This is a genomic window from Collimonas sp. OK307, from assembly GCF_900113705.1.
GTDB lineage: Bacteria > Pseudomonadota > Gammaproteobacteria > Burkholderiales > Burkholderiaceae_D > Collimonas.
Genome location: NZ_FOQI01000020.1, coordinates 1 through 85,843, shown reverse-complemented (window position 1 = coordinate 85,843; position 85,843 = coordinate 1). Strand labels below are relative to the sequence as shown.

The window sequence follows — 85,843 nt, the reverse complement described above, 5'->3', positions numbered from 1 at the left end:
AAACGCAGACCTTCTTCCATCGCGATCGGGTTGATCAACATCACTGTGATCGACACGTTATCGCCTGGCATTACCATTTCTTTGTCTTTCGGCAACTCGATCGAACCAGTCACGTCCGTGGTACGGAAGTAGAACTGTGGACGATAGTTGTTGAAGAAAGGTGTATGACGGCCGCCTTCGTCTTTCGACAGAACATAGATCTCGCCAGTGAAATGCTTGTGTGGCTTGATCGAGTTCGGCTTAGCCAATACCTGGCCCCGCTCTACGTCTTCACGCTTGGTGCCGCGCAACAACACACCTACGTTGTCGCCTGCTTGACCTTGGTCCAGCAGCTTGCGGAACATTTCAACGCCAGTACATGTTGTATCTTGTGTGTCACGGATACCGATGATTTGCAGCGCTTCGCCAACCTTGACGATACCGCGCTCGATACGACCAGTCACAACAGTGCCGCGGCCGGAGATCGAGAATACGTCTTCCACTGGCAGCAGGAAGGCGCCGTCAACAGCACGTTCCGGTGTCGGGATGTAAGTATCCAGTGCTTCAGCCAGTGCCATGATGGCTTGCTCGCCCAATGGGCCAGTGTCGCCTTCCAGAGCCAGCTTCGCCGAACCCTTGATGATTGGCAGGTCGTCGCCTGGGAAATCATACTTGGTCAACAGCTCGCGCACTTCCATTTCAACCAGCTCGAGCAACTCTTCGTCGTCGACCATGTCGGCTTTGTTCAGGAACACGATGATGTATGGCACGCCAACTTGACGCGACAACAGGATGTGTTCACGAGTCTGTGGCATCGGGCCGTCAGCTGCGGAGCAAACCAGGATCGCACCGTCCATCTGTGCCGCGCCGGTGATCATGTTTTTAACATAGTCAGCATGGCCTGGGCAGTCAACGTGGGCGTAGTGGCGAGCTGCAGTTTCGTATTCAACGTGTGCAGTGTTGATCGTGATGCCGCGCGCTTTTTCTTCTGGCGCTGCGTCAATTTGATCGTACGCTTTGGCTTCGCCGCCAAACTTCTTCGACAATACTGTCGCGATCGCTGCTGTCAGCGTGGTCTTGCCGTGGTCAACGTGACCGATTGTACCTACGTTGACGTGCGGCTTGGTCCGTTCAAACTTGCCTTTTGCCATCTTAGACTCCTAAAGATTTTATGAGAATGTTCAGGCACGCGCCCGACCGTCTTACAGTTTGAAAACCCGAATCAGAAGCTCACGCATTAAATTCGAATCTGTTGTGATACTTGAATTGATACCTGGGTTGATACTTGATCTTTGAAGCTTCAGCTTCTACAGCGCCCAATGCGAGCACCGAAAACAACTAAATCTGGTGCCCTTGACGTGGATCGAACACGTGGCCTCTCCCTTACCAAGGGAGTGCTCTACCACTGAGCTACAAGGGCTATGCTGTATGCGCGCTTCATACTACCAACACGCCCAACTTTATATTCTTACTAGTGCCTGCAAAATCTACTGGAGCGGGTGAAGGGAATCGAACCCTCGTCATAAGCTTGGAAGGCTTCAGCTCTACCATTGAGCTACACCCGCGAGATCACTTCAATTCAGCTCACTTCACTTTTACCGTCGCAGCAATTTTTACCGCATTACTTACGCTACTACTTACTTCTACTTCTTCCCAAAATGGTGGAGAGGGCTGGATTCGAACCAGCGTACTCGTAAGAGGGCAGATTTACAGTCTGCTGCCATTAACCACTCGGCCACCTCTCCGCAGGGAACCCCAGATTATAGTAAAGCACCCTTTAAGTGTCAACTACGGAAATTGATTTCTTCTAAAAATTTCTTAGTTTCTTTCAATTTCACCGTCGGATCGTCACCGGGCCTGGCCGGAATCGTAAAAATCGGGGAAATATGCTTCACCGGCCAAGGCGCAAGATAATATCAGAAACGCGTCTCGCGTGCAGCTCTTAGAAAACCATCGAGTATCGGTGTGCAATCCAGCAACTGCGGGCCGCCGGCGCGATGGAATTCGGGATGCCATTGCAAACCCATGACAAATGCTGCCTTGCGGTAACGTATTGCCTCAACGATATTGTCGCTGCCTGAGATCGCCTCTACCGTCAGGTCGCGCCCCAGGTCGCGCACGGCCTGATGATGAATGGAATTGACCACCCATTCGTTTTGGTCGCTGCCATGGCTATTGAACAAGGTTGCCAGGGAGGAACCAGGCGGGAACTGGATCGCATGATGTAGCCGGTCGTATTCATCGTTCACGTGTTTGATCGAGGTAGGGACATCGGTCGCGATATCTTGGTACAACGTGCCGCCGAAGGCAACATTGATCAGCTGGCAACCACGGCAAATCCCGAGTACCGGCTTGCCTGCTTCGATGAATTCATGCAGCAGCTCCAACTCGTACATGTCGCGCACCCGGTCGCCACCCCATTCAGGGCGGGTGGCAGCTTGCGCATAACTCTGCGGCGAGACATCGGCGCCGCCTTGCAGCACCAGGCCGTCCAGGTGCTTGGCGTAGTCGCGCAGCCGGATCGAGCTGGGATGGACCAGACCGTTGGTGTTAACGGTAGGAATCATGAATACCAGTACATTGCGCGACATGACCCATTGCGCAATGGATTCCTCCAGATACTGCAGCGTCCGGCCACGCAAGCCTTTGGCGCCCTCTTCCGGATGGAAAATCCGCGCCGAGATGCCGATCTTCAAGGTCCTTTGCATCATGCGCCGGCCAGCCTTGTCCGATAGCGCGCGGAAACGCGCCGCGATCAGCTTCCAGGTCTGCGGCCACGGCGGACTGTCGTCACTGCCAGGGCCGGACGGCCTGAAGGCAGTAGTTGCAGCAGGATGGGCGGCAGCGTGAGGTGGGGGAGATTCAGCCTTGGCCGGCTCGGCAGCAACCGGTTCAGGTGGAGTCACAGGCTTTGCGTCGGGAACCGTAGTGGGAGCCGAGGCGGAAACCGCATCGGAAGCCACGTTGGGAGGCGGCGCCTGGCGGGCAGGATCGTTTGATTGGGGATCTTTGGAGTCAGACATAGTTATCAGAAATTGTCAGAAATAAATAAATTTGAGGAAGTGCTGCTAGCATGTCCGCTGCAAGCAAAAATAATGCCCTGGCGCCGGACCTGGTCCAAATCAGTTCGCCAAAGTATAGACTTGATTCCTGTGTGAGCCTTGTTTTCAATATCAGTTCATCCAGTGTTACGCATTTTTACTATTTAGCCGGCAACCACCACCATCGCTCGTCATGACTAAACCACCGCAAATTCTGATCCTGTACGCGCACCCCACGCCGCATCACTCGCGCGCCAACCGGCGCATGGCCGATGCCGCCGCCAAAGTGCCCAATGTACAGGTACACGACCTGTATGAGCTGTATCCGGATTTCCATATTCCGGTGCGGCGCGAGCAGGCGCTGGTGGCGCAAGCCGACCTGATCGTGTTTCAGCACCCCATCCAGTGGTACAGCATGCCGGCGCTGCTGAAGCAATGGGTCGATTCCGTATTTACGCCTGGCTGGGCCTATGGTCCGGGCGGCGACGCCTTGCACGGCAAGGATTTCTGGCTGGTCGCCACCACCGGCGGCTCGGCTCGCTCATATCAGACTGAGGGCCATAATCTGCTCCCGTTCTCGGCTTTCCTGCCGCCATACCAGCAAACTGCGCAGTTGTGCGGCATGCGCTGGTTGCCGCCGCACCTGTTGTTTGGCGCGCACCAGGTCAACCAGAAAACCCTGGCCGCGCACATCGAGGGTTATCGGAAACGCCTGGCGAATTACCCCGACTGGCCGGAATTATTGGCAAGCACAACGCCCACGGCGCCTGCCTCTTCCGCGAGCGTTACTGATCAACCTGCAGACCTACCCGGCTAGATCCATGGAACAGAACCTTTTATTCAATGCATTGATTTACCTGGCGGCGGCGGTCGCAGCCGTGCCGATAGCCAAACGCCTGGGCTTGGGTGCGGTGCTGGGCTATTTACTGGCCGGCATGGCCATCGGCCCTTGGGGCTTGCGCCTGATCGACAATGTCGAAGACATCCTGCATTTCTCCGAATTCGGCGTAGTGCTGCTGTTATTCATGATCGGTCTGGAACTTGACCCGAAACGCCTGTGGTCGCTGCGGCGCTCGATTTTCGGCTGGGGCGCGGCCCAGGTGGTGACGGTTTCACTCGCGCTGTTTGGCGCCGCCGTGGCCGCCGGGGTCGACTGGAAAACCGCGCTGATCGCCGCGCTCGGCATGTCGCTCTCGTCCACCGCCATCGCGCTGGCCACCATCAACGAGCGCAAGCTGACTGCCACCTCCGCAGGTAAAGCCGGCTTTGCCATCTTGCTGTTCCAGGACATCGCGGCGATCCCGATGATCGCCATCGTGCCGGTGCTAGGCGTTGCAGCCGCCCACGGCAGCGGCGAAGGCTGGATCGGCGGCCTGAAGGTAGTGGCGGTGATCGCCACGCTGATCCTCGGCGGCCGGTATCTGATCCGGCCTCTGATGCGCATGATTGCCCGCACCGGGCTGCGCGAAATATTCACCGCATTTGCTTTATTACTAGTGATCGCCATCGGCCTGCTGATGGAATCGGTCGGCATGTCGATGGCCTTGGGCAGCTTCCTGGCAGGCGTGCTGCTGGCCGACTCGGAATATCGGCACGCGCTGGAAACTGATCTGGAACCGTTCAAAGGCTTGCTGCTGGGACTGTTCTTCATAGCGGTCGGCATGTCGGTCGATTTCGGCCTGCTGCTGAGCCAGCCGTGGCTGATCCTGGGCCTGGTGGCCGGTTTCCTGGCGATCAAGCTGGCGGTGCTGTATTTGCTCAGTAAAGTATTCCAGATCGCCCGTGGCCAGCAATTCCTGTTTGCGGCGTTGCTGTCTCAAGGCGGCGAATTCGCCTTCGTGGTGTTCGGCGCTGCCGCCACCGCCCGCGTGTTTTCTCAGGAGACCTCATCGATCCTGGTGGTAGTAGTGGCGCTGTCGATGGTAACCACGCCACTGCTGCTGGTGCTGTATGACAAGGTCATCGCCCCCTACTTCCTGGCCTCGCAGAAACGTCCCGATGATGAAATCGACGACAATGAAAACCCGGTCATCATCGCCGGTTTCGGCCGCTTCGGCCAGATCATCGGCCGCCTGCTGCATGCCAACAAGATCGGCCTGACCGTGCTCGATCACGATCCCGACCAGATCGATCTGCTGCGTAAATTCGGCTTCAAGGTGTTCTATGGCGACGCCACCCGCATGGACCTGATGCGTGCCGCCGGCATCACCAAGGCGCGCCTGCTGGTAGTGGCGCTGGACGATATCGAAGGCAGTTTGAAGCTGGTGGCGGCAGTGCGGCGGGTGGTCCCGGATCTGCCGATCATCGCGCGGGCGCGCAACGTTTCGCATTACTTTGACTTGATGGATCTGGGCGTCACCGTGATTGAACGCGAAACCTTCGAGTCGGCCTTGCAGCTTGGACAGCAGGCGTTGCGCAAGATGGGCTTCGGCGCCTATCGGGCACGCCAGGCCGCAATGAAATTCCGCAACCACAACCTGCAAACCCTGCACGATATGTATCCGCACCAGAAGGACCAGAAAGAACTCGTCTCGATCGCCAAGAAAGCGCGCGAGGAACTGGAAGAAATGTTTGCGCACGACCGCATCTTGCGCGAAGACATGCCTGCCAGCGGCTGGGATGATGAAATAATACCGACAGAGCAAACACCAACGCCACAGGAGCCGACATGATCACGATCTATCACAATCCGCGCTGTTCGAAGTCACGCGAAACACTGGCTCTTGCCGAGCAATACTGCAGCGAGCATAAGATCGAACTTGAAGTCATCGATTATCAGAAAACGCCGCTGACTTTAGCGCAGCTGAAGGCTCTGCATAGTCAGCTGGGCGGACCGGTCAGCGCCATGGTGCGCGACAATGAGGCTGAATATGCAGAGCTCAACCTGGCCCAGGCCGATGATGCAACGTTGCTGCAAGCGCTCGCCGCGCATCCGAAACTGCTGCAGCGGCCTGTCGTGACTTACCGGGAACGGTCAGTGATCGCGCGGCCGCCGCAGCTGTTCAACGAGCTGCTCGATACCTAAAGCACCCGGACCAGCAGGAACAGCACCGTCGACAATAAGATGGTGGAAGCAAACGGCAAGGAGAATTTCTTGCCGAACAGGGTAAACCGCAAGTCGCCGGGCAAGCGCCCGAGGCCGAGTTTTTCCAGCCAGGGCAACGCGCTGGAAAATACAATGACGGCGATAAAAATCACCAGCATCCAGCGGATCATCTTGTACTCATCATCTTATGCTCATCATCTGGTACTCAAAGGCGGTGACTGCGGTCGTGGCTGGCAAAGCGCGCCGGCAACTCGGCATTGACGCCGATTGCCAGTACCTTGAACAATTCGCCCATCTCGGCTGGCGACACCAGTTTTTGCAAGGCATTGGCTTGCGGCAGATAAGCCAGGGCATTCTCTGGCGGCGTGCGCAGCAATAATTTGCCGATCCCGGCTTCCAGCAGGAATGCGGCCTGGCTGCTATAGCCCAGCAAATCCAGCCCGGTATCGAGGGCGGCGACTGCCATCGCGGTGAAATCGACGTGCGCAGTGACGTCCTGCAAACCCGGCAAATAAAACGGATCGGGATGGGCGTGATGACGGTAGTGGCACATCAACGTGCCTTGATCGCGTTGCTGCAGATAATATTCCGCGGCGGGGAAACCGTAGTCGAAGAACAAGGCAACGCCGCCCTGCCCCGCCTTCAGCATCGTGCCGAGCGAACGCATGAAACCAATCGCCACCGGATGCACTTCCGTCAGATGGCCGACTGTCAGTGATTCCGCATCGGGGATTTGCGCGATCAACGCAGGTTCGGCCGGACGGTCAATGTAGATAAATTGACCATCGCCGCCATCCGCATTGGCTTCGCTCAGGCCGACTCCACGCTGCAGCCAGCCTTCAGCGCCGCGCAGCACCAGTTCGACCGGCATCGCATCCAGCACTTCGTTGCCGATCACCACGCCCGAAAAGGACTCAGGTAAGCGATCCAGCCACTGCACTTGTGGAAATGCCTGCAATTTGAGCTGCTGACGCGCCCGTAGCTCTGCCGATAGTTCGACGATGTAATAAGCTTGTGGCAAAACAGCCTCGGCAGCCAGTTCAGTCAGGATGTCATAGGCAAGCTGGCCGCTGCCGGCGCCGAATTCCAGTATCTGCGGCTGCAGCGCAGGCGACGAAACCAGTAATTCTGTTGTCAAATGGGCCAAAGTTGCGCCAAAAAGCGGCGTAATCTCGGGCGCGGTTGTAAAATCACCGTCTTTGCCCAATTTTGCCGCGCCGCCGCTGTAATAACCGAGATCCGGTGCGTACAGCAGCAGTTCCATATAACGCGCGAATGAAATCCAACCGTGTTGCAGGCGGATTTCAGTGGCGATCAGATTGTGTAACAGGCGCGATGCGCGCTGTGCTTCGACCGAAGCTTCGGGTAATTGCAGTTGCATGGCGCTATTGTAGAAGATAACGCCAGGCTGAAAACAATCGAAGCCATTGAAACAGTGCAAATAAGTGCCTGGCCACACGCCTGGAATCCCACTCAGCGATAATGATTAGATAACAATCGTGCGCAAACTTGAATACTCGTTTGCACACCTGGATTTGCGAACATGAGTTTGCGTAAATGAATTTGCCTACCCCCATGCCTACACCAGTTGCCCCGACCGTTGCCCTTGTCACCGACGCCACCAGCCCGGTCGGCCGCGCCGTTGCGCTGGCGCTGGCGCAAAAGGGCTGGCATCTGGCATTGCATTACCAGGATAACAGCACGGCGCCGGCGCTCTCGGCATTGGTGCAGGAATGCCAGGCATTGGGCACGCAGGCCGTCGCCATCCAGTGCGGGTTAGCCGAGGAAACTGAGATAAATACCCTGCTGCCGCGCGTGATGCAGCAGTTGGGCAGCGTCGGTTGCATCTTCAACAACGCCAGCCACATCGAACACGACAATCCCGCCAGCTTTTCCTCTGCAAGCCTGGAGCGTCATATGCGGAGCAATCTTGCCGCCCCGATCCTGTTGGTGCAGGCGTTGTACGCTGCGACCCTCAAGAGCGAAGGCGCACAGGCAGTGGTGATCAATCTGCTGGATCAGAAGCTGTTCAATCCACAGCCGGATTTCCTGTCGTATACACTGTCAAAAGCGGCGCTGCACAGCGCCACCGCTTTGCTGGCGCAGGCTTACGCGCCGCAGTTGCGGGTCGTAGGCATTGCTCCCTCATTGCCATTGACAACAAGCGGCAAGCAACCGAAGTTACCGGCCACTTTAGAAGACATCGCGGCGACAGTTTGTTTTATCGCCTCCTCCTCCGCCATTACCGGCAGTACACTAGTGGTCGATGGCGGCCAACATTTGTATCCTGACCCACGGGACCAGGTTGCCGCTCACGGCAAACCATCCCATCCTCACTGAAAATACCATGCTCTCCGCACTCATCCACCCCGACCTTAGCGATTGCCGCCGCCTGTTCCTGCGAGACTACGAAGTGCAGATCAATATCGGCGTCTACGAATCCGAAAAACAGGGCACGCAGCGCGCGCTGATCAATGTCGACCTGTTTGTGCCCCTGGCTTTGTCAACGCCCACCAAAGATCATGTGGATGACGTGCTGGATTACAATTTCATGCGCAATACCGTGGCAAAGCGCATGGCGCAAGGCCATATCCATTTGCAGGAAACCCTCTGCGACGACCTCGCCAACGCCATGCTGCTGCATCCACGGGTGCGCGCGGTACGGGTATCCTCCGAGAAGCCTGACGCCTATCCCGATTGCCACTCGGTCGGCGTCGAAGTGTTTCGGATCAAACCGAAAGCCTGAAACCGAATCACCTTGAGTGTCGCCATGAATGAGCTATTGAAACAGGAAGTCCTTATGCAAGACCCAATATCAGCACTCGCGCCTGAGTCAGCCCCGGCCGACAGCGCCGCGAGCGCCCCCAGCCAGAAGAGCGTCGAGAAAATCGCGCACGAAAACAATAAATTGCACAAGCGCCTGTGCCGTCAGGTTGGCCAGGCGATCGGCGATTTCAACATGATCGAAGACGGCGACAAGGTGATGGTCTGCCTGTCCGGCGGCAAGGATAGTTATGCCTTGCTGGATATCCTGATGACCTTGCGTGAACGGGCGCCGATCAATTTCGAGATCGTCGCGGTGAACCTGGATCAGAAACAGCCGAATTTTCCCGACCACATCCTGCCGGCCTACCTGGACAAGCTGGGCGTTGCGTACCATATCGAAAACCAGGATACCTACAGCATCGTCAAGCGCCTGATCCCGGAAGGCAAGACCACCTGCTCGCTGTGCTCGCGCCTGCGGCGCGGCATTTTGTACCGGGTCGCCACCGAACTGGGCGCGACCAAGGTCGCGCTCGGCCATCATCGCGATGACATCATGGAAACCTTCTTCCTGAACATGTTCTTCGGCGGCAAACTAAAGAGCATGCCGGCCAAGCTGCAATCGGACGATGGCAAGCAAATCGTGATCCGGCCGCTGGCTTACGTGAAGGAAGCCGACCTCAGCCGCTATGCCGAGGTCAAGCAATTCCCTATCATTCCGTGCGACCTATGCGGCAGCCAGGAAAACCTGCAGCGCAAGCAGATCAAAGGCATGTTGCGCGATTGGGAAAAGAAATTCCCGGGGCGAGTGGAAAACATCTTCTCCTCGCTGTCGACTGTCGCGCCATCGCACCTGATGGACCGCAACCTGTTCGGCTTCACCGAACTGAAAGCGAGCGGGATTGCCGATCCCAACGGCGATATCGCCTTTGACGATGATCCTTGCTCGACGCCGGCCACAATGGCCAGCATCATTCCATTACGGTCCATGGATTAATTTGCCCGATCCTTGTATCGGATTCCCGGCCGGACTATATAATCAAAGCGGACCAGCAGCGATCAAGTGCAATCAGCTGCATATAAAGAGCGATTTGCGCCGTTGCATGGTCGGCAACTTATCAGGAGAAGCTCAATGGCAGGGTCCTATGTTCTCAAGAAGTCGGTGGATGGACAGTACTATTTCCTGCTCCACTCTAGCAACGGCGAAGTGGTCCTGAATAGCGAAATGTATGTTGCCAAGGCATCCGCCGAAAACGGTATCGCCTCGGTCCAGAACAACAGCACCCAAGACGACCGCTATAGCCGCAACCAGGCTTCCAACGGTAAATTCTATTTCAACCTGAAAGCAGCGAATCACCAGGTCATCGGCAGCAGCCAGATGTATACCACCACCAGTGCGCGCGACGCCGGCATCGATGCGGTAAAGAAGAACGGCCCCAGCACCGACGTCAAAGACGAAGCCTGAGCAGTCAAGACAGTCGGCGCAGACGATCGGGACGAGCGTCTGCGCCGACAATTTGCAAGTATTTGTAAGCCCTGTATTCATTCTCCACGGCAAACCGTTTAGTACTCAGGATCTTTTTCTGGAGACATAAATGAATCGCCGTCGTTTTCAACGTTACCTTGTATTGTCAGCTGTAGCCGCGGCCACCGTGTCGCTTGCCGGCTGCGTAGTAGAACCGCCACGCACCCGTGTCGAGTACCGCGAAGTCAAAGTAGTGCAAGCGCCGCCAGCGCCGCTGGTGGAAGTGGTGCCACCAGCCCCCTACCCTGATTCTTACTGGATCGCCGGTCACTGGAAGTGGGAAAACAACCGCTACGTCTGGAATAACGGCCATTGGGAACAAGCGCGGCAAAACATGGTTTACCGGCACGCCTACTGGAACAACGAAGGCGGCCAGTGGGTATACCATGGCGGCGCCTGGGTAGCGATCAATAACAGTTACAACAGCGCGCCACCGGTCGTGATCAACGTCGCGCCGCCGCCGCCGCAGATCGAAGCCATGACACCGGCTCCTAGTCCCAACCATGTCTGGATCGACGGCTACTGGCGCTGGAACAACGGCCGCCACGACTGGGTCAACGGTCATTGGGAAGCTCGCCGCGACGGTTATTTCTGGGCGCCGGGGCATTGGGTTCGCAATGGCAACAGCTGGACGTTCTCTGGCGGTTTCTGGCAACGGTATTAATCTTCGCCGGGCCAGCCTGGCAGATTGAATTTCGCCTCAATGCCGTGCATGCGGCCTTGGGGCGATTTCTTTTCTTGCCGTCAAACGGCCACGCCAACGCCATCGTGTTGTCATCTATACAGCGTGTGATGCTGATTTTGCGGCTACCGCGCATGATAAAATTTGCCACCTATTCTTTCTCCTATCGACTATGAACGTTGTCATTCTTGCTGCCGGTATGGGCAAGCGCATGCAGTCCGCGCTGCCAAAAGTGTTGCACCCGCTGGCGGGCAAACCGCTGCTGTCACATGTGATCAGCGCTGCGCGTGCCTTGTCCCCCACCACTTTGTGCGTCATTTACGGACATGGCGGTGACGCCGTACCGCGCTCGCTGGCAGCTGCGGACCTGGTATTCGCCAAACAAGAGCCGCAACTCGGCACCGGGCATGCAGTGGCGCAAGCCGCCTCGCATCTGGACGACGCGGTGCCTACCCTGGTGCTCTATGGCGATGTGCCTTTGATTGCCAGCAGCACGCTGCAACGGCTGATCGACAGTGCCGGCAACGATAAACTGGCAGTCCTGACTGTAGACATGGCCGACCCGACCGGTTACGGCCGCATCGTCCGTGAACACGGTCAGATCATCAGCATCGTCGAGCAAAAAGACGCCTCGCCGGAGCAACGCGCCATCCGCGAATGCAATACCGGCATCATGGTGGCGCCGACGGCGCAGCTGAAAAAATGGCTGGCGGGCCTGTCCAACAACAATGCCCAAGGCGAATACTATTTGACCGATATCGTCGCCAGCGCCGTCGCTGACGGCACGCCGGTGGTATCGGCCCAGCCCGACGCTATAGCGGAAACCCTGGGCGTCAACAGCAAGGTGCAACTAGCCGAACTGGAACGCATCCATCAACGCAGCGTCGCCGAGCGTTTGCTGGAACAAGGCGTCACCCTGCTCGACCCGGCGCGCCTGGACGTGCGTGGCACGCTGAATTGCGGGCGCGATGTCAGCATCGATGTCGGCTGCATTTTCGAAGGTGAAGTCAGCATCGAAGACGGCGCTGTCATCGGCGCCCATTGCGTCATCAAGAATGCCCGCATCGGCCGCGATGCCAACATCAAGCCGTTCTGCCACATCGAAGACGCGGTGGTCGGCGCCGCTTCCCAGATCGGGCCTTATGCACGCTTGCGGCCCGGCACCGAGCTCGGTGAAGACGTCCATATCGGCAATTTCGTCGAAGTCAAAAACAGCCAGATCGCAGCGCACAGCAAAGCCAATCACCTGGCCTATGTCGGCGACGCCACGGTGGGGTCGCGCGTGAATATCGGCGCCGGCACCATCACCTGCAACTACGACGGCGTCAACAAATCCCGGACCATCATCGAAGACGACGCTTTCATTGGCAGCGACAGCCAGCTGGTGGCGCCGGTGCGCGTGGGCAAAGGCGCTACCCTGGGCGCCGGCACCACGCTGACCAAGGATGCGCCGGAAGGCAAGCTGACCGTCTCGCGTGCGCGCCAAATCACGATCGACGGCTGGCAGCGGCCGGTCAAGATCAAAAAATAGAAATAGAAGCAAAAATAGGAATAGATACGATGAATGAACGCCGGTTACGACCGGCGTTTTCTTTTATACGGCTAGCCGCGTATCGAACTTGCTGCGGTAAATAGAAAAATACGTTCGCACGTTGCGCACATTCTTTTGCGCGGCAAACAGCTGGTGCGCCAGCGCATGGTACGCCGCCATATCCGCCACTTGCACCACCAGCACGAAATCCGGTCCCGGCGACACCCGGTAACATTGCAACAGCAATGGCTCATTCGCCACCAGCGCTTCAAATTCCTCCAGACGTTCCGCGGCTTGATTATCGAGCGTGACTTCAACAATCGCAGTCAGGCCGGCGCCAACCTTGTCGGGCGCCACAATTGCCACTTGCCGCAAGATGATGCCGGCATCGGTCAAGCGCTTGACGCGCCGCAGACAAGTCGGCGGCGACGCGTGCACCTGCTGCGCCAGCTGATGATTGGTTTGCGCGGCATCGGCCTGCAATGCATTCAAAATCCGCTTATCCAGCTCGTCCAGAACAATATCCATATGGCAATATGCAATTTATTGATTAAATTAAAGTATAAATGAAATAATATTTCATGCTGTTTATGGTGTGAAATATTAAGTCAAATATCAATGAATTTAGTAATCATATTTCACAAGTGCTGGCCTAAGATACGCCCATTCACCTAATCAACGAGGAAAGCCATGTGCGGTATCGTCGCAGCAGTTGCCCAAATTAATGTCACGCCCATCCTGCTGGAGGGATTGAAACGGCTCGAATACCGGGGTTACGACTCTTGCGGCGTGGCCTTGCATATAGACGGCAAATTGCAGCGTTCGCGTAGCACTTCGCGCGTGGCAGACCTGGAAACCCAAGTCGAAAAAGCCCATTTGTCTGGCTTCACGGGAATTGCACATACTCGCTGGGCCACTCACGGCGCACCCGCAACTCACAATGCCCACCCGCATTTTTCGCGCGACCGCATCGCCCTGGTCCACAACGGCATTATCGAAAACCACGATGAACTGCGGGCCGAACTGCAAGCCGCCGGTTATCACTTCGAAAGCCAGACCGACACTGAAGTGATCGCGCATCTGGTCGACCATATGTATAACGGCGACCTGTTCGCCACCGTGCAACAAGCCGTACGGCGCCTGACCGGCGCCTATGCCATTGCAGTGTTCTGTGTGGACGAGCCACACCGCGTGGTCGCCGCCCGCCAGGGTTCGCCATTGATTGTCGGCGTCGGCCAAGGCCAGAATTTCGTCGCTTCGGACGCCATGGCGCTGGCCGGCACCACCGACCAGATCATTTACCTGGAAGAAGGCGACGTGGTCGACCTGCAATTGCAGCGCGTCTGGATCGTCGACGCCGCCGGCAAAGCAGTCGAGCGCGAAGTCAAGACCGTACATGCCTACACCAGCGCAGTCGAACTGGGGCCGTATCAGCATTACATGCAAAAAGAGATTTTCGAACAACCGCGAGCAATTGCCGACACCCTCGAAGGTGTCACCGGCATCATGCCGGAACTGTTCGGCGACGGCGCCTTCAACGTCTTCAAGCAAATAGATTCAGTCCTGATCCTGGCATGCGGCACTAGCTACTACGCCGGGCTGACTGCCAAATACTGGATCGAATCGGTTGCAAAAATACCGGTCAACGTCGAGATCGCCAGCGAATACCGCTACCGCGACAGCGTGCCGAATCCAAACTCGCTGGTAGTCACCATCACCCAAAGCGGCGAAACCGCCGACACGCTGGCTGCACTCAAACATGCCCGGGCACTAGGCATGCAACACACACTGACCATCTGCAACGTCGCCACCAGCGCCATGGTGCGCGAATGCGCGCTGGCCTACATCACCCGCGCAGGCGTTGAAGTCGGGGTCGCCTCGACCAAAGCCTTCACCACCCAGCTTGCCGCGTTATTCTTGCTGACGCTGGCACTCGCGCAAAGCAAAGGCCGCCTCAGCGACGAAGAAGAAGCCGCCCACCTGAAAGCCATGCGCCACCTGCCCGCCGCGCTGCAAAGCGTGCTGGCGCTGGAGCCGCATATCGTTGCCTGGGCCGAAGCCTTTGCCCGCAAGGAAAATGCATTGTTCCTGGGCCGCGGCATCCACTATCCGATCGCGCTGGAAGGTGCATTGAAGCTCAAGGAAATCACCTACATCCACGCCGAAGCCTACGCCGCCGGCGAACTTAAGCACGGCCCGCTGGCGCTGGTTACCGAAGAAATGCCGGTGGTGACTGTAGCGCCGAACGATGCGCTGATTGAAAAGCTGAAATCGAACATGCAGGAAGTGCGTGCGCGCGGTGGTCAGCTTTATGTGTTTGCCGATGCTGATTCGCATATCAAATCGAGCGATGGCGTGCACGTGATCAGGCTGCCGGAGAACTATGGTTTGCTGTCGCCGATTTTACATGTGGTGCCATTGCAGTTGCTGGCTTATCACACGGCGCTGGCGCGGGGGACGGATGTGGATAAGCCTAGGAATTTGGCCAAGTCCGTGACTGTTGAATAGGATTGAGACGTCGGCAGCTTCCCTAAGGTGACTATTAATATGGATATTTTTTATCTCTAACAGTCCAAACAAATTACTATATTCATTAAATTTGGATATTTATGACTAAATATTCCTTACAATTAAAGTCGAAAACATTGATACGAGTATTTCAGCGACGGCTGTGGTCCTTCAGAACAAAGATGCTAACTACGGCGGCAGCGACAGCGAATCAAAGAATAATGCATTCCTGCTGACCGCGAACAATCAACCTGTCGGATCGCGGTCGTTAGCCAAAATTTACGTAGCCGCGCCTTGCACTCAAAGTTGCATAACTAGCTTTTTTCCTCAAAACCATCAGTCGATGCAAAATGATGCTCCTATGGTTGCATGAATTAGTAGGAACGCAGGGGCCATGGTTCGGCGTTGAGGATCGGGATGCTCGGTCGTTGAGGTAGCTCCTGGTCAGGTCAGGTCAGGTCAGGTCAGGTCAGTGGTCCTTCAGAACAAAGATGCTAACTGGCTAATAAAGTTGCTAACTGCGCGCCGACTCGTAGAACAAAGATGCTAACTACAGCGACATGTTTTCACCATATCGACTGTCTAGCTGTCGCCGAATAAAAATGTTTAACACAGCTATTGGGGCCCTGTTCCTTACAATTAAAGTCGAAAACATTGATACGTGCATTTCGGCGACGGTTGCCAATGAGGACGGGCTACTTGTATTACTTGACGAATTGTTAGCGTTGGTGAGGTGGGAAACGGGCGACACGTTGACGGTGATCACGAACAATAAAGTCTGTCGGATGCCCCTTCTCACGCCGGGTTGGTTTGAGATGCAGTTCGACCGTTGCTTCAGCAAGTGTCATTTACCTCATGGTTTCCGTCTTTCCGTGAATGGCTCGGCCCTTAACGATTGAATAATCACCTTGGATGACTTTTGCAGAGTTTCCTTAACAAGCCCTATCTAGAAAGTCCGTATATCCGGCTTGATGTCCTGCAAAATCGTTGCAGCGATTTCTTCAATCGATTTGGTCGTCGACGACATCCAGCGTATCCCTTCGCGCCGCATGATCTTTTCCGCTTCATTCACTTCATAACGGCAATTTGCCAGCGCCGCATATTTACTGCCCGGACGACGTTCATTGCGGATTTCCGACAGGCGGTCGGCAGCAATCGTCAGCCCAAAAATTTTTTGCTTGAACGGCAACAGGCCGCTTGGTAACTTGTCGCGCTCAAAATCTTCCGGGATCAAAGGGTAGTTGGCAGCTTTGACGCCAAACTGCATGGCCAGATAAAGACTGGTTGGCGTCTTGCCCGAACGCGATACGCCGACCAGGATGACGTCGGCATCGGCCAGGTTCTTGTGCGACTGGCCGTCGTCATGCGTTAGTGAAAAATTGATGGCTTCAATCCGGTTCTTGTATTCGTCGGTATTGGCGGTGTTATGGCTGCGACCGATAGCGTGGCTGGACTTGACTTCCAGTTCTCTTTCCAGGGGTTCGACAAAAGTCTGGAACAGGTCCATATGCATTGCCTTGGCCTGCTGAATAACTTTTGACAGGTCGGCCTTGACCAGCGTTGAAAACACGATAGGCAATTTGCCGTCTGCCATACAAGCGTCGTTGATCTTGCGGATCGCGTCGTATGCCATGTCCAGGGTATCGATGAATGGCAGGCGCACCTGTTTGAAGCGCAGGTCAAACTGGGTAAGCACCGAATGGCCGAAGGTTTCGGCGGTAATGCCGGTGCCGTCGGAGACAAAAAATACGGTGCGATTGGCAGGAACCAGCGGGGCGGCAGCAGTATCTAGCATAGTATTATCAAAAATAAAATTAAATAAAAAGCAAAAAAAACCGACAGCAATCAAGGTGCGCCGGCGCCCATAACGGCGCAAAAACTTTTAACGCGGCATTCATATTTCTCTTGGTTTTACGGAGGGTAAATATGAAATGATCAGATTTGATCGAGAATGGCTGTTATTCGCTACGATGGGACAACCCCAAGTTGTAGTTGAAGCGTATCGCAGTAAGTAATCACTTGTGCCATGCCAGCACAAACTGCGTTGCATCGATCTCATTAATCGTCGCGCCCACCGTCACCTAGACCTGCCCGATAGCCGGACACCTCGCCCGACGAGACAATATGAGTCAGGATGCCGCGTCTGGCTTGGCGCTGCAATTCGGCAAACGGACTTGAACGGTTCAGCGATACGCCTACGGCCAGCACGTCGATCAATAACAGCAGCAAAATCCGCGAAACCATCGGAATATACATCATGCTGCTTTCGTCGTGCTCGACTGCCAGCGTGTAGTGCGCGCGCTTGGCCAATTGCGAATTGCTTGGGGCCAGAGCGATAATGGTGGCGCCGGAATGCGCCGCGACCTCGACTGCCGGCGCCAGATGGCGCAAACGTCCTGAATTGGAGATCACCACTACGACGTCGCTGCTTTTCAGCATGGCGGCAGAAACTTCCTGCAACTGCGGATCGGTATAGGCCGACGATGGAATCCCCAGGCGGAAGAATTTTTGCTGCGCATCTTCCGCCACCAGGCCGCAGCTGCCGAAGCCGTAGAATTCGATGCGGCTGGCCTGGCTCAATGCTTCGATCACCCGCGACAGGGTATCGGCGTTGAGGTTATCGCGTACTTCCATCATCGCTGAAATGGTGTTGTCGACCACCTTGACGCCGACATCCAGCGAAGAATCGCCGACGTGAACCTGGCTGTGCGCAACCGGCACCGTGCCAGTGACACCTGAGGCCAGCTTCAGTTTGAAATCGGCCAGGCCCTGGCAACCCATGGTGCGGCAAAACCGGATCACAGTCGGTTGGCTGACATCGGCACGCCTGGCGATTTCTGAAATCGGTTCGCTCATCACGGCGCGTGGATGGGCCAGGATCAGGCTCGCAACCTTTTGCTCAGCAGGTGAAAACTGATCGCGCGCCTTACGGATTTTTTCCAGGATAGGCACGGCGTTGCCACCGCCCAGATGCTCGGAAAGAATTGCCGCGACGCCGACAAAGGCTGGATAAGGTGCAGTAATGACAAAGGTCGGGACTTTGGCCAGATAACTGCTGAAACGCCCTTTGCTTTCGAAACGCGCGCGAAACGGCGAGCGTGCGAAATAATCGCCCAGGCGCGGCACCACGCCGCCGCCGATATACAGGCCGCCCAAAGTACCCAAGGTCACTGCAACGTCACCCGCCACAGTTCCCAGCATCGCACAAAAACATTCCACTACTTCCATGCACAAGGGATCCCCGCCTTGCAGTGCGCGCTCGACGATTTGCGCAGTATGCAAGGGCTCAGGCTTGATGATTCCTTGCAAGTCGGCCAGGGCATGGTAAATCATCTCAATACCGGGACCGGAAACCAGGCGCTCGGCAGAAACGTGCGAATAAGTCCGCCAGCAATAGGCTAGCACGGCCGCCTCGCGCGCATCGCCGGGAGCGAAGGTGACATGGCCGCCTTCGCTGCCCAGTGCAATCCAGCGCCCTTCCGTAGGAATCAAACCGCCGACGCCGAGTCCGGTACCGGCGCCGACCAGCCCGATCACGCCGCCACTCAACGCCCTGCCAGCGCCGACCTGGATGCAATGCGATTGCTCCAGATGCGGCAAGGACATCGAGAGTGCGGTGAAATCATTAACCACCAGCAGCGTGTCCAGGTTCAGGCGGCGGCGCGTATTTTCAATCGAAAATTCCCAATGATGATTGGTCATCTTGATGTCGTCGCCCTGCACCGGGTTGGCGATCGCGATCGCTGCATGCCGCACTTGCGGACGGGCGCCGCCGGCAGCCCCGCCGGAAGCCAAGATGGAACTCAAATACGCCTCTACCGCCAGGGCAAATTCCGCATAGTCGGCACAGCCCAAGGTCTGTATCGTGTCGATCTGGCCCGGCGCGCGCTCTAACCCGAAGCGCGCATTGGTGCCGCCGACATCCGCCAGCAGACGGGGACCATCCAGATAGCTAGTTGCCGAGTTCTCGCTAGCGCTCATAAATGTGGATGAAGACATGATGTAAAACTTTCACTTATCCACTTAACTCAGGACTATCGTACTTTCCGTACAAATTAATACGGTTAGATTAGAATTTACTCGGAAAATCAGCTACTTACATTTTGCATAAAATTTCAATGTGCAGTGATTTGTCGCATCTTCCAGCACAACGTTTTTTTGTCGCGCATGCTATCACTCTGCACGAACAGAATGTCCTCCACATGTCGAAAAGTATATTTCAAGGCGATCTCATTTTCACGATCCAAAGATGTGCCAAATCGGCGGCTCCATCTGTACCTTGAACGGTCTTAAAAGCTTCAATCGCCTTGTCTTTCTTGTCCGCCAGTTGGTATGCAATACCGAGGTGAAGTTTGGCGTCGTCACCATGCTTGACGTTACCTTTTTTCAGGCCGTCCTCCATCAAGGTAAGACCTTTATCAAACTGACCAGCGGTGACCAGTGCATAACCCAGATTGATCTGGCCGGTGCCTTCTTTCGCACTGGATACCGACGCTTCGCTTTGCGCCATAGTTTTCTGGTCGTCGGCCGCAGCCTTGTTTGCCTGATCCCGTAAACGCTTTTGTTTGGCGGCGTCCGGGCCGCTGCCCAACGCTCCCAACTGGAAACCTTGATCCATGATTTTCTTGGCCTCGGCGGGAAATCCCGCCAGTAAAGCCAGTTGCGCCATGTCGGTAAACTCTGTATCGGTTTGCAGTTGCACAGTGGCCGCTTTCAAGCGATACAGGTCAAGCAGTAGGCGGTCCGCAAAACCTGGCTTGCTCTGGACGCGGCTAAGTAAATCAGTCCAGTATTCCTTCTTCGGATAGTAGGTATTGAGTTTCTCCAAGGAGATAACGTAGGCTGCTTGGTCGTTTAGCTTCTGTGCGCAATTGGCCAGCAATTTCAAGTTAATCTCAGTTGGCGTACGACCAGCGCTCTCGTCTGCAGCGATGTCTTTCTGCAGTTCGCTGGTAGCGCGTGGAATGTCGTTACTCAGATAGTACGACCGTATCAACAAGGTGCGTGTTTGCGGATCGTCGCCGTTTTCTTTCAACGAACGCGATAACCATTCAATGGCTTTGGGGTAATTTTTTGCACTGTAGTACAAGCCGCCCAGAGCCTGGACAATCTTCGCCTGCTCTGCTGGCGCCAAACGTCCGGAAGCAATCACCGCCTCAAACGATGCTCCCGCCAAATTGGCGTCACCAGCACGTGCTGCTGTGGCACCACGCATACGGTCGATGGAATAAATTTCGTAGGCTGTCTTGTTAGCAACAGCATTAGTTTCAGCGATCTTGGTAAGCGCCTCTTTATATTTTTCTTCTTTGATGAGCGTCTGCGCTGCTTGCAACGGTATGCCTACTTCCGGACGCACTGTCTCGGCTTTGACTTGGTCTTTATCATCCGCTGCATAAGCGCTGGGAGCAAACCAAAATATAGGAAGTACGCTACTTAACCCCAGTGCAGTCACCAACATGAAAATTGGCGCAAATCGTAATTTTTGGAAGGAAAAAATAGTCATGGAATCAAAGAATAGATGTGGTAAAAAATGGATCCGCTGACGAAATGAGAGTCACATTACAGCCTTAAAACGGATCCTAATACCTACAGAGACTCGGGAAATCAGTGCGCACACATCTCATGCTGCACGAAGCTATTTACTTGCCTCGTACCACTATGAAAAGCGTGTTACTCCATGAACTGCTCGTTGCCGACGATACCGATCTTGGTGACGCCCAGCCGCTGCGCCGATGCCATCACGGCAGCGACCGACTTGTACTCCACCAGCTTGTTCGGACGCAGATGCACTTCATCGATATTGCCGCCTGCAACCACCGTCTTCAAGCGATCTTCCAGTTCCGCGCGGCTGGCCATCGGCGTGCCGTTCCACATCACTGTTCCGGTCGGATCGATGTCTACCGTGTCTACCACCGGCAAGGCCAGTGGCGGCGGTGGATTACCGGTTGGCATGTTCAGCTTGATGGCGTGATTCTGGATCGGAATCGTGATGATCAGCATGATGATCAACACCAGCATGACGTCGATCAACGGCGTCATGTTCATTTCCATCATCGGTTCCGGATCATTGGCGCTGCCGCCGGAAGAACCTACATTCATACCCATAAAATACTCCTCTTAATGCCTTTCATACGCCACCAGCGTCTAGGCGACCCCGTCATCCCCGCGCACGTGGGAATGACGATGTGGTTGGCATGTGTGCTAGTTGCGCGCAGGCGGTTCAGTAATGAAACCGATCTTGGCGATCCCTGCCCGCTGTGCAGTCAGGATCACCTTGCCGATATATTCATACTTGGTTTGCTGATCGCCGCGGATATGCAACTCCGGTTGTGGCACGACGACCGCCACTTCCTTCAGCTTCGACAGCAACGTCGCCGTGTTCGGCACCAGTTGCTCGTTCCAGAACATGTCGCCTTGCTTATTCACCGCCAGGTTGATGTTCTCTGGCTTGGTTTTATAAGGTTCGTCGATTTCGCTCGGTAACTTCACTGGAATCGTATGCGTCACCACCGGAATCGTGATCAGGAAGATGATCAGCAATACCAACATGACGTCCACTAGCGGCGTCGTGTTGATCGTGCCGATCACTTCGTCTTCATCCCCATCGGGAGAGCCGAGTGACATCGCCATGATCAGCCAACCTTTTTATTGACATGCGCAACCTGGACCGCCGAGCTCGAGGACATCACGCCGCTCAGCAGAACCGAGTGCAGGTCGGCGCTGAACGAACGGATTTCTTCCATCGCGCTCTTGTTGCGGCGAACCAGCCAGTTGTAACCCAGAACAGCAGGCACAGCCACTGCCAGACCGATTGCAGTCATGATCAGCGCTTCACCCACCGGACCGGCAACCTTGTCGATCGACGCCTGGCCGGCGATACCGATCGCTGTCAGCGCGTGGTAAATACCCCAGACGGTACCGAACAGACCGACGAACGGTGCAGTCGAACCAACCGTTGCCAGGAATGCCAGGCCGTCTTGCAGGCGGCTTTGGACTTTTTCCACCGAACGCTGGATCGACATCGTGACCCAGGTGTTCAGGTCGATTTGTTCCAGCAAGGCGCCATCGTGATGGACGGTCGATGTGCTGCCGGTGTGGGCGATGAAGCGGTAGGCGCTGTTTGGCTTCAGGCCTGCGATACCAGCTTCAACCGTAGCGGCTTTCCAGAATGTCTTTTTGGCGTTGTTAGCCTGGCCCATCAATTTCACTTGCTCGATCAGCTTGGTGATGATGATGTACCAGCTACCCATCGACATCAGCACCAGGATGATCAGGGTGCCGCGGGCAACGAAGTCGCCGCCTTTCCACAGTGCGTCCAACCCGTATGGATTGTCGACAGTTGCCTTGGCGGCCGGCTGTGGCGGCGGAGTCGGGGTGTCTGCCAGCGACGCTGCTGCATCGGCAGCTTTTGGAGCGTCGGCGGCAGCAGGTGCGGAAGCAGCAGCGGCGGAAGATGCCGCTGCAACAGGTGTTTGGGCGATAGCGGCCAGCGGCGAGATCGTCATGGCAGAGATCATCAGGGCGGCAGCCAGGGCGGATAAGCGATTACGAGTGGTAGACATGCTGATACTCCAAATTTTAGAAAATAGATTGCCGCATTCGCGACGTGGTAATGGGCTCGCGCCGGGTGCGCTCAATTGAGCCTATTCAAGCTTCCAGACATACTGCATTTTGGTCGTAGACTGCACAGGCTTACCATCGGCCATGGCAGGGGTGAAATGGCATAAGCTCCATGCTTTCACAGTGGCCTTGTCCAAATCTTTGAAACCGCTGCCTTTTTCGACAGTGGAGTCGACCACATTCCCGTCGGTGCCAATCGTCAGCCTGACAGTAACAGTACCCTCTTCCTCATTGCGCAACGAAGTCCGCGGGTATTCCGGCTTTTCGCAATTGCCAGCAATTTTTGCACTGGTATGCGAAGGGCCTGCTTCACCGGTAGCCAATGGTTGCGCCACAGAAGTAGGCAAGTCATTGGTTGGCGGTTTGACATTGGTGACAGCTGCAATCACGTTCTCTTGCGGCGGCGTTACTTTTACCTCTGGTGGAGGTATGAACGGTGGCGGTGGCGCAACCGATTTTGGCGGTGGCGGAACCGGCTTGTCCGGTGGTGGTGGCGGTGGCGGTTTGATCTCCTCGATGATCTTGGTTTCGACCGGTTGCTGAATCACTTCGACAACCTTGCGCGCGAGCCCGGTAACCAACGCATAAACTAGGGCTACATGCAGAAGAACAACCACGCTGATGCCAACTATATTCCTGGAAGGGTTTTTCCCATCCTGCGTGAAATCCATGCCTCTTTCCTCCGATGCTACTATTCAATTGCTAAAAATACATACACTCTGATGAGTGAACTACTTGCCATATGCATTTACATAAAACACCATCAGCTTACGCATTCCAAGAAACACTCCATTGCGACCAGAACTATTGGGCCGGCTTTCAGTTTCGCCGTGGTCACGCTGAGTTGGCCGTCCTGGCTCAAATGCTGTACTTGCTGCTCTCGATAATGACTTTGTGGGCCGAATCCGCAAAATCACTCGCCAACAGGCCAAAAACACGCCTTGTGCCACTTAAAAGAGCATTACCTTTTATTTTGTTCATTTCAGACTCCTCCATCCGGTAGATGGTTTTTAATTGATTTAATATTAAATTTAGACCAGTTGACAATCGGTGACTGGCTGAAGCAGGCACATCATTACGTCGATCATGAGGATGATCTCGAAGCGGGCCGTGCGATTTTCGGGTTCTTCCCATTTGCGCATGACAATACTTCCTTAAAAAATTAGATAATTGAGTTTCGTAAAATCAGATACAGGACGAATACCGCATTCAGGCATAACACCGCGAATGTTAGCTTGCGCTGGCGGGGCTGCGCGGCGACGATCAGCGTGTACGCAAAGCAACCTAACGCCATTCCCACCATGAGTTCAGCGGTGCAAACGGTGACCAGCGTCATGAGCAAGGGAGGCAGGCTGGCCTCGGGCCGTTTGACATCAATCTCGCACAGGCCTTCCATCATCAGCATGCCGACCAGCACTAACACCGGCGCCGTCGCCTGCATCGGCACCACCGCGATCAGCGGTGCCAGGAACAGACTCAGCGCAAACAGCAGCGCCACGACGACGCCGGTCAGGCCGGTGCGTCCACCCGCCTCGACCCCCGTCACCGATTCAACATATGCGGTGACCGTCGAGGTACCAACCGCAGCGCCGATCACACTCGCCAGTGCATCCGATGCAAAGGCTGCGCGGGCATTGGGCAATTGGCCGGAACTATCCAGCAAATTCGCACGCCGCGAGACGCCGAACAACGTGGCGGTGCCGGCAAAAAATTCCGAGAGTAGGAAATACAGAGTGATTGGCAGCAGCAGATAAAACTTGGACACGAACTGATGCAGGTCGAAGGCGCCAATCAGGTCAGTCTTGAAATGCGGCGCGACCAATAGGTGATCCGGCCACACCGTCAAAAGTCTGCCGTCCGTGCCATGGATGAACGAGCCAGCGATGGTAATGGCGATAATCGACACCAACAGCGCAGCTGGCACCCGGCGCGCCATCAGCATCGGGGTGGCGATGATCCCGGCCAATGCCAGCAGCGCGCCGTGGTCGCTCAGCTTGCCGAAAGTGATCAGCGATCCGGGAGCAGCCACAATCAGGCCGGCGTTTTTTAATCCAAGCCAGGCTACGAAAGCACCGATCGAGCATTGGATGCCCAGTTTTATGGGGACAGGAAACGCGGCAATAATGGCGGAGCGCCATTTGGTCAGCGACAGGATAAGGAAGATTACCGCATTCATAAACACCATGGTCAGCCCGGTCTGCCATGACACGCCCATCTGTCCCACCAACACCTGTGCGAAGACAATATTGGTGCCCATGCCTGGTGCCATCGCGATCGGCAGATTGGCCCAGAACGCCATGACCAGCGTGCCGAGCGCGGCCGCCACCACGGTGGCCAGCAACAGGCTTTGCTTATCCATGCCGGTGGCGGAAAGGATCATGGGATTGACGACGATGATATAGCTCATCGCGGCGAAGGTCGTCAGGCCCGCGAGCATTTCCCTGCCGGCGCTGGTGCCACGACTGTGCAGTTCGAAAATTCTGTCAAGGAACCGGTTCATGTTCAAGGCGTTCTCTGGAAGTGATGATTAGGGTTATCGGTCGAACACTTGTTGGCAGATGGCGGCGCATTTATCCAGATCGAAGGTGTCGTCGGTGCGCACGCCAGATTCCATGTCGATCCAGTACACCACACCGGGATGCACCGGGAAGGTGGGCACAATCGAGGCCAGGTTGTCCGCAGAAAATCCGCCAGAATAACCACATAGAGGATGGTCGATATTGATTTGGGGCCAGATCTTCGGTTGTACGCCGGTGCCAAATGAGACGTCATATAGCCAGTCGACCTGTGAATCACTTGGAAAATCATGCTGACATTGGAGCGCGGCGCGCATGCCATGTCGCGCTGCGAACGTATGGCAATTCTGAATTTCTGCTTTGCTGCTGCCGTTGAAGCTGTGATTGATCTGCATCCGCGCAAAGCCGGACAGATCGAGCGGCGGCGTCTTGCCGGCGGCAATTTCGCGTGCTTCGTGACCGCATATGTGCACCGACAAACGCAGGCCTGCGCATTGAATGGCGCGACGCACGTCGGTGGCCGGGAACCTCGATTGACCTTCGCGATCAGATTCGATTAATACCCCCCACTCGATCGGATAACGGGCTGCAAGTGCTTGCATACCTGGAATCAGTTCGACGCGGTCCACGCCAGTAAATGTGATAAATGCGGGGGTATGTCTGGTAGGTAGCATGAGTATCCTGGTAGTAATGAGTGGTGGATGAATGTGCGGTTGAATGGATTGGTGATTGCGCGGCTCAGAGAACAACGGGAGAAGCGGACAATCGCGATGCAACTTCAGCCCGGGTCGGCAACGCCGATCGAGCGCCAACTACGGTAACGGCAACACTGGCGGCGGCGCAGGCGAAGCGGGTGGCTTCCGCCAGTGTCTGCCGTTCCAGCATCGCGGCAATGAACGCGCCGATGAAGCAGTCGCCAGCGCCGGTGACGTCGACAACGTCCGCTGCGAAGACGCTTTGTTCAATGGTCTCAGAGCGGCTCACTGCGATGGCGCCCTGCGCGCCGCGGGTGATGACCACCATCGCGGGTCCGAGTGTCAGCAACTGCCGTACGTTCTCGCTTGTCACCGGTTTGCGAAGGATAGTAGAAAAATTCTTCTCGTTCATAAATACGATATTGCTCGATGCCAGCAAAACGTTGAAATGGCGAGGTGTAGCGATCATGGCGCTTTCGATATCAATTGAGACCATACTTCCGGCGTCCTGCGCCAGCTTGCTCAAATCTTGAAATTCGTCAAGGTCGTAGGGCATCGCATGAATCACGCGGCTTTCACCCACGGCTTGCGCTAGAGTTGCGGCGTCCAGCACTCGGCCAGCCATGGGTTCATAGACCATCGCCTTTTCGCCACATCCGTCGACGATGATCAATGCATTGGCCGAAGCAGCGCCAGTAATGCTGCGCAGATAGCGTGTATCGACTCCGTCCCGATGAAACTCGGCACGCAGGAAGTCCCCGGTCGAATCTGCGCCCACCCTGCCGTAGGCGCCAGTGACGACATCCAACCGACTGGCGGCGCAGGCGACATTGGCCACGGTGCCGCCGGCATATGTCCCCACCCCTCGTCCCAGACATTTCTCGTCGGCGCCCGGTATCGTATCGACCGCGAAAACCCTGTCGAGATTGGGGTCGCCGAACGCCAGCAGACCGAAGTGGCGATTCGCGCTCGCAGACAATATGTCGATCATTTTGATGCTCCATTCTTGACGTCGATTGGCCGTTGACGGCTTAACAGTTCCATCGTTAGTCGCTCGAACCGCGGCACATCTACGGCTTGGACCACTTGTACCGGGCGCTCGCCCAGATGTGGACCTTTGTCAAGCGGCCAACTCAAGGTATTGCCATAGCCGGCAGTGAAACTGGTATCCACATCGACCAACATGGTGGCACTTTTCTTAATGATGGACGGGTCCAGCCAGACCATCGCCGTCAGTTCATCCCACATCGGCAGAGGAATGCCGTATTGGTGGAGATAAGAAGCAATCGGTGTGCCGACATGCCCCAGGCGGCCCAACAGCTGCGCGGAGAAGAACGTCGCGGTGGTCGGATCGACTGGCACCTGAACGACGCGTTTCCAAGGTTCGTGCAACACCATAGAGGCGGCCTCGGGGTCCCAACGTATGTTGAATTCGAGCCGGGTGTTGTGACGATATTCCTCGGCGAACGCATTATCGGCCGCGACCGGGTTGAAGCTCCCGCCCATGAAGACCAGTTCCTTCGCAAGGCTGGCAAAGGCAGGGTCGAGGCGGGCCGCCAGCGCGATATCGGTCAGCGGTCCACCGGACCAGATGGTGACGGCGTCGGGAAATTCGTGCACCGCCTTGACCATGAAATCGATGCCGCTCCCTGTGACCGGCTTCGTGGTCGGCGTGCCTTCAGCCAATGCCGGCACCACGTAGGGATCGGCATGGCGCTTAGGGTCGCTAGTGGGATCAGTCCAGGCGCCTTTATAGGTCAATGCGCCGTAGAGTTGCTCCCAGCGCAAAGTTTTGGCTGCATTGTTGACCAAGGGGAAAACTGCGCCGAGATAGACTGGCACGTCGGTGCGACCAGCGATCTCAAGCAGGCGCAGGGTGTGCTGTGCGTTCTCGTCGCGCCAGCCGTCGCCGCTCGACACGACGATGCCGAGTACCTCGACATCGCGCGCTTGTAGCAGCATCAGTATGGATTGCATGTTGGTGCCGCCTGGACCGGAGGCATCCTGGGTGATAATCACTTTGCGCGGGACCATGGGGGCATCGGCATGCGCAGGCGCCATGGCCATTGCTGCCAACGCTGCTAGGAAAGTCAGTAGTCGAACCAGGATCATTTTCATATTTTTCATGCGTTGACGATCATTGTCGGGTGGTGTTCCGCCGCGCGGCGCTCAATCCTATGCAAGCAATATTTATGCAAACTGGTACGAACCAATTAGCATGAAAGAGATACTAGCACATTTATTTTAAATGAGTGCAACTGGTACGAACCAATATTCAATTTATTTTTATTTCAAAAAATACATGATACGCTTTGCGACATCCGATGACGCCATCGTTGGGCGCTTGCCGTGCCAGTCTGGTGCAGGCCCGTAACAATGAAAAGCACAGCCACTCAGTCGCGACGCCTGGACGGGTCGTTACGCCAAGCGAAGGTACGCGCGCTGATGAGCAACCTACTCGATATGACCCGCTTCCCGGTAACTGCATTCGGCGACCTTTATCACCAGCGCTGCTGTATTGAGGAGGCGCGAAGAAGCGCTCATCGACAGCAAGCATCGCCTTCATCTGTAGCACGTTTCCGGCTTGTCTCATCTGACCATGATGCAAGACTTCGCCGCTAAAACTTGTGCGACAATTTCCAACCCTCGCCACTTCGACCGCCTATCGGAACGCATCAACCGCGCCTTTTCCCATACAGTTCTCAAACCGTTGCTCCCTGCGCTCTCACCTGACCAGGATGTGGCCGACCTGCTACACGACGCCTTGACGCTCGACACACTTTCTTCATCGCAGCGGTCATTCATAATCAAGAAAGCGCCGTCCGAAGTCGCATAATTTAGTGCAAAAAAAACATTATTCATGGTGATATTTCTTAAGTGATGTGGATTGGGGCTGATACCTGCTAGACTGTGTGAGTTCCCTTAGATTAACAATTGGTACGTACCATAATATTAAAATATGACGCAAATGAAAGATACTGAAACGCCTGGCCAGCCGCGCTATAAGTGGCTGGCAAATATCATCGGAAGTACGATTGGCAAGGGCATGTTGTCGGACAACCAGGCGTTGCCCTCTGAACGCGAATTGGCTGAACGCTATGACGTCAGTCGCGATACCGTGCGCAAGGCGGTGCGCTATATGGAAGAGCGTGGCATCATATACAGTGATCATGGACGAGGCACTTTTGTTGCGCCGGCTATTGTGCGCGACACTACTCGCTTCATCGACAGTTTTTCCCAGGATGCCGACAGTCGCGGCAGCATCGCAGGTCAACAGTTGCTGAGCGTAGGTATGGTGCCGGCCTCGATGGCGATTGCAGGCTTGTTGAATGTGAAGGCTGGAGACCCACTGTTCAGAGTACATCGAATCCGGACCATGGACAACGTGGCCGTGGGTCTGCACGATGCTTACTTCACGCTGCCTGTCGGGGCGAAGATAAGCCGCTCGCAAGTCGAACGCGCTGGTTCTCTGTATAAACTGCTGGGCGAAAAATTCAACTTCTCCCCCGCCGAAGCGGTCGAAAACCTCAGCGCCGCCACCGCTGAATTTGAGGATGCGCGTCTGCTCGGGACTGAAGTGGGCACCCCCTTGCTGGTCTGCGAAAGGATTACTTTATCCGACCGTCGGCAGCCGGTCGAATATTGCCTGATGAAATATCTATCGAACTATCGCTATAAGACGCGCATTGCCATGCGGGGCGGAGACTAATTTTCAAGCTCCCGCTCCCGGCTTCTTTCTTTGGCTGGGGTGTCATAACTCTAATGTCATAGATTCAAATACAGCCTTTGCAACTGGATCCGGCAGCTTCTCCACAGAAAACATTCTGTCCAGATTGGGGACCATGCCGCTAGCCGACGCGCAGACCACCGATAAACGATGATTTCCCAGCGAACTCATCGGAATTGTACAAGGTGAAATTGACATGGCTGCGATATACCCAATCAGTGAAAGCGTACAATTCTCCTTGCCCAAACGGAATCGTAAACCGATGTTGCAAGCGGATTTGCCGACATTGACAGAGAACAGTCAAAATCAGTGCCTTAAATCAAAACCGCTTCAGTATTAACCACTGGTCGGGCACTGGGCCTAGATCGCCTTCGTCACTGGAACAGTTGCGGCCGGATCGGTGATGCTCGGCCTGCCAGTCTCGACGTGACCTGCGATCCGCCGCTGCCAGTTCGAATTGCCGGCGACCGTCAATTGCAGATCGTACCACTGGTTGCTACACGATAGATCCCAATGTGCTTCCACGCTATCACCTGCCGGAACCGACAGCGTAACCGATGGCTGGCCATAGGCAACGTCAGCCACCGTCACCCCCAGCAACGTGGTCCCCGTGTTGAATAACGTGAGGTAGACGTTACCATTGGCAACGTCGTAGCGCGTCACAACATCCGGTTTCGCAACGGCATCTGCGCTAGAGGATCCCGCGAAACGGCGGAAAAAACCGTTTGGACCGTACACATTCAGCATGTAGTTTCCGTTCGCGTCGAGTGCCCATGCATCCGTCAGCACCTTGCCTGCTTCGACCGTGTAGCGGCGCGGCATCGCGATTGGATCACCTGAATAGACCCAAAAATGTGCGCCTTGCATACCGGTATTGGCAAACGTCAACACGTACCCTGACGACTGCAACTGGCCGTTCACGTGCAGTTGGTAAGGCAGCGCACGCGCAGGCCGCGTACCCGGTTCCTGTGCCACGACGACCTGCTGGCCGGTGCTACCCGGTGCGCTCTGCGCTATCGAACGTGCGCACTGGGTATCGGCTTGAGTGATGTAGGTCTGTGTGCTAGGCAGCGACGGCACCGTCGCATCGGATTTTGAGAAGTCCAGTGCCGACGTAAGGTCGCCGCAGATGGCACGGCGCCACGGCGAGATGTTCGTTTCCATCACGCCAAAACGCTTTTCGATAAATTGCAGCACTGATGTGTGATCGAACACCTGCGAACAGACGAATCCGCCTTTCGACCATGGTGACACGACCGTCATCGGCACGCGTGGTCCGAGGCCGTACGGCAGGTTATCAGCCGTATAGGTACCGGCCTGCGTAGCGGTGACGACGCTATGGCGCTCCAGTGTGATATCCACGGTGCTCAAACCCGAGCCAGGCAGCGTCGGCGCTTGCGGTGGTACGACGTGATCGAACAGGCCGTCGTTCTCGTCGTACATAATGAAGAGGACGGTCTTGCTCCAGACGTCGGGATTCGATGTCAGTGCGTCGAGGATCCTGGAGATGTAATTGGCGCCGTAAAGCGGCGTGAACTTCGGATGCTCCGAATAGGCAGCGGGAGGCAGCAACCACGACACCTGCGGCAATGCGTTGGCCTGCACGTCGGCTTTTAATTGCGCCAGTGTACGTGTGCTCATGCCGCGGTTTTGAAGCGACGAGCCAGCCGGTGCGTTCACGAAATTCTGGAAACAAGCCAGCATGTTCGTGCCGTAGTTTCCGGTAAAATTGTCCGTGCCGGTGCCCTGCTGGTAGACCTGCCAGGAGATACCGGCATTTTCCAGCCGCTCCGGGTAAGTGGTCCAGTTGAAGGGCGGCAGCTTAATGGCATCGAACTGGTTGTCGATGTAATCCGTATTATCGAGCAATGGGCCGCCGCCTGTTCCTTGCGGATCGACCATGCCCGTCATCAGATACATGCGATTCGGGTGCGTATTACCCGGAATCGAACAGAAATAACTGTCGCACACCGTGAAGGCGTCGGCGAGCGCGTAGTGAAACGGAATGTCCTCGCGTACGTGATAACCCATCGTCATGTTGCTCTTCTGCACGGCCCACTGATCGGCCCGGCCGTCGTTGATGGCGCCATGCGTGCTGGCCCAGGTATGCGGCAGACCGCCGATACATTGTGCGTTGACATTGGGATTGGTCGTGTCGTACCGGAACGGCGCGATCACTTTCGTGGCGTCTTCCTGGCGCGGCTGGAACCATACGGGCTGACCGTTCGGCAGCGTGACCGGGAAGCGATCGTTATAGCCGCGTACACCGCTCAGATGCCCAAGATAGTGATCGAACGAGCGGTTCTCCTGCATAAAAACGACGATGTGCTGGACATCCTGGATCGTACCGGTGACGGAACTCGGTTCGATCGCTAGCGCCTTGCGAATAGATTCGGGAAACAGCGTGGCGCCAGCCAAGCCGGCAGACAGCCTCAGAAAATCTCGACGGGTTTTAGTGACCATGTGAAAGCTTTAGTTGTAATTGGGATATCAGGATGCCGGCGGGACGAAACCCGGCGAGGTCTATCTTGACAACAGCCATCAGCATCTATCCGCCGCGCAGCCCCTGTCCGAAACCAAGCATACGTCTCGTTCAACTCGGTGTGGCAAATAACAAGTCCGACAGGCTACTGGCAGTCTGTCGGACTATGTGCATAAAAGAATTTTTTTGAAGGTAGTGCTTGCAATTTAGGCTAATTTTCCGTATTCCAATGACCTGAGCGGCATCAGAATTGACTCTGATGCCGCTCGATGGCCTTTAATTGCGTTTCAGTTTCCTCAGTCTGACAGACTACTAGAACCGGGCCTTAAATTGAACCCCGAAAAGACGTGCATTGTTGTCATTAACGTAGCCAGTCAAATTGTTAAAATCGATCCCTCCGACCAGGCGCACTTGATTTGTGATGTTGCGTGCGAACGCCGCCAATTCGTAACGATCGTTATCCCAAAGATAGCCGACACGCAGACCGCCGATAAACGACGATTTCCCAACGAACTCATCGGAATTGTACAAGGTGAAATTGACCTGGCTGCGATATACCCAATCAGTGAAAGCGTACAATTCTCCTTGCCCAAACGGAATCGAATAGCGCAGAGTAAAGTTTGCATTCCACTTCGGCGCGTTAGGTAGAGGGTTGCCGTTAATGCTTGCGACCTTTACGCCAGCAGCATTGGTTGTTACCGGATTTTTCACCGTGCAGGCAGCGCATACGGCGACCTGCAAGTTAGGGTCCTGAATCTGTGTATAGTTGTAGCTTCCCCCGGTAGTAAACAGCAAGTTTTCGGCCAGATAGGTTTGGAAGTCAAGTTCCGCACCTTGGCCAGCGGCTTTCTTCGCGTTCACAAGTACGGTCGAGTTAGTTGTTCCACCAACTGCTGACAATTGCTGGTTCTTTACATCGAAATGGTAGACGTCGAAACTGACCCGTGCTCGCCGATTAAACAAGTCGCTTTTGACGCCTCCCTCATACGACAGGACCGTTTCTGGCTGCGCGACTGACATCGGATTGAACGGGCCTGCAGGCTCGATGGTCGAACCGCGGAAACTCGTGGCGACACGCGAATACAGATTCGTGTTATTCGTCAGCTTGTACAGTGTGCTGAAATCCCAATTAAGCTTTTTATCGCTGGTGCTAGCAGAAAGGCCTTTGGACTTATCAATATCCGATCCGCCTGTCGCCAAATCGTTCGGATCGGTCCGTAGCGTTTTTCTGTCATCCGTGAATCTGAGTCCGCCGGTCAACGACAGGCGGGTATTAACGTCATATTTCAGCGAACCAAAAATCGCCGAAGCGTTATCCGCCTGACGCGAACTCACCTTGGACACAAATGCGTTTTGATGTAATGAATCGTAGGAATAGCTGCCAACTCGGTAAGCTTCGTTGAAGAAAAATACGCCGGCCTGCCAATTCAGCGGGCCAGTGTATTTGGATTCGACACGAAATTCTTGCGTCAATTGATGGTGATTAGATAAGCCATCAGCAGATTCGGCCGAAAAGGGAATGAAGCCCGGACCCGATGGTGGCGCGTATGCCGCCCCATACCCACCATCAATATCGCCTAAAGTGTAGAAATGTACTGTTTCGTAGCCCGTGATCGAGTGGAGCGTGTAATCTCCTCGCGTCCACTGCAAGTGCAAATCGGTACCGTAACTTTCCAAGTGCTGACCGTTCGCTCCATCAGTTTGTACTTTGCCAATGTCGAAGCCCGGAACCAGGTTGTTGGTGCCTGGTTGGATAATATTCGCGCGAAAAAGTGAGGCACTGCCTTCGGACCGATGCTCATGCACGTTCAACAGCGCGCTAAAGTCGGTATTCGGCTTGTAAAGTAACTGGAACCTTAGCGCGTTCTCGTTGTAACCGCCGTAGTGCTTGTCCGTTTGCCCCGGAGCTGTGTTGCCGATCCAGTTGTCTTTGTGCTGATCCAAGAAAGAAATGCGTGCTGCCAACTGCTCATTTATCGGTACGTTGATAGCACCCTCGAGATTCGCCGTATTGTTTGTCCCTTCGGAGGCGCTGATGTAGCCGCCAAACTTATGCTCAGGCGGAGCCGAATTAAGTTTCACAACACCAGCGGGCGTGTTCCGACCGAACAGAGTCCCTTGTGGGCCACGTAAAATTTCGATTTGTTGAAGGTCAAACGCCGGAAAGCCTTTTAATACTGAGTTTTCTAAGACGATATCGTCATATACCAATGAAACCGGCTGCGAAGAGTTGATGTGAAAGTCTGTGTTGCCGTAACCACGCATATAGAACCTGGGGAAAGCGCGCCCATCTGAGTTCTCAGCGTTTAAGCTTGGAGCCCGTCCGGCAAGCGCCGTCAGATCTTGGCCGCCTGTATTAATCGCATTCAAAGCATCGTCACTGATGAGGGAGGCTGAAACCGGAACATTTTTGACGTTTTCTTTGCGACGTGTGGCTGTGACCGTAAGTGTTTGCAATTGCATCGCTGCATTGGCCGGTGAAGCGGCATTAGTCGCTTCGGAGTCAGTGGGGAGCGGCGCATCTGCTACGGTTTGTGCCCATATGTGGCCACTTGCAGCAGCGAAGGCTGTCAAACTGAAACAGCATACCTGCCTTGCAATAAACCTCTTGTCTCTTCTCATTTTTTTTCCCATTTCACACCTCAGAAGGAGGTTCTAGCTGCCTGTCCTGGCACCAGAGAACCAGTCGCTAAACGCATTCATCGCGTTGATCTCTCATACGCAACTAATATGCCATATGGTACGTACCACTGTAAAGTAAAAAATCTTGGTGTGTTTTTGCAACAGATGCCGACCTTGTTCTGCGGGTATTTCCCCAAATACTCATCGCCTATTCGATAGAAAAAAATCCATGCTTAGCCCCATTTTATGGGGCAATTCAACGAAAAATTCGCACTATTTGGTTATGTGGTAACTACGTAAATGCTACTAAGAGCATCAAGCCCAAACTGGCTTGCAAACATCCTCAGTCAGAATTAATTAATAAAATATCGCTAACTGGTACGCACCACAAATGCTCGTTGCGCACTTTTTCGGGGCGTAACGCGCAATTACGCACCATAGAAGCGATGCGGCGAACCTGCAGACAGCGGCGCGTACCGAGCAACATGTCAGTCAAGGGTTGCAATTGCAGCTTGCGACGGTGGCTGAAGGTATTGAGATGGTCAGCATGACAGGCAAGATTGCGAAAGTCTGAGGAGTGCGAATGAGTAGAGGGGTGGTGGCAAACAACAAGGGCAGTGACATGGGAGTCAATGAGGATAGAAAAGATCGTTAATGCCGCCTGTATATTCCTGATGTCACTTTGCGGAGGCTGCGCGAGCAGCGCGTTGCTCTAAATCTTCCTCTAATTGCAGCGCGGCGGCGAGACGCCCGATATCAAATTGATTCGCCATTTACAAACACCCGCCTGCATCAGTCTCTGTCGTCAGGCTGGAAGTGGCGTTTGCGTGGCATGCTGGTTCGTCCAGGTGTCGCGACTGAGCGGCTGTGCTTTTCATTATTACAGGCCGGCACCAGACTGGCACGGCAAGCGTCCAACGATAGCGCCATCGGATGTCGCAACGCGCATCATGCATTTTTTGAAATAAAAATAAATATAATATTGGTTCGTACCAGTTGAACTAATTTAAAATAAATGTGCTAGTATCTCCTTCATGTTAATTGGTTCGTACCAGTACGTATAAATACTGCTTGCATAAGATTGCGCGCCGCGCTGGCAGCAACGGCCAATTGCCCAATGTCCGCGCAGCCTTTGCATCGGATGCATTGGCGATGTGTGATCGGCGCTGCGCTTGGCACTTCAACGGTCACTGCATATGTTGAATCGGTGGCGGGGTCGAGGCGGATGGACGCACCGGCCTGACCGGCGTCATCGTGGCGCTGCTGTTTGCGCTGAGCCTGTTCCTGGCACCGCTGACCTCATGGTGGGAATGGCGTTAGGTTGCTTGCGCACACGCTAATCGTCGCCGCGCTGCCCCGCTAACAGTCGCGGTGCTATGCCTGAACGCGGTATTCGTCCTGTATCTGATTTTACGAAATTCAATTATCTAATTTTTTAAGGAAGTATTGTCATGCGCAATATCAGTGGGCAATCATCAGCGTGCGCGACTGATGGAAATTGATGAATCCAGGCTATTTCAAAATGCAAAACAACGCATAGCTACATAACCCTTTATCAGGAGACACGTAATGAATAAATTTTTCACTATCGCAAAATTGATGGCCTCCACGGCTACGGTACTGCTTTTGTCCGTGCAGCCAGCCCACGCAGATACGGCCAAGCCGCGCATTGCCTTGGTAATGAAATCCCTCGCCAATGAATTTTTCCTGACCATGGAAAATGGAGCCAAGGCCCATCAGAAACAAAACAGCGATAAATACGAACTCATCACTAACGGCATCAAGGATGAAAGCGATACTGCAGGTCAGATCAAGCTGGTTGAGCAGATGATCGTTTCCAATGTGGATGCTATCGTTATTGCTCCCGCTGACTCCAAGGCTCTGGTTCCAATCGCAAAGCGGGCAATCGATGCAGGTATTGTGGTGATCAATATAGACAATGAATTCGATGCCGCTGCACTCAAGGAAAAGGGCATTACTATTCCATTTGTCGGCCCACTGGACCGCAAGGGTGCGCAGCAGGTGGGTGATTATCTGGCCAAGAGTCTGAAAGCTGGCGACGAGGTTGGCATTATCACAGGCTTGCCGACCGCGAACAACGGCAAGCAGCGCACTGCTGGATTCTTGGATTCAATGAAAACAGTGGGCACCAAGGTGGTCAGTGTGCAGACCGGCGAATGGGAGATCGACAAGGCCAATAAGGTTGCGGCTGCGATGCTGAGCGAAACTCCTAATCTCAAGGCTTTACTTTGCGGCAATGACAGCATGGCCATCGGAGCTGTGGCTGCAGTGAAGGCTGCCGGAAAAACTGGCAAGGTGCTGGTTGTTGGTTTTGACAATATCTCCGCCGTCGCACCGATGCTGAAAGATGGCCGCATGCTCGCAACGGCAGATCAACACGCTGACAAATTGGCTGTTTTTGGCATCGAAAATGCGTTGAAACTACTCAAGAGTAAAGCGCCAATCAAATCCATGGGTGGCTTCGTCGAAACCCCGATTGATCTTGTGGTCGCCAGTAAGAAATAATCAACCGACTTAACCGGCAGTTAAAAAAAGCCCGCGTCCGTGAATACACTGGCGCGGGCATATGTCGCCCAATCAGAGAAATGCCTTATTCAATCCATGCGTAAATCCGACATCGCCAAGCGCGCCACGTTCAGCTGCCGTTCGTTGGAAGAGCACATTTCTGTTGCCCATCCGCTGCGCAAGTTGCGCTAGCTGTCTGATGATATTTTGCAGTGGATGAATCGTGGAAGTCAGGGACTTTTTTCACGCGTGGTCGACCTTCTATTTTGCGGGATCGTTTGGTGCGCGCCGGAGATCTCTCCCATTAACTCAGCAAAAATATGCCATGACCTCTATAGTCGAGCGCCAGACTCAACCTTTGCTCCAAATCAGTGGACTTTCCATGTCCTATGCCGCGCCAGTATTACTGGATGTGGATCTTTCTCTTCAACCGGGCGAGGTGCGCGTCCTGGCGGGAGAAAACGGCGCCGGTAAAAGTACACTTTCCAAAATCGTCGGCGGCCTGGTGACGCCGGTCGCGGGCAGCATGCAGTTCTGCGGTATGCCGTATTCGCCAACGTCACGCGCTGAAGCGGAAGCCGGCGGCATTCGCATGGTTATGCAGGAACTCAGTCTCGTCAACACACTAACGGTTGCTGAAAATCTGTTTCTGCGGAAGCTGCCGCGTCGATTCGGGTTCATCGACTCTCGGGCAATGAACGCCGCAGCCCGTGAATGCATGGCGCGGGTCGGACTCAGCGGAATCGATCCGGCGACGCCTGTATCAAAGTTGGGTATCGGTCAACGTCAGATGATCGAAATTGCCGCCAACATTAGTGCCGACTGCAAGCTCCTGATTCTCGATGAGCCAACCGCGATGCTGACTGACAGAGAAGTCGACTTGCTGTTCGCGCAGATCGAGCTGCTGAAGGCTAAGGGCGTCGGCATTATTTACATTTCACATCGACTTGAAGAGACCAAACGTATCGCCGATTCGATTTCTGTTTTGCGCGATGGCCAGGTGGTGGGGACGCATCGCACCGCCGATATTAGTATTCAGGAAGTCGTTAAATTAATGGTGGGTCGTGACGTCGGTGAGCAGTTGGACCGCCCCAAGTCGCGGCCGAGCAAGATCGCCCTGAGGGTGGATAAGCTGAATCGCGGCAGTGCCGTGCAGGACGTCAGCTTCGAAGCGCGAGGCGGTGAAATTCTCGGTATTGCCGGCCTTGTCGGCTCGGGCCGCACTGAAACCTTGCGTTTGATTTATGGCGCTGACAAACGAGACAGCGGCCACATTTTCGTCTCTGGCAAGAAGTGTGACGTTAGAACGCCAAGCGACGCTGTCAGGAACAGCATCGCCATGGTGTCGGAAGATCGCAAGGAGCAGGGTTTACTGTTGACGCAATCGATCAAGGTCAATACGACCTTGAGCGGCATTGCCCAAGTGTCAAAAGGTGGCTGGCTTAACCATCGGAAAGAAAGGACGATTGCCGAAAAAATCGGCAATCTGATGTCATTGCGCGCCAACTCGGTTGGCCAGTCGGTGAGAGAACTGTCTGGTGGCAATCAACAAAAAATCGCCATCGGTCGTTGGCTGCATCGGGAATGCGATGTGATGTTGTTTGACGAGCCTACGCGCGGCATCGACGTTGGGGCTAAATTCGAAATCTACAAATTGATGGCGGAACTGGCGGCGCAAGGCAAAGCTCTGGTGGTCGTATCGAGCGACTTGCTTGAATTGATGCTGTTGTGCGACCGGATTGGCGTCATGAGTGCCGGAAAAATGGTGCGCATCTTCGACCGCGAAGAAGTTAGTCAGGACGCCATACTCGAAGCAGCATTTAGCGGGTATGTGGGGCCTGCGAAACAGACGGCATGAAACGGTGAGACTTACAGCTAGAAGCACAGCGGGCAACGCTTAATTTCAGCCCTCAACACACGTGAAGGACAATACGATGACTACACAACTAAGCGATACACAATCTTCGGCGCCCCGTTCTTTATTGGGTACCGATGCGACCATCGGGAATTACTCAGCAGCACTCGTTCGCGGAGTCCGGGAATATCTCGGACTGGTGCTGGTGCTGGTTGGTATGTTGATTTTCTTTAGCTTTGCAAGTAAATATTTCTTTTCTTTAAAGACGTTTAGTACGATCGCCAACGAAATTCCGGCGCTGACAGTCATGGCGGTAGGCATGACCTTTGTCATGATTATCGGCGGCATCGATTTATCGGTTGGCTCGGTGCTGGCGTTATGTGGTGGCGTACTCAGCCTTGCCATGGTGACTTGGCAATGGGGTTTTATTCCTGCCGCAGCCTTGGCACTGTCGATCGGCTTCTTGTGTGGCATGGTCAACGGCTTGATCTCGGTCATCTGGTCCGTACCGTCGTTCATCGTGACGCTTGGCATGTTGGAAATCGCTCGTGGCTCTGCCTATCTGGCAACCAGCTCACGTACCGAATACATCGGCAACGCCGTGGCCTTCATCAGCGATCCGGTGATCGCGGGCATTTCGCCCGCCTTCCTGATCGCCATCCTGATTGTAGTCGCGGGTCAGGTGATCCTGTCTTATACCGTGTTTGGCCGTCACATGATCGGCATCGGTACCAATGAAGAAGCGATGCGCCTGGCCGGGATTCGCATCCGCCCGACCAAGACTGCAGTGTTCGCACTGTTGGGATTGTTGTCTGCGGTGGCAGCCAGTTTTCAGGTTTCACGGCTGGAGGCAGCCGACCCCAACGCCGCCGCCGGCATGGAATTGCAGGTGATCGCAGCGGTGGTGATCGGTGGCACCAGTTTGTTGGGCGGTCGCGGCTCTGTGATCAATACTTTTATCGGTGTACTCATTATTTCGATACTTGAGGCTGGCTTGGCGCAGATCGGCGCCAGTGATCCGGCCAAGCGAATCATCACCGGCCTGGTCATCGTCATCGCAGTGATCGTCGACATGTACCGTAACCGCACTAGCGCAGGAAAACACTAAATGAACAAACCTCGTATCACCATTGTCGGCAGCATTAACATGGATCTGGTGTTTAGCACATCGCGCATGCCTGCGGTAGGTGAAACCATATCGGGACAGGAATTTCACCAGATCCCTGGTGGCAAGGGCGCCAATCAAGCTGTCGCGGCTGTTAGGCAGGGTGCCGATGTGACATTGATCGGCAGAGTTGGTGATGATCATTTCGGCGATCATCTGCTGGCATGTCTGATCCAGGATGGCGTCGATATCTCCCATGTTGCGCGCCAGGTGAACATGGCAACTGGCGTAGCAGGCATCTTGGTCGACGGCGAGGGACACAACAGCATCGTGATTACGCCAGGTGCAAATCAGACGCTGTCAGTCGCCGATATAGACGCGGACGCGGCAATGATCGAGTCCGCTGAATTACTGGTCTGTCAGCTCGAAACATCGTTGAGCGCGGTTACCCGTGCGATTGAAATCGCACAGCAAAGTGGCGTACCGGTTATCTTTAACCCGTCACCGATGCAGCCCTTAAGTGCTGAATTGCTTCGCATGGTCGACTTTCTAATCGTCAACGAGACCGAAGCATCGCAACTGAGCGGAGTTAAGGTACAGGATCGCGAAAGCGCCGAATTTGCGTCCGTTAGATTGCTTGAGCGCGGGGTGGGAGTTGTACTCCTCACCATGGGCGCGCATGGCGTTTTCATTGCAGAGCAAGGTGCGAGCAAATTCATCCCCGCCGTTGCGGTGGAGGCCGTGGACACCACGGCTGCGGGCGATACCTTCACGGGGGCGTTTGCGGTTGGTCTGGCACGGGGATTGAGCGTGGTTGATGCCAGCGTGGTGGCCCAATATGCGGCAGCCCTGACCGTGACAAAATTTGGTGCGCAAACGTCGATTCCCCTTCGTCATGAAGTTCACCAATTTATGACCAGTCGGGGTGTTAACATCAAACAGTATGCGAAGGCGAGGCACTATGAAAAAAACCCCTTCGCTCAATAGCCCGCTGTCGCAATTTACCGCCGGGCTTGGTCATGGCGACATGCTGGTGATTGCCGATGCGGGCTTACCCATTCCTGCGCGTGGCATTGACCGAAATGCAGGTCCAAAAGGCAGTCGTCGCGCAAGAACTGGGGAGCGTCAGCCCGGCTATCGAAGCGACAATTTCCAGCCTCCTGCCAGACACGGCAGTGAGTCAGGTGTCGCATGCAGAGTTTAAAACAATGACCGCCGGCGCGCGGGCCATCGTACGTACCGGCGAATTCACGCCCTACGCAAACATAATTTTGATCGCAGGAGTGGTGTTTTGATATGAATGACGCAAACAATGTATGTGAGAGCAGCCGGTTGAAATCCATCGCTGCGCTAGGGCAGCAAATCTGGCTCGATAATCTCAGCCGCGAACTACTCGATTCCGGTGAACTTTCACGCTGGATTAGTGATGACGGCATTGCCGGCGTGACCTCCAATCCGGCCATCTTCTACAACGCCATCCGTACCGATCCGGCATATCAAGCGGCACTGCCTGCGTTGCGAGCAGCGCACGCGGATGCTGAAACGTGCTTTGAAGCGTTGGTGTTACCCGATATTCAACGCGCCTGTGATCTGCTTGCGCCGCTCTATAGCAGTAGCCAGGGCGTTGCTGGTTTTGTCAGCTTCGAAGTATCGCCCAACTTGGCCCATGACGTGGTGGGCACCATCATCTCTGCGCAGCGCTTATGGAAAGCAATAGCGCGTCCGAACGTGATGATCAAGATTCCCGCAACGCAAGCCGGTATTCAAGCGCTGGAGGAAGTCATTTTTGCCGGAATCAACGTCAACGTCACCCTGATTTTTTCTGCCAGACAGGGGCGAATGGTACGTGCGGCTCATCGCAGGGGCCTGCAGCGACGCATTGACGCCTCGTTACCGGTGGATGGAATTGCCAGCGTCGCTAGCGTATTCATCAGTCGCATCGATGCGATGGTTGATATGCAACTGCCGGACAGCGCCGCCATGTTGCGCGGAAAGGCTGCCATTGCAGCCGCCAAGATCGCCTACCGGGACTGGCAGCAGGATACCCAAGGGGCATTCGCACCGTTGGCGCGCGCTGGCGCACAACCACAATTGTTGCTTTGGGCCAGTACCGGCACCAAGAACCCCGCCTATCGCGACGTCATGTATGTGGAGGATCTGATCGGTAATGAGACGGTCAACACCGTGCCCGACGCCACACTGGCTGCGTTTCGCGATCATGGTGAAGCGCGCGGAACGACATTGTCTGACGATGTGGCTGCTGCAGAGTCTGTACTGTCTGAGCTGGTTGCCCATGGTATCGATCTGGAAGAAGTCGGTGCGAAATTGCTTATCACCGGTCTAACGCAATTCGAGGAGGCTTTCGTCAAACTATTGGCATTGGTCGAGTAGGCGGCGAGTTTTGCACGTCAAACCATCCTGTACCAGGAGCCCGCTGGATTTGGGGGACTGAGGCGAAAAGAATGACGGAGCGAGGACAGATTTTTCTGACTTTTGTATCAATAGTGAACTATTGGCCAAAACCCCCAGGAGAAATTGACCGCTCAGGCGCTTGCGCAGCCGACTCCTCCTAAGTACGACGGGCAACTAGTGTGCACCAGGGATGGCCATTTTTTAAATACGACGGTTTTGTCGTAGTTTTTTTGAAGCGAAGAACGGAATCATGGCTATATTCAAGGATTTTGAAACACCGGTATTCACTAATTTGACCTCGGCCATTCGCGCACTCGCGATGGATATGGTGCAGCAAGCCGGTTCCGGACATCCAGGCATGCCAATGGGCATGGCCGAGATCGCCGAGGTACTCTGGAACCATCATCTTCGCCACAACCCGGCCAATCCGCATTGGCCTGACCGCGATCGTTTCGTCCTCAGCAACGGTCACGGTTCTGTGCTCTTGTACGCACTGCTGCACCTGACCGGCTATGACCTGCCGATCAACGAGTTGAAACGCTTCCGTCAACTGCACTCCAAAACACCGGGCCACCCCGAGTTTGCTCTCACTCCCGGCGTAGAGACTACGACCGGCCCGCTTGGGCAGGGTCTCGCCAATGGTGTCGGCATGGCGCTCGCCGAGCGACTGTTGGCGCAGGAATTCAATCGCCCAGAATGCGATATCGTCGATCACCATACCTACGTTTTTCTGGGAGATGGTTGTCTCATGGAGGGCATTTCGCATGAGGCCTGCTCACTTGCCGGAACGCTGGGGCTGGGAAAACTCATCTGTTTTTACGACGACAACAACATTTCCATCGACGGCCATGTGGAAGGTTGGTTCACTGATGATACACCGAAACGGTTTGATGCCTACGGCTGGCATGTCATGCCGGGTGTCGATGGGCATGATCCTGTGGACCTGCAGGCAGCGATCGTGGCAGCCAAGGTAGTAACGGACAGACCTTCGCTAATCTGCTGCAAGACCGTGATAGGTATGGGGGCCGCCACCAAGGCGGGGACCTCAAAGGTGCATGGAGAGGCCTTGGGTGCGGCAGAGATCGCCGCTACACGGCCGCACATCAATTGGCACCATGGTCCGTTCGAGATCCCTGACGATGTTTATGCTGCTTGGGATGCACGCGAACGCGGCGCTGAACTTGAAGCCGTATGGAACGAGAAGTTTGCCGGATATCAGGCGCTCTATCCAACAGAAGCAGCGGAGTTCCAACGCAGAATTAAGGCTGAACTTCCTGCCAATTGGCAGGAACACGTGGTCGGGATGATCGATGCAATTCAAGCCAAGGGCGAGAACATCGCTACCCGCAAGGCTTCGCAGAACGCCATTGAGGGACTGGCGCCGTTACTGCCTGAGCTGCTGGGCGGATCGGCAGATCTCACCGGTTCGAATTTAACCAACTGGTCTGGCTCCAAACTGGTCAGCAAGAAGGTGGGCGGTAACTACATCTCCTATGGTGTACGCGAATTCGGTATGGCCGCGATGATGAACGGCATGGCCGTGCACGGTGGTTTCATTCCCTACGGTGGCACATTCCTTATGTTTTCGGAATACGCGCGTAACGCATTGCGCATGGCAGCGTTGATGAAAATTCGCACGATCTTTGTATTCACCCACGATTCCATTGGTCTCGGTGAGGACGGCCCTACACATCAGGGGGTGGAACAGGTGGCGACACTACGTCTGGTGCCCAATCTGGATCTGTGGCGGCCTTGCGATACGGTGGAATCAGCCGAAGCTTGGGTCGCAGCTATCGAACGCCATGATGGGCCGACTGCACTTGTACTCTCGCGTCAAAGCCTGCCGTTCCAGCCGCGTGATTCGGTGACACGAAGCCAGATCAGGCGTGGTGGCTATGTGCTGGCAGAAGCTCGCGGAGCGTTGCAAGCGGTGATTCTGGCTACCGGTTCGGAAGTCTCGCTTGCGATTGAGGCGCAGCAGGCTTTGGCGCAGGAGGGGATTGCGGTAAGAGTAGTCTCCATGCCGTCTACCAACGTCTTCGACCGGCAGGATCAGGCATATAAAGATACCGTTCTGCCGCGTGGCGTGCCGCGTATGGCGGTGGAGGCTGGGGTCAGCGATATTTGGCGCAAATATGTGTTGGATGGCGCTGTGATCGGCATCGATTGCTTTGGTGAATCAGCGCCTGCGGGCGACCTGTTCAGGCATTTTGGCTTTACTGTCGAAAATGTGATCAAGTTGGTCAAGGACATTTTAAGCTAGCTGAGAATGGTTATTTGACGAAGTAACCGTCCCCAGGTTTTGCCAGAAGACTCATCAAGGTTTGACGTATATATCGGCCGTTGTGAATCTTCTGTCTTGACCAAGAGAAAGAGATGGTATCGGGTTGCAGGCTGCAGCCACATCAGTGGAGTGATCGATGTGACTGCGTGCAATCAACCTCAGTTTTTGGACAACATGTTTGTGTGGGTAGGATGATGCTAGTTATATCTATGTATAACAATAACGAAGGCACTTATCTTGCATACAAATCGGTCGATCTTCTAAAGAAAGCTCATCATGCGTCGTCAACGTAAAGCAAAAATCGTCGCCACGCTCGGTCCCGCCACCGCGGACCAGAAAACCATTCAGGCGCTGTTCGAAGCCGGTGCCGACGTTTTCCGTTTCAACTTTAGCCACGGCAGCCACGCCGATCATCAGGAACGTTACGATATAGTGCGTGCCGTCGAGAAAATCGTCGGTCGTCCGATCGCCATCCTGGCCGATCTGCAAGGACCGAAGCTGCGCATCGGCACCTTCGCCGATGGCAAGATAGCGCTGCAAGCCGACCAGGAATTCACGCTAGACCGCAACAACACGCCTGGCAACAATCAACGTGTCTACCTGCCGCATCCGGAATTATTCGAGGTGATCGCCGGCGGCCAGGCACTGTTGCTGGATGATGGCAAGGTAAGGTTGGAAGTGCTGGCATGCGACGGCCAGTCTATCCACACCCGCGTGGTCAACAGCGGTTCGCTGTCGGACCGCAAGGGCGTCAATGTGCCGGATGCGGTATTGCCGATTCCGGCCCTGACTGAAAAAGACAAGCGTGATTTGAAATTCGCGCTGGAACTGGGCGTCGACTGGATCGCGCTGTCCTTCGTGCAACGGCCGGAAGACGTACTGGAAGCGCGCGCCTTGATCGGCGATCGCGCCAGTATCTTGTCGAAACTGGAAAAGCCGGCAGCGCTGGATCAATTGGATGCGATCGTCCAGGTGTCCGACGCCATCATGGTTGCGCGTGGTGATCTCGGCGTGGAGTTGCCGCCGGAACGCGTGCCGGGCGTGCAAAAGCGTATCCTGCGCGTCTGCCGTCAGCACGGCAAGCCAATCGTGATCGCAACCCAGATGCTGGAATCGATGATCACTTCGCCGGTGCCGACCCGCGCTGAAACGTCCGACGTTGCCAGCGCCATCTACGACGGCGCCGATGCTGTGATGTTGTCGGCTGAATCGGCCAGCGGTGCTTATCCGCTACCGGCTGTGGCGATGATGGATCGCATCATCACTGAAGTCGAACGCGATCCTCTGTACCAGAACATGCTGGACGCCCAACACGAATCGCCGTTGCCGAACCGCAGCGACGCTATCTGCACGGCCTTGCGGGACGTCACCCGCATCATCGGCGCCAAGGCGACGGTGACCTACACCAGTTCCGGCCACACCAGCTTGCGCGCAGCGCGTGAACGGCCAATGGCGCCGATTCTCAGCATTACGCCTAAGCTGTCCACAGCGCGCCGGCTGGCGCTGGTATGGGGCGTGCATTCGACCATCAGCGATCAGATACATAACGAAAGCGAGATGGTAACCGCCGCTTGCCAGACCGCCGTCAAAGAAGGTTTTGCCACGGCAGGTGACCAGATCGCCATTACCGCCGGCATGCCGTTTGGTCAGTCGGGCAGCACCAATTTATTGCGCCTGGCGGAAATCTCGCCGCAATAAGCATTTTCAGCAACGCTACGACATCGTGCGTGCGGCCGAGAAAATCGTCGGCCGCCTGACAATAATCAACGGGATTCCCGTCAAACTGTCTAGCGGGGCTAGTGAATCAGCGATATATACGAAATACCAGGTTCTTTATAAGGTAGGTACACATGAATTCAATAAACATCACGGCACCCTTGGCAGTCGACATAATTTCCTTCATCGAAGGCTTGCCGAAAGCGGAATTGCACCTGCATATCGAAGGCACGCTGGAACCTGAACTGCTGTTCTCGCTGGCCCAACGCAACAACGTCAAACTGCAATACGCCTCGGTGGAAGAGCTGCGCGCCGCTTACGCCTTCACCGATCTGCAATCGTTTCTCGACCTGTACTATGCCGGCGCCGCAGTGTTGCAGACCGAACAGGATTTTTACGACATGACGATGGCCTACATCGTCCGCTCGCGTGCCGACAACGTGCGCCATTCGGAAATTTTCTTCGATCCGCAAACCCATACCGAACGCGGCATCGGCATCGATGTGGTATTCGCAGGCATCGCCCGCGCCTTGCGTGAAGCGCGCGACCAATACGGTTTCAGCAGCGCCATGATCATGTCGTTCCTGCGCCATTTGTCGGAAGAAAATGCCTTCGCCACCCTGGAAGAAGCCCTGCCCTTGCGCGCGCAATATCGCGACCTGTGGATCGGCATAGGCCTGGATTCCGCTGAACGCGGCAACCCGCCGGAAAAATTTGCACGGGTCTTCGCGCGTTGCCGCGAACTCGGTTTTCACCTGGTTGCCCACGCCGGCGAAGAAGGTCCGCCGCAATACATTGTGGACGCACTCGATGTGCTGCATGTGGAGCGCATAGATCACGGTGTACGCAGCGAAGAAGACCCGACTCTGATGAAACGGCTGGCGCAGCACCGCATTCCGCTGACGGTTTGTCCGTTGTCCAACCTCAAGTTATGCGTGGTCGATGATATGCGTAACCACAACCTGGCGCGCCTACTGCAAGCCGGCCTGGCGGTCACCGTCAACTCTGACGATCCGGCCTATTTCGGCGGCTACATGAACGCCAACTTCCTTGCAGTAGCGGCAGCGCTGCGCTTGAGCCGCACCGAGATGGTGACGCTGGCGCGGAATGCGTTTGAAGCAACTTTCTTGCCGCTGGCTGCCAAGCAGCAACTGCTTCTGGAGCTAGACGATTATTGCAAAGCCGCCACTTAGCCAAGTGTTCGAATCCCTAGAGCTACTTATCAAGAAAGCGCCATAACAAAAAGATCAGCCATTCTGGCACTCTCTGTCGGCCCGGCGAATCCGATCGAAGGCCAAGTTTAGCTGCTTGGCCTTCGAAGTAAATTGCCGGGAGACCTCGCTGTTTCAAAAATACGAGTCGTTGCAGGTTGTAACTCACGGCCTTGAGGTTCAAGGCGAACGTGGTGCGCACGATTCCCATGCAGCACACCAGCTTGCCACACATCTGTCTCATGGCGCCAAAAATGTGTTCGATGCGGGCGCTTGTGCGGTGATGCGCCGGTTGCGCTGCTTTTGCTTATCCGAGATCTGTTTCGTGGCGCCGCCTTTTCGCTGGATAGGCTCGACGGGAATACCGAAACCCAGCCAGTACGCTCAGAAACTACCTTTCCATTGATGCGCTTCTGCCCGGCTCCCCCTAATTTTACTCAGCATGGAAATGTGCCTCGAATAGAGAAAATACCAGAGCTTCAACCACTCTTTTTATTAACCCGGATTGGTATATTCTCAACGCACAATTTGGTCGCCGTCACAAAAAAACAACAATAGGTTCGTACCAGTAACACTCCCGTCATATAAACACACTAAAATCTGCGTCGTCGATCCTGAATAGATCAGGAGAGCCAATGCTAACGCTGGTTTTCCAGATAGAAGCGGCTTCTGAATTTGCAGGGATATGAAATATTTCCATTCAAATTCTTGCAAATTCTGGCGACGTTGTCATCGGTAAAATGCCTGGGATCCACAATCTGCCCAGTTGTTCGGCTATCCGTTGCCGGCGCATTTGAATCAGCGCCACGAGCATCGTTTCCGCTCCCGACAGGAACAAACCGAAGGCGATCTGATCGGCCGCAAGGGATCTTTCGGATAACCGTTTCCAGCTACCTACAGAACCATTTTACAAATACTCCTTGACTATTGGTACGTACCAATACAATATACCTTACCGCAAAATAGCAAGCATCGAAACACTGCGACGCTACGATTTTATTCGTGTGTTTGGCTCCCACCGCGTGACGGCATTTCAGATGCTAAAAGACGTTAAAAAGAGACAACTCGAAAAGATTTTTCGACAATAAGCATGCTGCTATTTTGAGATTTATCCAAGTAATCGCTAGTCTGAATAGTTGATGTGTTGAGAAGAATTTTTTAATTCATTTGACTTCAGGTTACGGCTACTTTGAAAAAACAGAACGAAAAAAATGCTCTAACGGAACAGAATTTTTGTTGTTAATAATCTTGGGGGGAACCACATGAACGCGCAAATCAATAACGCAGTTAAAATACTTATCTTGCTGTCCTCTATGCAAGCAGCCTGTGCAAATGCTCAGACTAGCGTTGCTGGCGGCAGTGACGCAAAGCCTGACGCCACTGACAATGATGCAAGTCAAACGACAAATCAATCTGACAAGCAGGGAAAAAGTAACAAGGTAAGTCAAACGCCTGATAATAAAAAAAATAGTGGGGTGCAAACCGTTGAAGTAGTTGGCTTCGCAGAGGCAGTAGGATTTAGTGCAACGCGAGCCAACATAAAAATAACAAAAGAGGACCTCAGTTATTATGCTCCTGGAGTGAGCGGCGACAAGATATTGGAACTTGTGTCAGGTATTCAACAAGGCAGTTCTAGTGCACTTGGCGGCAGCACATTTGATTCAACTATCAACATGCGTGGTTTTGAAAAAGATAGCATAGGATTTTCAGTGGATGGAATTCCAAATGGCAGAACAACATTAGGCGGTGGTGCGGTGCCATCACGGTATTTTGATAGTTCCAATTTAGCAAGCGTTCAGGTTTCACAGTCAGCTGGCGAAATTGGTGCACCGAGCAATCAAGCATTGGCTGGGCAAATCAATTACGTGACTGCTGAACCAACAGATACTTTTGGTGCGAAGGCTGAGTTGGGGTATGGAAGCGCCGATTCAAAACGCGCCTATGTATTGATAAACACTGGAGAAATTGCCGATGGCTTGAAAGGTTATATCAGCGCTTCCAAAAATCAATCCCAGGTCTCCTATGTTTCCGATCCTTCTGGCGATAATACGCAATCTCATGTCGACATGAAGGTAGTCAAGGAATTTGGGAACGGTGCCGAACTAAAATTCCGATACTCATATAACAATATAGATGAAACGAGCGCTGCCAACATCGTTACGCTTCAAAGCTTTAAAGCCAATCCAACTGTAGACGGGTATACGGATAGTTGGAATGGTAAAGCAGCATCGGATGTTAACTATCGAGGCTTTTATGGTAATCCAAGAACAGACCAATTGGCTTACATTGCAGGCTCTATACCAGTGTTCGGCAATGCGATACTTGATGTAAAGGTCTATAATGCGCGCCAAGATGGTGTTGGAAAATATGCAAATTTAGGTAGTGCCTATTCGGCCCTTAACGGTTCCGCAAACAGTATTTACTACCGAGCAAATGACTACTATACCGACCGGAACGGAGCGTTAGCAGAACTTTCCGGATCCAATGGAAATTATTTTGCGTGGCGTGTTGGTGCATGGGCTGAGCAATATCATGCAAACCAAAACAGAAACTTTTATTTGCTGACAGATCCTACGGTCAGCCAAAATTATAGTTCGACATCAAGTTTAACAAGTAGTGACCTCCATTGGCATGATTCAACAAAGCTACTCTATGCCGCCAATACTTCAAAGCTATTAGATGGGAAATTTAAAATCGATTATGGCGTAACTTTTCTCCAAAGTTCGGTTGATTTTAATGCCCCTATATACAGTGCAACATCCTCAAAAGCTTCAAGCAACAAATACAACTATGTAAATCAAGCAGATGCAAATTCCGGAATATTGCCAAAAATTGGTGCGCTGTATAGCTTAAATTCCACTACTCAAGTGTTCGCTGGATATGCCAAGAATGCCGCAAGTATAGGAGACCCTACAGTACAGGCAAATGCCACACCAGCGTCTTCCCCAGGAAATACAATAAATAAAATGGACACCGCGGATGCGTTCGATTTTGGTGTGCGCCAAAAAGGGGACAACCATTCGGTCGCGCTTCAAACATTCATCATACGTGCGAAGCAAACTTTTGCATCTGACATCTTATCAACTTTAACCAAACAAAATATTGCTGAGGGACGCAACGTAAAGGGAATTGAACTCAACTATAAACAAAGGTTTGGCAATTGGACGCTATATGCCGCCGCAACAGTTCAACAATGCAAATATGACCTCAGCAACGTAGATGCGAATGGGTATTCTGCTGTTGGGTTTATCCGAAACAATGCAGATTGTGTAGGAATTGCAAATAAGAATTTCTTTTCCGAAATAACATATAAACCAAACGCAGCACTTAAATTTGCTGGCACTGTCAAGATTAAATCAAATATGGCTGGCTACTATGCCAATCCAAACGTTGCAAACTCTGGGGTAAATGAAACTGTTAATGGCGTAGCATTGTTTGGTTTAAACATGTCATACAAAATGTCTGGACAGATGGTCGGTATTAATGTCGAGAATTTAACAAATAGGCATTATATCTCGGGTATCGCACCTGAACTTGAATCATCGTCATCAGCATCTGGTCGCTATTTTATAGGTGCGCCACGAACTGTGTTCCTTTGGTACAGGGCCGAAATTTAATAGTTTATTAACACCTTAAAAACCACGTCCTAAGGACGTGGTTCAGTAGTGTTTTGGCCAATCCGATGAAGGTATTGAAGAGGCGATCTACGACAGTCAGGCCATTTGCGGCTTTGTCTGTATCGATCTGAATCGTGAGTCGGCTCCGGATGCGACGACGTTGCTGAACTTTCGCCGATTGCTGGAAACCCACGATCTGACACACAAGATATTTGAAACAATCAACGCCTATCTTGCTGCCAAAGGCATGCTGATGCGCGAAGGTACGATCGTTGACGCCACACTGATTGCCGCGCCGCCGTCGACGAAGAACCGCGACAAGGCGCGTGATCCGGAAATGCATCAGTCAAAGAAAGACAATGACTGGCACTTTGGCATTAAACGCCACATCGGCGTAGACGCGGCGTCCGGTCTTGTGCGCACCGTGATCGGAACAACCGGTAACGTCGCTGACATGCCGCAGACCCATGCGGCGCTGCATGGCTAGCAAATCTCCGCCCTTGGTGACGCCGGCTATCAGGGCGTCGTGAAGCGTGAAGAAAATCAGGGGAAGTCTGTGACTTGGCATGTCGCGCTGCGCTGCGCCAAGCGTCGAGCTATACCTAAAAACCAACTGTGACTTACCTTTGAGAACGCAAACGATGATCGAACCGCGACGAGTGTATTTACTTTGCCCGGCAATCCTGCTGGCACTAAGCGCTTGCAGCACGGGAAACATGGCGCCAGCCAACTCGCCTGTGCGATTAACAATTTTGCACACCAACGATCATCACGGTCACTTTTGGGAAAATGCCGACCATGAATATGGTTTGGCAGCCCGTAAAACGCTCATCGATCGAGTTCGTGCAGAGGTAAAGTCGGAAGGGGGAGTGACCCTGGTGCTTGATGCCGGCGATGTTAACACAGGCATCCCAGAATCGGATCTGCAAGAGGCGGAACCTGATTTCCGAGGCATGTCCTTGGTCGGTTACGATGCAATGGCGGTAGGCAATCACGAATTCGATAAATCGCCAGCCGTTATGCAACATCAGCAACGTGAGTGGTCGAATTTCCCCTGGCTGTCGGCCAATATTTATCAGAATGGGGCGCATTTATTTTCGCCATATCACATCTTTAGCGTCGGCGGCCTACGCATAGCCGTAATGGGATTAACTACGAACGATACGGCCAAGATGGGTGTAGCCGAACGTTTTCCCGGCGTACAATTCCGCCCCCCTATCGATGAAGCCGCTACGCTGGTTCCTGCACTACGCCGCCAGGCTGACGTGGTTATTGCACTGACTCACATGGGGCATTACCCAGACGGCAAGCACGGCGTCAATGCTCCCGGCGACGTCGAGTTGGCCCGTGCAGTACCCGGCATAGACATGGTGGTCGGCGGGCACAGCCACAATGCCGTCTGCATGCTGGAACCGAATGTACGCAATGATGCCTACGTGCCAGGGGCGCCTTGCGCACCTGATCGGCAAAACGGCGCATGGATTGTGCAGGCTGCGGAATGGGGAAAATTTGTCGGCCGAGCGGATTTTGAACTGCGCAACGGCAAGCTGGAATTAGTGAAATACCGGCTGCTGCCAGTTAATCTGCATAAGATTGCAAGTGGTGCAGTGACATCCCGCCCGTACACCGAAGAAATTCCCGAGGACAAACAGATGCTGGCGCTGCTTCAGACCTTCCGCGACCGCGCAGGAGGCAAGCTGCTGGAAAAAATCGGCCGCACCAGCGGTAGTTTTGACGGCGTGCGCCTGCATGTACGCAACTACGCAACCAATCTTGGACGCCTGATCACCACCGCCATGATGAAAAAAACCGGAGCCGATCTGGCTCTGATCAGCTCCGGCAGCATTCGCGATTCATTGCCTGCAGGCGTGGTGACATATCGGGATCTGTTAATGGTGCAACCCTTTGGCAATCACATCGTGGTCGTGTCCATGCGCGGCGACGAACTGCAAAACTATTTACAGGCTGTGGCACGCATGACACCCGGCTCCGGCGCGTTCGCCCAATACGCAGGCATGCGCATGCAGCTTACGTCTGACCGCCGAATTGCAAGCATCACCATTGGCGGCAAGAATATCGATCCGCAGGCAATTTATCGCATCGCAGTGAACAGTTTCATTGCAAAAGGCGGCGATGGCTATCCTGATTTGAGTCGCCATCCGGACAATTTCGATACGGATCTGTCCGATGTTGCCGTGTTGCGCGATTATATCGCCGACCACGATTTACTCAATCCTGAAGACTTTATACCGTAAAGAAAATATGATGAAAACCATTTGGCAAAGTAACGGCATATCCGAAGCCGCCAGGCAACTCTGTCAAGCAGCAATCGGCCTGATTGTTTTATCAGGGTTAGCCGGTTGCGCGAGCATCAAGCCGGACACCGCAACAGTCGACGACGCCCATGTGACGGCAGCCTGGGTCGAAATGAGCGGCGGCAACCAAGCTATCGCGCGTGCCAATACTACACTGGCTCAGTGCCCAATGATTTCATTCGATGGTACCCAGACTCGGATGAACTTGCGTGCTGCGGCAGCAACCATATCCCGGCGGCCAACCATCAGCGCCGTTGCCGACTCCAAACCTTCAGTATTTGCCACGGCAACGTGCGAAGCTCCCTTACCGCAGCACGTTACGCAGATAACCATTGGCGCGCGCGCCCTGCCGGTACCCAGGGCCGAGCCACAACGTATTGTCATACTTGGCGATACGGGTTGCCGCCTTAAAAAAACGGACCGTATTTTCCAGGACTGCAATGATGAAGCCGCATGGCCTTTCCCACATGTGGCAGAAAAGGCAGCTAGTTTCAAGCCCGATTTGGTACTTCATGTTGGCGACTATCACTACCGTGAAACCACTTGTCCTGACAACTCAGAAGGTTGCCAAGGAAGTGCATGGGGCTATGGATCCGATGCTTGGTTTGCCGATTTTCTACAGCCAGCAGCACCTTTATTAGCTGCAGCTCCGTGGGTGTTTGTGCGCGGAAATCATGAAGAGTGCGCCCGTGCCGGTCAAGGTTGGTTCCGCTACTTCGACTCCAGGCCATATCAACCCGAACGCAGTTGCGACAATTCTGACAACGACCATAATGCCAATTATTCAGAACCCTTTGCCGTCAACCTGGGTGCGCATACCCAATTGATCGTGTTCGATTCAGCCAAGCTGGGGCAGATTGCGTTGTCGCCCACGGATCCGCAATACATCAAATATCTAGGACAGTTTCAAACTGTGGCTCGATTGGCGGCCAAACCGGGCGTGCGAAGTATATTTACCAGTCATCATCCTGCGTTCGGCTTTGTGCAGTATGGACATGGCGGTCCGGTAGGCTTTGGCGCGGCGCTGCAATCAGTTATGCGTGCGCTCTACCCAGATACTTATTTTCCGCCAGAGGTAGAACTTGCTATCCACGGTCATGTTCATAATTTCCAAGCACTCAATTTTTCGTCGAATCATCCTGCCACCTTCATCTCCGGTAACGGCGGCGATGTTGTCGACCCCAATTTTCCAGTACCTTTTCCTGCCGATGTTACGCCCGCTCCAGGAACAACACTTGAGAGCATAGCGCACACCAATACCTTTGGCTTTATGACGATGGAGCGAGATGGAGCAGATTGGATATTTAAGGTCTATACACGCGGTGGTGAAAAAATGGCGATGTGTACAATGCCAGCGCCTGGCAAAATCCATTGTGATAAAACCGACTATATAGGATGAACGTCTAATCAGCTATCCGGACAAATGCGGCGACCCGATAAGAGACCTAGGTTGAGCGGATTTTCGGGTACTGCGTCCTCCTATGTGCGTAAAGAGTCGTCCGCGCAGGTCGATATAAGGCGGTCTAAGACCTGTAACGGCCGAGGTGGGGTCGCGCGAAGAACACTAGCCACCGGCGAGAGCTACCCCACCTCAGCTACCCAGGCTCAGTCACATCGCCGCATTTATCCGGATACCCCACTCTTGGAAAGCCGAGTTTCATTATTGTATTTTTGCTCACGACAAATGAATCCAAAAACTCCGCCTTCCATAACCGCCTGTATGTCATTTCGAACGAAAGCGCGCCTTAAACTACCTAAGCGGTAATTTGCGGAAGCTGGTGTCGCACTCATTGATCCAATCTTTTAACTTAAGGTAGTCAATCAAGCTCAACTGATGTTTGAGTTGATTTGAGTAGTTGATTGCATCTGGCGAGAAATATGAAGAAGTAATCATTATTCCTGCGGTCACTCGGTCAGCTAAAACTGTTCCTGCAAGCTCACGCACCAAATTCACGCCAACCGGATTGATTGGTGCATATTTCTTGCATTCGACGTAAAAAATAAAATTCCCAATATCTACATGATTGGCAATAATCAAATCCTTGCCGCCATCTCGGGTTGCCTTCGTTAGATCAACTCTATACCCTCTTTTTTCCATAAGCTCAGCAACGAACTGTTCGAACTGGCGCGGCGTCAGATCGAAAATTGCTTTGTGATTTCTCTGAATTGCTTCAAGAAGCTTTCCATTGATTACTCGAATATCGTTCGCTACATGGATAAAATTCGGTTGTTCAATCGACTTTCGGATTTCGCCAATCTGGTCAATTGACCTGTATTTTATGTCTTCGCTAAGAAGTTTGAACAGTGCGTCAATGTTCTTGCTGCCGTTGTTAATATGATTGACAACCAAATTTAACAATAAGGGGTTGCCTTGTGTAAAGTGCGCAACCTTAGCAAGATCACCGTCCGGAAGCATGGTTTCCAGAGCTTGCAACAGGAACTGTTGCGATCCTGCATGCGGCAACGCATTTAAATGTATGTGTGCTTCCGGGTTAAATTCTTTGACGAAATCAGAGAATGTGCTTACAAGGATAAATTGTTTATTTTGATTTTCCTTGATAAAAGATGAAATGCGACCTGATATCTCGCGTGTAAAATCAAAGCTAAGGTCTTCAAGAACAACCAATTTTGTGTCTTTGTTTAGCGGCGGAAATTCATCTGATGATCTGTGGAGATATACGGCCTCTGTGTTTTTCGCAAGTTCAACTCCATGATTCCTAAGGAACTGCATCCACAGCGTTGTTTTGCCGGTAGCATTGTTTCCCGTTATTGCAACAACTCTCTTCCTTTGATTCAATATTGCTGAATTCAGCAGCTCCAGCTCATTCTCCCGCCCCACAACTATCGGAAAGCGATTGAGGTTATCGAAAATGTCGTAGAGGTTGTGCTTTCTCATTCTTGAAGTATCTCTCTGCGGACTTGCTGCCGGTGACGTCTAACGTGATTTAATTCTCTTTTTGCAAATTTAATCGGCGACGAAAAAACAGGTCGCAAGTTTCTTTTCTCCAGAGAGCTTTATGTAACTTAGCCCAAATCGGTTATACCTCGAAAAAGAAGGTATAACCAAATCGACAAAAGAGGCGTAGAGATTAATTTTTATTTTATCAATTTAATTGCAAAATTGAAATAATTTCTAAATTTCGACTTTCGCTCCGAAACCTAAACCTGCCACTGCTAGCATTAAACTTATCAAATGCATTTCACTTTTCCTGACGCTCTTTTTGATAACGTTCAAATATCTGAATTACACACCACGTTGCAATAAGGACGAATGCTACAATTCGAAGCAACAGCAAAACATAAAACATAAGTCCAGATTCGCCTTTCATCGAAAGCAATACTGCTCCCGCACCAGCGGCCTCCAATATCTCAGCTGTACTAAAAACAAGCACTGCAATCACGACAAGTTTCTTTCGCCTCAAGAATGCAATGAATTGATCGCGAATACGTTTTATAGTAATGGGCGCTGACATATTTTTCCTTGCCTTAGTTGAGGCGCTTCCAAGTGCAGAGGGAGCAAGCTAAGCGTCCGTTGAACATATGATGGTCTGTCTTTTGCATCGACCATAGTATCGAAGAACCTTTTCGCCCACGGGATTTTCCTTTTCTTTTCGGATTGCGTCATGCGCCGAAGTTAGCGACCGCGAAAATCCACTGAATCATGTTAATTCGAGCGAGCCACTCCTTGCCATTAACGCCTTGCGCTTTGCCGCTTAGTATCAAAAATGGCACACGATACTCTTTGTTGTCTTCAATTGAATTTAGCTTGTATGCATCGGCGTAAAGCGGATGCTCAGTCGTTGCTTCAAACTCTAACTTGACTGCTGTGTTGTGTATGATTTTGTTACATGCCTCTCTCGCACTCAACACTTCATCGCCACCACCGTTTTTCGTGATTACGCCAACGCCTTTTGGAGCTTGTTCGAGATGTATGGCTAAACCACCCCTTGCATCATCGTTAGCTCGTGATAATGCTGCGAGACTCATGATGTTTCTGTTCAACTCCGGTTCACCCACACCCATCAGGGCGCTCACCACGTCAGCACAGCCGGGGTAGTAGGCGAGGTTTTCGAACTCATGCATTGCAAGCAATTGAGACAGCAAAACATACGCATGATGCTGAAGTGTTTCTTCGTATATGTACAAGCCCTGTTGATACATATTTTTCCTCGGAGTTACTTCAAAGACATTACGTGAATTGTTTGACCAGAATATTTAGCAGTCATCATGCGAAGTTATTCTTGAGGGATCCCGCCTCAAGGATAACTGCGCACGCGGATCACCTACCGCAGTTTCTACTACGTCATCAATTTCAAACTGACGCATTTTCTACTCTTCGTCGTTATACGAACTTAGCCCAGCAACGGCCCGGAAGATGGCAAACCTTACTAACTTTCTATGACCGAAGTGCCCAAAGATGGGCGCGGAACAATCGGTTGACTTCAATGGCGAGCGTTTCAAACTCAGCTGCTACCGCTTGGATGTCTGTGATTGACCATTCCCTCCAACCAGACTTCCCGTTGTAAAGTAATTGTTGGCTTCCAGTCACGGCTGTATAAGGATTACCGTGGATGAGCATGTTCCGATCCGTTACCAGTGCTTTGAACTTATCTGCGGCCATTTGTATTTCCACCATGATGTTGGCTGGTAGCACTGTCGAACGGGACGCCACGCTTTTGAACTTGTCTGCAATTGCTCCTGCTGTTCCCTTTGAAGCCATGTTGATATATCCATGCTCTAGGCATTCAATGCTCCATACAATGCCCCACTCCAAGTAACTGAAGATATACGTTGCAACGCCGAGTTCACGCACGTACTGGTCATTAAAGGGGATTAGGGAATGGCTCGGCGCACCACTGGAATTTGTTTCCATGAATTTTCCTATGCGCGAGCAGATAGTTTTTCGTAGATATCATCTGCCCACCAAGGACCATCGGTGATGCGTGGATTCTTACCTTCACCGATTTGCTGCGCAAGACTACCGAGTTCGTCGGCGTCATCGTTATTCCAATGGTTTGCAAGAGCAGCGGATACCACGTCGCTTTTCAGAATGATTTCGCCCTTATCATGCAGAATCTTGAACAGATCACGCGCCTTGTTCATGTCGTTGGGATGATTTAGGCCAGTAGAGAGGTTCACAGCACTGGTCAAGGTTTTAATTGCTTCATTGATGATAGCGGACATACGTTACTTTCTTCGGCTACCGGCCGATGCACGGGGCGCAGATCGCACCTAGTCATTTTCCTTCAAGTTGTCACCGACTTACTGCTGCCGTCCAAGGCGGCAGGGATAAGGCGACGATCAGGAGCACGGTGGAATCTGTGCAGTACTTCTGCTTGCGGCACTTCAACGACAAAAAAGTGCAAGACAAGACTTTACACTTTTTTAGACAGCGATAACCGCGTTCAAAACACAATCGTTCACTCCTACACCAACCCACAGCGAACTGTCCATTCCGACAATTATGAAGACCATAGGCAATGGCTCGCGGCGACATATCTGTATCCACTCCGACATGTCAAGGAAGGATGGTGTGGGACGAACCTCGGGATGAGTGTGCCATTCCCCCAAATAATCGACCATCGCGTTACTTTCTTTCCATCGCTTTAATGCAACGCTTTGATGATATCGATCTCGCCGGAAGAATCTAAATAGCGAACGACGATCCGCAGGCTGAGGAGTAGTCGCCTCCACAATGTGAAGATGATCCCCGCGCCTGAATCCGAGCAGTATGCCCCCAGCCTCTGTCTTATGCGCCGCGTTCTGTCTAAAGCCAAAGATCATATCGAGGACGGCGGGCTCAACCAGAATACGAGCCGTTGCCTCGAATGGATGAATCCACATCAATGGCTCCCGCATGCTTGGCACCCTTTTAAAGGTGATATATTTTGGTTCTTGACCATTTTAGCGTTTGCGTTCTCGATATATCGGGTGCGAAACCTCGGACTAGGATCACCTTTCATCCAATCTATCACTGCATCTATCGCGAGCGATGCCGCGTGCATTGGTGCCGACACTGCATAGGGAGTAAAGGATCGGCATCCCAACTGCTTTCGTAGTGGCGGGCCATTTAGTATGGGAAAGCGATCCTCGCGATTCCGACTCGCGTCTGTCACCCGCAAACAGTGAAAGCATCCGTATCGCTTTGAATCCACGAAGAGCGATTGAACACACTCGCCGTTTCCTTTTATCCAAACATACAGCACCGGCGGAACATTTATCTTCTGCCTGAGGTGACTTTCATTGATCATTTCACTTACTGCCTCCTCGCCAGTAGCATCGATAATCAAGTCACCTATAAAAAATTTTGAAGTGGCGCGAACTGTGTTGGTTTGCACGGAAATACAAACGTGCGGAAACTGTCGACAGAGCTCTTGCCGTAGCGCATCTGCCTTTGACTTGAACAAAGTGCCCATCCCGAGATAATGGCGCCCGAGGTTTTCTGCACCGATGTTGTCTGAATCGATCAGCAGAAGCTCGCCACAAGTGCCCGTACCCGCGCCCAATCGAATTAGCGCTTGCGCAACATAGCCGCCAATGGCCCCACACCCCACCAGTGTCACGCGCTTTTCCTTCAAATCATCAAAGACCAAGTTGCGGCTGTGGATGAAGTCCGGCCGAATATCCGTGATATCGATGCGAAATATCGTCGTCGAACCGCCCTTGCCGTGAAGGTACTGCTTGAATCGTCTCGGAGCATTACGATATCCCAATCGCACCATCTGATCGAGATCGAATCCGAACCCAAGCCAGCCGATCGGAGTATCGATCGCAAACGTCGCGAACTTCGCCGCGAGATACTCCTTCTCGTGCTCAAGTACGCGGTGGACGCTATTGTAGAGTTGTGGGTCCCACTTTCTCAGCCAGGAAAATACTTCCTTTACCGTCGACGGCATCTTCCCATCCGGCACGACCGGTCGAATCGTCGTACGAAACAACCAGCATTTGCATCGACTCGTTTTTGGTGCCTCGCTACCCAGGGTTGCCGCCAGTGTATTCACATCCGCGTAACTGGTCGCGATCACGGCCTTTCGTTCAGGTGGCAATCCCACAAGATAATAGTCGGCGTAGATTTTCTCCGACGAAGAAGAACATAGCACTACTGGCCATGGTAGGGATCTCTGCCCGTAAAGCCAATGGGCAAGGAATTCATCTTGAAGGTCGTCGGCACAGTATTTTGGATCCAATACGATCTTCTCAAGCACTGCCGCAGCTTGATCCAAACATTGCGCAATTGCTGTGGCAGGATCATAGCGATTCAGGATGACGGAGCCAGGTGAGAAGTAGCACAATCCATCCAACGCGTCGACGTGAGCCATAAGTTCCGGCAAGAACGTCGGCTTGGAAATCAATGTAATACGCGGGTATGAGATGAAGTCCCAATCATCCAAGTGAACTTGTACGCGGACAGCGCCCTTTGTACAATGAAGCTCACCCTCGAAAATTCGACCGCCGCCCCGAACAAATTTAGTCGTCACGAACCCGCGGGCGCTGAACATCCGCAGTGTCTCGCCTAGGTGGGTGCCCTCATCCATCAACCGGCTTGGGTTGCCACAACGACCGGGCGCTTGACTTGGCTGGCATCAGTATTTCGAATGGCATCCGCGCCAGTATCTTGTTCGATCAGATTCTGGTCGTCCGGGATGCGTTGACCGAATGCCTGTCTTAGCGCGCTGATCGCATTTGATTTAAAGCCAAAATGCCAAGTCCTGGCCTGGAAAATAGAGTTCTGAAGCTCCATTGCCTTCTGGGCCGCAACCTCACGCGCAATCGGATCAAGCCGGTTGAAATCTTCTGAGCGACCATCGATTGCAGCCTCGCGAATCTCAAAACGAAGTGCTGTTGCAAGGTGTTCCGCTGCCTTTTCAATCGCCAGATCGTCTCGGCCGGGCTGACGCTGAAAATTCTGTGCGATTGCAATCATTAGGCAAACTGAACTAGGCCCACCATCCTTCCAATGAAAATCACGCCAAGCCTTGAGATACCGCCATACTCGAGCCAACTGGTCGTCGTGCTCCGCGATGCGATCCTTGAGCCAGCGTGTAACTGCCTCAGGGTCTGACTCCTTCCACTCGCCGCTGCGAGTCGCCAACATGATGCTATCCATGTCCTCCCAAGCCTGCCTCTGCAGTTCGCCGCCCGCGAAGCTTTCACTTAGGTCGATGCTGTCCATAGTAATGCCTTGAGCTGTCAACGCCAGAGCTTTCTCAACGATCTGAACAAACTGACTCTCCGGCGCAGCATAAAGCGGCAGATCAATGTGCGCCCAGGTTGCGATCTTGACCCGAATACAGGTATCTTTACCGGAAATCAGGCCCCACTTTTCTTGTGCACACAGGCCTTGTAGTAGCTGTTCAACAAGCTGGAAATACAGCTTCGCCATCACATGCGGTGGCCCGTTGTCTTCCCATACCGTCACCGGTAGGTATACTCCAAAATCCCAGTCCATTTCCTGCGGTGGATGTTGCGCTGGCTGAACGCAGGTACCATACGACCAAGACCCTTGCGTCCTGAATCGCGGTGTCACGCGCCGATCCATTCCCAATTGCGACACCGTTGCCGCTTCGATTCCTTTTCGGAGATGATCGCGGATCTTGTTCTTGCAGCTTACGAGATGCGCCCGCTGTTCATCTGTTGGCTTCAGCTGATGACCGAATGCGTGGCTGATTTTCTCAGCGAATAGTTTGTGCAACTTCAACATGCCTTTGACTCCTCGATGATGTTGGCGTTTGCGCCGTAAAAGAAGCGCGGCTCGACCGGCCGATGCTCCAGGAAATTGAGAAAGCGCGTATCGCCTAGACATGCCTTTGAACGTTGACTGGCAGATCCAAGCAACGCCTCCCGAGCCGGCGCGTCGGCCTTGTCCAGCGCGACCGCCTTAGCCTTTTCGTCTGTAAGACTGTCATCGACATGGAAATAGCGGCGCTCCGTCAACCGATGCCGAAGCATGAAATCCGATAGTGACTCCTGCACGGATATCGAAAGCCCAAATAGCTTCTTCGGCATGTTAGAAGGGTTCAAACCGCCCCAGTCGTAGGTTCCGCCCTCGCGGTTGCGTCGGGGGTCAACTGTGAAGCGCGAAGACATTGTGCCGATCGACATTAAGTGGATTTTTTCGATTGCCATATCGAAAAAGCAGTTCGCTTCATGAACAGCGAGCAAACCAGGCGCATTGGCATACAGTCCGCCATCAACATATTGGTTGTTATCGAACGTATATCGCGGGAAGTACGAAGGCGCTGCACTCGTGGCCATCGCGATGTCCACGATCTTGTGTTTATGATCGCGCTTAAACGTATGGTGATGCGGAGTCTTAAACAGCACAGGCATGCCGCTTGTGTAGCTGATACTGGGGATGATAACCGGGTGCAGGCATGAGCCTAAGACTCGGTCACCAAATAGATCGTCGCCGAATAGCAGTCGTTTGAGGCCATCACCAGAGTATGGGGCGCGAACGATGCCCTTCAGCGACCACCGGCGTTTAAATATCTCAGTTCCATGCCTCTCGAAAAGCTCCACCATTTTCTGCGCGGGAATTTCCAAGGCCAGTGCCAGCGCCAAAATACCGCCGATTGAAGTTCCCGCGATGAGGTCAAAGTGGCGTGCGATCGGGCCATTAATTTCGGCCTCAATATCCGCCAGAATTTTGGCCGTGTACAGGCCGCGGTACCCTCCGCCAGACAGGGCAAGTACTTGGAAGCGTTCTTGTTCTTTGCTCATCTGCGCGCATTCAAATTTGTTAACATTATACAAATGTAGCCGATTTACCTAAATTCAATGTACTGAGGCAAGAAAAAATCGGTTCCTTCATTAGGATTCGAAAACACCATGCGGACTTATCCCTTTGGCGGGAATGGATCTTTGCCGTGGCTATCTTTCGTCTGAATTTGCCCATTTTTTCCATGGATAAGCAGTTCGCTGCCTTGATTGTTTGCAATGACACGCGCCCGATTCACGGCCGGCAGCTTCGTCGAGTAGACTGCCGTAGCGCGTTCAGCGCCCGCCCCCTTCACTGCCCATCCGCCGTCGTGAGGAACAACGTGTTGATTGCGTTTGCTGCTCATAGGACACTCCTGATGACTGAGCGATGTTGCTCAGTTGTATATACTCTGGGAACGGGAAAGCCGGACAAACGCCATCGTGTCCGGTTTTTGAGATCTTGGAGCATATGTAGATTGAGGATGGGGGGATCGATGGCAGCAGATGACGATTTGATGGACGTTCCATCACGCTTGGAGCAAGCGTTGGCAGCTATGACCAACGTAGAACTTGCTCGTCTTTACCGCTTAGCCCAGTACTCTCTCATCGGAGGCACGACGTATGTTAATCCAAAGGAACTTTTCAATGAAGCGGTTCATCGTACGCTCGACGGACGACGCAACTGGCCGCCAGGCGAACCGTTTGGCGCATATATTTGGATGGTCATGCGTAGCATCGCCGATGCAGACCGCAAAATGGAGGCGCAAAGTAATGAGTTGCGTGCCAACGACCAACCAGTCCAGGACGATTTCTATCAGGAAAGTGATCGTCTGGCTGGCTATGGCTCGAGCGAATTAGCTGTTGACCGCGTACTCGAAAACGCAGCCGTTCAACGGCGTGTAACTGAAGACCTACAGACTATTGAAGACCACTTCAAAGATGATCAAAACGTAATGCTCGTCATCATGGCGATCGAAGACAACATTCCGCCGCGGGAGCTTGAGTCAGACTATGGCTTATCCATCACGCAATATGAGTCAGCGCGCAAGAAGCTTCGCCGCTACGTAGATCGTCAGTTTCCTGGACGGAGGACAGTATGAGCCATCTGCCAAAGAACGACCCACGTGCGAAGGTCAAAGCCGTCGAACAGGCCTTGACTGAGGATCTGCACGTAACGTCAGAGACGGAACTTGCAAGGGAATTTGCTGAAGATGGATTAGATATTTCAGAGATCACAAATTCAATGCGAAATTCGGCAATGGATCTAGTTATGCAAGAGAGAAGAAAGAAGCTTGTACGCGCTAGGGCCGAAATTCAAACCCAAACACTTGTCGGAACCGACGGACGTGCCCGACCGAGCATAGATACCATAAAGCGCCTCCTTAGTGATCTCTTTGTTGCAAAACCAGCGCTTGCCATTGCATTCCGACAGGGAAAAAGTCAATCGGAAACCGACTGGATAAGTCTCTGGGACGATTTAGTAGAGATAGGAGAAATTCCCAGGAACGACGATGAGAGTTGACCTCACTGCACTTAGTCCGGCAGAGCGCATTCTGTGGGGACTCGGTATTACAGATCCTCATGATATTGACCTCGATGCGATTGCATATTCTCTAGGTGCATCGATAAAGAGGCGGCGGCTGGATGGCTGTGAGGCTCGTCTAGTTGCGTCCGGAGACAAGGCGATCATTACAGTTGATACGCAGAGCATTCCGACGCGACAGCGATTTTCGATCGCGCATGAAATTGGTCACTGGAGACTGGATCGCGGGCGCGGTGGATTCCTGTGCACAAAAGACGATATTAGCCCACGTGATGGCGCCGCTCGCGACGGCGAGACGCTTGCAAACAATTTTGCAAGTCAGCTGATACTACCTGACTATATATTTAATCCGTACGCGGCAGGCAAATTGATCACTATAGATGCCGCAGAAAAAATTGCGGCTGTTTTTAGCGCCAGTCTCACTGCGACGGCAATCAAAATGGTGCGTAACGCCACGATTCCAGCTTGGATAGTATGTCACCGACAGCGTGGAATTGCGTGGTTCTTCAAAAGTAGCTTCGCGCAGGATGACATATTCCTTCGAAAAGACCTTCATGAGGATACAGAAGGGTTCGCGCTCTTATACGGCGAAGTGCATGCTAGAACGCGGGTCAAGCTCGAGAGCGGTTCACTCTGGTTTTCCAACCGCGACGCATCTCGCTACCAGGTGCGTACCCAGTCAACAAAAGCTCAAGATGGGACTGTGCTGAGCGTGGTTGGGATCTCAAAATAATCGGACGAGATTCCATTCGCCCTCTAGAACCGGCATTAGAAATCCAAATAGGTGAACTAGACGCGGCGCTTTGGCAGTGATATCGATCGCCAAAATGATATTATTTACAATAATTTCCCTTTGGAAATTTTATGGCAGCATATCGGCCGACCAATGCAACAGTTCAGATATCAATGGATCGCGGTCCATTAAGTTAGAAGCAAGGATTTGAAGAATGGGTAATTTAAATTTGATGGGAGCGTTAAGCTCAAGCAATCCTTTTCTAATCAGTTTCGCGCTGCTGATAGCCATGTTCGGATTGGTTAAAATTTGGGCTGAGGTGAGAAGCAGCTCCCACTTAGTCAAAAAGGACAGGCAATCTGCCCTGCTTACAGCAATGAGTAGCTATCTGGAAAAAAAGCCAGAACAGAGTATTGCGTTTTTAAATTATCAACTCGAACAGACATTTGAATATTATTACCGAAAACGCCTCAATCATTTTGAAATTGCAAAGCTTGTCAACACGGCGAAACCGAGCGAGGCAATCATCCAATATTTGGGCGCCAGATTACATCTGGTGATGGAAAATAAGAATGGCGCTCCTGGGAAAATTCGCTTCAAGAAAGAGCCTAAAAGATTTCGCATAAAACTTCTTTTCTGGACCCTACGTCCCTTTAAAGCATCAACACTGGCTTTTCTTTCTTATTGTTTTTTTGGAATGTGCGGCAGCCTCATATTGTTGCATGGAGTTCCTATGACCATAAACAGCAAGAATTATGGACTTGGGATAGCCGCTGTTGTCATTGGGGTGTCACTGATTATTGCTGCCGTCACTTCTCTAATAGACGGAATGAAATATTCGTCAGCATTGGAATTCCTGATTCGGCATCGCGAGTCCTTTCAATCTACTCCCTCACCAGGCATCGGAACAAAGAGTCTCGAATTGACGCCTGATCTGTCGCAGTAAAACCGAGCGAGGGAAGTGCCGGATAACGAGACTTTGCCCCATTTTGCGACAATACAACGCAATCGCCATGCCATCGACCGCGGTCAACTTTACCGGAATATGCACTGGCAGCTGGATTTCTCGAAAAGCAGGTTTGACGGAATTGCTATGATCAATCCTTTTGACGAATTTATAACCCTCGACCGAACTTTCCATGAACTCACAATTGATGCCGGCGCGAATGACGATTCCGATCTGACTCAACTGTTAGGACAGCGCAACGCCATTAGCTGGCCAGATCTTCTGAGCGAGCATCGCGTCATCTTGCTATCCGAAGCCGGTTCAGGAAAGACGACGGAAATCCGCAATATTGCCCTCAAGCTTCGACAGAATGGCAAGCCGGCCTTCTTCGTGCGTATCGAGCATGTTAGTCAGAGTTTCGAGGACGCTTTCGAGGAGGGAAACTTCGAGGAGTTCAGTGCCTGGGCAGAGTCCGGCGAGGAAGGGTGGTTGCTTCTCGACTCAGTCGACGAGGCCCGACTGCGAGATCCCAAGGATTTCGAGCGTGCGATTAGGATGTTAGGGCGGTTGCTGGCGCCGGTACTCCAGCAGGCACACATCGTTATCACCGGCAGAACGACCGCTTGGCGAGCGAAGACCGACCTACTACTATGCCGGACAACTCTCCCCTATCGCCCTTCGGAGAAGACGCCCGACGAGGAAGTATCAGCGGACGAAACGCAGAATATCGCTACCAAGAAAGCGGAATCTCCTACGAACCCGACCGCCCCATTCCTGATCGTCGCACTCGATAATCTTCATGGTGATCAGATTGACGCCTTCTTGCGCGGTAAGATGGTTCAGGATATTAAGCTCTTCCGCGACGCGGTTGATCGTAAGGATGCTTGGTCGCTGACTACCCGCCCGCAGGACTTAGCCGAATTGATCGAGTTCTGGAACGACCATCAAAGGATCGGATCTCGTCTCGAACTCTTGCAGAGCAGCATCTCCCGTCGCTTGGAGGAGCGTGACCAAGATCGCTCGGAGGCACGCCCGATCACCGTCGATAGATTGCGTCTCGGTGCGCGCTTGATCGCTGCGGCGGCCACGCTCACTCAGGAATCAGCCATTCGGGTACCCGATGGTGCCAACAATGCGAAAGGCATCGCGATCCGGGAGGTCCTCACCGATTGGAACGACATAGATTGCGCGACCTTGCTCAGTCGGCCTATTTTTGACGAAGGTATCTATGGTACGGTCCGCTTTCATCATCGATCGGTACGCGAATATCTCACGGCCGAATGGCTGCATGCGCTGATTGTCGACGAAGGCTCGCGTGCACGCATTGAAAATCTGTTCTTCCGGTCGCAATATGGCATCGACGTGATCGTTCCGACGATGAGGCCTGTGCTTCCCTGGCTGGCCGTCCTTGATGAACGAATCCTTGCTCGCGTTTGTCGATTGGCGCCTGAAGTCATCTGCGAGGGTGGTGATCCGAGCCAACTGCCTCGTGAGACGCGAAGTAACATTCTGCGCCAAATCTGCGAGCAGCTGACACAGCCCGCGCATGGTCGGTCACTCACCGATTACGCCGCTGTCCAGCGTTTCGCAAATGTCGATCTTACTGATGACGTCAAGGCGTTGCTCGCCCAATATGGTGATGACGATGACATTGCGTGGTACCTGCTGCGTATGGTTTGGCAGGGTCAGATTGTGGGTGCGGCAGCTGAAGCCAAACGCTTCGCGCTCACCTCGCGTTCGAAATATGCGCGGATCGCGGCGTTCCGTGCACTAATGGAGGTTGGTTCCACTGCGGATCAGGCGGAGGTACGGCGGGCCTTCCTGGCCGAGGACGGAGAGCTCAAGCGCGACTGGCTCGCTGAGCTGATTTCCAGTCTCCCACAAGACGACGAGTCCGTCACATGGCTGCTCGACGCGCTCAAGCGCGTGCCGGCAAAGAATCAATTTGAAGTTGACAGTCTCATGGGCGCCACCTCGCAACTGGTTTCCGACTGGCCGTTGCCGCTGCTGCCCAGGCTGGTAACTGGGTTCCATGCCTTGCTCGAAACCTTACCAGTCATTGAGCGCGGCTATTACGAGGTTTCTCAGCGTTACAGTTGGCTGGCGCAAGCTGCAGCCCAATCCGTACTCCGCCTGATTGATGCACAAGATCCGCGCATCCTCGAACCAGCGGCGTTATCGATTCTCCGCAAGCTCCCGATCGCCGAGAAAAATGGTGAATACGAACTTCGCGACATAAGTGGCGACCTGTCGAAGCGCGTCGCCGAATGGCCTGCACTCAATCATGCATTGTTTTGGCACGACGTGGCCGAGACACGCACTGGCCGCCATCTCCAAAAAGGCGAGCGCGTCACCGACTATTGGCAAATTGGCATCTTCGGTCATTTCTGGACATTCAGTGTCGACAGGTTTGACACCATCTGCGAAGATATCCTCACACGGCCACTGCTCGACGATAAGCTTGTCGCACTCTCACTTGCCTTTGCGATCTACCGGGAGAATAGTCGCCCTACCGCATGGCGTACGCGGCTGAAACGCCTGACCAAGGACGAGCCCGAGCTCAAATCAAAGCTTGAAACTCTGCTCCGTCCGCCGGCCCAAGGCCGGCAAAGCTGGCGCCAGCAAGAGACACGCTGGAAGAGGCGGGTGACGCAGGAGGCCACACGCCAGGATACGAACAAGCGTAATTGGAAGGAATATCTCGACGCGAACGTTAGAGCACTACGTGATCCGGGCAAGCCAGACACTGTCACTCACGCCCAATACTATTTGCACGGGCGAATGCGTGAGAGCAAAGACGGTTCAGGAAATTGGAGCGACGGCGACTGGCGCTCTCTGATCTCAGAATTCGGCGAACCGATCGCGCGTGCGTTTCGCGACGGTGCGGTTCGTTTCTGGCGCGGTTACCAACCACAATTGCTTTCTGAAGGCGCACAGGCCAACAGTACACCGTTCAGTGTCATTTTCGGATTGACGGGCCTGTCGATTGAAGCGCGGGAGGAACCCGACTGGCCGAAAGGACTTTCGCAGGCGGATGTAGAACGCGCGACCCGTTTCGCGCTCCGCGAGCTCAATGGTTTTCCTAGCTGGTTGCCGGGTCTTCACGTCGCCGATCCCCAAACAGTCATAGATATCATACTCAGAGAGATCGACCATGAGCTCGAAACCGAAAATCCTGAAAGCGGAAGCCGCAACGTGCTCTATGCCGTAAGTTGGAGTGGCGATTGGATTTGGGACCAGCTTGCGCCGTATATTGTGACTCGACTGCGGAAGTCGCCTAGGAGCGTCGACAATCTGCGCTACATGATCAACATCGTACAGGGCTCATCACTCGACGATTCAACTATCGCTATACTCGCCGCGCAAAAGGCGAAAGCGACCAAGAGTTTGACGACAGCGCCGATGTGGTTCGCGATGTGGACGGGCGTTGATCCAGTGGTGGCAATTCCAGCACTTGCGGCGCGGCTTGCTGAGATCAAGGCGGATGGCAATGAGACTCTATTCGCGATGCGCTTCATAACTGCGCTCGTTGGCGGTCGTCGAGAAAGCCGCAGCGTGCGCCAAGCCTATCGAACGGTCGAGCATATGAAGGCGCTTTACCTGCTGATGCACGACTATGTGCGCGAGGGAGACGATATTGACCGTGCTGGCAGGGGCGTCTATTCACCTGAGCTGCGCGACGATGCGCAAGACGCGCGAAATGCACTGATCTCTTTTATTCGCGAGACACCAGGCAAGGAGGCCTTCCTCGCACTGCTAGACATTTCACGCGAGCATCCCACCGAAACGACGCGGCCTTGGATGGCGTTTCACGCCAAGGAAAAGGCAACACTTGATGCGGACGCGCCTGCCTGGTCTCCGCACCAGGTGCGTGATTTCCATGACCGGCTCGACCGCACACCGACCAATCATCGCGATCTCTGGTATCTCGCAGTAGACCGGATCCTTGATCTCAAGCAGGATCTCGAGGAGGGCGATGCGAGCATCGCATCGATCTTGCAGCCGGTCGCTAAGGAAACTGAAATCCGCAAATATATTGGCAACTGGTGCCGTGAACGCTCGGGTGGCCGATATGTGATCCCGCAGGAAGAGGAACTTGCCGACGCCAAGCGCCCTGACCTGCGCTTTCATGGCGTCGGCTTTGACGGGCCGGTGCCGACCGAGCTCAAACTCGCTGACAAGTGGACCGGGCCACATCTTTTCGAGCGGCTCGAGATACAACTCTGCGGCGATTATCTGCGCGATAAGCGATCAAGCCGCGGTATCTTCCTGCTCGTATACCATGGGACCAAGACTAGTTGGGACCTACCGAATGGCAAACGCGCCGAGAGCTTCGACGCCCTGATCGATGCGCTACAAAATCATTGGGCGATCCTCTCTCCGCAGTTCTCCGGGGTTGAGGATATTAAGGTGATCGGGATAGATCTCACGAAGCGCGGGGTAGATGCCAAAGCGGCGTCTAGGAAAAATGGTAGGAAGAAGCAGTAAAGGGCGGGTTGGTATACAGAAATGGGGGGGCCAGCTGAATTTACCTGTCCCCCCGAGGGGAGCGATACGGGATTTTCGGTTCGTATAGTGACGATTCGACGCTGTGCGGTGGGAAGTCGCTGCCCCCAATGAGGGGAAGCAGCGACGTTGATTACTTGATTACAACTATTTTGTTGAGGGCATCAGCCTATCATGACGCTGACCGGCTTACCTACGCGAGCTAGCATATCCACCAGCGCATCAATAGTGAACTTGCTGGTTTTTTTATTTACGACGTCCGATACTCGGGGGCGGGTGACATGCAGAATCTCCGCCGCCTCGCCTTGCTTGAGGTGACTGTCCTTGATCCATGACACCAGTTCCCCCATGAGCTGCTCTTTGAGCGCCAGAGTATGGTCAATCCGCCCACGGGACTCCGCTTGATATCCCTTGGCATCGGCCTCAGAAAAGCCAAGTTCAGCGAACAAGTTCGCACCAGGCTTGGTGATATGTCGAACTTGCGTATCGATTTTGTTCATTTCGTTGTTTTCCTTTTTTGCACCATGGCCCGATAGCGAGCGTCAGCAATATCCTTATCAGATTTGGAAGTGGTTTCGGTCTTCTTTTGAAAACAGTGCAAGACGTATATTGCTTCCTCGAATTTAGCCACGTACGTTACCCTGAATATTCCACTAGCCTCCCGAATGCGAATTTCTCGGGCTCCCTGTCCAACATCGTCAAATGACTTCCAGTTGTCGGGATACCTTCGATTGTCTGGCCGAAGATTTTGAACTTATTAGCGGCGCCCGCGCTTACGCATTTTAGAGAATATCACCTGATTAATCGTCCCGCTCCGACTCCCCCTTCATTGCATCGAATGCCGCCTTCGCTGTCCCAGCCCGAGCATCAAGCTCGGCCAAGCGTTCATAATCACTACTCCCGAACTCTCGACCTACAGGAGATATTTGGTCCCAGGCTTCATCTATTGGCAGTCCCGCAGGTATCTCAGCCAACAAATCTTCAAGCTTGCAATATTTCTTTCGTCGAGCCGTCAAGGCGCTGTCGCGACTTCCGTACAGGGCACAAATACGCCGCTTTTTGGTTCGGTTTTTCATAAATGACGACCCTCGCCACAATAACGTTTGTTGCGGGTGAGTTAGGTAGATATATACAGCGGTTTGTCTTGTTTCTGAAGTGCTGTGCTGACAATTTTACCGGAATATGCAATCAACAGAGACAGTTGAAGAGTGCTCTAACCCCAAAAATTAGGCGAGAAATTGGCGCGGAAGAGTTATGGTTCCGGTTATCTGATAAGGCAAAGATATGGTTCCAATAGCGACAGCCAAGATCGCTATTGTTAGAAAAAACATAGTTTTTCTCTCTCTAATTTCGTCGCCTAGGCAATTTTATGATTCTGAGCGCGGCAAAATTATGATTCTAGGCACACAGGTCCTTGTCTATTACGATTCTCCAGCAAGAGTTGTACGTCGTAGCCTATTGGACAGAATTCTACTCAAGGCTGAGCTTTGCAGTTCTCCATCGGTCGGCACCATATTTGCTACTTCTTTTCTGACCAGGACGACGTCTAAACCAAGTTGGTCGCAAAGGGCAATCAACGTGTTCAGTTCCACATTAGCGGTGCCGGCTTCCAACCCCGAAAGCGTATTCCGGTGAACGCCACTGGCTTTGGCCAATTTTGTCTTGGGTTTCTTCTGGTGCACTCGCTCTGCGCGCAGGCTCTGACCGATTTGAAAGAGGGTTGCCATGTCTTTTAATGAATGCTTATTTAAACAGGCGTATAGCCAATATGCACAGTATAGGCAGCGTTACGTGTTTGCGCTGATGCTAGATTGGCCCAAGCTGCCGGAAATTGCTGCCCCACCCGCATGCTTCGAAAACAACGACCCAATGCGGGATTGCAGAGGTTCGATATGGGTCAGTTAAAATCAGCCGCGGGTCAAATTCGAGTCAGCGCCAACATTCGGGTATCCAAATTTTGCTCACTATCAAAATACCTCGGCACCGACGCGACCAGAGGGCATCGCCTCTCCGCCGTGTTTTGCAGGATCATAAGCTGCCAGCCTTTGCTCTAGCGTGAGTTTTGGAGAACCTTTCCGGTGAACCACCACGCCGAAATCGTCAGTGGACATTTCCACGGGCTGTCCAGCCACAAAGTGAACTTTTCGTGCCAGAGCTGCGGGAATACGTACTGCCAAGCTATTACCCCATTGCTGAACGGTTAAAGTTGCTACCTTACTCATAATAACTCCTTCAATATAGATACAAGCATATGCGAAAACTCAATGTATCAACACGTTTATACGCGCACCGACGTCGACGTTGTCCGCTTGCAGCGCCAATCGCTCTCGTATAACACGGCTAACAATCCCCGCTATACTAATGATCGAATTTAATTTGCGAGGGCTGAAATCGTGAAGGGTCGACGCTTTAAAACACAAGCCGATGATGATCGTTATATCAAGCAAGGATGGCCAAGCTTGAGACGGAAAAGGCCGCTCTACACGGCAGCTTTTTCACATCTATAGATTGAACTCCTAAAGCGTGAACGGCAAAACTCACTCATGTGCCGGTAGAGAGGTAACGTAGGAACGAAAAAGCTCGACGAGTTCCTTCGACCAGCCTCTGTACGGGAGTCGCGCCATGACAGCAGAAATCCTCACCGGCCTCCCTTTGCGTTTCTTATGTTCATCCCAGATAATCCACCTAAGCTGGCGCTCCTTCAAAGTTCTCCGTGCCTCCGCAACCTGCTCGCTTAGTGCAGGAGAATTGAGTATTGCCAACATTGCCTGAGTTCCGCTCAACCCAACGACCCTGCCAAGTTGGTTGTATGAGATATGCCGAGGCTTGCTATCGTTCTGAGCCAACAAGACCTTGAGTGCCTCTCCAAGACGATCCTGTCTCTGCCGCAAAACTTTCTGGGCCATACCAGAACGTTTCTTCTGGATAGTCCTTGGCGCCAGAATAGCGCGCACCTTTTCGTAAGTATCCATATCGCGAGCCATCATCCTACGCATCACTGCGCAACGAAGTACAAGAGTAGGATCGTCTGCTTTCAATCTAGTTTCAATCTCATGACGATCCTCTGCAAGGCTTGGGAGCGGTTTAAGCTTCCTGCCTAACTTAGCTTGCAACCAATCCAGATCCCAAATTCGCAAATAACAATACGACCGCATGCTCGCCGGACTTTCAATCCCCTGCAGCATTCGCTGCTGGAAATACGCCCTGGCGGTCGCAATTTCAGACGTTACAGACTTAGTCTCCCGCCTGATAGGCTTGTCCGACGTGGATTTCATCGCTCGATATCTACTGATTGCTTCCTCAATCGATAGCCCGAGAATAGCAAACATCATAGGAATCCTCACTGCGGCTCCCGCTCCATCGCTCCTATGGACAAGTTCGCGCAACGCACCTGGTGGCCGCATAACGAATGCGCCTGTTTCAGAAGACAATGCGCTAAAGGCTTCACGAAGAACGGGCATATAGCGTTTGCTACACAATGGATCGTGTCTCCTCGCCAACGCTAACATGGCCTGCTGGAGTTCTCCCCACGACAAATCCACCGACTCTATTGCAAGAGCCTCTTCTCCGATGCGCCCAAGGCGCTCATAGATCTCAGGGATCTCCTGTTTGCCGTGGACCTCAATACGCCTGTCCGTCCCACATTCACATATCCTGGTTAACATTCCCCAGCCATTGCGCCTCATTGAACGTGTCGAAGCGCCGCAACTTGCACAGGAGCTACGTAATGCGATCGAATGCTTGAAGCAGTAAAACGACGTCACTAGCTGATGATGCGTACGCCAATATGGTTGTCTTCTCTCATCAATATCTTCTGCAATACACGATGAACAATGCCATCTTTCTTCATGGCTTGATGTCAGACGCCCCAGCCCTCTCAGCGACCGCATGGGCGTATCTTGAGCAATGCTCGTTGCTGGCATGCGCAAATCAGTGGTCCCAGGTACAACTCCTTGAGATGCTCCGCGAAAAACCGACCAGAATTTCAGAGTGCTATGTTTCTTGATCGCCTCTTCATAGCTTACTCCCAGCCCGTCAAACAGCATTTCAATGCGCGGATTGAAATTCAATAAATCGAATTGAATCTGATAGAAGACATATCCCATCCCACTGCGATGCGTCAGATTAAGCCAAGCCCCTGATCCATTACACGCCTCAACGCGCGCCAACCAGGATCCCAAAACTTCATCCGAATACGGTGCAGGTACAAACGGAAGCAAACGCGGACCACTCATTATTTAGCTATTCCTTAGATCATTCTTATATCGCCGCCAATTAAGGTTTTCCTCATCCGGATTCCAGATTTTCTATTGACCATCCATTCCGGAGGTTCAGTTATCCCCTCTTGAACCAACCCACGCTGCGCAGATTTCCATCGACGTGCACGGAACGATGCGTCGCTTTCGGCATAATAGTCCAGTGCCTTTTTCACCTGAGGAAATTTTGCATAGTTTCGTCGAATCATCGTTTCGTGACTTGTTGATCGAAGCAGAAATGTAGCAGATACCCGCTTCCTTCGGGATCCTCGTTCCACGCCGGCTACATCACGGATCAACGATGCGAAATAGGTGTCGCGAACGGACCAATCCACCCGAGCATTTGTCAGAGCCTTAGGCTTAGAACGGATAGGGCAATGTTCTATCAACCACTTCCGGTCATGACGATAGAGCCACGAATAGACGCTTGGAAGCTGCTGCCGAAGGGATGTAGTGCCGGCAAAGGGATGCGACTTCATTAAATCAAGCCATTCTTCTCTACGTCGTTGTTCAGCACGGCGATCTGGCTGAATGCGTTCGTTATTTGCTGCCAACGCACGATAAACTGTTGAAAGAGATAAGTTCACTTCTTCTGAGATTCCAGCTGCACGGCAGCCATCTCTTGCCAATTTAACTATCTCGTTTTCTTGTTCGCTCATAAGTATTTTTGGCCTAAGTCCGACTGCCAGCTTCAATGCTCTTCGTTTCGTTACGATGCCATTTACCGATCTTCCTGTTTGTCGAGCTACCTCCCGGCAGGATAGTGATTGATCATGAAGCAATCGCTCCAGATCACCGTCATTCCTGGACGCCAGCTTGGGAGACATCGAATAAACCCTTCTAAGTGATTTATCCTCTATGCTACGGTTTTCTGTGGCGGTAAAAAAGCTTCCCAAATCACCGTATAGATATCCTGCCAATAAGATATGGCAAATAGGGTGCATGTTTCGCTTCGGCCTTTGGCAAAGATCTCGCAACCAGCGGAGGGGTTGGCTCGGTGAAGAAAGCAACCGCTCCTGACAATACATTCCAGAAAACCAGTCGTAGTGGTCGCCGACTAATTGCGCCAATACTTCCCAATGGATCTTGTTTCCTGTGCCCAGACCTAATCTGGCTATGCCGGCGTAATATCGCCCGGTTCGCTCTTCATCCGATAGAGGCTTCGCACTGCAATGTAGAGCCTGCTCCGATAACAAGGCAAAACGCTCTGCGCATAAGCCGAAAACAGCGCTAGCATTTTTCGCCGTTCCCGAATGCGATACATGCAGGGTGTGCCTGTTTGCCTGACCGCTCTGTACTACATGAAATTGGAGGCTACAGCCATGCGCGGGACATATTGAAACGCCCGGCAACTGATGAACTCGAAACCAGGTTTTGCAGCCAAACTCCTCCTCGCATGCGGCATCGCATTTAATGCAGCTTTTAAGCAGTACTGTCGCCCCAAATCCATTTGCCAAGAGACCGACGCCTGCCTTTAAGCCGTTACCATTAACTGAGCACATGCTATTCAAAAGCAACCCTCGTCGTTGCCTGGACATAAATCGACTGAAGTATGGATAAAGCGTCGCCTGGCATGCGACATCCGGGGTCCCAAGGAAAGGCCCCCACTCCTTGGTCTGCCGGCAGAAGTACCTCAACCCACATGGCAAATCTCCACTTAGGGTAGACGTATGTGATCCAAAAAGGGCTTTTAGCGTTGAACGAGGATTAGGCAGCCCATTTAAAACATGTAAGCGCGAAATCCAAGCATAGAGGAGTTCTCCCGGAATGAAATTCGGGACATAGGGAAATACGCACGCATGTGTACGCCTAGCCATAGCCTGTACAGCTAAAAGGGGATCTCCATCGGCAGCGTCACCTTGGCTTCTTCCTTTTCCTTTTTGGGGATGACGGGCTTAGCTGGCTTTTTCCTTTGGGGCTTCCTCTCTTCAACGGGCTCTTGCTTCTCCAGCTCCTGAAATTCCTCTTCCTTCGCTGTTGGCTGATCCGTCCCACCTTTCCAAGCAATCAAGGATCGTAACGGTTCAGCGCCCGAAAGCAAGTCGTCAAACACAGCAAGCGCTGCAGGATCACCAGAGAGAAGTGCGGCTATGGCTGGCTGAAGACTTGCCATATCGTATCGCGCGACGCGCTCAAAAGCTGCGCGATCAACCGTTTCGCGCCCACCAATCTCGTTTCGTTGAGCCAACATAAATGCCAACGCGGTGAATGCTGGATTTCCTCCGCTCGCGTCAAACCATGCCCGCTTGATATCGTCTGACAATTTCAATGGTTTCGCCACAAACTGATAGTCCCAATATGTCTCGCAGAAGCTATTGAATTCAATATCGCCGTACTTCATTTGAACGAAGTGTGAATCCCCCCCAGATCCAAGCTTCCGAAGATTACGCACGTTCTGACTAACTACCGTCTCAAGCGCCGGCGTGCCTGCTATAACCAACGTAACTCCAGCGCGTTCAATGATTTCACTAAAGAGGTTCAGAACGAAGACGGCATTCCCACCTTTCGCGGCTTTGAGATTTTGCAGCTCGTCCACAAAAATTACGCCGACTGATGCCACCGTCGCGACATGTGCCATAAGCAGAGACATCCGTGCAATGCCGCTGACTGATCGTGCCTGCCGATAGAAATTCGTGTTCCCGAGAATACCGTCCACCACCTCAAAGAACTGCAGGCACAAACTCTTTAGGGTGGCATCATGAGCCATGCGGAGGTTCACCCATGGAATCTGGCGGCAAACAAGCGGCTTTCCTTTGTATTCGCGGTGTTCAATGACAATCTGATACGGTAGCGAGAATGCAGTTGCGAAAGTTGTTTTTCCACTCCCACTAATTCCTATAAGCGTCTGTCCCTTAGCGGTGCTTACCCAATTGTTTGGAATAGCGAATTCCCCGTCTCCCGACGCAATCGCCAAACGGCGTTGCATATCCACAGGATTGAGTGGATTTCGGGCGACATATGCCTCCCGAATGTTCAGAGTCAAATTCATGCCGGCACGCTGATATTCCGCAAATGGATATACAAGAGTGCGAATACGTCCCAGCTCCGCTGCGCGGATGATCTCTCCCTTTTTTAGCTCACTCTTGGTGGGAGTGAGGGGATAGTTTTGCAAGCGCGACAAAATGGCATTCTTGCTTTCCTCCATGGGAGGCAACGCCTCAATGAAGGGGTTGCCATCAAAGTCACTTACCCCCGTCGGGCGGTACGTTGCAGGAATACTGATGTATAGCGTGTCTGTCCTGGCTCTCATTACTTCCTCCTTCTCATTCGCTCAATAGTCTCGCGACGCTCACGCTCCTCAAGCTCTTCTCCTTGCGATCTCGCATCGACTCTGGATGCCCTACCTGCCGTTGGCATACCGACTGCGACTTTAGTTGGGCGTCCCAATATGGCATCCTTGACTCTCTCGCTCTCGGCTTCTCTCCGAACTTTCTTATGCTCTGTTGCGGTTGTAGACTCGACCACGTGGCTCCCCTTCCCTCCTCGATCTCTGGCCAATCGCAATTGCCCATCGACAAATGAATCATTCCTAGTCTTAGCAATCAAGAGCCTATGTTTGTCGTGGAGCTGATCTTCTTCCTCTAGAGTGATTTCTTGCAGTTCTTGAAGCCCGGCTTTGTCAACCTTCCACAGCGGCCAGTCCTGGCCTCCAATCGGAACAAAAATCTCCACAGGATATGAGCGGTCAACCTTAATATCGATTGCAGAACGACTAGATGTCGAGTGCCGAGCTTGCCGTTCAGCTGCAGCATTGGCAGGATAGTATTTCCGGTTTCTGAACATGACGGCACCATTGGCAATGGTGCCCTTGTCATTCCCCATCAGAAGTCGCAGATAGTCAGCATCTTCTAATGGCGGACACTCGAGACCAGTAATGTTTTCCAATCCCCAAAGATAGGCATCTCTGGGGGTAGGCCTGACTTGTGCGCGCCGCAATATCGTCTTCGCCTCAAGATGTCGGTGAGAACTATTGTTGTGTTCGTCGACGATATCAATGAGAGTCCAATATAGCTCTCGTAGAGAATAAGCAGCAGCACCTTTGGCAACACGAAATTTGCGTCGACTTTTAGGATCCAAAGGCCGATCCTGGAACCCACCTTTGAGACGCCGATCCGCCATCCTGTCTTTAAGCTTTCGAATGGTTCTCTCGATAATTCCTTTACCGTCTGGGCAAAGAGGCGGAAGAGTTTCAGGTTCGATATGCAGTCCATCGACCGCCGCCTCGAGCATTGCGCGCGAGATCATCTCGGATCCCCGATCCTGAACCATATGAGAACATATCCGGCCCTGAGGCCACCTATCTTCATCTACATTGATGCCGAGATTTCGGAAACGCCGATTACGTGGAGTAAACGCGATCAAGAGTGCGATTCGTATCTCTTCCCATGACGCCGGCCGCAACGTCACGTAAATACTTACGATAAAGCGGCTCCACCGATCTAAGATCAGATAGATCACAGGTGTGCCCAAGACAACATCCGGATTCTCACTATCGACAAGGTGAATGCGGCCGCCGGTTGCATCTATTTCGTAATATTCTCCAGGCCCCACCGCTAAGGTAGCTCCCTTCTGCTGCCTATGACTTTGGCCCGCGTTTTCTGCCATCTCCGCCGTAAAGCTCGCGTACTGGCCGGTGTAATCCCGGAACTGTTTAATGGTTACAGGCTGCGGACACTGCTTGTCGAGATACTTCTTGTATAAGTCTGGATTTCTTTTGCTGAAGTGCTGCGCCAAGTACTCGCTATGAGCAACCGTCTTTTTTACTTTCCCCTTTTTCGCCAGATCCTCATAGCAACTCACCATATCGTCAATGTCATCTCTTGTTACCGAGAATTCATTTCGCCCCAGTATCTCAGCCTCTACAGGCTGGCGCCCTCTTCGCCGACTCGTGACACCTCTTGATATAGTTGAATCAGTGTTAACGCCCTCCCACTCTATGGGACGCCCAACTTTCAGCGGCTGCAGCGCTGCCTTTAACCTACCGAAATAGTAGAAGCGAAGCAGCATGCGACGTAGCGAGACAGGGCTAATATCGAGCTCAACAGCTCGGCGTTGAATGTGGACCGTGAACATGGAGCGCCCCAACGCGCGCTCATCTTCAAAAATCTCCACCAAAGGCTTGATGGCCTCGTAAGTCCAATCGCATTCTTCGGAGCTCAGCAAAAATTCTGGCGGCAACCGCAAACGCCCAATTTGCCACTCTGACGTCTCTAGCCACCGCAGCAATTTCCCGAGGCTCATTTCATAGGGGCGCTTAGCATACCGCGCCATATCTGGCGTCGACACAGGAATAACGTATATGCACTTAGGAAAAATATGCGTTATCCGCACCATCTCTGATGCAGCTTCCAAGCCCATCCTGATAACCAAGCCTATCTGAACTTTCTCTTGGGCAGGGCTAGGCGTAAAGGTCATATTGTTCTCAGCGTTTTCCATCGAGTGTGACCGGTAGATGCATTGTGAGCTTTGAGTTCAATTTAACAGGGATGAGCCCGGCCCACGCGCAATAGCGAAAGTCATTTTGCGCCAGGGAATAACCTCGCTTCATGCGTGAAGCACAAGCCTGAATCAATTCCTTAAGGGGAACATTGGGCTCATAGAGCTTCAGAAACATTTGGCTGAAGTCATTTGCAATGCGCTCATCGGCAGAATAACGATGCGAGAACCAGCCACGCATGAATACCAATGTCGACTGAAGATCGTCAGAAAACCCGGAAACGTCGACAAGCTTCCAGTCGAGAGCATTTCTCTCGCTCCATTGATATTCCACATTAAGCTTCGCACGAGTCTTTTCGTCTGCCGCATCTCCCGGTGTTTTGATACTTCGAGCCTGGTAGACCAGGCGCCCCTCTTTCTGTCTCGTGACCAGAAAGTCGAAGGTAAATGGCTCCGGATAGCGACCGGCAGCAGGATGCTTAACGCCCAGCTCGGCACAAAGAGACTGCGTCTCACTGAGAGCCAGAATGGGAAACTGCTCTCGTATATCGACAACATCGGGTTGTCGGTCCAAATAGTGGAAATAGATTCTCTCCAGCTTGGAGAGCAAGTGATAGGTACGACCCGTGGTAATCCCCTTCGGATTACCCGAACTACCGTCAGATGGCACATCACGAACCCTCAACCAAGGACGGTAGTTTGAGCCAGTGCCCAGACCAAACCCTCTCTTTAGTCGAGAATGCCAATACGTCGGATATGTAGATAGATCAGTGGACCATTCCATACCCTATTCTAACACCATTAATTAGGATATTATCCTAATTAATAGTTACTCAACGGCTTCTTTATTGTCGATGAATAAAAATGTTTGACACAAAATAAAAAAATTTGACACAAGATAAAAAAGTTTGACACAAGAACCAGCACAATTGCGATTTCCATCAATGGCGACAAGGGCTTTTTCGATTCAAACGAATACTTTCTGATTCAATCGTCCCTGTCGCCAGTTCGTCATTTCAGCAGAAAGGCTCGGGAGCGTAGACTTCCAATGGTTGATGAATTCATCCTTAGAATTCTCAACACGGTTCAGTCGATTTCAGTCAATCGATTGACGCGCTTCTTTGGCTTTGAAGGACGCGATCTGAGTATTGCTATTTCCGACCTTCAGGCCAGGGGGGTGGTTGTATTGGAAGCTGACACGCTAATTTTGCATGCATCGTCGCAAGAACTGTTCCGTACCTCATCGTACTGCAGCATTGAATCCAATGCCGCAATACGTTACATATCGTTCAAGCGTAATATTTAAAATTGTGCTTCCATTTATCGGAAGGCAGGCCAGGGTTGGCCAATAAAATCTCACCGACGCGGTCAGAATACTTAACCGTAATAGGCTGTCCCTCGCCTAGCTGACACGCATTGTAATTCAACTTGGTCAGCCCTAAAATGTCCTTCGCGATCTGAACCAGATCGCCATTGCCATGCTGTACCGTAATGGCCAAAGGAACAGGGACTTCGAAGCCATCGTAGGTCGCAATTCTAGGCTTAAACCCGTTGGTGAATAGCAAGCCGTATCGGCCAGAGCGCTGCCAAAAGACGCCGCGCTGTACCGGATGCTGGCCCCGTTTCGCAACATCGGGATGCTCATCGTATCGATACAGGCGTAGGCCGCCACGATCTTGTCGAACACGAATAGCGACTAAGTTGACACTTGGAGGGCACGCTCTAAGAAAGCCTTGGTACTCCTCAGTATCAATCCCAGACCGCGCATGCAGAAAAATCTCCTTTAGTGGGCGTCCATCCTCTTGTCTATAGGTCTCAATGATCCCCCGCAGCAGTGCTTCAGCCTTGTCAGGCGGTAGGTGAAATTCACCGCGGTCCTTCGAATACCATGGTCCAAATTCTCCAACGAAGACGACACCATCACCACTATCAAGAAACATCTGTGCAGCACAACATGCATTGCGACCGTCTTCGGTAAGCTTGTAAGCAAGTCCAACGTAGCAAACGCCTTCTCTGGCCCACGGTGTCTTCCATGGTTTGGCTCCGCATTTGTAGTACACCGCTGTACTAAAATTCCAGAGGCGATCGGATAACGGATTGGTCCCGGGCTCGCCGTTACGCACTTGCGGCGTGACCTGTAACGTAGATTCTTTGACGATCTGAACTGGTAATTCATGCGCCATCATCCGCGCTTTCAATTGTCGACGGAAGTCCGGTGATAGGCCACGAGCCTCCTCGAACTCTGCAATGTCTTCCAACTTAGCGGTTACGACTGGATCTTCGTCATCGAACATGCGAGATTGACCGTTATTTCGGTCGACAATGGCTTGCTTAAGGAAATTGACTTCACCTCTACTGCGGGCCACATCGCTCTGGTTAGCGCGCGCTACCGAAGAATTTGGGCGACAGTTCTCAAAGACTTCGTCAGGAACGACACATACAGCCAAGGCCGGTCGGTTATCCAACTTCGAAAGCCGCTCCAACTGCTGCATGTATAGATTTGCTACGGTAAAAGCTCGATCATGTTTATCCGCTTTTCGCGACGCGCCAGACAACGAGTCGGCATCAACGGCGTAGCTCCGGATCGGATTCGGCCATTTTGCGCCGAAGGCTACATTGAAGCCTGGGAACGGTGGCCAGGCGCGATGGCGCCCAGGATCTACGCAAGCAGCCGGCGCGTTCAACGCTGCACACCACTCTCTCCAGAGACCAATCCCCTGTGGAGTTCCAATAACGATATTTTCTGGCATTTGTGAGCGCGATTCGGCAGGCCCGAAGAGTGCCAGGCCATCATGCGGATCTTCGGCTGTTTGACCATGTCCGAACTCAAGCAAAGGCTCACCTAGAAAGTGAAAGGTATCGGTCATACGTCTGAGGCTCCTATTGAAGCAGAAGGTATTTTGTCCTCGTCTTCATCGTCATCATCTCGAGTTCTATACTCAGCAATCTCATGACCGATGTCCGACAATCCAGAGAGGGCCATCACGTCTAAACCAACCGGACACTCCCAACTCAGTGGCTTAGTCTGCATCACAATGGCCCGCACGCCTTCACCTATTTCAATCTGCCCCTCTGAAGTTTGCAGGGCTTGCACCACTCCAAGTAAACGTGCAAGCCATTGCTTGTTCCACCAGCTTTTGCTGACAATCTTCCGACGTCGACCAATTTCCTTCCCTTCAAACATGCCGCCTTCAAGGGTGGTCACTCGAATATAGACTCTTACGATGACATTCCAGGTTCCGTCATCGTCCCATTGCACCCGAAACATAGGAGAAAGCTGATATAGAAACCGGGAAGCACGATCGCCCCAGCCCTTGGTACGCTCGCCGGTCAGTTGCACTTTCGTCGAACGTCCATCGACGTGCTGTATAGACTGGTTCCAGTCGCCGGACTCTCGTGTTGGAAAATAGAAAACCCTTCTGTCACCACAAAAACTCAGTCCTTTCTGCACACATACGATTTCAAGACTTCGTCGTACAAGCTGTTTAGCGATGTCAGAAGTCCGCTTACCGTCCCTGTACGGAATGTCTGTCCAAAGGAATTCAGGAATATGCTCAACTTTGACTGAAGAAAAAATCTGTTTTGGCGGGGGCGTAAATGCAACTAAACGATATTCGCTGAGGTTAACGAACGCCCATTGCGTGGACAGCTCGTACGATTCTTGCTCTGTCAACGGCTTTCGAAGATCGAAGGTAAGCATGCTCTTCGGCAAGCGAAGAGGAAACACATTCGCAAAAACGGGCTCCGGTTTTGCTACCGTCACATGGGTAGGTAGATAGTCTCTTAAAGCGATCTGCCTTCCTCGCTCTAGATCGAGTGCTGGCTTAATACCCAGCGTCCCCAGCCGCGCAATGACTTGCGTCAAACCGATATTCCAAGACGCGCAAAAATCCGCCGGCACCAATTTGGAAAGTCTTGATGGCATTGCCTCATCACCGCCACTGTTCGCACGACAGGGGAGCACAAAATTTTCCTTACTTGCCGCAATAGTGCAGCGTTCCAAAAACACGCCATTGGTCAAACTGGACGTTGAGATTACAGGCAAATAGTGAATTGCGCGGACTTCAAGCAACTTTCGAACGGTGTCATCGAAATTTTCTCCCGCAAGCGGCGCTGTCCCATGGCACCAGGTTCGAAATCCAGCGAGCGAAAGCCGACGGGCCAACCACGTAGCTACGGCGTGATCCGCACTAACGTGATCTATGAGAATGGTGTCTCTGCTTTCCGAGATGGACTGGCCGCCGAGTTGCGAAAAAAAGGGGGGAGTGAAAATACTGGAATGCTGCGCAATTAAATAACGCTGCGGCCCGACGAGTTGCACTCGTAATCGCTCGAGATCAAACAGGTCGAACTGCCAACCATATTGCTCGGTGACGATCTTATACGCCACATCCTTCTGCGACGCAGATAGCGCCTCCGTACAAACAAATACGAAACAATCGGGATCATGTCCCATTTCATCGACTCGCTTGCAGTCGCTTTCTAGTTTGACACGCCAATCCGATCGGACTGTATAAGCGAAGACAATTTTCTTCCCTGCCGTGTCGGTCCGAACGATGGCGTCCCGCCCTCCATCGCCAGTTCCACCTAGCGGGTCAATACCCGGATAACCTGTCAATGCCGGAGTGAAGATGTACCAAATGGCACGTTAAAAGTGTACCAATCCGGGTTAATAAATAGAGCCGTTCAGGCCCTGGATTTTTCTCTTTTCAATCCACATTTCTATGCAAGGTAGAATTGGGGTGACGGGCGTAGCGCAGCGTAGCCCGTTTCCTCAAGACGTTGTTTTTGCTGTTACGGGTTGGCCCCTCCTTTTTCAGCATTGACGTTTGGTTTGGCATTGCGCTGCTGCCGTTTCTTGCTGGTGGCCAATCGATACGATTCGCCGTTCATCTCCAGGATGTGGACGTGATGGGTGAGCCGGTCGAGCAACGCTCCGGTCAACC

At 53.0% G+C, this 85,843-nt stretch carries 67 protein-coding genes, 3 tRNA genes and 4 pseudogenes; 30 read left to right on the top strand and 44 right to left on the bottom strand.

Annotation, left to right across the window (positions count from 1 at the left end):
- The 5 genes from tuf to BM205_RS21120 form a co-directional block, all read right to left on the bottom strand.
- Positions 1–1,130: elongation factor Tu (tuf, locus tag BM205_RS21140; RefSeq protein WP_092416838.1), on the bottom strand; the 1,130-nt coding region annotated here is incomplete at its 3' end.
- A 194-nt stretch (positions 1,131–1,324) separates the two neighbouring features.
- Positions 1,325–1,399: transfer RNA gene (locus BM205_RS21135), tRNA-Thr, on the bottom strand.
- A 71-nt stretch (positions 1,400–1,470) separates the two neighbouring features.
- Positions 1,471–1,544, bottom strand: a tRNA-Gly gene (locus BM205_RS21130).
- Positions 1,545–1,638: 94 nt separating this feature from the next.
- Positions 1,639–1,724: transfer RNA gene (locus BM205_RS21125), tRNA-Tyr, on the bottom strand.
- A gap of 171 nt (positions 1,725–1,895) precedes the next feature.
- On the bottom strand, positions 1,896–3,002 hold the full coding sequence (locus tag BM205_RS21120) for a gamma-glutamyl-gamma-aminobutyrate hydrolase family protein (protein ID WP_092416837.1): 1,107 nt from the start codon (positions 3,000–3,002) through the stop codon (positions 1,896–1,898).
- A 211-nt stretch (positions 3,003–3,213) separates the two neighbouring features.
- Here BM205_RS21120 and BM205_RS21115 point away from each other — a divergent pair, with 211 nt between their 5' ends.
- The 3 genes from BM205_RS21115 to arsC are packed head-to-tail and all read left to right on the top strand — an operon-like array spanning position 3,214 to position 6,045.
- Positions 3,214–3,837 carry a glutathione-regulated potassium-efflux system oxidoreductase KefF gene (locus BM205_RS21115; protein ID WP_092416836.1) on the top strand — a complete coding sequence of 208 codons (624 nt, stop codon included), beginning with the start codon at positions 3,214–3,216 and terminating at the stop codon, positions 3,835–3,837.
- A gap of 4 nt (positions 3,838–3,841) precedes the next feature.
- Positions 3,842–5,692: a glutathione-regulated potassium-efflux system protein KefC gene (kefC, locus tag BM205_RS21110; protein ID WP_092416835.1), complete on the top strand. Its 1,851-nt coding sequence runs from the start codon at positions 3,842–3,844 to the stop codon at positions 5,690–5,692.
- On the top strand, positions 5,689–6,045 hold the full coding sequence (gene arsC / locus BM205_RS21105) for an arsenate reductase (glutaredoxin) (protein ID WP_092416834.1): 357 nt from the start codon (positions 5,689–5,691) through the stop codon (positions 6,043–6,045). Before kefC ends, arsC begins: the two co-directional genes overlap by 4 nt.
- Here arsC and BM205_RS21100 read toward each other — a convergent pair.
- Together BM205_RS21100 and BM205_RS21095 are read right to left on the bottom strand one after the other, a co-directional pair.
- The gene (locus tag BM205_RS21100) at positions 6,042–6,236 is read right to left on the bottom strand and encodes a DUF2905 domain-containing protein (RefSeq protein ID WP_092416833.1); all 195 of its coding nucleotides are present in this window, start codon (positions 6,234–6,236) and stop codon (positions 6,042–6,044) included. The genes arsC and BM205_RS21100 overlap by 4 nt on opposite strands.
- Positions 6,237–6,271: 35 nt before the next feature.
- Complete coding sequence (locus BM205_RS21095; protein ID WP_092416845.1) at positions 6,272–7,447, bottom strand: class I SAM-dependent methyltransferase; 1,176 nt, start codon at positions 7,445–7,447, stop codon at positions 6,272–6,274.
- A gap of 194 nt (positions 7,448–7,641) precedes the next feature.
- Between BM205_RS21095 and BM205_RS21090 the strand changes: the two genes are divergently transcribed.
- From BM205_RS21090 to glmU, 6 genes are all read left to right on the top strand, one after another.
- Positions 7,642–8,406, top strand: coding sequence for an SDR family NAD(P)-dependent oxidoreductase (locus BM205_RS21090; protein ID WP_092416844.1), 765 nt, complete (start codon positions 7,642–7,644; stop codon positions 8,404–8,406).
- Positions 8,407–8,413: 7 nt separating this feature from the next.
- Positions 8,414–8,812, top strand: coding sequence for a dihydroneopterin aldolase (locus BM205_RS21085; RefSeq protein ID WP_092416832.1), 399 nt, complete (start codon positions 8,414–8,416; stop codon positions 8,810–8,812).
- A 54-nt stretch (positions 8,813–8,866) separates the two neighbouring features.
- Positions 8,867–9,826 (top strand): tRNA 2-thiocytidine(32) synthetase TtcA, encoded by a 960-nt coding sequence (gene ttcA / locus BM205_RS21080; RefSeq protein ID WP_092416831.1) that lies wholly within the window; start codon positions 8,867–8,869, stop codon positions 9,824–9,826.
- 135 nt (positions 9,827–9,961) lie between these two features.
- Positions 9,962–10,294, top strand: a complete 333-nt coding sequence (locus BM205_RS21075; protein WP_092416830.1) for a YegP family protein — start codon at positions 9,962–9,964, stop codon at positions 10,292–10,294.
- Positions 10,295–10,424: 130 nt separating this feature from the next.
- Positions 10,425–11,018 carry a YXWGXW repeat-containing protein gene (locus BM205_RS21070; protein WP_092416829.1) on the top strand — a complete coding sequence of 198 codons (594 nt, stop codon included), beginning with the start codon at positions 10,425–10,427 and terminating at the stop codon, positions 11,016–11,018.
- Between the two features lie 190 nt (positions 11,019–11,208).
- Positions 11,209–12,567 (top strand): bifunctional UDP-N-acetylglucosamine diphosphorylase/glucosamine-1-phosphate N-acetyltransferase GlmU, encoded by a 1,359-nt coding sequence (gene glmU / locus BM205_RS21065; RefSeq protein WP_092416828.1) that lies wholly within the window; start codon positions 11,209–11,211, stop codon positions 12,565–12,567.
- A 63-nt stretch (positions 12,568–12,630) separates the two neighbouring features.
- Here the strand turns inward: glmU and BM205_RS21060 are convergent, their stop codons facing one another.
- Complete coding sequence (locus BM205_RS21060; protein ID WP_092416827.1) at positions 12,631–13,095, bottom strand: Lrp/AsnC family transcriptional regulator; 465 nt, start codon at positions 13,093–13,095, stop codon at positions 12,631–12,633.
- Positions 13,096–13,257: 162 nt separating this feature from the next.
- On the opposite strand from BM205_RS21060, the gene glmS reads away from it, so the two are divergent.
- Positions 13,258–15,075, top strand: a complete 1,818-nt coding sequence (gene glmS / locus BM205_RS21055) for a glutamine--fructose-6-phosphate transaminase (isomerizing) (RefSeq protein ID WP_092416826.1) — start codon at positions 13,258–13,260, stop codon at positions 15,073–15,075.
- 946 nt (positions 15,076–16,021) lie between these two features.
- On the opposite strand, the gene BM205_RS21045 is transcribed toward glmS, so the two are convergent.
- The 12 genes from BM205_RS21045 to BM205_RS20995 all read right to left on the bottom strand — a co-directional run bounded on the left by BM205_RS21045 (position 16,022) and on the right by BM205_RS20995 (position 28,033).
- The gene (locus tag BM205_RS21045) at positions 16,022–16,870 is read right to left on the bottom strand and encodes a posphoenolpyruvate synthetase regulatory kinase/phosphorylase PpsR (protein ID WP_092416843.1); all 849 of its coding nucleotides are present in this window, start codon (positions 16,868–16,870) and stop codon (positions 16,022–16,024) included.
- 263 nt (positions 16,871–17,133) lie between these two features.
- On the bottom strand, positions 17,134–19,074 hold the full coding sequence (locus tag BM205_RS21040) for a glucokinase (protein WP_092416824.1): 1,941 nt from the start codon (positions 19,072–19,074) through the stop codon (positions 17,134–17,136).
- Between the two features lie 220 nt (positions 19,075–19,294).
- Positions 19,295–20,578, bottom strand: a complete 1,284-nt coding sequence (locus BM205_RS21035; RefSeq protein ID WP_254783989.1) for a tetratricopeptide repeat protein — start codon at positions 20,576–20,578, stop codon at positions 19,295–19,297.
- A 167-nt stretch (positions 20,579–20,745) separates the two neighbouring features.
- A complete protein-coding gene (locus BM205_RS21030) occupies positions 20,746–21,180 on the bottom strand; it encodes an ExbD/TolR family protein (RefSeq protein WP_175511341.1) in 435 nt (144 codons plus the stop codon).
- Positions 21,181–21,276: 96 nt separating this feature from the next.
- Positions 21,277–21,705 (bottom strand): ExbD/TolR family protein, encoded by a 429-nt coding sequence (locus BM205_RS21025; RefSeq protein ID WP_092416823.1) that lies wholly within the window; start codon positions 21,703–21,705, stop codon positions 21,277–21,279.
- Positions 21,706–21,707: 2 nt separating this feature from the next.
- The gene (locus BM205_RS21020) at positions 21,708–22,637 is read right to left on the bottom strand and encodes a MotA/TolQ/ExbB proton channel family protein (RefSeq protein ID WP_092416822.1); all 930 of its coding nucleotides are present in this window, start codon (positions 22,635–22,637) and stop codon (positions 21,708–21,710) included.
- 81 nt (positions 22,638–22,718) lie between these two features.
- On the bottom strand, positions 22,719–23,366 hold the full coding sequence (locus BM205_RS21015; protein ID WP_092416821.1) for an energy transducer TonB: 648 nt from the start codon (positions 23,364–23,366) through the stop codon (positions 22,719–22,721).
- 187 nt (positions 23,367–23,553) lie between these two features.
- The gene (locus tag BM205_RS24675; protein ID WP_256381768.1) at positions 23,554–23,676 is read right to left on the bottom strand and encodes a hypothetical protein; all 123 of its coding nucleotides are present in this window, start codon (positions 23,674–23,676) and stop codon (positions 23,554–23,556) included.
- Positions 23,677–23,857: 181 nt separating this feature from the next.
- On the bottom strand, positions 23,858–25,195 hold the full coding sequence (locus BM205_RS21010) for an NCS2 family permease (protein WP_092416820.1): 1,338 nt from the start codon (positions 25,193–25,195) through the stop codon (positions 23,858–23,860).
- 33 nt (positions 25,196–25,228) lie between these two features.
- Positions 25,229–25,885 carry a hypothetical protein gene (locus tag BM205_RS21005; protein WP_092416819.1) on the bottom strand — a complete coding sequence of 219 codons (657 nt, stop codon included), beginning with the start codon at positions 25,883–25,885 and terminating at the stop codon, positions 25,229–25,231.
- Positions 25,886–25,949: 64 nt separating this feature from the next.
- Entirely contained in the window at positions 25,950–26,885 is a 936-nt protein-coding gene (locus BM205_RS21000; protein ID WP_217646073.1) for a carbohydrate kinase family protein, read from the bottom strand.
- A gap of 8 nt (positions 26,886–26,893) precedes the next feature.
- A complete protein-coding gene (locus BM205_RS20995) occupies positions 26,894–28,033 on the bottom strand; it encodes a nucleoside hydrolase (RefSeq protein ID WP_217646072.1) in 1,140 nt (379 codons plus the stop codon).
- A gap of 841 nt (positions 28,034–28,874) precedes the next feature.
- Between BM205_RS20995 and BM205_RS20990 the strand changes: the two genes are divergently transcribed.
- Entirely contained in the window at positions 28,875–29,615 is a 741-nt protein-coding gene (locus BM205_RS20990) for a GntR family transcriptional regulator (RefSeq protein WP_254783988.1), read from the top strand.
- Between the two features lie 378 nt (positions 29,616–29,993).
- Here BM205_RS20990 and BM205_RS20985 read toward each other — a convergent pair whose 3' ends face one another.
- Positions 29,994–32,096 (bottom strand): phosphocholine-specific phospholipase C, encoded by a 2,103-nt coding sequence (locus tag BM205_RS20985; protein WP_092416816.1) that lies wholly within the window; start codon positions 32,094–32,096, stop codon positions 29,994–29,996.
- Between the two features lie 331 nt (positions 32,097–32,427).
- A complete protein-coding gene (locus tag BM205_RS20980; RefSeq protein ID WP_092416815.1) occupies positions 32,428–34,749 on the bottom strand; it encodes a TonB-dependent receptor in 2,322 nt (773 codons plus the stop codon).
- A 1,144-nt stretch (positions 34,750–35,893) separates the two neighbouring features.
- Here BM205_RS20980 and BM205_RS24805 point away from each other — a divergent pair.
- The 14 genes and pseudogenes from BM205_RS24805 to BM205_RS20910 all read left to right on the top strand — a co-directional run.
- Positions 35,894–36,033, top strand: a pseudogene (locus BM205_RS24805) (NCS2 family permease); the annotation flags it as partial.
- Positions 36,034–36,306: 273 nt separating this feature from the next.
- A complete protein-coding gene (locus BM205_RS20975) occupies positions 36,307–37,263 on the top strand; it encodes a sugar ABC transporter substrate-binding protein (protein WP_092416814.1) in 957 nt (318 codons plus the stop codon).
- Between the two features lie 325 nt (positions 37,264–37,588).
- On the top strand, positions 37,589–39,121 hold the full coding sequence (locus tag BM205_RS20970; RefSeq protein WP_092416813.1) for a sugar ABC transporter ATP-binding protein: 1,533 nt from the start codon (positions 37,589–37,591) through the stop codon (positions 39,119–39,121).
- A gap of 76 nt (positions 39,122–39,197) precedes the next feature.
- A complete protein-coding gene (locus BM205_RS20965) occupies positions 39,198–40,226 on the top strand; it encodes an ABC transporter permease (RefSeq protein WP_092416812.1) in 1,029 nt (342 codons plus the stop codon).
- Complete coding sequence (gene rbsK / locus BM205_RS20960) at positions 40,227–41,210, top strand: ribokinase (RefSeq protein WP_092416811.1); 984 nt, start codon at positions 40,227–40,229, stop codon at positions 41,208–41,210.
- Positions 41,185–41,518, top strand: a pseudogene (locus BM205_RS20955) (RbsD/FucU domain-containing protein). The gene rbsK and the pseudogene BM205_RS20955 overlap by 26 nt, the downstream one beginning before the upstream one ends.
- Before the next feature lies 1 nt (position 41,519).
- Positions 41,520–42,614 (top strand): transaldolase, encoded by a 1,095-nt coding sequence (gene tal, locus BM205_RS20950; protein ID WP_092416810.1) that lies wholly within the window; start codon positions 41,520–41,522, stop codon positions 42,612–42,614.
- Positions 42,615–42,885: 271 nt separating this feature from the next.
- Positions 42,886–44,898, top strand: coding sequence for a transketolase (gene tkt, locus BM205_RS20945; RefSeq protein ID WP_092416809.1), 2,013 nt, complete (start codon positions 42,886–42,888; stop codon positions 44,896–44,898).
- Between the two features lie 297 nt (positions 44,899–45,195).
- The gene (pyk, locus tag BM205_RS20940) at positions 45,196–46,617 is read left to right on the top strand and encodes a pyruvate kinase (protein ID WP_092416808.1); all 1,422 of its coding nucleotides are present in this window, start codon (positions 45,196–45,198) and stop codon (positions 46,615–46,617) included.
- A gap of 152 nt (positions 46,618–46,769) precedes the next feature.
- Positions 46,770–47,828: an adenosine deaminase gene (locus tag BM205_RS20935; RefSeq protein ID WP_092416807.1), complete on the top strand. Its 1,059-nt coding sequence runs from the start codon at positions 46,770–46,772 to the stop codon at positions 47,826–47,828.
- Between the two features lie 1,280 nt (positions 47,829–49,108).
- Positions 49,109–51,463 carry a TonB-dependent receptor gene (locus BM205_RS20925; protein ID WP_092416805.1) on the top strand — a complete coding sequence of 785 codons (2,355 nt, stop codon included), beginning with the start codon at positions 49,109–49,111 and terminating at the stop codon, positions 51,461–51,463.
- 49 nt (positions 51,464–51,512) lie between these two features.
- Positions 51,513–52,043: pseudogene (locus BM205_RS20920) on the top strand (IS5 family transposase); the annotation flags it as partial.
- Complete coding sequence (ushA, locus tag BM205_RS20915; protein ID WP_371326516.1) at positions 52,030–53,718, top strand: bifunctional UDP-sugar hydrolase/5'-nucleotidase UshA; 1,689 nt, start codon at positions 52,030–52,032, stop codon at positions 53,716–53,718. The pseudogene BM205_RS20920 and the gene ushA, both read left to right, overlap by 14 nt.
- Positions 53,719–53,725: 7 nt before the next feature.
- The gene (locus tag BM205_RS20910; RefSeq protein WP_254783986.1) at positions 53,726–55,177 is read left to right on the top strand and encodes a metallophosphoesterase; all 1,452 of its coding nucleotides are present in this window, start codon (positions 53,726–53,728) and stop codon (positions 55,175–55,177) included.
- A gap of 351 nt (positions 55,178–55,528) precedes the next feature.
- Here the strand turns inward: BM205_RS20910 and BM205_RS20905 are convergent, their stop codons facing one another.
- The 10 genes from BM205_RS20905 to BM205_RS20860 form a co-directional block, all read right to left on the bottom strand.
- Positions 55,529–56,674 carry a restriction endonuclease gene (locus BM205_RS20905; RefSeq protein ID WP_092416802.1) on the bottom strand — a complete coding sequence of 382 codons (1,146 nt, stop codon included), beginning with the start codon at positions 56,672–56,674 and terminating at the stop codon, positions 55,529–55,531.
- Between the two features lie 304 nt (positions 56,675–56,978).
- Positions 56,979–57,251: a hypothetical protein gene (locus tag BM205_RS20900; protein WP_092416801.1), complete on the bottom strand. Its 273-nt coding sequence runs from the start codon at positions 57,249–57,251 to the stop codon at positions 56,979–56,981.
- A gap of 148 nt (positions 57,252–57,399) precedes the next feature.
- On the bottom strand, positions 57,400–57,939 hold the full coding sequence (locus tag BM205_RS20895) for a hypothetical protein (RefSeq protein WP_092416800.1): 540 nt from the start codon (positions 57,937–57,939) through the stop codon (positions 57,400–57,402).
- Positions 57,940–58,174: 235 nt separating this feature from the next.
- Positions 58,175–58,651 carry a hypothetical protein gene (locus BM205_RS20890; RefSeq protein WP_092416799.1) on the bottom strand — a complete coding sequence of 159 codons (477 nt, stop codon included), beginning with the start codon at positions 58,649–58,651 and terminating at the stop codon, positions 58,175–58,177.
- 8 nt (positions 58,652–58,659) lie between these two features.
- Entirely contained in the window at positions 58,660–58,962 is a 303-nt protein-coding gene (locus tag BM205_RS20885) for a DUF1889 family protein (protein ID WP_092416798.1), read from the bottom strand.
- Between the two features lie 201 nt (positions 58,963–59,163).
- Entirely contained in the window at positions 59,164–59,562 is a 399-nt protein-coding gene (locus BM205_RS24800) for a Mov34/MPN/PAD-1 family protein (RefSeq protein ID WP_371326518.1), read from the bottom strand.
- A 59-nt stretch (positions 59,563–59,621) separates the two neighbouring features.
- Positions 59,622–61,277: a ThiF family adenylyltransferase gene (locus BM205_RS20875; RefSeq protein ID WP_371326517.1), complete on the bottom strand. Its 1,656-nt coding sequence runs from the start codon at positions 61,275–61,277 to the stop codon at positions 59,622–59,624.
- Positions 61,278–61,312: 35 nt separating this feature from the next.
- Complete coding sequence (locus BM205_RS20870; protein WP_092416795.1) at positions 61,313–62,479, bottom strand: CBASS cGAMP synthase; 1,167 nt, start codon at positions 62,477–62,479, stop codon at positions 61,313–61,315.
- Positions 62,473–63,498 (bottom strand): CBASS cGAMP-activated phospholipase, encoded by a 1,026-nt coding sequence (locus BM205_RS20865; protein WP_092416794.1) that lies wholly within the window; start codon positions 63,496–63,498, stop codon positions 62,473–62,475. The genes BM205_RS20870 and BM205_RS20865 overlap by 7 nt, the downstream gene beginning before the upstream one ends.
- A 116-nt stretch (positions 63,499–63,614) precedes the next feature.
- On the bottom strand, positions 63,615–63,842 hold the full coding sequence (locus tag BM205_RS20860; protein ID WP_092416793.1) for a DUF2188 domain-containing protein: 228 nt from the start codon (positions 63,840–63,842) through the stop codon (positions 63,615–63,617).
- A gap of 129 nt (positions 63,843–63,971) precedes the next feature.
- Here BM205_RS20860 and BM205_RS20855 point away from each other — a divergent pair, with 129 nt between their 5' ends.
- From BM205_RS20855 to BM205_RS20835, 5 genes are all read left to right on the top strand, one after another.
- Positions 63,972–64,577, top strand: coding sequence for a hypothetical protein (locus BM205_RS20855; protein ID WP_139227349.1), 606 nt, complete (start codon positions 63,972–63,974; stop codon positions 64,575–64,577).
- Positions 64,574–64,999 carry a hypothetical protein gene (locus BM205_RS20850; protein ID WP_092416791.1) on the top strand — a complete coding sequence of 142 codons (426 nt, stop codon included), beginning with the start codon at positions 64,574–64,576 and terminating at the stop codon, positions 64,997–64,999. The genes BM205_RS20855 and BM205_RS20850 overlap by 4 nt, the downstream gene beginning before the upstream one ends.
- Positions 64,989–65,753 (top strand): ImmA/IrrE family metallo-endopeptidase, encoded by a 765-nt coding sequence (locus tag BM205_RS20845; RefSeq protein WP_092416790.1) that lies wholly within the window; start codon positions 64,989–64,991, stop codon positions 65,751–65,753. The genes BM205_RS20850 and BM205_RS20845 overlap by 11 nt, the downstream gene beginning before the upstream one ends.
- A 214-nt stretch (positions 65,754–65,967) precedes the next feature.
- Positions 65,968–66,699: a hypothetical protein gene (locus tag BM205_RS20840; RefSeq protein WP_092416789.1), complete on the top strand. Its 732-nt coding sequence runs from the start codon at positions 65,968–65,970 to the stop codon at positions 66,697–66,699.
- Positions 66,700–66,714: 15 nt separating this feature from the next.
- Complete coding sequence (locus BM205_RS20835) at positions 66,715–71,187, top strand: NACHT domain-containing protein (protein ID WP_217646071.1); 4,473 nt, start codon at positions 66,715–66,717, stop codon at positions 71,185–71,187.
- 182 nt (positions 71,188–71,369) lie between these two features.
- Here the strand turns inward: BM205_RS20835 and BM205_RS20830 are convergent, their stop codons facing one another.
- From BM205_RS20830 to BM205_RS20760, 12 genes and pseudogenes are all read right to left on the bottom strand, one after another.
- A complete protein-coding gene (locus BM205_RS20830; RefSeq protein ID WP_092416788.1) occupies positions 71,370–71,705 on the bottom strand; it encodes a helix-turn-helix domain-containing protein in 336 nt (111 codons plus the stop codon).
- A pseudogene (locus BM205_RS20825) lies at positions 71,702–71,926 on the bottom strand (type II toxin-antitoxin system RelE/ParE family toxin); the annotation flags it as partial. The pseudogene BM205_RS20825 and the gene BM205_RS20830, both read right to left, overlap by 4 nt.
- 700 nt (positions 71,927–72,626) lie before the next feature.
- Positions 72,627–72,932: a helix-turn-helix domain-containing protein gene (locus tag BM205_RS20810; RefSeq protein WP_092416785.1), complete on the bottom strand. Its 306-nt coding sequence runs from the start codon at positions 72,930–72,932 to the stop codon at positions 72,627–72,629.
- Between the two features lie 240 nt (positions 72,933–73,172).
- The gene (locus tag BM205_RS20805) at positions 73,173–73,427 is read right to left on the bottom strand and encodes an AbrB/MazE/SpoVT family DNA-binding domain-containing protein (protein ID WP_092416784.1); all 255 of its coding nucleotides are present in this window, start codon (positions 73,425–73,427) and stop codon (positions 73,173–73,175) included.
- Positions 73,428–73,742: 315 nt separating this feature from the next.
- Positions 73,743–75,440, bottom strand: a complete 1,698-nt coding sequence (locus tag BM205_RS20800) for a TniQ family protein (RefSeq protein ID WP_092416783.1) — start codon at positions 75,438–75,440, stop codon at positions 73,743–73,745.
- A 14-nt stretch (positions 75,441–75,454) separates the two neighbouring features.
- Positions 75,455–77,278 (bottom strand): TnsD family Tn7-like transposition protein, encoded by a 1,824-nt coding sequence (locus BM205_RS20795; RefSeq protein ID WP_092416782.1) that lies wholly within the window; start codon positions 77,276–77,278, stop codon positions 75,455–75,457.
- An 11-nt stretch (positions 77,279–77,289) separates the two neighbouring features.
- Positions 77,290–78,711: an ATP-binding protein gene (locus BM205_RS20790; protein WP_092416781.1), complete on the bottom strand. Its 1,422-nt coding sequence runs from the start codon at positions 78,709–78,711 to the stop codon at positions 77,290–77,292.
- A complete protein-coding gene (locus tag BM205_RS20785; protein ID WP_175511338.1) occupies positions 78,711–80,876 on the bottom strand; it encodes an integrase catalytic domain-containing protein in 2,166 nt (721 codons plus the stop codon). Before BM205_RS20785 ends, BM205_RS20790 begins: the two co-directional genes overlap by 1 nt.
- A gap of 7 nt (positions 80,877–80,883) precedes the next feature.
- A complete protein-coding gene (locus BM205_RS20780; RefSeq protein WP_092416779.1) occupies positions 80,884–81,681 on the bottom strand; it encodes a TnsA endonuclease N-terminal domain-containing protein in 798 nt (265 codons plus the stop codon).
- A gap of 505 nt (positions 81,682–82,186) precedes the next feature.
- Entirely contained in the window at positions 82,187–83,764 is a 1,578-nt protein-coding gene (locus BM205_RS20770) for an argonaute/piwi family protein (RefSeq protein WP_092416777.1), read from the bottom strand.
- Positions 83,761–85,353 carry a TIR domain-containing protein gene (locus BM205_RS20765; RefSeq protein WP_092416776.1) on the bottom strand — a complete coding sequence of 531 codons (1,593 nt, stop codon included), beginning with the start codon at positions 85,351–85,353 and terminating at the stop codon, positions 83,761–83,763. Before BM205_RS20765 ends, BM205_RS20770 begins: the two co-directional genes overlap by 4 nt.
- 338 nt (positions 85,354–85,691) lie before the next feature.
- Positions 85,692–85,829 (bottom strand): ATP-binding protein, encoded by a 138-nt coding sequence (locus BM205_RS20760; protein ID WP_305763958.1) that lies wholly within the window; start codon positions 85,827–85,829, stop codon positions 85,692–85,694.
- Positions 85,830–85,843: the final 14 nt, after the last annotated feature.

Excerpts from the sequence above, each read along its gene's own strand:
- BM205_RS21120 (WP_092416837.1), bottom strand. The coding sequence starts at position 3,002 with ATGTCTGACTCCAAAGATCCCCAATCAAACGATCCTGCCCGCCAGGCG.
- BM205_RS21115 (WP_092416836.1), top strand. The coding sequence starts at position 3,214 with ATGACTAAACCACCGCAAATTCTGATCCTGTACGCGCACCCCACGCCG.
- kefC (WP_092416835.1), top strand. The coding sequence starts at position 3,842 with ATGGAACAGAACCTTTTATTCAATGCATTGATTTACCTGGCGGCGGCG.
- arsC (WP_092416834.1), top strand. The coding sequence starts at position 5,689 with ATGATCACGATCTATCACAATCCGCGCTGTTCGAAGTCACGCGAAACA.
- BM205_RS21100 (WP_092416833.1), bottom strand. The coding sequence starts at position 6,236 with ATGATCCGCTGGATGCTGGTGATTTTTATCGCCGTCATTGTATTTTCC.
- BM205_RS21095 (WP_092416845.1), bottom strand. The coding sequence starts at position 7,447 with ATGCAACTGCAATTACCCGAAGCTTCGGTCGAAGCACAGCGCGCATCG.
- BM205_RS21090 (WP_092416844.1), top strand. The coding sequence starts at position 7,642 with ATGCCTACACCAGTTGCCCCGACCGTTGCCCTTGTCACCGACGCCACC.
- BM205_RS21085 (WP_092416832.1), top strand. The coding sequence starts at position 8,414 with ATGCTCTCCGCACTCATCCACCCCGACCTTAGCGATTGCCGCCGCCTG.
- ttcA (WP_092416831.1), top strand. The coding sequence starts at position 8,867 with ATGCAAGACCCAATATCAGCACTCGCGCCTGAGTCAGCCCCGGCCGAC.
- BM205_RS21075 (WP_092416830.1), top strand. The coding sequence starts at position 9,962 with ATGGCAGGGTCCTATGTTCTCAAGAAGTCGGTGGATGGACAGTACTAT.
- BM205_RS21070 (WP_092416829.1), top strand. The coding sequence starts at position 10,425 with ATGAATCGCCGTCGTTTTCAACGTTACCTTGTATTGTCAGCTGTAGCC.
- glmU (WP_092416828.1), top strand. The coding sequence starts at position 11,209 with ATGAACGTTGTCATTCTTGCTGCCGGTATGGGCAAGCGCATGCAGTCC.
- BM205_RS21060 (WP_092416827.1), bottom strand. The coding sequence starts at position 13,095 with ATGGATATTGTTCTGGACGAGCTGGATAAGCGGATTTTGAATGCATTG.
- glmS (WP_092416826.1), top strand. The coding sequence starts at position 13,258 with ATGTGCGGTATCGTCGCAGCAGTTGCCCAAATTAATGTCACGCCCATC.
- BM205_RS21045 (WP_092416843.1), bottom strand. The coding sequence starts at position 16,870 with ATGCTAGATACTGCTGCCGCCCCGCTGGTTCCTGCCAATCGCACCGTA.
- BM205_RS21040 (WP_092416824.1), bottom strand. The coding sequence starts at position 19,074 with ATGTCTTCATCCACATTTATGAGCGCTAGCGAGAACTCGGCAACTAGC.
- BM205_RS21035 (WP_254783989.1), bottom strand. The coding sequence starts at position 20,578 with ATGACTATTTTTTCCTTCCAAAAATTACGATTTGCGCCAATTTTCATG.
- BM205_RS21030 (WP_175511341.1), bottom strand. The coding sequence starts at position 21,180 with ATGGGTATGAATGTAGGTTCTTCCGGCGGCAGCGCCAATGATCCGGAA.
- BM205_RS21025 (WP_092416823.1), bottom strand. The coding sequence starts at position 21,705 with ATGGCGATGTCACTCGGCTCTCCCGATGGGGATGAAGACGAAGTGATC.
- BM205_RS21020 (WP_092416822.1), bottom strand. The coding sequence starts at position 22,637 with ATGTCTACCACTCGTAATCGCTTATCCGCCCTGGCTGCCGCCCTGATG.
- BM205_RS21015 (WP_092416821.1), bottom strand. The coding sequence starts at position 23,366 with ATGGATTTCACGCAGGATGGGAAAAACCCTTCCAGGAATATAGTTGGC.
- BM205_RS24675 (WP_256381768.1), bottom strand. The coding sequence starts at position 23,676 with ATGAACAAAATAAAAGGTAATGCTCTTTTAAGTGGCACAAGGCGTGTT.
- BM205_RS21010 (WP_092416820.1), bottom strand. The coding sequence starts at position 25,195 with ATGAACCGGTTCCTTGACAGAATTTTCGAACTGCACAGTCGTGGCACC.
- BM205_RS21005 (WP_092416819.1), bottom strand. The coding sequence starts at position 25,885 with ATGCTACCTACCAGACATACCCCCGCATTTATCACATTTACTGGCGTG.
- BM205_RS20995 (WP_217646072.1), bottom strand. The coding sequence starts at position 28,033 with ATGAAAAATATGAAAATGATCCTGGTTCGACTACTGACTTTCCTAGCA.
- BM205_RS20990 (WP_254783988.1), top strand. The coding sequence starts at position 28,875 with ATGAAAGATACTGAAACGCCTGGCCAGCCGCGCTATAAGTGGCTGGCA.
- BM205_RS20985 (WP_092416816.1), bottom strand. The coding sequence starts at position 32,096 with ATGGTCACTAAAACCCGTCGAGATTTTCTGAGGCTGTCTGCCGGCTTG.
- BM205_RS20980 (WP_092416815.1), bottom strand. The coding sequence starts at position 34,749 with ATGGGAAAAAAAATGAGAAGAGACAAGAGGTTTATTGCAAGGCAGGTA.
- BM205_RS20975 (WP_092416814.1), top strand. The coding sequence starts at position 36,307 with ATGAATAAATTTTTCACTATCGCAAAATTGATGGCCTCCACGGCTACG.
- BM205_RS20970 (WP_092416813.1), top strand. The coding sequence starts at position 37,589 with ATGACCTCTATAGTCGAGCGCCAGACTCAACCTTTGCTCCAAATCAGT.
- BM205_RS20965 (WP_092416812.1), top strand. The coding sequence starts at position 39,198 with ATGACTACACAACTAAGCGATACACAATCTTCGGCGCCCCGTTCTTTA.
- rbsK (WP_092416811.1), top strand. The coding sequence starts at position 40,227 with ATGAACAAACCTCGTATCACCATTGTCGGCAGCATTAACATGGATCTG.
- tal (WP_092416810.1), top strand. The coding sequence starts at position 41,520 with ATGAATGACGCAAACAATGTATGTGAGAGCAGCCGGTTGAAATCCATC.
- tkt (WP_092416809.1), top strand. The coding sequence starts at position 42,886 with ATGGCTATATTCAAGGATTTTGAAACACCGGTATTCACTAATTTGACC.
- pyk (WP_092416808.1), top strand. The coding sequence starts at position 45,196 with ATGCGTCGTCAACGTAAAGCAAAAATCGTCGCCACGCTCGGTCCCGCC.
- BM205_RS20935 (WP_092416807.1), top strand. The coding sequence starts at position 46,770 with ATGAATTCAATAAACATCACGGCACCCTTGGCAGTCGACATAATTTCC.
- BM205_RS20925 (WP_092416805.1), top strand. The coding sequence starts at position 49,109 with ATGAACGCGCAAATCAATAACGCAGTTAAAATACTTATCTTGCTGTCC.
- ushA (WP_371326516.1), top strand. The coding sequence starts at position 52,030 with ATGTCGCGCTGCGCTGCGCCAAGCGTCGAGCTATACCTAAAAACCAAC.
- BM205_RS20910 (WP_254783986.1), top strand. The coding sequence starts at position 53,726 with ATGATGAAAACCATTTGGCAAAGTAACGGCATATCCGAAGCCGCCAGG.
- BM205_RS20905 (WP_092416802.1), bottom strand. The coding sequence starts at position 56,674 with ATGAGAAAGCACAACCTCTACGACATTTTCGATAACCTCAATCGCTTT.
- BM205_RS20900 (WP_092416801.1), bottom strand. The coding sequence starts at position 57,251 with ATGTCAGCGCCCATTACTATAAAACGTATTCGCGATCAATTCATTGCA.
- BM205_RS20895 (WP_092416800.1), bottom strand. The coding sequence starts at position 57,939 with ATGTATCAACAGGGCTTGTACATATACGAAGAAACACTTCAGCATCAT.
- BM205_RS20890 (WP_092416799.1), bottom strand. The coding sequence starts at position 58,651 with ATGGAAACAAATTCCAGTGGTGCGCCGAGCCATTCCCTAATCCCCTTT.
- BM205_RS20885 (WP_092416798.1), bottom strand. The coding sequence starts at position 58,962 with ATGTCCGCTATCATCAATGAAGCAATTAAAACCTTGACCAGTGCTGTG.
- BM205_RS24800 (WP_371326518.1), bottom strand. The coding sequence starts at position 59,562 with ATGATCTTTGGCTTTAGACAGAACGCGGCGCATAAGACAGAGGCTGGG.
- BM205_RS20875 (WP_371326517.1), bottom strand. The coding sequence starts at position 61,277 with ATGTTCAGCGCCCGCGGGTTCGTGACGACTAAATTTGTTCGGGGCGGC.
- BM205_RS20870 (WP_092416795.1), bottom strand. The coding sequence starts at position 62,479 with ATGTTGAAGTTGCACAAACTATTCGCTGAGAAAATCAGCCACGCATTC.
- BM205_RS20865 (WP_092416794.1), bottom strand. The coding sequence starts at position 63,498 with ATGAGCAAAGAACAAGAACGCTTCCAAGTACTTGCCCTGTCTGGCGGA.
- BM205_RS20860 (WP_092416793.1), bottom strand. The coding sequence starts at position 63,842 with ATGAGCAGCAAACGCAATCAACACGTTGTTCCTCACGACGGCGGATGG.
- BM205_RS20855 (WP_139227349.1), top strand. The coding sequence starts at position 63,972 with ATGGCAGCAGATGACGATTTGATGGACGTTCCATCACGCTTGGAGCAA.
- BM205_RS20850 (WP_092416791.1), top strand. The coding sequence starts at position 64,574 with ATGAGCCATCTGCCAAAGAACGACCCACGTGCGAAGGTCAAAGCCGTC.
- BM205_RS20845 (WP_092416790.1), top strand. The coding sequence starts at position 64,989 with ATGAGAGTTGACCTCACTGCACTTAGTCCGGCAGAGCGCATTCTGTGG.
- BM205_RS20840 (WP_092416789.1), top strand. The coding sequence starts at position 65,968 with ATGGGTAATTTAAATTTGATGGGAGCGTTAAGCTCAAGCAATCCTTTT.
- BM205_RS20830 (WP_092416788.1), bottom strand. The coding sequence starts at position 71,705 with ATGAACAAAATCGATACGCAAGTTCGACATATCACCAAGCCTGGTGCG.
- BM205_RS20810 (WP_092416785.1), bottom strand. The coding sequence starts at position 72,932 with ATGGCAACCCTCTTTCAAATCGGTCAGAGCCTGCGCGCAGAGCGAGTG.
- BM205_RS20805 (WP_092416784.1), bottom strand. The coding sequence starts at position 73,427 with ATGAGTAAGGTAGCAACTTTAACCGTTCAGCAATGGGGTAATAGCTTG.
- BM205_RS20800 (WP_092416783.1), bottom strand. The coding sequence starts at position 75,440 with ATGAGTGGTCCGCGTTTGCTTCCGTTTGTACCTGCACCGTATTCGGAT.
- BM205_RS20795 (WP_092416782.1), bottom strand. The coding sequence starts at position 77,278 with ATGGCTAGGCGTACACATGCGTGCGTATTTCCCTATGTCCCGAATTTC.
- BM205_RS20790 (WP_092416781.1), bottom strand. The coding sequence starts at position 78,711 with ATGAGAGCCAGGACAGACACGCTATACATCAGTATTCCTGCAACGTAC.
- BM205_RS20785 (WP_175511338.1), bottom strand. The coding sequence starts at position 80,876 with ATGACCTTTACGCCTAGCCCTGCCCAAGAGAAAGTTCAGATAGGCTTG.
- BM205_RS20780 (WP_092416779.1), bottom strand. The coding sequence starts at position 81,681 with ATGGAATGGTCCACTGATCTATCTACATATCCGACGTATTGGCATTCT.
- BM205_RS20770 (WP_092416777.1), bottom strand. The coding sequence starts at position 83,764 with ATGACCGATACCTTTCACTTTCTAGGTGAGCCTTTGCTTGAGTTCGGA.
- BM205_RS20765 (WP_092416776.1), bottom strand. The coding sequence starts at position 85,353 with ATGGGACATGATCCCGATTGTTTCGTATTTGTTTGTACGGAGGCGCTA.